Here is a 115,343-nt window from a genome sequence, read left to right as displayed (position 1 = left end):
CGCGGAAGTTGCTGTTGGTCTAGCCATTATTGTAATGATTTACCGTAATACAAGAAATACAGATATCGGCTTCCTTAACAAGCTGAAATGGTAAAAGCTGACACAACGGGTAGATATTCAAGAGATTAAAGATTAAAAAATAAACATGTCTGCATCATTACTCATTCTGATTCCGCTGTTACCATTACTTGGTTTCCTGATCAACGGACTCGGATTCCCCAATATTCCAAAAGGAGCCGCCGGAATTATCGGAACACTGGCCGTGGTGGCGAGTTTCGTTTTATCCGTCATGACTTTCAATGCATTTCTGGCATCCGGAAGTCAGCCGCTGATAGTCCCGCTTTTTGACTGGATCACAGTGGGCGCCCTGAACATTCCATTTTCTTTCCAGGTCGACCAGCTTTCTCTTTTAATGCTGATGATCATTACCGGAGTGGGTTCGCTGATCCACATTTATTCCATTGGTTATATGCATCACGATTCCGGTTTTGGTAAGTTCTTTGCCTACCTGAACCTGTTTTTGTTTTTCATGTTGCTGCTGGTTTTGGGTTCCAATTATGTGATCATGTTCATTGGCTGGGAAGGTGTGGGATTATGCTCCTACCTGCTGATTGGCTTTTGGAATAAAAATACAAACTACAACAATGCTGCCCGCAAGGCATTCATTATGAACCGTGTAGGTGATCTTGGCTTTCTGCTGGGTATCTTCACGATCATTGCTACGTTCGGTTCGGTAGAATATTCGGAAGTATTCAGTAAAGCTACCAGTTTCCCGATCGGTGACCCTGCGATCATTGCCATTACATTGTTTCTGTTTATCGGGGCAATGGGTAAGTCAGCCCAGATACCGCTGTACACCTGGTTACCTGATGCGATGGCTGGCCCTACACCCGTTTCAGCATTGATCCACGCAGCTACCATGGTTACTGCCGGTATTTACATGGTGATCCGTTCCAATGTCTTGTACTCCCTCGCTCCTTCTACTTTGGAGATTGTGGGTATCATTGGAGCTGCTACTGCATTGTTTGCCGCGTCCATTGGTCTTTTACAAAACGATATCAAGAAAGTACTGGCCTACTCTACTGTGAGTCAGCTGGGTTATATGTTTATGGGCTTAGGCGCGATGGCTTATTCAGCATCGATGTTCCATGTCATTACCCATGCATTCTTCAAAGCATTGTTATTCCTCGGGGCAGGTAGCGTCATTCACGCCATGTCCGACGAGCAGGATATCCGTTCCATGGGGGGATTGAGGAAAAAACTACCAGTTACCTTCCTGACTTTTCTGATTGCTACCATCGCCATTTCAGGTATCCCGCCATTTGCAGGGTTTTTCTCCAAAGATGAAATTCTAGCCCATGTATTTGAACACAATAAGGTTCTTTGGGTAATTGGTGTGCTGGGTTCTTTGATGACCTCTTTTTATATGTTCCGGTTGCTGTTCCTTACTTTCTTCGGCACATTCCGCGGTACACACGAGCAGGAGCATCATTTGCACGAGTCACCTGCTTCCATGACCATTCCATTGATCATTCTGGCTGTTCTTTCAGCGGTGGGTGGATTTATTGGAGTACCAGAAGCATTGCACGGCACACATTACCTGGCCGAGTTCATGAGCCCGCTTTATGACGCGGCCCGTCAGGTTAACCCCACAGCATTTGAAGCGACCACGCTTTCTCACTCGGAAGAATATCTTTTAATGGGTGTTTCGGTAGCAGTTGCATTGGTTTCCGCCATTGTTGCTTACGTGATGTATGTTCAAAAAGCATCCGTACCTGCGGCTGATACAAGTGAAAAATCATCTCTTCAAAAATTGGTTTATAACAAATATTATGTGGATGAGCTCTACGATTCGGTATTTGTAAAACCGATGAAGACGCTATCCAATATTCTGTACAGTTTCGGAGAATTTTTTATCGATCTGCTTGTCAATGCTGCCGTCAGGATCATTGGTACACTGGCTAAGCTCTTGAAAAAAACGCAAACAGGTTCAACGGGAGACTACGTTTTTGCCATGGTTTTAGGCATTGTAGTCCTGTTATTCTGGAAACTTTTACTTTGATCAGTACTTATCAAAAAATCCGTTCACCATTTGTTGCTGACCGTTGACTTGAAAATATGCTTACTCTTCTTTTAATACTTTTACCGATAGCAGCAGGTGTTATCACCCTTTTGTCCGGTGACCGCCTGGCAAAACAGGTAGCGTTATTGGGCGGCCTGGTTTCGCTCGGCGTCGCTGTCACCGCCTGGATGCAGTTTGACCCTGCGGCAGGTAGTCAGTTTGGTTTCAAATATGCGTGGGTTGCTTCTGGCGGTATATCATTTGCTGCCGGTATCGACGGGATCAGCATGGTGCTGGTGCTCCTCACCACTTTCCTGACGCCGCTGATCATTCTGTCCGCATTCAAGCACGAGTACAAAAATTCAGCTACGTTCTATTCGCTGATCCTGTTTATGGAATCGGCCCTGATCGGGGTTTTTACAGCGACTGACGCATTCCTTTTTTATCTTTTCTTCGAAGCAGCGCTGATTCCGGTTTACTTTCTGGCGGCAGTCTGGGGTGGAGAAAATCGCTTGAAAGTCACATTGAAATTCTTCATTTATACGATCTTCGGTAGCTTGTTCATGATGGTGGCGTTGGTTTATTTGTATTACCAAACACCGGGTACGCATTCTTCCGAAATTACCGCATTCTATCAGCTGCAGTTGAGCCCGATGGTTCAGGGCTTTATTTTCTGGGCATTCTTCATTGCCTTTGCCATTAAAATGCCTTTGTTCCCTTTTCATACCTGGCAGCCGGATACTTACACGGAATCTCCCACTCCTGCAACGATGCTGTTATCCGGTATCATGCTCAAAATGGGGGTATATGGTCTGATCCGCTTCCTGCTGCCCATCGTTCCCGAAGGAATGGAAACATGGGGAATGATGGCGATGATCCTGTCCGTGATCGGAATCATTTATGGCTCCATCATCGCGATCCAGCAAAGCGATATGAAGCGTCTGATCGCTTACTCGTCATTTGCACACGTCGGACTGATGGCCGCCGGAGTTTTCTCATCTTCACTCAATGGTTTGCAAGGTGCTTTGATCCAGATGCTCGCTCACGGTATCAATGTGATCGGCCTCTTCTTCATTATTGATATTATTTATTCGAGAACAAAAACCCGTTACCTCGACCAACTGGGCGGTATCAGCCAGTCTACACCACATTTGAGCGTCTACTTTATGGTATTGCTGCTCGGAAGTGTTGCATTGCCCCTAACCAATGGTTTTGTAGGTGAATTTCTGCTGCTTTCAAGCGTATTCCAATATGACGGCTGGCTGGGCGCCATCGCCGGGTTAACGATCATCCTGGGCTCCGTTTATATGCTGCGCTTGTTTCAGAAATCAATGTTCGGGCCGAAATCCAAGTGGGTTGAAGGCTTTCAGGACCTTACTGCAAGCGAACGCGCTGTACTATTGCCGCTGATCATCATGGTTTTCTGGATTGGTATTTACCCAAGCACATTTTTGAAACTAACCGAACCTGCTGTAAGCCAACTTTTGCAACTGGTAAATAACTAAGTAAGAATATGTATCCCATTATATTGTTGTCATTTCTTGGAGTCGTTACCCTTTTTCTGGGCTTCTCGAAATCTAAAAACATCCTGCTTCCTGCGACCCTTCTGTTTCTGATCATTGCATTAGCGAGCAATTTTATAGAATGGAACAAAGGCCCGTTGCTGTATTTTTATGACATGTTGCGGGTCGACAACGTTACGCTGGCTTTTAACGGGATCATATTACTTTCTGCTTTTATGATCGTGGCCATTTCAGGTGGATTCCAGGACAATGCAGATTCTGAACCCGCTGAATATTATGGTCTAATGCTCTTTTCACTCGTAGGAGCGATTATGATGGTCGGTTTCGAACATTTGATCATGCTTTTTATCGGGGTCGAAATCCTTTCCGTTGCCATGTACATTCTGACGGGTAGCAACAAACGAAATCTGCGCTCCAATGAGGCTGCATTGAAATATTTCCTGATGGGTGCATTCGCGACCGGCTTTATGCTTTTCGGCATGACGCTGCTCTATGGTGCTACCGGTTCATTCAAACTTGCCCAGATTCAGGGATTCGCTTCCAATATTCCAGCCGGAACTCAGTCTTACATTCTATATGCTGGCTTGCTGTTATTGCTGATCGGAATGCTCTTCAAAGTTTCAGCAGCTCCATTCCATTTCTGGACGCCCGATGTATATGAAGGTGCGCCTACTATTTTTACAACATTCATGTCAACGGTTGTAAAAACGGCCGGATTTGCAGCGTTATTCAGGTTATTAAGCAGTTCTTTCTCCAACATTTATGGCTTCTGGTGGATTGTGATCGCGGCCATAGCGGTACTCACGCTCCTGGTAGGAAATATCGGCGCCACAAGCCAGAACAGCTTCAAGAGAATGCTCGCGTATTCAGGTATCTCGCATGCCGGTTACCTGCTCATCGCATTAACAGCCCTCACCAAGCCTTCTCAGAACGCCATCATATTTTACTCGCTTGCCTACTCGCTTTCGACTATCTCAGCATTTGGTGTTTTAATGTTGGTTTCAAAAGAAAAAACCATCGAAGGACAGCCCAACGAACGCTACGAAGCTTTCAACGGGCTTGCCAAGCAAAACCCTTTACTCGCTTTCGTACTCGCGGTGTCCATGCTATCACTGGCCGGAATACCATTGACAGCCGGATTCTGGGGTAAGTTTTTCATTTTTACCAGTGCCGCTGAAAGAGGAATTATCTGGATCACAGTCATTGCAGTGTTAATGTCCACAGTCGGTATTTATTATTATTTCCGGGTGATCATTTCATCTTATCTGAAAGAGGGAGACCTTATCAAAATCAGGGTAGCGCCTTTCTATCAGGTCATTCTCGTACTTGCAACATTCCTTACCATTCTGTTTGGACTCGCTCCGGGCATCTTTGAAGGATTTATGTAAAAAATATTCTTTATCAATTTGTAAAAAGAGCTGTACGATTTCAGCTCTTTTTTTGTGACTTCTTTATAAAAGCTGCGTATAAAATATAATCCTCCTATCCCAGGAATTACATTTCATATGCCGTCAGATCAAAACAAAACCGTATCAGTTCAAAGTATCAGCCCGTTCAACCTCGAAGAACTCCTCGGGCGGGAACCGATCATCATTGATCAATCCAATATCTCTAACCAGATCTCGTACAGTACCATCCTCATTACCGGCGCGGCAGGGTCTATCGGTAGTGAGCTGACCAGGCAAATCGCTTCGTACGGCCCCGCAAAACTATTTCTGATAGATCATTCAGAGACAAATCTTCATGAGCTGGATATCCATCTCAATGCCTGCTTCCCAAACCTGGAAATACATTCATTTGTAGCCAACGTCACCGATCCCGTCCGGATGAATGAAATCATATCCTCCGCCCGACCAGAGATCATTTTCCATGCAGCGGCATACAAGCACGTGCCTATCATGGAAAAGCATCCCTATGAAGCCATCAAAACCAATGTACTGGGAACTCAGATACTGGCAGATTTGGCCCTGGAACACCATGTTGCCACTTTCATCCTCATTTCAACCGACAAAGCTGTCAATCCATCCAGCGTGATGGGCGCTACCAAACGTATGGCGGAAATCTACCTGCAATACCTCGGGTTTCGTCATTCGGCAGCGACGCGGTTCGTTATCACCCGGTTTGGCAATGTATTGGGTTCCAATGGTTCTTTTATCCCCGTTTTTAAAAACCAGATTGCCTCGGGTGGCCCGGTAACCGTCACGCACCCTGATGTTACCCGTTACATTATGACGGTATCGGAGGCCTGTCAGCTCGTTCTGGAGGCGGGAGCAGTCGGTAGTAATGGGCAGATACTGTTTTTCGATATGGGTAAACCGGTTCGGATCAAAGACATTGCCTATCGAATGATCGTATTGTCAGGTTTACAGCCCGAAACTGATATCCAAATCAAGTATACTGGCATGCGACCCGGCGAGAAACTAAATGAAGAACTGCTGAGTGATGATAGCTGTGATGCTGCACTTCATCCCAAAATCAGGATCGCACGGTTGGCACCGCTTTCCTTTATCAATGTAGAAACGATGAAAGCTTTGCTGACGGAGGTACTTCTTTCCGGTCAGACCGATCAGATGGTAGCATTGCTCAAACTGATGATCCCTGAGTATATCAGCAACAATTCCGAGTTTCAGAAACTTGACAAAAGTGACCTGATCGATGTGAAGTAATGTCAATTAGATGGTAAAAAACCATTGGTCCGCATCCATTGACGGCATCGCCCGTACCATTCCTCAAATGAAGGGACTTTCAAGTAGCCATGTTCGCCCTTGGCATAAATATGCAGGTCCGAAGGCACGCCTTTTGCATTGAGCGCCTCGTAAAACTTGATACTGTTCGACACCGGTACCACCGTATCGTCCCCGGCATGGGTCAAAAAAGCAGGAGGCGTTGTTTTGGTAACCTGCAATTCGTTGGAGAAATATTTCGCTTTCTCTATTCCAGGTGAAGCACCCAATAAGTTGGAAGCAGAACCTTTGTGCCCGATTTTATCCAGTAAACTGATCACAGGATAAACCAATATCATAAAGTCGGGGCGAAGGCTTGTCTTATTCGTGTTGGCGATGAAAGTACTGTCATAATGTGTCCCCGCGGTTGCAGCAAGGTGACCTCCGGCCGAAAAACCCATTATCCCTATTTTTTGGGGATCGATTTTCCATTCAGCAGCCCGTTCCCTCACAGTTTTAATCGCCTGCTGCGCATCCTGTAAAGGCCCTAGCGACTTATCCTGCATTGTTTCTTCACTCGGCAGTCTGTATTTCAGTACAAAAGCAGCTATCCCCGACTTGTTGAGCTCCTTCGCCACCTGGTAGCCCTCCCGGTCTATCACGAGCACGCCATAACCGCCACCCGGGCACACAATTACCGCGGTACCATTTGCGACAGCAGCGTCAGGGAGAAAAATGCTCAGCGTAGGCTTGGAAACGTTTCGTATAACGTTGTCCTTATTCGTTTCCTGGTCTTTCGAAGGCAATGCATTTGGGATCTTATGGGGGTACAGGGGAATCGTAGTTTGCGCCGCAGTAAATATCCAAATACTTGGTAAAGCGACGAGCAAAAGTGTCAGGAACCTGTTGATAGACATCATTTTTATTAGCTGAGACTTAATTTATAATACTTTTAATATTTTTCTAATCTTCTTAGATGGAAATTCTAGCTAAATTTCGGTTAGCAGGATTGCAATTCCCGAAGAACGAAATTGCACCATTCTATGTTAATGCACTAATTCTTTTAATAATAATATAATATTTACAAGAAAATCAATTCTGGTTTGTTACTTTACATCATAAATCAATCAAAAAAATAACTAGTTTTGTAATGTATCCAAATCATGCATTAGTTTCTTTGATACGTTATAAACTGCCTGATTGAACTCTTTTTGAGTTTTACAGCTTGAATAAACAATATAATCCACAAAAAAGAGAATGAAATATTCAGTACATGCAGAAGGCAGGTTTCAGTTTATCGACGAGGGAAAAGGCGAAACATTACTGCTTTTGCATGGCCTTTTCGGTGCATTGAGTAACTGGGACGGCATTATCGATCATTTTTCAAGCCGTTACCGGGTTATTATTCCTCTACTACCCATTTACGAACTACCTCCCCGTGAGGCAGGCCTTGAAGCACTTCTCGCATTTTTAGAAGATTTCGTTTCATTCAAAAATCTGACTAATGTTACTGTGATCGGTAACTCCCTGGGAGGTCATATCGGGTTACTTTATACATTGAAAAATCAGAGCAATGTTCACAAGCTGGTTTTGACTGGCAGCTCGGGTTTATTTGAGAATTCAATGGGTGGTTCCTTTCCAAAAAGAGGAAGCTATGATTATATCAAGGAACGTGTTGCGTATACATTCTACGATCCGGAAGTAGCCACCAAAGACCTTATCGATGAGGTGTTTGAGACCACTTCCAGTATTCCGAAATGTATGAGCATCGTTGGCATTGCCAAATCAGCCCAGCGCCACAATCTCGCCAAAGACCTTCATGAGATCCACGTTCCTACCCTGCTCGTTTGGGGCCTGAACGATACCATTACACCGCCGCACGTAGGTTACGAGTTCAACCGCCTGATCGCTGGCTCAGAATTGTATTTTATTGATAAGTGCGGCCACGCCCCCATGATGGAACATCCGCATGAATTCAATATTATATTGGAAAGCTTTGTACAAAAGCACATTTCAGTTCCGATTGCCTGATGAGTGCTATCTGCTGAAAAATTTCTTTGCTGCGAAAGTTGATAGATATATAGTTTTTTTATAGATTCGGAAAATGACGCCCTGAAAATATGCTCGCTGCTTCTCTCATTAATCCCATGATTCCCGTTCTTAAACCGAGTGATTCGGTGAGCACGGCATTGGACTGGATGGATGAATTCGGCGTTAAGCAATTAATCGTGGCGGATAACGGGTTATATCAGGGCATTGTTTCCGAAGACATTCTTTTCGATGTGACGGACAGTGCCGAGTTGCTCGCCCGGATTATTATTCAGCATAAGGACATTTTTGCGTCGGAAGATCAGCACCCTTATGAGCTTCTCCGGATTGTGAACCAGTTTGGCTTGCAAATTATTCCGGTGCTGCACGACGACAGGAGCTTCGCCGGAAGCATACTGGTTAATGAACTGGTGGAGCATTTTGTCAACGATCTCGGTGTTCAGGAAAAAGGTGCAGTAATTGTACTTAAAATAGCTGAACGCAGTTATTCCCTTTCAGAAATAAGCCGTCTGATCGAATCAAACGGGACCAAAATTTTAAGCAGCTATTATTCATCCGGTGAAAGCTACGATCCGACGAATGAAGCAAAGCTTACTTTAAAACTCAACCGCACTCATATTACCCCGATCATTGCAACGCTCGAACGCTTCGGTTATGAAGTGGAAGAGGCGCATGCTAACGATCCGATCGAAAGTGTAGACCAGGAGCGCCTGGACATGCTTTTGAGATACCTCGCCACCTAGTTTCTTCTTGTCTGTATTATTTCTTCTCTTTTGAATCGGCATATTTGTCGCGTATATTTCGGGAGAAACAAGATGATTTACTTTTTCTTTCATGAAAATAGCAATTCACGGACGTAACTTTAATGAGTCCGCCCGCCCGTTCATTGAAAACATGTTCAACGAACTGTCCCGTCGCAAAGTTGAAGTCCAGCTTTCCAGGCCCTTCCGGATATTCCTCGACCAAACCGGGATTGCTCACTTTTCTACCCTTGTTTACGAAAAACCCGAAGAGCTTTTTGACGCGCGCCTTGTCGTCAGCATGGGCGGCGACGGCACCTTGCTCGAAACCATCACACACGTTGGAAAACGACAAATTCCAGCCATCGGTATTAATGTAGGCAGACTGGGATTTCTGGCCACAGTTTCTCCCGAAAGAATCGCTGACATGATTACCGCACTGGAAACCAGCCAGTTTCGCATTGACGAAAGAACATTGGTTGCCATTGATTCCAATATTGATCTGTTTGACGGACTGAATTTTGGATTGAATGATTTCACCATCACCAAAACGGATACGTCGTCCATGATCACCGTACATACCTACCTGAACGGCGAGTTTTTGAACTCCTATTGGGCTGACGGACTCATCGTATCGACGCCTACCGGCTCTACGGGCTATTCCCTGAGCTGCGGTGGGCCTGTACTGGTGCCGCATTCACAAAACTTCATCATCACGCCCATCAGCCCACATAACCTGAATGTGAGGCCGCTGGTTGTAGAGGATACCGCAGTGATCAAGCTGGAGGTAAAAAGCCGCAGTAATAATTTCCTGGTTTCGCTCGACGCCCGGTCCCGGGTAGTGGACGAAAATACGCAACTGACCGTCAGGAAAGCAGATTTCACTGCAAAGCTGATCAAAATGCTCGACGATAGTTTTTTAAATACCCTCAGAAGCAAGTTGTCATGGGGACTTGATATGCGCAATTGATCAATACCCATTTTCATACTATGCAACTGATATTTCACACTTTTGACCTCCATCTCAAACATACCTTTACCATTGCCCACGACTCCCGTGACGTTCAGCCCACGCTCATTGTAGAGCTACGGGACGGGCAGTTGGGCGGCCTGGGCGAAGCAACTTCCAATCCCTATTACGGTATCACGATTGAGAATATGATTCATTCTCTTGAAGGCGTGAGAAGCATTGTGGAAGGTCAAAATTACGGGTCGGCAGAAGAGCTCTGGACTTTGGTCAACCCTGCTCTTCAAGACAATTCCTTTGCACAATGTGCGCTGGACGAAGCTGCTCAGGACTATTTCGCCAAAAAGAAAGGTCAGAAATTATATCAAAGCTGGGGGTTATCAGCCGATCACCTGCCTATGACTAATTTTACGATTGGCATTGATACGGTGGAAAAAATGGTTTCCAAAATGAAGGAGCTCCCCTGGCCAATTTATAAAATCAAATTAGGAACCAACGAAGACCTTCGTATAGTACAGGAATTAAGGAAACATACGGACGCTCTTTTCCGTGTGGATGCCAATTGTGCATGGACGGCTGAACAAACCATTGAATTATCTCCTAAACTAAAAGAGCTGGGTGTTGAATTCATAGAGCAGCCGCTGGCTGCCGACGACATTGAAGGGATGAAAAAGGTCTTTGCCGCGAGTCAACTTCCCGTTATCGCCGATGAAAGCTGCATACTTGAAAATGATGTGAGTAAATGTCACGGCCTGTTCCATGGTGTCAATATCAAGCTCACCAAATGTGGCGGCCCTACTGCCGCTTTACGGATGATCTCCGAAGCTAAAAGCCTTGGAATGAAAACAATGGTGGGTTGCATGACCGAAACCAGCGTCGGGATCTCAGCGATTGCGCATTTGCTTCCATTACTGGATTATGTCGATATGGACGGCTCGCTCCTGATCAGTAACGACCCTGCGAGCGGTGTGACATTTGATTTTGGAAAGGTTATTTTCACCGATTCCAACGGAACCGGTGCGGTGCTAAAATAAAGTCTGCTTACTCGAATATAGTGGCCATTTTTCAAACAAATAATCTTCCCGGAAGGACTGTACTAACCAGCGATGGGACAGAATATCTGTGGTTTAGCGGTACAGATTACTTGGGAATGGGTCACAACGAGGATTTTCGTAGGTATTTGTTCGAAGGCATTAATCTGTATGGTACTCACTTCGGAAGTTCGAGAAATAACAGCCTAAGGCTTGACGTATTTCACGAAGCGGAAGACCTATTTGCAGAATTCGTCGGCGCTGATTCTTCGCTGCTGATTTCGTCAGGTATGCTGGCAGGGCAGCTTGTCATGAAGGAAATTGAGAATGTACTCAAAGAAACTGCGGCACATTCAAATGTGATCTATCATTATGCCCCACGTGTACATCCCGCGATCTGGGGAAAGGACTACGCCTCGAATGAAACTCTCTGGAACAGCTGGGCTGCGAGTATTATAGCATTGATCAATAACAGTTCCAAAGACACCGTGCATATTATTTGTACCGATGCCACGGGCTCCCCGATGGTAGAGGCGTTTGACTTCTCGATTTTCAATCGTCTTAATGATCCTGATCATGTTTGGCTGATCATTGACGAATCACATTCTGTCGGTGTGTCGGGAGCAAATGGCCGTGGGGTTGGGTATGTGCTCAATGCTCCATTAAAAAGCAAAGCTATTTTCCTGTCCTCGCTCAACAAAGCATTAGGAATTCCTGGTGGCGTCATTTGGGGAAGTGAGGATATCACAGCGTTATTGCGAAAGTCGCCCTGGTTTGCGGGTGCATCACCTCCTGCACCTGCCTACGCATATACATTGAAAAGGCTTTTGGAAACAAATGTTTTCGCATCCTCGCTTTCCAAACTTACTGCCAACATTGACTATCTGAATAAACAGATGTTGGCTTCTGATCTATTTGTTTCCCTGCCAGGATACCCCGTCATGTGCAGCAAAAACACCGATCTTTTTGATCACTTATTGAAAAATGGCATCATGGCGTCGTGCTTTTCCTATCCGTTACCCACAGACGCTCCAATTACGCGTCTTGCAATAAGCTCCATTCACCAAAAAGAAGACCTCGACCGATTGGCCGAGGTCTGTACTTTATTCAAAAGATCTTAATCTCTTACAAATCTGTTCCTCCAAGCGTCGCTAGTCTTTTCTCCTCTCTCAATTTCTCACTTTCAACCTTGCCTGCTACCATGATACTCAATTCATAAAGCAGGAACAACGGAATGGCGACGATCACCTGACTGTAAATATCCGGTGACGGCGTAATAACCGCTGCTACGATCAGGATTACGATCATGGCATGTTTCCGATATTCACGCATAAATGAAGGGGTAAGCACGCCGACTTTTGCAAGAACATAAACCACTATTGGAAGCTGAAACGCGATACCACAAGCCAATGTCAATGTTGCAACCAGCGAAATGTAGGACGACAAACTGAATTCATTGATGATAGACGGATCGAGCGTGAAGTTGGCCAGGAAGTTTATTGCCAGTGGCGTAACAATGTAGTATCCAAAAAATACGCCTGAAAAAAACAGGAACGTAACATAAAAAACCGCGCCCTGTGCTGATTTGCGTTCAGAAGGCTTCAAACCTGGCTTGATAAACCGCCATACTTCCCAAAAAGCGTATGGAAAAGCAAAGACAAGACCGGCAATTACCGCCGAAGTCATACTCATCGTAAACTGATCTCCAACACCGATGGCCTGTAATTTAAAGTTCAGCGCCTTGATGCACAATTCCTCATAGCCAACTTTATCAGCAAGTATACACAACATTCTGTAAGTCCAGAAGTCGGGTTGGGAAGGGGCAATGATGACGTAATGGTAAATTTCTTTAATGTAGATAAAAGCAAGAATGGCGAATACCAGAATCGAACCGCCTGCACGGATTACATGCCATCTTAACTCTTCCAGATGCCCCAGAAACGACATCTCTTTGCCTTCGCTATCTTCTTCTTCGTTCTCAAATTCCTGATCCAAGGGCATATTATTATATATTACTAAAACTCTATCTACGTGAAAAAGTAAAAACAGGATTGCTGCCTTTAATTAAATGCTGAAATTACTCAAAAAACCCGTCGAAGTACTCCGGCGGGTTTTTTAAAGTGTTTCTATTCAGATTAATCCATTACAAACGGATAATCATTTTCGACATACACATCTGTGTAAGCTTCTTTTGGATCCGGGAATTCCGATTCCTCCGCAAACTGAACAGATTCTGCTACGATTTCTTTTACCTTTTTATCAATGTTTTCCAGCTCTTCTTCTGTCGCCAGCTTGTTGGTCAAGATGACAGAACGGATCTGCTCGATAGGATCGCGGTGCTTGTATTCTTCCACTTCTTCCTTCGAACGGTATTTCTGAGGATCCGACATCGAATGTCCGCGGTAACGATACGTACGGAATTCAAGGAATGTTGGTCCATCGCCTTTGCGGGCGCGGTCCGCTGCTCTTTCTACCGCTTCGTGGATAGCTTCTACGCTCATACCATCCACCGGTTCGGAAGGGATATCGTAAGCCTCTCCCAATGTATACAGTTCTGTCACATTGGATGAGCGAGCTACCGAAGTACCCATTGCATAACCATTGTTTTCAACAACGAAAATTACCGGCAACTTCCAGCTCATCGCCATGTTCAGTGCTTCGTGAAAAGCTCCCTGACGAATAGCTCCGTCACCAAAGTAACAGATACAAAGATTTCCGGTTTTGTTGTACTTCTCGGCGAAAGCGATACCAGCTCCCAGGGGAATCTGAGCTCCTACGATACCATGACCTCCAACGAAACCATTCTCTTTATCGAAAATGTGCATGGAACCGCCTTTACCTTTCGTAGTACCTGTTTTTTTACCGTACAACTCGGCCATGATCGCGTTAGCAGATGTACCAAGCGCCAAAGGAATGCCGTGGTCGCGGTAAGCGGTAATGTATTTGTCGCCTTTTGTCAAAGCAGTAACCGCTCCTGAAGAACAAGCTTCCTGCCCGATGTATAAGTGACAAAAACCACGGATCTTCTGCTGGCCATAAAGCTGGCCCGCTTTTTCTTCAAAGCGACGTTGCAAAAGCATATTCTCGAACCAGAACAAGTAACGCTCCTTCGAATGCTGTAATTTTTTGGGGGCTGAAGATTTCTTTTTTTCCGTAACGGTGGCCATGTATTTGGTTCTCGTTTATAAAGACAGAACTTTGTCTTAAAGTTAGTGGTTTGAACAGAGTCTGTTTTTTGCCGTACTCACGCAAATGATTTGCGAAAATAAGCATAAACTAAATAACAAAGAAGTTCATGTGGCTAGAAAAGCTCCACCTTACATACTTTAAAAGCTATGAAGAGAAAGCCTTTACCTTTGGCGAACATGTAAATTGCCTTGTTGGGGAGAACGGGAGCGGCAAAACCAACCTCCTCGATGCGATATATTTTCTGACACTAACCAAAAGCGCCTTTCACAATCAGGATGCCCTGGGTATCCGGCACGCCTATGATTTCTTTGTTCTGGATGGTATTTTTAAAGATTCCGGACGCAATACGCAAATCACGTGCAGCTTTCAGAGAGGCCAACGAAAGGTGTTTATGGCCGACAAAAAGAACTATGACCGTCTCAGCGATCACATTGGTCTTTTTCCTCTGGTTTTAATTGCCCCCGATGATACAGATCTGATCCGGGACGGCAGTGAAGAGCGTCGTAGATTCTTCGATGGCGTTCTTGCCCAGGCCACTCCTGGCTATCTCAATGATTTTCTGCAATATAACAAGATACTTACCCAGCGAAACGGGCTGCTCAAACTCTTTGCCGAGCGCAATTACCTGGATGAAGATCTGCTGGAAACTTATAATGAGCCACTGATCATTCTTTCCCAAAGAATTTACGCACACCGCCGGACATTCATGGAACGATTTGTACCGCTTTTTCGAAAGTACTATGAATTTCTAAGCAGCGGGCACGAGCAGGTTGACGTCATTTACGAAAGTGAAGTCGCTAGTGACGATTTCCCTTCTGATTTCAGGCGGAACCGTAGCCGCGATCTGCATGCCCAACGAACCGGCAAGGGAGTTCATAAAGATGAATATATCTTCGAAATTGATACGGTTACCCTGAAAAAGTTTGGCTCACAGGGGCAGCAGAAATCTTTTTTGATCGCGTTGAAGCTGGCGCAGTTCGAATTATTAAAAGAAGAAAAACAAAAGACGCCCATTCTTTTGCTGGATGATATCTTTGATAAGCTGGACGACCGCCGCATTCAGAAGCTCATTGAACTGATCGATACCGGTTTTCTCGGCCAGGTATTCATCACCGACGCCCGCCCCGAACGTTCACAAAGAATCCTGGAACACGTAAGAGCAGATGTAAGGTTTTTTGAGATTGAGAAGATATTGAATCTATAAAAAAGAAAGCCACATTTTGAGGATGTGGCTTTCTTTTAGTTTCTAAACATATTTCGGATTGAGCTCTTTGGCTTCGGCGACAAATTCTTTCACCTTTTGCTCGTCTTCCTTTTTACAAATGAGCAGTACCCCGTCGTATTCTGCGACGATAAACCCATCCAGTCCATTCACTACGACCAGTTTATCTTTTGGCGTTTTAATGATTGAGTTCGTCGTGTTATGAAGTATCAGGTTTCCATCTGTCACATTCAGATTAGCATCCTTCTCCGATACTTCATAAAGCGATTTCCAGGTACCGAGGTCTGACCAGCCGAAATTACTTAACACCACATGCACGTTTTCGGCTTTCTCCATGATACCATTATCAATGGAAATGCTGCCGCAATGCTGGTAAGCGCGTTGAATAAAACCATCCTCCGATTCCAGGTAATAATGTGGATCGCCTCCTCCAAAAATTTCAGCAATATTAGGCTGGAACTCATTAAGAGCCTTTTTGAAAGAATTAACATTCCATACGAAGATCCCCGCATTCCACACAAAATCACCGCTATCCAAAAACTGCAATGCAAGTTCAAGATGTGGCTTCTCGGTAAATGACTTTACTTTTTTAACCGTAAGCTTATCCGGAATATATTGAATGTACCCGTAACCCGTGTCAGGGCGGGTAGGCTGAATGCCCAGTGTTACCAGTATGTCTTCGTTGCGCGTTGCGCCCAGGGCTACCCTGATCGTATCTTTAAAAACCTCTTCTTTCAGGATAATATGATCAGCCGGTGCCACCACTACATTGGCATTCGGATTCTGCGCTGCAATTTTATAGCAAGCGTAGGCAATGCACGGTGCCGTATTTCGGCGGTGCGGTTCCAATAGGATCTGATCGTAGCTCAATGCCGGAATTTGTTCCTTAACAAGTTCCTTATATTCCTGGCTGGTAACAATGTAAATATTTTCAATAGGGCAAACTCCGTCGAATCTTTCAACTGTTTGTTGCAAAAGTGTTTTGCCGGTTCCCAGCACATCATGAAACTGCTTCGGGAAGTCAGTCCGGCTGAATGGCCAAAACCTTGTTCCCACTCCTCCTGCCATTATAATAACGTAAGTATCCTGCATTGTGAAAGGTAAATTTTTTATTCACATTATGAAAACTGTTCAAAACTAGTGATAAAGAGTCAGTAATAACCCAAAAAAACTCCCAAAAACATGTACAAATTAGCATGAGGAAATTAATAGAGAGACGATTCGAAGAAAAAACAGTACAGTATGATGATGGCAGTCCCAATAATTCTTCTAACTTGCTGTTAGCACCTCAACCCACTAAAAACCATGATACGTATTTTTACATTGCTTCGCATAACCCTGCTTTTACAGGCGTTGCTGATCAGCATAAATTCCATCGCACAGACCAATCTGGAAGGCAAAGTGCTTGAATCTTCTACAGGAGAGCCTCTCGTTGGAGTAAGTTTACAGGTTAAAGGTAAGGTTATCGGAACCATTACTGACGCCCGGGGGCAATTCAGCCTATCGACTACTTCCGCGCCACCATTCAGCATTGTTATTTCTTCCGTCGGGTTTCAAACTCAGGAGATAGAGGTCACAGGAGGGGTTTCCAAACTTGAAATCAAGCTCGTCGAGCAGGCCGTTCTGGGAAAAGAAATGGTGGTCTCCGCATCCCGTGTCGAGGAAAGCGTCATGAAATCCCCGGTAGCCATTGAAAAGATGGATATTCGCGGAATTCGGGACTCACCAGCTACCAACTTTTACGATGCGCTGGCCAACCTCAAAGGCATTGATATGACTACCCAGGGCGTGTTGTTCAAATCCATTAATATGCGTGGTTTTGGGAGCACCGGTAACCCGCGTACCGTACAAATGATCGACGGAATGGACAACCAGGCGCCAGGACTGAATTTTCCGATCGATAACATTGTCGGCCTGTCGGAACTGGACGTGGAAAGTGTAGAGGTTTTGCCAGGTGCTGCCTCTGCATTATATGGTCCTAATGCAATAAATGGCCTTATTTTGATGAACAGTAAAAGTCCGTTCCTTTATCAGGGATTGAGCGCCAGCGTCAAAAGCGGCGTCATGCATGAGTCGCACCGCGCCAAGGCCACTACTCCATTTGTCGACGCTACGATCAGATATGCGAAGGCATTCAATAACAAATTTGCATTCAAGGTCAACTTCTCTTACATCCAGGCCAAAGACTGGGAAGCGACCAATTATACCAATCTTAATGTAGGTGGTAACGCCGATCCTACCCGTGGAAAAGGGACTGACCCTGACTATGATGGTATGAACAGCTACGGTGACGAAGTTCAGACCAATATTAATGCGGTTGCCAAAACGCTCGCAGCAAACGGGCTCATTCCACAGGATGCGGTGGGGCTCGTACCCAGCACATTTGTAAGCCGCACAGGCTATCTTGAAAAAGACCTTGTGGACTATAATACCAAGAGCTTTAAAACCAATGCCGCCATCCATTATCGCATCAATGAAAAGATCGAGGTGGTGGCGCAGGTCAATTATGGTTACGGAACCACCGCCTACACCGGCACCGGCCGGTACTCGCTCAGGGATTTTAACCTCACCCAAGCCAAGCTTGAACTGCGCGGGGATAATTTCACTTTACGTGGATACACTACCCAGGAAAAATCCGGAAAATCCTACCTTGCAGGCCTCGCAGCGGTTTCTATGCTCAATGACTACAAAGCGCACGGTACCTGGTTTGGCGAATACACGGGTGCTTTCGCGACCGGAAGGGCTGGTGGAATGACAGAAGAAGAAGCGCACCTCGCTGCCAGGCAGTTTGCGGATCAGGGAATGCCCAAACCCGGAACGCCTGCTTTTGCACAATTGCTCGACAAATACCGGAATGCGCCTATTGTAGAAGGGGGCGGTGGTTTTGCAGACAAAACGCAGCTCTATCATATCGAGGGATTTTATAATTTCAAAAATGAAGTGAAATTTATCGAGCTGCTTGTCGGGGCCAATTATCGAAGATACCGGCTCAGGTCCGGCGGCACTTTATTTGCTGACAACAAAGAGGGAAGAACTGGCACGATTCCCATCAATGAATACGGTGCATTTGTACAGGCAGGCAAGAATTTACTGTCCAATCATTTGAAGTTAACCGGATCGATCCGGTATGACAAGAATGAAAACTTCGACGGACAGTTCACCCCGCGTATCTCGGCAGTAACTTCATTCGGAGAACAAAATATTCGCCTTTCCTACCAGACAGGTTTTCGGATCCCTACTACTCAAAACCAGTACATTGATTTGAAAACTCCCTCCGGAACATTAGTAGGCGGCTTGCCAGAGTTTGATAAGCGGTATGGTCTTTCGAATGGGATTTTAAGACAAAATTTATCGGAAACTGCCATTAAACAACTGATTGCCAGCGACCCAAGTATCATATCCAGCGCCACTACCTATGCCACGGCCGCAGTAACCCAGCAGGCAACCATCGCCATTAGCCAGGCTGTCACAGCCCAGGTTACCAGTCTGGTCAACCAGGGAGTGGCAGCCGGCACAATTCCCAATAACCCTACCGCCATTCAGGCAGCGATCACGGCCGGAGTCAATCAGGCATTGCCGGGTGTACTGTCGGCCCAGCTGCCGGGTATCCTCGCCGCGCAGGTACCCGGGCTTGTTCCTGACCTGGCGAAAGCTTATGCATTGGCCAAATTACCGAAATACAACGCTGTCAAATTGAAACCCGAGCGCATTGCATCCTATGAAATTGGCTATAAAGCAGTGATAGCCAAAAAATTGTTTATCGATGCCTATTACTATATCAGCAAATACAAAGACTTCATCGGAGGCGCGGTCATCGTTGTTCCCACAGCTGCGGCGGCACCAGGGTTACCCATTGAATCGGGGATTGGTGTAGGAAATTACAATGGATACGCACTCGCAGTCAATACTAATGAAACCATTACTACCCGCGGCTTTGCGATTGGACTCAACTATGCTTTGCCCAAAGGATTTAATGCAGGCGGTAATGTGGCCAACAATGAGATTAGTGATTTTAAACCATCGGCAGAAGTGGAGTACTCGCAGTTTAATACGCCCAAATACCGCTATAATGTGAATTTTGGCAAGCGTATTACGAGCAGCAACCCGTTTGGTTTTAATGTGGTGTACCGTTACCAGCAAGCATTTGTATGGGAGTCGAGCTTCACGATACCCACCACGACGGACGTACCTATTTTCTCAAACACGCAGGTACCGGCCGTCAGTAATCTGGATGCCCAGGTAAGTATGAAAGTGAGGTCTATTAAATCGATTATCAAAATCGGGGGTACCAATCTTTTTGGAAAATCTTACATACAGGCATTTGGCAGCCCCAATGTAGGCTCCACCTATTATGTATGCATTACATTTGATGAATTGCTGAACTGATCAACTACTTTTCGCCGTAAGCCAGATCCCCGGCGTCGCCCAGGCCGGGGACAATGTAATATTGTTCGTTCAGTTTTTGATCGATGGCACCGAGCCACAAACGGCAGTGCGGAATTCGTTTTTGCAGGTAATCCACTCCTTCCGGACTGGCGATAACCGACGCAATGTGTGTCTGCGAAGGTATCCCGAAGCGCAGCAAAGCGTGATACACCTTTTCCATGGATCGGCCGGTGGCAAGCATTGGATCTATGAGAATCAGGATTTTGCCAGTCAGGTCCGGGCTGGTAATGTAGTCCATCTCGACAGTAAACTCTTCCTCTGCATTGATATGATGTCCACGGTATGCGCCAATGAATGCATTGTCAGCCCTGTCAAAAATACTGAGAAAACCCTGATGAAAAGGAAGGCCAGCACGCAGGATCGTGGCCAGTACTACCGGCTGCAATAATGACCTCGATGAAGCTTGTCCAAGCGGCGTCTGTACTTTCTCGGTTTTAAAAGTAAGTGTTTTTGAAAGCTCGTAAGCCAGCAATTCACCTACACGCTCCATATTTCTGCGAAACCTCATCCGGTCTTTCTGACCATTTACATCACGAAGTTCGGCCAGATAATGATCGGCAATGGAGGGCTTTTGGGAAAGTAAAAACATAGATTGGACAGTTTTTTAAACTACTCCATGCAAGATAATACAAATTCATTGACGTAATTTGGAACAGTTATTCGAAAAATTATCCGAAAGAGACCTGTTGGTGTGAATTGTAGATTTTTTTTGCCTATGTATCAAGGAATTATCCGGCTTTTTAAAATATTGATTTTAACACTGATAACCCTGTCGTACGTACATGCACAAAGTTCATTTATACCTTTTAATGACGATTATTACCATCTGATAGATCGCCTCGAAATCAAACGCGGCAAGTTTACAGAAGGCTTTCACTCCAATGTCAAGCCGTTTGAAAGAAAAGCGGTAGTAGCGCTCACCGACTCCCTGCTCAAAGAAGGCACCGTAAACCTCACCGACCGCGACTGGGAAATCATTGACTACCTGCGGGAAGACAGCTGGGAATGGACCAAAGGAATGGTGTCGACCGACTCCGCAAATTATAACAAACTTGCCCGCCTGGGCTGGTTCAAAAATCCTCCACCCGGCCGTAAACCTAAGTTTTTCCAGCATCCAGCCGATCTTTACAGCATTCACAACGAAGATTTCGATCTGCATTTCAATTTTACTACCACCAATTTTATCGGGAAAGACAACAGCTACGATACTTCATCGCATCAATCATTGTGGGGTACAAGCCGGGGCGTTGAAATTCGGGGAATGATCAATGATAAACTTGGATTTTATACATTCGTGTCAGATACCCAGGGCCGTTTTCCCAAGTATGTTAATGATTTCAAATCCTCAAAATATGGCTTTCCTGGCGAAGGACTTGCCAAAACAACCCGCAACAACGGGATTGACTTTCTGACAGCCCGGGGTTACATTACTTTCAGGCCATTGAAAAGTATAAATGTCAAATTCGGGCACGATTACAACGTCTTCGGCAGCGGTTACCGGTCTCTTATTTTATCCGATAACAGCAGTCCATATCTATTTTTAAGACTTGATACACAGCTTGGTAAGTTTCATTATACCAATTTGTATACGAGCATGATCAATTCATATACGAATGCTAATGATGGACTGTTGAGAGGCAAAAAATTTGCAGCAATTCACCATTTGAGCGTCAACCTGACAGACAAGATCAACATTGGGGTCTTTGAGGCGGAGGTCTTTAACCGCGATTCCGTAGGCGGCGGTTATGATCTGAATTATCTGAATCCGATCATTTTTTACCGTTATGTCGAATCTTATCTTGGAAGTGAGGACAATGCGATCCTGGGTTTCGATTTCCGCTGGCTGGTTGGCAAAAAAGCATCTATTTACAGCCAATTTGTTCTGGATGAGTTTCTTACCAAATACCTTTTTAATGGTAGCAAATCATGGACTAATAAATACAGCTTCCAGTTAGGCGGAAAATACATTGATGCTTTCGGGGTCCCAAACCTCGATTTACAGGCTGAATATAATCTGGTACGACCTTATACTTATTCTCACAAAGATGGCGGGCGAAACTATATGCATTACGCGCAGTCCTTGGCGCATCCCCTAGGCGCCAATTTTCGGGAGTATCTGGGAATTATACGGTACAAGGCAACTCCAAGATTATCAATTTACGGGACCATCATGATGGCGGAACAAGGAAAAGATCCGACAACCGGGCCATCTATGAATTTCGGGGGCGACCTTACTAAAAATTACGAAGAGCGAAATGTGAACCGAGATGGTGACCTGAACCAGAAAATTGGTCAGGGCATTAAAGCATCCACTACATTTACCGACTTGCGGCTATCGTATACTCTTGCGCATAACCTGTTCCTCGACGGTCGCTATCAGGTCAGGAAAATCAAATCTCAGGATGTAAAGGTTGCTACCAACTCCAACATTTTTACATTTGCTATACGGTACAACATGGCATACCGCCAGCAGACGTACTGATTTAATTTAAGTCAAAAATGGAAACTAACCCGCATGAGCTACGCAACCTTGTCAGGCTTGCTTTACTGGAAGATATTGGCGACGGAGACCATTCTTCTCTCTCCTCTGTACCTGCAAATGCGACTAAACGCGCAAAGCTGTTGGTCAAGCAAAACGGAATCCTGGCGGGCGTGGAAGTAGCCACGATCATCTTCGAAGAGACTGCAACTTACTATAATGATCCCCCCCTGAAAATAAATGTGTTACTTTTTGATGGATCTCCCGTCAAAATAGGAGACGTGGTATTAACGGTGGAAGGAAATGCGCGGTTAATCCTGAAATCCGAGCGATTGGTACTCAATATTATGCAGCGAATGAGCGGTATCGCCACCTACGCAAGGCAAATGAGTGCATTGATCGCGGATTTGCCTGTGAAGCTGCTGGATACCCGTAAGACGACGCCAAACTTCCGTTTATTCGAAAAAATGGCGGTGAAAATCGGTGGCGCGGTGAATCACCGAATGGGGCTTTACGACATGATTATGCTGAAAGATAATCATGTGGATTATGCAGGAGGCATTGAAGCAGCGATTACCGGCGCGCGAAAATATTTGAAAGAAACAGGCAGAGACCTGAAAATTGAAATAGAAACACGGAATCTGGCAGAGGTAGATGAAGTATTGCGGGTCGGAGCGGTGGATATCATTATGCTGGACAATTTTTCGCTGGACGACATGCGCGAGGCGGTGAAGAGAATCGGTGATCGTTTTGAAACCGAGGCTTCCGGCAACATTACTGAAAAAACATTACGTGCTGTGGCAGAAACCGGCGTGGATGGCATATCCAGCGGGGCGCTCACCCACCAGGCACGAAGTCTGGATTTAAGTTTAAAAGCCTTCTAACCTTTTATCAAAATAAAAAAGCGTATGCTAAAACTCTCAGGAACTGCATACGCTTTTAACATTTACAGTTTGTTACTGAAACGGTATTTTTTACTGATCAGCATTTATTTAAGCGTTGCCCCTCTCCTCTCCGCTCAGGAACCTCCACGCAAGGAAATTGATATCGCCCAATTCATTCAGACCCTTTTCCCGGTTCCGGCCGAGGACAATGATGATTCCGACCTGTATGAATCTCTTTTGCAGCTATATGCGAGCCCACTCGATCTGAACACGGTAACTTCCGACGAGCTTTCAGCTACATTGATCCTTTCCGAAACGCAGCTACGTTCCTTTTTTGATTATCGTGAAAAATTAGGCCCGCTACTGTCATTGTACGAGTTACAAGCCATTCCCGGTTTCGATCTGTCCACGATTCAGAAACTGCTGCCTTTTGTTATTATCAAACCCAAACCGGTTTCATTTCGCGAATCACTCAAAAATCCCAGCCAGCATTTTCTCATGCTCCGGTCGGGAAAGTTAGTTGAAAAGCAAAAAGGATTTACCGTTCCCGACTCCGGCTCCAATGCTACTACCCGTTACCAGGGCCGGGCCGGAAATGGCTACCTGAGATACCGCAATGCCCGGACCGGATCGTACAGTTTCGGATTTACATTGGAGAAAGATGCAGGAGAAAAGTTCTGGAACTGGGAAGCCGGAAAGCAAATATTTGGAATAGACTTTTCATCATTACATGCACAAATTATGAACCGTGGAAAGCTCAAAAACCTGATCATAGGTGACTACCAGGTTCAGGCAGGCCAGGGAATGGTTCTCGGCGCAGGATTTTCATTGGGTAAGGGGTCGGAAGTGATCAGGACTGTTTACAGAAGTACATTAGGTATCAGGCCCTACACCTCCGTGGTGGAAGCCAATTTCCTGAGAGGAATTGCCGCTACGTACGCCATCGCTTCCCGTATTGACCTCACTACATTTTATTCCGCAACCCGGCGAGACGCAAGTCAGGAGCAAATCTTCGATGAGATTATCACTACTTCTCTCCCCATTTCAGGCTACCACCGGACTCCGAGTGAGCGCGAAAAACACAATATCCTGGCTGAACGGAATGCCGGAATGCACATTCTGTACAAACCCTCCTCACAAAAAGGACAGCTCGGCTTTACATTGCTGCATACTTCCTATCGTTCAACGATCCGTAAGAGAGATCTTCCATATAATCGCTTTGAGTTTTCGGGGAGACAAAACATCATTGCCGGTGTCCATGGCGACTACCGATGGCAGAATTTTCACTTTTTCGGGGAAGGTGCCGTTTCCAAAAGCGGTGGCAGTGGTTTGCTGGCAGGGGTTATCGCCGGGCTGGGAAAGAAATGGGACTTGTCGCTGCTGGCCAGACATTACTCCCGTAGCTTTCATACATTTTATGGCAACTCCGTGAGTGAATCCACACGGCCTATCAATGAGGCAGGTGCATATGCCGGACTCAGGTACATGCCAAACCGCCGCTGGCAATTCAGCGCATACTATGACCGATTCCGGTTTCCCTGGCTCAAATACCAAGTCGACGCACCTTCGAAAGGCTTTGACTACTACCTACATACACTTTACAAACACAATAAACGGTTCAATGCCTATATGCTATACCACGAAAAATATAAACAACACAACCAGCCTGGCGACCTGCCTTCACTTCCGCTGGCGACCACGATCCGCCGCACAGCGATGATCAATGTCGAGTACGAAGTTCCGCTACGCTTTGCTGTGCGCACGCGGTTTCAATATGGCAACTTTGCTTACAAGCACATTTCCAAATCGAACGGATTAACTGTTTTCCAGGACATTACCTGGCATTTTACAAAAATGGAGTTCAGTGGTAGACTGGCTTTTTTCAAAACAGATGACTACGACAGCCGACAATATGCCTACGAAAAAGATATGCTTTATGCCTTCTCGATTCCCGCCTACTACGACACCGGCACCCGACATTATTTAATGTTGAGATATAATATATCCAAAGACCTGAAACTGTGGTTACGATGGTCGCAAACCAGGTATGCCAATCTGGACAAGATCAGTTCGGGTTTGAACGAAATTGAAGGAAATAAACGAAGCGAAATCAAAGCACAGATGATGTATCAGTTCTGAGTGCCTATTTTTGCGGCGTGAAGGAGAATTTTATTTGAAATAATACCCATTTACAATTGCTATAATGTCAGACAACAAACTAGACGCACTAAAAAGATATTTCGGTTACGACTCCTTTCGCCCACAGCAGTCTCAGATCATCGATACTGTGATGGAAAACCGGGATTGCCTTGTACTAATGCCTACCGGCGGAGGAAAATCCGTCTGTTTTCAGATCCCGGCTATCCTCCGCCAGGGACTGACGGTAGTCATTTCTCCGTTGATCGCATTAATGAAAGACCAGGTGGAAGCGCTGCGCGGTAATGGTGTCAACGCGGCGTTTCTGAATTCCACATTGTCTTCTGCGGAGCAGGATCAGGTCATGTGGCAGGCGAAAGTTGGTGAACTAAAATTGCTCTACATTGCCCCCGAGAGGCTTTTTTCAGGAAATACATTTGAATTTCTGCGCGAATGGAATGTCTGTCTTTTCGCGATAGACGAGTCGCATTGTATTTCATCCTGGGGGCACGATTTTCGCCCGGAGTACCGGCAGCTGACCAACCTGAAACTACGCTTTCCCGATGTGCCGATCATCGCGCTCACTGCTACTGCCGACCGGGTTACGCGCAGAGATATTTTGAAACAGCTTAATATAGAGCACGCCGAAACATTCATTGCAAGTTTTGATCGCCCTAACCTCAATCTGAGTGTGTTACCAGGCCGGAAACGGTTGCAGCAGATCCAGAGCTTTATCAATAAACACGATGGGCAAGCCGGTATTATCTACTGCCTGAGCCGTAAAGGCACAGAAACCGTAGCAGCCAGTCTCCGGAATGCGGGTTTCAAAGCAGAATTTTACCATGCAGGACTTGCCGCTGACAAACGTTCGAAGGTCCAGGAGCAGTTTCTGAGAGACGACATTCAGGTGATCGTGGCTACCATTGCTTTTGGAATGGGTATTGATAAATCCAATGTGCGCTGGGTGATCCACTACAACCTGCCTTCCAATGTTGAGAGCTTTTACCAGGAAATAGGAAGGGCAGGCCGCGACGGTTCACCGTCAGATACCGTTTTGTTTTACAGCTACATGGACATCATTACCCGCCAGGATATGATCAATAATTCCGATCAGTCGGCCGAGCAAAAGGAGTTGCTGCACGCAAAGCTGAACCGTATGAAACAGTATGCGGAGGCAGATATTTGCCGCAGGCGGATTTTACTGAGTTATTTTAATGAAGCGGTCGAAAAAGATTGCGGAAACTGCGATGTGTGCCGGAACCCGAGGACCCGTTTTGATGCTACCATCATTGCCCAAAAAGCATTGTCAGGTATAGCCCGCACCGATCAAAAAATAGCGATGGGGATGCTCATTGACATTTTGCGGGGCAGCCGCAACCGAAATGTACTGCAACATGGCTACGAACGTCTGCCTACATTTGGTGTCGGTATCGAGCTGCGGGGTGAAGAGTGGGCGGAATACATTAGCCAGCTTTTGAATTCCGGTGTCATGGATATCGCTTATGACGAAGGACATTCTTTTAAACTCAATCCGGTCAGCAGGCAAATTTTGAAAGGTGAGCGAAAAGTAGAACTCGTGAAGTTCATCCCGATCAGCGAGCGTAAAGCGAAAGAAGAGGAGCTGGTACCCAAGGAAAAGCCAAAGCAAGAGATTATTCGCGATGCCCTATTTGAGAGACTGAGAATACTAAGGAAGCAAATGGCAGATGCGCTTGGCGTCCCACCATATGTCGTTTTCAGTGATGCAACATTGTCCGAAATGGCACAGAAAAAACCTGTTTCCGAGGCGCAAATGAAAGCGGTTTCGGGGATTGGAGCCGAGAAATTCAGACGATACGGGGAAACATTTATCAATGAAATCCTGTCGTTCGCGAAGGAAAATACAAAACCAGGAACGAGGGTCATCAAGGGAATGACATACATCGAAACGCTGGATCTGTACAAAGAAGGCTATTTACTGAATGACATTGCCCAAAAAAGAGATCTCAGTACCGTTACCATCATCTCGCATTTGGTCAAATTAAAAGAGGACGGACACGATATCGATCTAAAAGGATTGATTGACAAAAAAGCCTACCAGACCATCATTCAGGCAGCGCAGGAGATCCAGACAAGTAAAAACGATCCATTGAAACCACTGTTTGAGCTTCTCAACGAGCAGTTCGACTATGGACAGATCAGGCTGGCGCTGGCAATTTGGGAAGAAGAGCGGTGACCCAGGCCACCGCATGTGATTGTTTAATCGCACAACCATTCGTATTTTTACATTAACAACATTGATGCTCAAATGTCCCATCCCTATTCCAGCTCGGAGATTGATAAATTAGGTAATGCTGTGGTTTACCTGGCGGGAAAAATAAATCCGTTATCTAAAACTAAGCTGTTAAAACTAATTTATTTGATCGAGGAGTATTCGGTGAGAACTTATGGATTGCCTTTTTTTAACCTAAATTTCTCGGTTTGGAAACTTGGGCCAGTATCCAGAGATGTATTTGTTGATCTTTCTTCTGACGAACCTGTTTTACTGGAGAAATACATTTCTAGAAGTTTTGGTTCTGACGGCGGAATTTACATTAAGCCCAAGGTTGTATTCTCAGATGACGAGTTTTCAGATAACGACATGGATTTGTTAGAGCATGTCTCTGAAACATTCAAAAATTTCACCGCTGCCGAACTTGTTGAATTAACCCATCGCAAGCATTCTCTATGGTACATCACGGCCTTGGAAAATGGAGTGTTGGAACACCTGGAATCAGGGCATATGAATTCCACAGAAATCGCTATTGATTTTTCGAGATTATTGGACGGTTTACCATTGAAAAAAGAAATCTTTGAAGATCAACGTGAATATCTCAAAAGTAGCCAAGCGCTTAAAATTTGATTCTGGTGGGTAACGAAGGAGATATCTTATATTTTGATCCATTTTATTTCAAAAAAGGTAACGCATCCAAACCCAAATACTTTATAGTACTGAAATCCTTAGGAGAGAAATCACTCTTGGCGAGCCTGCCATCCAGCTTAAATTTCTGCCCTACCGACATTGTTGACAAAGACGGCTGCATTGAAGTGCCGGAAGCATGTTTCAATTGTTTTGTTTTTAAAGGAAAAAGCCCTGTCACAACCAGCGGTTGGTGTTTTCCTATGGATACCTATCTCTATGGGCAACAAATAGACGAATATGAAATAGCAATTTTAAAAGACATTTATCCTGTGGAAGGTTTGGATTATCGCATAATTGGTACACTAAAAAGTCTTTTATTTCATGACATGAAAAAGTGCTTTATCAATTCAGCCAATGTAAAACGCAAGTTTAGAAAACTGTTATCCTCATAAATATTTCAAGAGTATTTTCAAAAATCAACCCAATCATATGCCAAGACAAAATATACTTTCCGGGTCGCCCTGGGAGGACAAAATGGGGTACTGCCGTGCCGTACGCATTGGAAACATCGTGGAAGTTGCCGGAACAGTAGCCATTGTAGACGGAGAAAAAGTAAAAGCTGACGACGCTTTTGCCCAAACCAACAACATTATCGAAAGAATTTCAAAGGTATTGGAAGATGCCGGCGCGAGCCTCGGTGACGTGGTCCGCACTCGCATCTTCACTACGGATATCAATTGTTTTGATGAAATCGCCCGCGCACATGGCGCATATTTCGGTGATATTAAGCCTACTACGGGCATTTACGAAATCAGCAAACTGGTTTCTCCTGACTATCTGGTTGAAATAGAGTTTACTGCTATTGTACAGTAATCTAGTGAAATAGTTAAAAAAGGCTCACACTTCTCTGTATGAGCCTTTTTTGCTAAATTATTTTTTTCGGTGTTTCCAACCTTCTGGCCTGAAATTTGCTCTTTGTGTTGTAGTTGTCTGATTGGGACCCTAACACATGGCCATTTTAATTATGAAAAATTATCGTACTTTACTCATAGCCTCCTTTTTACTAATTCTTTGCGTATTACAAAAAGAAGCACGGTACAAAACGATCAGAAGCGGGGGTGTGGAAAAAATGCACAATTTCCCGTCAGAAAATTTGAGTAACAGCACGTTCGCTGATAAAAATATCAAAGTGAGCGGACGCGAAGCCAACGCGCTTCAAAATACACAGTTGTTCGAATTCGCCTCGGCCGACAGTACATCAAAAACTACATCTGCCAGGTTGCTGAATCAAAACCTGCTCAATATCTCTTCGGGGGGCAAGATCCTTGGGTTCAACTGAAAGAACGCTTTGACTAACTGAACAATCCCATAATATCGTCCTGGCTGAGCTTTTTGATAAAGCCCGATTCTCCTCCAACCAGATCTTCCGCCAAATCCTGCTTTCGCTGCTGAAGCAACAGAATTTTTTCCTCAATCGTATCCTTACAAATCATTTTATAAGCAAATACCTTGCGCGTTTGACCAATGCGGTGCGTGCGGTCAATAGCCTGACGTTCCACAGCCGGATTCCACCATGGATCAACCAGGTATACATAGTCAGCCTCGGTTAGGTTAAGCCCTACGCCCCCAGCTTTCAGGCTCATCAGGAACACTCTGCAAGTCTGATCGCTCTGGAAACGGTTCACTCTCCCAGCCCGGTCCACGGTTTGCCCGTCAAGGTATTCGTACGGAATATTTACCTTTTCAAGATGCTTGCGAATCAAATCGAGCATTCCTAAAAATTGGCTGAAAATCAAAATTTTATGATTAGAAGCATTCTCTTCTATTTCCCTGGTGAGCTCTTCCAACTTGGCCGATTCGTTACCAAAATCTTCGTCTCCTGACAAAATCGATGGGGAATCACAAATCTGCCGCAGCTTCAGCAATGCTTCCAGAATTAGGAAACTGCTTTTGTTCAATCCTTCGGTAGCAAGCTTTTCAGCGATTTCCTGACGGTATCTCTCACGGAATGTGTCATATACTTTCCGCTGCTTGTTACCCATTTCACAGAACAATATGGTTTCCGTTTTGTCAGGCAGGTCGGTCGCTACTTCCTCTTTGGTCCTTTTGAGCATGAAAGGATACACGAGTTTCCGCAATTCAGCCGCTTTTTCTTTATCCTGATATCTGTCAATTGGTGTAGCGTACTCTGTCCGGAAGAAGTCGGCGTGACCCAGCATCCCCGGGTTCAGAAATTCAAACTGAGAGTAAAGGTCGAATGTGTTGTTTTCGACCGGGGTACCCGTCATTGTCAGCCGGTTTTTCGCCCGCAGTAAGCGCGATGCCTTGGAAGTAAGCGAGTCAGGGTTTTTAATGGCCTGCGCTTCGTCCAGTACGATATAATGGAAATCAAACTGCCTCAACAATTCCACGTCGCTACGCATCGTGCCGTAAGTCGTCAGAATGATGTCGTATTCCCTGAAAAAACTGATGTCTTTACGTCGCGTCATACCACGGTGAACGTACAGTTTCAGGTCCGGCGTAAACTTGGTCGCCTCAGCCTGCCAGTTGAAAATCAATGTCGTAGGAACTACGACGAGGTTCGTATGTTCGGGATTGATATTCTTTTGCTGTTGCAGGAATGTCAGCATCTGCAGGGTTTTTCCTAAGCCCATATCATCAGCCAAACAGCCTCCCCAACCGAATTCATCAAGGAAATTGATCCATTTATATCCTTCTTCCTGGTATTGTCTCAATGTCGCGTTCACATTTCCGGGCAGAGGCACATTCGGAATCTCTTTGAAATTGAGCAGTTTTTGCTTTTTCTCCCACAACTCACGGAACACTTCCTCATTATCGAGCTCGGACACCAGCTCATCGATCAGCGAAAAGTGAATTTTGGACAAATGGATATTTTCGCCATCCACTCTTCCAAATTGCAAAAGCGGTTCGAGTTTACTGATCCATTCGTCAGGAAGCACGCCCAGAGAGCCGTCCTGAAGCTGAATGTAGTTCTGCTTTTTCAACAATGCTTTTTTGGCATCAGCAAGCGAAACTTTCTGATCGCCAAACATGATCTCCACCTGCATGTCGAACCAGTCGATGCCGGAGGATGCATTCACCTTCACAGTACCTCTGTTCGGGTTGAAACGCATTTTTTTCAGATCCTTGAAGCCCAATAAGTCATATTGCTTCTTTCCAACTGCTTCCACGAAATTGAAAAGCCAGCCCTCCTTCATCACATTGTCAAAAGGAACATAGAAAAACGGCTGACCTGCCTGATGCGCAAAACCTGGATGCAACGATTTTAACCATTCCCAAACCGAGTTTTCGGCCTGCTGGTCTCTTTCGAGCATGGTGATCTGGTTATTTTCAAAGCTCGTTCTCGTACGCCGCTGATCATGCAGGAACTCTGTTTCCCCCAACTCGCCTTCTCCTTCGTACACAAATGACGGCACGATCAGCAAATTGGCATCGTCTTCTTTGAGGTAAATTTTTGGCTTGCGGAATGGCAATGCCCGGCTCTGAACTTCGTGACGCGTTTGAAAAATCACATCAAACTGTTCGGTAACCGGAATTATCCATTCACTCATAAAGCCTTCCGAGAAATCCTTCTTAACCCTTATTTTATATCCATTCTGCCCGAGGTATGCGACCATTTCAGCTTCGCTGATGCCCGCCCAGCGGAAAAGCGTCTTTTCATTGTGTATGCCAAGCCAAAAACTGTCGAGCGAAACCACCTTTTGCAATTCCAGAGGAGTACCGGGCTGCAATTCAACATATGGATTGAGCGTGATAAACTCTTTGTCTTCTGTTAAAACAAAAAACAATTTGACCGGCTCCCGGTGTAGTTCCAGCTGGGTAAGCTGGTTGTTGCTGGTAATGTAGTCACCGTCCGAAAGAAATAACCGGTCGGCGTCCAGGTCATTGAAGATCCTGTTGATCTGTTTTCCGACGTAATTTCTTGCTTCGTAGCGCTGTTCAGGGCTCACGTCGTCAAAGTGCAGGTAGGCATTGTAAGCCCAACCCTGCTTTCTGATAAACTTTTGTAACCCTTCCTCCCAATGCTTCGCCACGCGCACAAGCCGGGCATCCGCCTCAGTAAGCACGGGGATTTCATCGGCAGAATAATAGTGGCTCGAACCTCCTGCGATGTTGCGGATATTGGTAACCTTTTCAGATTTAGAACTGTATTTGACCGAAAAAACACCGAAACCAATGTCCAGCAAGTGATTTTTTCCTTTTGGCCAAAAAACAAAAATGGATATTCTGTCCTCTTCCTCCTGGCCATTTTCGGCCGAAGAAATGTTAAATGTGACATTTTGTGCCGGCAATATCCGCTGCCGGAGCGTTTGCCAATCCTGGTACTCCCCTACTTTTTGCAAAGAGGGGTCCATTTTAATCAGCAAAAGGCCACCATCCTCATCGAGGCGGAAGTCAAATTTATCCTTGAATGTGTCTTCCAGAGAGTATCCGTATTCTGCAAGGAGGTTATTTTTCTCAACCGTCAGGTCGCGCATTACCTCAAATGCCTTCTCTCCTAGTTCTTCGCGGAGTTTAAGCAACGCCGCCAGCTTGTGTTCACAGAGTGGCACCCAAAGCTTTTTACCGCAATTACAGGTTGTGTGAACCTGTTTAGTGTTCTTGATCCGCTGGAATGTTACCGAATAATCCTGGTTGTTTTCATGAACCACACATTCGGCTTCACCTTCCTTGGCGGAAATAATATCAACCTGCCCGAGCGATTCCCTGTTTTTCCAGGTTTCGTCCAGTACCAGATTTCTAAGTTGAATTTCTTTGATTTCGGGAAGATCAATGACCGTATCCTCCATTTCGTGAACAACCTGCTTGATAGTAGGCATCTTGTCCAGAATGTACAAAATAGCCGCAACGCGATGTTTGCAGAGGCCATTTTTGTCGGGGCATGAGCACTCCGTCGTGATCTGGGGAGTCAGGAAATCCCTGATGTAAATCTGGTAGTACTGAATGGAGTAGTCGCTCTTGACTTTGAACTCAGCATTACCCGGACCATTATAATCAAGTTTGGAAACTTTTAAGCCACCACTGCTATAAATGGAACGCCCTCTTGACAATACATCCTTCTCCGTACGCCGTAGCAAGAAGTTGGATAATTTCTCCTTCTTTTCGTTTTCCATTTACCCTGCTGCCTGTTAAAAACGCAAAGGTACGGTACCTTTCTGTTTTATAGAAATGAAGGAGGAAATATCTGTTCGGCCAAAAAGGCACATTATCGCACGTAAGGCTGGTCAATAACGCCTATGTGACCTGTGAGTAACGATTTTTCGTAAAAACCGATAATTTGTTTTCCTGCATTAGGATACAATAGTTTTGTTGCCAGCGAAGCAATTGGCAGCCAGACAATTTCCAGGGCTGTGGTATGTACCGGATTTAGCTCCGGAATACCTGAAATTTCAGTCTGAAATACCATGTGAAGTGTTTCCTTTTTGACTTCCGGCCATATTACTTCTCCACAAAAAACCATTGTATTTACCTCTGCCGCAACGCCCAACTCTTCGTAAAGCTCCCGGGCAAGTGCTTCGGAAAGACATTCGCCGGGATCAGGGTTTCCTCCGGGCAAAGCAAAAACCTCAGTGTCGCCGTAGCAGTAGCGGAGGGTTAAGATGGAACCGTCCAGGAGTATCAAGGCAGAAGGGCGTACATTCATGAGGCAGCGGATTAAAGATGACGTGTGTCGATTTGCTGAATTTAATCCGTCAACACCATTTTTTCAATAAGTAACATGAAAATATGGATCACTTTGATGTGAATTTCCTGAATCCGGTCCGCATATCCGAAGTGCGGGACACGGATTTCAATGTCGGCAACACCTGCGAGCTTGCCACCGTCTTTCCCCGACATAATAATGACTTTCATGCCTTTGGCCTTCGCCGCTTCCGCCGCGCGGATAATATTGGTAGAGTTTCCGCTGGTACTAAGTCCCAGCAATACGTCGCCCGGCTGGCCCAATCCTTCAATGTATCTTGAAAACACAAATTCATACCCAAAATCATTACTAACACAGCTCAAATGGCTCACGTCAGAGATGGCGATTGCAGGTAATGCGCGGCGGTTATCACGGTATCTGCCGGTAAGTTCTTCCGCGAAATGCATGGCGTCGCAATGGGAACCTCCATTGCCACAGGAAATGATTTTTCCATTGTGAATGATCGCCTCAGCCATCATTCCGGCTGCTTTTTCTATTTTTTCAATTTGAACAGGATCGCTCAGGAAGTTGTCGAGTACTGCCTGTGCTTCTTTTAATTCCTGACTGATAATGCTTTGGTAATTCATATCTTAATATTGTTCGAACATTCAATTTTGCGTTTCCTACTAGTTTCTGATGGCTTTCAACACATGTGTTTTCCGGCCTGGCCCTTTGTGCCGCTCTACGGTGAACCCAGCGGAGCGAAGTGCACGTTTGACAATTCCTTTGGAAGAATATGTTACTAGTACGCCATGTTGCCTCGTTTGGGCCGCTATTTTTGAGAATATTTCCTCTTTCCAGAGCTCCGGCTGCGAGCGTGGGTCGAAAGCATCGTAAAAAATAACATCGAAAATCTCTGTGGAACTGAATTCTTCCAACGTCACACATTCTTTTCGAAGGGAAAAATAGTCGGAAATTGGATTCATGCCAGACCATGAACTTTCATGAAGTTTCATAAAACCCGACTGGCCGGTCAATGCTTCATAATTCAACAAAGAGGCTTCCCCCGAAGTAACGGGAAAAGCCTCTATGGAAGTGTAATAAATTTGCTTGCGGAGCTCGTCAGCCAGTTTCCAGGCTAGAAAAGCATTCAAACCCGTCCCAAAGCCCATTTCAAAAACATGTACCGGAGCTGTGGCATTTTCTAAAATCGGCCGCAAGCCCAGATTGATGTAAATATGCACTGCTTCGCTCAAAGCACCCTGCAGGGAATGGTACTGCTGGTGATACTGCGGACTGTAAAGTGAGTGCGAGCCGTCTTCTGTTACAATAAAGCGATCCAAATAAGCCGGATGTTTAGTTCGGCTTAAAAGTAATTAAATCATTCTTCGCAGGGTAATCTGTGTAAAGAAAATATCTCCTTTACGTTTCACCAGCAAGTCGATGTTTTTGCCGTCTCCCCGCTGCATGAGCTTGTAAATGTCGCTCACATTCAGTTCGGAAGCAGCATGATCGTCTATAAAAAGTAACTGGTCTCCTTCCATCAACCCTGCATGGGAAGCCGGAGAATCGTCCTGAATGTGGTTCACAATATAGTTATGCAGGTCGGCACCTTCCGCACGGATCTCCATGCCGCTCATATCGTGCTCAAATTTCTCACGGAGACGGCTTTTGATCGGTTTCAGCACCATATAACTTTCCTGATAATTCATCGTCACCTTAAATCTCCGCAACAGCTCACAGCCTATGTTACCCTGCCGCGAGGTCCCGGCCCGTAGTTTGGAGCCAAATGCAATGCTGTCGGGAAAGGATGCCACGATATTGTCCATTTCAAACCTACCCAACCGCAACCTGTCGATCCGGCCGAGATTTCCATTGATTACGCCATTCAAACCGCGGCCCAACTGAGCCCTGATCACTTTTTGCGGCAACCGGAATGACTCTTTCGGTGTGTTGTTTAAAAGCAACGCATGGCCGGCACCGGTGTCGATCAATACCCGGATCGGATGCTCACGACCGTCTGCAAACAGCGTTACCGCGTCTGTAAACGGTTTGGTGTCTTCAATGATGAGGGGGTGCTTATCGCCTTTGCTGGTTTTATATTTATATCGGCTGGGCTGCATCAGCACCAGTTCTTTTCTGGAAAAATCGATGGTTACTACGAAGTTGTTAAAAATCTCATAGCCAAAAATGCCGTGGACCGGCACGCCGACATACTCTGAGAGCCGCAAGAAATCCTGTTCGAGCACCACGATATTCTGGTGGTTGGCACGCAGCCTACCCATCGAAAAGCGATTGTCGATGGCCACATGTGCAGATATGGATTTCCCTTCTCCTGCTCCGGTAAGATTAACCTTGCGGGTTAACCGAAGCTTGTCCGGTTTAAGAATGTAAGGATCGGTAATAATGATCGAACTGACGCCGGTATCCAGTATAAACCGGAGCGAGTCGGTATCGTTGATCTTTGCATACAAAAGGATCAGATTTGAATGCAATTCAAATGGAATGCGTGCAGTTTTATGATTTTTATCTAAAAAATAGCCATACTTTTCTTCTGAAACCGGGGGTACATCTTCTGTTTTTGCAAATGATATGCTGCTGGTAAAAAGTATGATTGCTAAAATTAACCACTTAGACGTTTTCATCGTGGCCTCCTTTCGTTAAATTCCTTTGTTAGAAGTCTCTCTTTATAAATTACAAAACACTCTGATTATAAATGGCTTAACTCTGTCTTTATTATCTTTTGTGTACACTAAGTATCAAATTCGGCCCAAACGGTTAATTGAGTAAAATTAATGCTTTTTACCTTAATTAAACACAAAAAATTCTTAATATGTCCAAACTTTCTGGCTTTTTTTATATCATTTATATATAATAATGTTAATGATGAAATTATGGTAATTTTGTTGCGTTAAATGACGTTTTTTCACAATAAAAATTTTCTCATGCGTAAAAAAATTGTTGCCGGTAACTGGAAGATGAACAAGGTTCTGGATGAGGCAGTTGCGCTTACCTCAGAGCTGGTGAATATGGCTAAAGATGAAGTTTCGAACGATGCCAAAATCATCCTTTGCCCTCCCGCGATCTACCTTACCACTATTAAAAAATATATAGAGGACGCTCCTAATTTTTCGTTGGCTGCTCAAAATTGCTCTGATAAGGTTTCCGGTGCCTTCACTGGTGAGATCTCCGCACAAATGCTGCAGTCTATTGGTGTAGAATATGTGTTGATCGGACATAGCGAACGCCGTCAGTATTTCAATGAAACCAATGCGCTTCTTGCCGAAAAAGTAAATACTGCGCTTGCAAATGGTGTATCACCGATTTTTTGCTGTGGAGAGTCTCTGGAACAAAGACAAAATGAGGACTACATTGGATTTGTGAAGAACCAGATCACCGAGAGTCTTTTCCATTTGACAGAAGAGCAATTGCTTTCTGTTGTGATAGCTTACGAACCCATCTGGGCTATCGGAACTGGTCTTACGGCCTCTGCTGAGCAGGCTCAGGATATGCACGCTGCATTGCGTCAGCACATTGCCTCGAAATATGGTGCCGCAATTGCCGACGAAATTTCAATCCTTTACGGAGGTAGTGTTACAGCTGCCAGCGCACCTGAATTATTCTCTGCACCTGATATCGACGGAGGCCTTGTAGGAGGTGCTTCATTAAAATCGAGAGAGTTTACGAATATTATTAAAGCTAGGTAAATTATTGACAATAAGCGCCTTACCTTTACCACACTGAGCGGAGTCGAAGTGCACATGCACACTGCAAAAACACTTCGACTGCGCTCAGTGAGACAAAGGGGTTCGCTCAGGATGACAAAGGTCAAGCTTGCGTAATCACGAATTCGACCCTGCGGTTTTTCTGGTGCGCCTCCGCAGAATTACCCTTCCCTATTGGCCGTGTGCCTCCATATCCCTTTGCTTCAATCCTGCTGGTGTCTATTCCTTTTTCGACGAGATATGTTTGCACGGATTCTGCTCTTTTTCTCGACAATTCCAGGTTTTTGTCAAAATCTCCCACATTGTCTGTATGTCCTTCAACCCGGATTTGTATATCCGGATTTTCGCGCATCATATCTACCAGCCTGTCCAATTCGGCGTAGGATTCGGCCAGAAGTGTGTATTGTGACGTCGCAAAATAAATATTGGGCAGTACGATCGTTTCTCCAACCGTCAATGGTGTCAAATAAAAATCCTGATCGAATGCGCTTTGACCTGCCGAATCCGCGGGTACCAAAGGAAATGTGGTCCCGTAAAATCCTTTGGCGACAATGCGGAAATCATACTTCTCGGCTGGGTCAATGCCGATGCGGTACTTACCGGACGAGGATTTGATCTGTAGCGAATCCCCTTTTTCTACATAAGAGATTTGTCCCGATATTGGCTTCTTCGTTTTAGAGTTATAAATCGTCCCCTTCATAACTGCAATACCGGCGACTTTTGCATCAGTACTATCCGCCAAGGGCTGTTCCGGTTGTTTCGGAGCGGGTTTTTCAACTGGCTTTTTAACTGGTACTTGCGCTTTTGCCGTTGATTTTGCTGTATCATTAGCTTGTTTTTTCAAAGGATTCTTGATACGAACGCCATAGAAGTTCCAGGAATGGTACCCTTTTGAACTACGTCCTTCATAAAAGTCAAACTCTTCAATGCCTGGCGTAAGCCTCTCGAAGTAGGCTACGAAATCTACTTTTTCTCCTTCATTAATCTGCTTCCTTGTTTCCGTGGGGATATTTTCCGTTCTGATCAGTTTGAATTTTTTATCAATTTCACCCGGCTTGTATAACCTTGTCTCCGGATCAAGCCAAATCTCGCCCGCGCTTTGCTGCTGTTGTAGTTTCTGATCGGGTCTCTGAAGAAATGGAAACCCTTTTGGCACGGTCTGGTTTGAGGCTTTTTCCTCAAATTGCAGGTAAATGATGGTGTATTTGTCCGTCAGCTCTACTTTTTTGATTTTAACATCAGGCTGAGACTGCTCCAATACTTTGGGATTATCAGTAATTTGTCCGAAGCTGGCATCCAATGCCAATACAAAGGCACATAATAATGCCGTTAGCAACTTAAAATTCATGACTTTCAAATGTTAATTTTAGATAAACAATTGCAAGAACGCGCGAACAATCCTGATAGTTTGTTAAAAATTGTTAAACTATGTATCTCACTGATTTACAGGAATAAATTTAGCCCAAAAACCCGGATCGTAGCGCTCCCAGGCGTGGCAGGCAAAGGGTAGTTGATGTCCCGTCAGTTCGTAGGTAGCGGCCGGGCTTTTTTCGAAGGAGAAACGGAGTGCTTCGTGCCAGGTAGGAAGTTTCAAAAATAATTTCATGGGATAAAGGCGCGTTGCTTCCTGAGAAAAAAGCATGTCCTCATTCCCCTTCCAGGACGTGTAGAAAAAATTGTAGATTTTCAGATAACGGATGAGTGCGGGAATGCGGCGAAGTGACAGGCCGCCATTCAAAACAATGCGTCTGCTGGACAATGCTTTGGCATAAATATCCTTCGAGTCGGCACTTAATATGTCAAATTCCGGCTGATGCAGGGATGGCGCGCCCATGTAGTCATAACCTTTGCGGCACCATTCGCGTAGCTCATCGCGAAACACAAATGCGTCGAGCTGATAAATGAGAATGTATTCGTAAGCGAGGAATACCTTATAAAAATCAATGGAGATCAGTAACTGGTTGTAGGCATCGATACCTGCGAACTGATGATCATCGAATGAGATCAATTCAATGGTGGGATATGCCGCTTTTATTTCTGACAGATCCAGGCTGCGCGGTTTTACAATTTTTACCGGGTAACCCGATAGCACGGTCATGCACTGTTTCAGCGAGAGCTGTTCGCCTGCTGTCAAACTGGACTGGTATACGGGAATTACAACGGCTACCGCAGGCTCCCTTGCTGTAACTTTCACACTTAAGCTGATTAATTATTCTAATAAATCTCCGATCGCCGGTAACCACCAGTCTTTGCTGCTGAATTTGTAGTAACCTCTCACCAGTTGGCTTACAATGGGCGTTAACCTTTTGTAACGGTTTTCGGGAAGTGATGCTCTCCGGTAAAAGTGCTTTTGAGACAAATACAGCTTGATCAGTTTTTCGCGCGGTACAAAAGGTATCGCTCTCAGCAGCAGATAAAGTTCATGTAATTTGTTGGCTTTTTCTTCCAGAGGGATCAATTTCTGCTGGCGGTCACGTAGAAACCGGTCTTTCAGATGCACTTTTTCAATTTTGCTTCCAAAGCCAACTTGCTGGCTGGAATGTATCCGATACGAAATCAGCGGATCAACTATAAAATCAATTTTGTTCTGAAGACTTAAAACAACTGCTATCCAGGCGTCGTGGATCAGGTCTGGAACGTGGGTAGGGAAAGGCATGAGCCTTTCCAGGCACGATTTCCTAATCGCCAATGTAGCACCTGTTACAACGAAACCATTAAAAAGGATCTCATGTGGTTTGCCGTTTTTCCAGATGCTTTGTCCTCTTTCGTCAAATTCAATTTCCTCCCAGATCGTGCGCCCGGTAGGGTTTGAATCATCGTCGATCATGACTGCATTACTGAAAACAGCGTCAATTCCCGGGTTGGCATTGAGATAGGCAACCTGCCTCTGTACCTTATCTCTCCTCCATTCATCGTCCTGGTCGCAAAGAATAATGATGTCTCCCTTGCATAAAGACAGGCATTTTTCAAAATTTTTGGTTGAACCCAGGTTCTTTTCGTTCACATGGATATGAACAGGAAATTTGCTTGTAAGTGCAAAAGACTTTATGATTTCAATGGAATTATCCTTCGACCTGTCATCACACACCACCAACTCATCAACTGAAACTGTCTGATCAGCAATGCTCTTCAACTGTGCGAGCAAATACTTTGCTCCGTTGTAAGTGCACATAGCTACTGAAACCATAAATGTGTATATAGAGTTAAATTAAAAATGTCGCAAATTAACGGTAATGCCTCCTATACCCAAACCGTAATATCACTTTCGTTCAGATTCTTCCGTAAAATTTTTGCCAGCGTCCGGAATACTGATCACATGCGCAGTAACGGCCCAGTTTAGGATCTCCGAAAATTCCTCGGCCTCCTGGTAGTAGATCAATGGGGTTGTATGGTCTTTCTCCCAATTGTTTAATGTCGTCACAATTTGCTCATTGGACTTCACCAGCGCTTTATAGTTGTTAAAAAACACTATTCCCCAAAGCAGCACTCCCAGAAAACCCATGTATTTCAAATGTTCTTTTTTCAGGATTTTAATTTCCATAAAGATCAACACAAGCAATACTGGAATCGTGGCTGAAAAAAACATGTAGCGCGGCGCGATACCTCCCGCAGCCTTTGACTCAAACCTTGAAATGGATATAATTATTCCCGTCAGTATGGGCATTGAAAGCATGCAATACAGCAAAGGATTCCGGAAAGCGTAGCCTTTCAAAAATAACCATATCCAGCACAGTAAAACAAACAGGCCGATACACATGCATAAAATGATGTTAATATGCTGACCTGACGACGGATTGACATAAAAAAAACTTCCGAGGAACGTTAGCAATAAACGTGCCATCCATTGGGCATTAAAAGCGACCCCTGACGCTGTATGAACGGATGGGGGCAACGGTAAAAAAGTGATCAGCAAAAGCCCCAAAGCGATTGATCCCCATACGATTAACAAAGACCATTTCTTTTGCGCAAATAGCAGGAAGGCACCAAGAAAAAGCGTGATAAACCCGTTTCCAAAAGATAAAACTGCAATAATTACTGCGAGTAATGCTATTAAAAATGTTGCTTCATTGAGCCGGCTAGCCTTATTGAGCAAAAACAGGCTGAGAAAGGAGAAGAAAAACACCGTATAATGTTGAATTCCTCCCCAATAATAAAAGGTAACCTGCCAGAAAGCCAGACTACTAAGAAAAACCGCTGCCCATAGTAGCGTTTCAGCAGAAAGCAGCCCTTTCTCTTTCATGGTGGCCATGATCAATGCGAAGAAACCGACAAGGAAGACGTTTTGAAAAACGACAAGATTCGTAAAATTGATCTCATGGAATAAATAATAGTAGAGTGCAGCTGTTGATTTGGAAAACAATATGCGATGTTCATTGTGCCTGCTTAGCAAGATGTCGCGCCTGATGCCAAATCCAAAATTTTCGTAATAAAAACGCCTGATGAAGTTTAGTGTCGTGTCGTAATCGTCAAACGAAGGGGCATTGAGCGCATTATGCAGAAGTGTAAATCCGAAAATTAAAAAAATGGCAATGCTTAAACTGATTGAGAGATATTTACCCATATCTGATATTTTTGTCAAAAAACTTTATGCATTTACGACTCATAAAGTTACATCCCTAATCCGGGATTCTAAATTAAAGTTACTAAATGCATATTAATGGCCTTACCAGATCAGCTCAAAAAGGCGATTATCCAGATGCCTGCCAAAGAAAAGGATAAACTGTTACTCAGGCTTATTACCAAAGATAAAACGCTGACAGACAGACTTCATTTCGAATTAATTGAAGATAGTGCAACCATTCCGGAGCGACGGGATGAGATCATGAGCAGGATTGTTCGTACCTCGAAGTTTAACCAGAACACACCGGGCTGGATACTGATGGATCTCCGAAACCTCAGCGGTGACATTGCCTATCATGTTAAGGTGACCAAAGATAAAATCGGTGGCCTGGAACTGAACCTGTTCCTGATGAACACATTTATGGAGCAGTATCCCGAGATTCTCCGAACGTACTCTTCCCGGGCCGATACCTGTGCATTGTATATTGCCAAAAAGGCGCTGACGATCATTAACGGTATCAACAAGCTGGATGAAGATTACCGCGTGGATTATATCAAAGACGCCAATCGCATGCTGAAAATGGTATACAGCCTGGCCTCCCGGATGTATGCACGCCAGCTGGAACTTCCTCAGGAACTGGAAGAGTAAAATTCGTAAGATCCCTGTTTAATAGCTGATATGAAAAATACTGCATTGCTGATCATTGACGCTCAGTTTGATTTCTGTGATCCCTCGGGTGCGCTCTTTGTACCAGGCGCCGAGCAGGATGTGGAGCGAATCGCCAGGCTTATTGCGCTCGAAGGAGACAAAATAAGTAGCATTTTCGTGACCCTGGACACACATCGCGTCCTTGACATTGCTCATCCATTATTTTGGGAAGATAGAAACGGCAATACCGTTGCGCCATTTACGCTGATCACCACTGCTGCTGTGAAGGATGGCAAATGGACGCCGAGATATCATCCGGAGTATGTGCTACACTACCTTGAAACGCTGGAAGCGGAAGGTGAATTTAAGCATTTCATCTGGCCTGAACATTGTCTGATAGGTTCCAAGGGCGCGGCATTGGATGACACAATCCTTCACGCGCTCCTTGCCTGGACGCATCGCACTGGCAGGGATTACGAGGCTGTTGTGAAAGGAATGAACCCGCTTACGGAACATTTTGGTGTTTTCAAGGCACAGGTACCCGTTGCCAATGCGCCGGAAACAGAGCTGAATCAATCGTTTTTGGCAGAACTGGAAGCATTTGACCGCGTACTGATTGCCGGGGAGGCCCGCTCGCATTGTGTTGCTACCAGTATCAATCAAATCCTGAAATATGCGCCTGCATTGGTCCCCAAAGTATCAGTCCTAGCCGACTGTATTTCTGACGTTACCAACTGGGGACATCTTGCTGATCCGATTTTTGAAAATGCAAAGGAAAAAGGAATGACTTTTTTAAAAGCTTCCTCGATCATTCTTTGACAAATGGCTGATCATATTCCCTTTTGAAAAGCCAAACTAAATGACTGAACTTTTGGTTAGTATTGAGATCGGTACATACCCAAACTTGTACCGGATATCCATTTGATTTTCTTCTATGATGCAATTATCTGTGCCCCGGATTGAGGCTGCCCAATTCGACGATCTGGATCCGAGACAATATATTCTGATCAAAGGTGCCCGAGTTAATAATCTTAAAAATATTGATGTAGCGATCCCACGTAACAAACTGGTGGTCATTACAGGGTTATCGGGCTCGGGAAAATCTTCCCTGGCATTTGATACATTGTTCGCAGAAGGCCAGCGAATGTATGTGGAAAGCCTCAGCAGCTATGCACGCCAGTTTCTGGGCCGAATGGAAAAACCAGAGGTGGAGTATATCAAAGGCATTTCTCCCGCCATTGCCATTGAACAGAAAGTCAATACCCGCAACCCCCGGTCAACGGTTGGTACCTCCACGGAGATTTACGATTATCTCAAACTGCTTTTTGCGCGGATAGGACATACATATTCTCCTGTTTCTGGTGACCTGGTCCGGAAGGATTCGGTTACTGATGTCGTAAATTTTATGCTGGCCCATGAAGAAGGGGCACGCGTGATGATATTGGCGCCATTACTGATCCGGGAAGGACGTTCGCAGACGGAAGAACTGACGATCCTGCTTTCCAAAGGATATACCCGAATTGTGTTGAATGATGAGGTGGTATCCATTGAAGATGTTCTGGAAAAACCTGATCACTATACCCAGGCTGGCAACCAGATATTTATTCTGATAGACCGTGCAGGAATCAAGCATGACGACGAGGATACGCAATACCGGCTTTCGGATTCAGTTCAAACTGCGTTTTTTGAAGGCGAAGGCGTTTGTATCGTTCAAGTTGTGAATGGAGAAAAAAGGGTTTTCTCTGATAAATTTGAATTGGACGGAATGACCTTCGAAGAGCCTACTGTCAATCTTTTCAGCTTTAACAATCCCTATGGAGCGTGTAAAAGGTGTGAAGGCTTTGGCAAGGTGCTTGGAATTGATCCTGACCTGGTGATACCCGATAAGAGCCTTTCTGTTTATGAAGGTGCCATCGCTCCCTGGCGGACCGAGAAAATGAATGAGTGGCTTGTGCCCCTGGTACGCAACGGTATCAAGTTCGACTACCCTATCCACAGACCTTACAAGGACCTTACACCGGAACAAAAAGAACTTCTCTGGACCGGTAATCAATATTTTCAGGGTATTAATGATTTTGTGTCGGAACTGGAATCTCAGACACACAAGATCCAGTACCGCGTGATGCTTTCGCGGTTTCGCGGTCGCACCACCTGCCCGGATTGTCGTGGATCAAGACTACGGAAAGATGCTTCATTCGTCAAAGTAGGCGGCGTTTCCATTACTGATCTGGTTTTAATGCCAATCAAAGATGTTTCTGTTTTTTTCAAAAATGTGGAAATCGGAGAACATGATCGGCAGATAGCGAAACGGGTATTGACTGAAATTGAAACACGGCTGGATTATATGAACCGGGTCGGCCTTGGATACCTGACACTGAATCGGTTAACCAGTACATTATCAGGTGGAGAGTTTCAGCGCATCAAGCTCGCTACCTCGCTGGGAAGTGCGCTTGTGGGCTCTATGTACATTCTGGATGAACCCAGTATAGGGCTTCACCCGAGAGATACGCAAAGGCTGGTAGGTGTTCTCGAATCGCTGCGTGACCTGGGTAACACCGTCATTGTGGTGGAACACGAAGAAGAAGTCATGCACGCCGCTGACCAGATCATCGACATTGGCCCCGAAGCGGGTACAGGTGGCGGGCATGTGGTTTTTCAGGGTAATTGGGAGGACATTGAAAGCTTACGCGACACCGATCTTCAGGAAAGCGCGGTGAAATCACATACGCTGGATTTTCTTCTGGAAAATGATTCTATTCCTGTTCCTTCTGTCCGGAGAAAATCATTGCATCACCTGGAAATCAAAGGCGCAAGAGAGAATAATTTGAAAGAACTCGATGTAAAAATCCCTTTAAATACGCTCACGGTGGTAACTGGTGTCAGCGGATCGGGGAAATCCACATTGATCCGAAAGATATTATACCCTGCATTAATGCGTTTGAAAGGCGAATTCAGCGAGGAAGTAGGACGTTTTGACGAGCTGGCGGGGAGTATAGACCGCATTGAGACTGTTGAAATGATCGACCAGAACCCGATCGGAAAATCATCCCGCTCCAATCCTGTTACCTACATCAAGGCTTACGATTATATCAGACAAATGATGGCCGATCTGCCATTGTCAAAAGCCAGAGGATATAAACCTTCCCATTTTTCCTTCAATGTGGATGGTGGAAGATGTGAAGTATGCCAGGGTGAAGGCCAGGTGAAGATTGAGATGCAGTTCATGGCGGACATTTACCTGACTTGCGAAGGCTGCAACGGAAAACGCTTTAAACAGGAAATTCAGGAGGTACGCTACCAGGAGAAAGATGTCGCGGAAATCCTCGATATGACTGTGGACGAAGCCATTGCGTTTTTCAGGCCTTCGGAACCAAAGCTGGCCGATAAACTGATGCCGTTGCAGGAGGTAGGGCTTGGTTATGTGGGACTTGGACAATCTTCCAACACATTGTCGGGAGGAGAGGCTCAGCGCGTTAAACTGGCGTCATTCCTCGGTAAAGGCTCTTCCAATAAAGGCAAGATGCTCTTTATTTTTGATGAACCGACTACCGGCCTTCATTTTCATGACATCAAAAAATTGTTGAAAGCGATTAATGCATTGGTAGAGCAAGGCGACAGCGTGATCATCATTGAGCATAACATGGAAATCATCAAAAGTGCTGACTGGATCATCGACCTTGGACCCGAGGGAGGTGATGGCGGAGGATATCTCACATTTACAGGTACACCCGAAGAAATGACCAAATTAGAGAATAATTATACTGCCAATTTCCTGAAAGAGAAGATATAATTGAAATTCGAAAAAAGTCACTTACCTTTGTGACATAGTTCACTATTAATGGACGTGTTATGGCTGGCTTACTTTTGTTTCAGGAAGATTTTGTTCCCTATGGCATGAAACCTGCGTCGGATTTCAATGTGATCAAAACGTCCCGGGAAGGGGTTTTGAGATCAGTGGCCGACGATGTTTCAAATCTGGTAGGGCTTACAGATAATGAAATCGCGTATGTGCTGGGCATGACCCCCCGAAATCTGCATCGCATTCAGGCTGAGAAAAGATTAGGTACTGAGGCTTCGGAGCGGTTGCTTTTACTACGGAATGTCATTATTCACGCCCTGGACACTTTTGAAGGAAAAGAAAACACAGTTCGTAATTGGCTGAGAACGCCAATCAATGAACTGAACGACCAATCTCCCCTGCAACTAATGGATACAATTACCGGCTTTGGGCTGGTGGATGATGTCCTGGGACGTTTGGATTATGGTCTTCCTGCCTGATCGGTACTTCATATGCCGCAGGTCTATAGAATAATCAAAGAAAAATTCAGGAATGAGGCGCTTTCAACAGAAGGCAGCCGCTTATTCGGTGCCCGGTGGAATCCAAAAGGAATCGGTGTTTTATACACAACTTCTACCCCTGAACTTGGGCTGGTGGAGACGCTCGCGCACGCTCCCGGCGTGAGATACGAGGATTTACCTGTTTACTGGTTATCGTCCATCCACATTCCAGACGACATTCGGTATTACTCCAAAGATCAAATGCCGGACTTTTGGCAGGATAAAAATTACGAAAGGACACAGTATTGGCTTAAAGATTGGCTTATGAAGCCCGATGTACTGGCGATCGGTATCCCTTCTGTCATTGTTCCGTTTTCCCAGAATATCATTATACATCCCCGCCATCCGCTTTTTACCGAAGTATCCCTCCTAGCACAGGAAAGAATACCTATTGATAAGCGTCTCTGGCGTCAATAAATCGGTATGATCTGCGTAAATTGTAATAGCCTGAACCGGCCAACGGACCGTAATATTTAGAGTAAAGAAAATAGGCAAAAGTCTTATTGAAACTAAACCAATATCCGCATCCAATGAAACTCTATAAAACCGAAAACGGCATAATTCTCGAAAATGAGGACGTATTTTACCGTTTGCACGAGACTGACTGGGATTTTGTCGTTAACAGGGATAATCTGTATGAATGGCTGGAATTACAAACCGAAAGTCTGATAGCCCTTACTTTTACGGACGATGTACCGATGCCAGAAGTTCTGGCACCCATTGGTTCTCAGGAGGTTTGGGCATCTGGCGTTACTTATTTCAGAAGCCGTACCGCGAGGATGGAAGAGTCTGAAAAAGCAGGCGGCGGCAGTTTTTACGACCGTGTATACGAGGCAGAACGGCCAGAGCTATTCTTCAAGTCAACAGCGTGGCGGGTTGTAGGAAACCACGGTACTGTGCGCATTCGCCGCGATTCTACCTGGGATGTGCCGGAGCCGGAACTTACACTTTTTGCTTCCTCATCAGGAACGCTGGTTGGCTACACGATTGGCAATGATATGAGCTCCCGCAGCATTGAAGGTGAAAATCCATTATATCTCCCTCAGGCTAAGTCATATACCGGTAGTGCTGCCTTGGGACCCTGCCTGTATATTCCTCAATTTCCTTTGGGCGATGATACGGTGATCGACCTGGCAATTGTTCGTGGCGGGGAAGAGGTTTTCAGCGGAGAAGTGGCTTTGTCTCAAATGAAACGCAAGCCCGACGAATTGCTCCATTTCCTGTTTCGCGAAATGGCATTCCCGCAAGGTTGCTATCTCATGACAGGAACCGGGATCATTCCGCCTTCTGATTTTACTTTGCAAAAGGATGATACTGTACACATTAGCATTGAGCCCATCGGCACATTGACTAATGTAGTAGGATAAAAAAGTAAAAAAGCTGCAAGGAATGCCCTTGCAGCTTTTTCAATATTGATAGAAGTATTGCTTACGAATTAAAATTTGGGTGAGCCGATGAACGCGTAGACAACACAGCGAACTACGCTAACAAGCTTGGTCACTACCGAATCATCGCTGTCTGTATCTTCTTCGCTTTCAAAGAACGATGCAGGTCCTTCTTCCAGAATCCTCTCATTCAATGTAATTCTTTCAGGCATTTTCTCTGTAAAACGCGTGTTGAAGAAAATCGTCGCCGCTTGTTTAGCTTCTCCCGAATATTTTACCTGCTTCGAGACCTTTGCTTTTTTGGCAATGATCTTTTCACTTGGACATTCTTTCCCTACCTGAAGTTTCTTATGGGCTACGAACATGTTATGCGAATAACCTGTTGCTCCTGCCTGAAGGCTGAAAAGTGCTAATAGTATAAGTAATTTTAGTGTTTTCATGGCTGTATTTTTTCAGTCGTTCAGAAAAAGATCCGGTTAGAATTCGTTGTAACTAATTGACTCTACAAATATATATGTTTTAATAGGTATCTTGCAATACATAGTACCTTGTTTTTAACATTTTTTTTGAAAAAACTTTTTGGAACCATTTTCCCGGCTTTATTCTGGGATACTATTGCTTAACAGATGTAAAGTTAATACAAAAGGTTGCAGCTACTTTAATAAAAAAAGACGAACCGTCAGAATTTACTCCTGAACAGTAGCTGTTTAGCGATAAAATGCAAAACGCGCCGGAGGAAAATTCCTCCGGCGCGTTTAATCTTGGTTTCAATACAATGATTATTTTTCTCTAAAGAAGATCGTAATCGGAACACCCGAAAAATCGAAATTCTCACGCATTCTATTTTCAAGATAACGCAGGTAAGGATCCTTTACATGTTTGGGATTGCTGCTGAAAAACACAAAAGTAGGCGAAGGTGTCGGCAGCTGGATCATGTACTTGATATTGATATACTTACCACGATCCGCAGGAGGAGGATATTTTTCAATCTCTTTCTGCATCACATCATTCAACTTGGATGTTGAGATTTTCTTCGTCTTGTTCTGATAAACTTCCATTGCTTTCTCCATTACCTGGTGGATACGCTGCTTTTCAACCACAGAGGCGAAAATGATAGGCATATAATTCATCGGGGCGAGTCTTTCGAGCAGGCTCTTTTTGAATGCATCTGCGGTTTTGGAGTCCTTTTCTACCAAATCCCACTTATTGACCATGATCACAATACCTTTCTTGGCTTTGTCGGCCAATCCGATAATGGTAAGGTCCTGTCCTTCCAATCCCAATGTAGCATCCAGCAGTATGATACAAACGTCGGACTCCTCCATCGCTTTCACCGACCGCAACGTCGAGTAGTACTCAATGTCTTCATTAACACGTGATTTCCGACGCAAACCGGCTGTATCAGTCAAAATAAATTCCATCCCAAACGCATTGTAGTGAGTATGAATGGCGTCGCGGGTTGTACCTGCAATGTCGGTAACAATGCTTCTGTCAGTACCCGTAAGCACGTTCAGGAACGATGATTTTCCAACATTGGGACGTCCCATAATCGCAATACGAGGAATACCCGCTTCGGGATCTTCAACTCCCGCTGTTTCAAAATGCTGTATAACACGGTCCAGTAAATCTCCGGTACCAAAACCCGTTTGGGCTGATATAGCAAAGATTTCGTCTCCCAGTCCCAATTCATAAAATTCTGCTGCCGACAGATATCTCTCGTTGGTTTCTGCCTTATTAGCAACCAGATATACCGGTTTGTTAAACTTACGGAGCACGTTTGCAAAATCCTTGTCCAAATCCGTCAGACCCGTCATTGTATCGACCATAAAAAGCACTACTGTACTTTCTTCAATGGCCAGCTCTACCTGTTCGCGGATCGCTCCTTCAAAAATATCTTCTGACCCTACTACGTATCCCCCTGTGTCAATTACTGTAAAATATTGGTCTGTCCATTCTCCGTAACCATAATGCCTGTCACGCGTAACACCGCTTTGGTTATCCATAATCGCCTTGCGGCTTTCGGTAAGACGGTTGAATAAGGTGGATTTGCCCACATTAGGGCGACCAACTATCGATATTATATTTGCCATTATCTTGTTTAACTATTAAATATGATCCAAACGGCCCGATTGGCTGAACCGTTTTCCCTTCTTTTGTTTTGATTTATTCGTCATATCCAAACTGGCGCAGTTTGTTTTCTTTGCTTCTCCAGTCCGGTTCTACTTTTACATGTTGTTCAAGAAATACCTTTTTACCAAAAAACTCTTCCAGATCATGCCTGGCCTGGATACCTATCTTTTTCAGCATTTCTCCCTTTTCTCCGATAATAATCCCCTTCTGGCTCTTGCGTTCCACCAGAATTTCGGCACGGATCACGATCATATCATCTCTTTCTTTGAATTCCGCAATAACCACTTCGGAGCTGTATGGAATCTCCTGGCGGTAATTCAGAAAAATTTTCTCGCGTAATATTTCAGAAGCAAAGAAACGCTCAGGCTTGTCGGTTAGTTCATCTTCACCAAAATAGGGCGGGTGAAACGGCAATCTCGTAATAACCGCGTCGAATAACGTAGCAATATTAGCCTGGTGCAATGCAGATATTGGAATAATCGCAGCTGGCTGGATCTCGTTCTCCCATTCTGCTATTTTCAGTTTTACCTGCTCATCATTCGATAAATCGATTTTATTTAAAACCAGAACAATGGGGGCATCTGCCCGTTTAAGTAATGGCAGTACCTCATGTTCTGCGGCCCTCTCGCCCACTTCAGCTACGAATAAAACTACATCAGCATCTTCCAATGACCCTTTTACAAAAGTCATCATCGAATCATGCAACTTGTATGACGGCTTGATCACTCCTGGTGTATCGGAGTACACCAACTGAAAAGGAATATCCTCATGTTTTCCATTGAGTATTCCCATAATACGGTGCCTGGTGGTCTGTGCTTTGGAGGTAATGATAGACATTCGCTCGCCTACCAGCACATTCATGAGCGTGGACTTGCCTACATTTGGCTTTCCTATAATGCTGACGAATCCAGCACGATGATTGCGTAAGGGGATATTTGCTTCTGGTTTTTCTTCCATAAAATTGCTTTCTTCACTATTCATTTTTTCAGGGACGACAATGTGCCCGGGGTCGGGACAATCAGTCGGTCATCCAGCATTCTATTTGAATATTGCTGAATAAAGGCCTTGACCTGCAACTCCATAGGCTCCTGAACCTTCGGAATCTGGCCCATCAGATTATTTTTCAAAAGCTTGTCTTCCTGATAATTATACAAACCTACGGTTTTCCGGCCATCAAATTGCAATATGTAGGGTCCGTTAAACCATTGATAACCTCCATCGTAGTTCACGGCAAAGTTCAAAGGCACCTTGCCAAATATATTTTTGCCATAAGCAAAATAGGGTTTATCATAATGTAAATAGCCCAATACCGAGGGCAGAATGTCAATCTGCTGGACCAATGTAGTGCGGTCAATGCCATTCATTGTGCTGTCGCCGGGTGCATAAAAAAGTATTGGTACAGAGAAATTCCCAGCCGCAGTCTGATACTCAGGATAATGCGCAAAGGTAGCTGAATGATCGGCTGTAATAATGAAAAGGGTATTATTAAACCACGGCATCGTTTTCACTTTATCAAAAAACTTCCGCAGCGACTGGTCCGTGTAACCCATTGTTTCATAAATAGGCAAAGCGCCTTTTGGGAATTCCCCCTTGTATCGCTCAGGAATCTGAAACGGGTCGTGGGAAGAAACGGTAAACAATGTACTGATGAATGGTTGCTTGAATGTATTCATTTTGCTTCCCCAGAATTGCAAAAACTCCTCATCCCAAATTCCCCAGATGCCATCGTAGTCCGCATCATTATTATACTCCGTCTTTCCGTAGTAATTTTTTACGCCAATCAGGTTTGTAAATGCCTGAAAACCCATTGATCCATTGGGAGCTCCATGAAAAAAGGAAGTATTATATCCTTTTTCCTGCAACAATTCCGGCAGACTTGGCAGCTTGTTATCTGTGTACCGAGTAAGGATAAACGGCTCGATCATTCCCGGTATGCTGGTAAGCACCGACGGGATCGCTTCGATCGATTTGGCACCATTTGCAAAAGAATACCAGTTCACTTTGCTGTGCTGCATTAGTGAATCAATGAACGGCGTGTAGCCTTTGTATTGTCCATTTTCAAGGTGATGGTTGTAACCGCCCACCATTTCTTTTCCAAAACTCTCCCAGATCAGGATGACCACATTTTTGGGTTGAAACGCTTGCCCATTAGCTTCCGGATAATGAATCGGTGAATAAATGCTATTCAATTCATTATCATCCGAAAAAAAGTTAACTCTCTCGTAATCAGTTTGTTTTAATGTTTTATAAATACAAAAAGGAGTATTCAGGACGATAAACATTTCTTTCGGCTTGTTCACGTATTCGCCGGCATTACTCAAAGTGATTGGCCTGGTACTATGTAAAAATCCGCCTCTCACCCCTCCAATAAAAAGAAATACCGCCCCTGCCATTAATATGCTGTGGAGCAGGAAAATCTGCCAGGCAGGTTTCGACGGACGCTCTGTAACTTTCCACTTTTTAGTAATATAAACGATCGCAATGACCAACAAAACCCATATCAGGAAAACATACCAGTAATGAATCAAAAACCCGAGGAACAATTTGGAAAGGTTATTTTCGTGCGAAAATTCCTGTAAAACTGTCCAGGTGCTTCTTTTGATCGTAAAGCGGTAGTAAATAAAGTCAGCGCAATTAGCAAGCAATGCAATGCTGTTGGTCCCGATAAAAAGATAATCCAGCGCCTTCTGATAATTTTTCCTGAACTTGAATGTAAACGGTGCGAGGATTAAAACGACATAAAGAATATTGGTATAAAGTACAGCCACAATGTCAAATCGCACTCCTCCAAGCAACAATCTGATCGCCTGGCCTGCATCAATCCCGGGAAAGAACGAAATGTTAAACCAATAAAACAGCACTCTGCAGACTGTAAATAATATCATGATGCCGAGCAGCCTGAGCAGCAGCACCTGATGCACACGCCACCCGAAACCGGCAGCGTTAAATTGAAAACTCATATGTTGATGTCAGAATGTTAGAAGCGACTTTCTAATATTTTTTTACAAAAATAGTTGTTTTCTTCAAAACAAATGTTGTATGTTTGCACTCCAATTCAACGACACCGCGGGATGGAGCAGTTGGTAGCTCGTTGGGCTCATAACCCAAAGGTCGCTGGTTCGAGTCCAGCTCCCGCTACACAGAAAAAGCCTAATTAGTTATTTATTAACTGGTTAGGCTTTCTTCTTTTCACACGTTGGACGGCTTATTGGACGGAATGTTAAAAACTATCGTTTTGGACGGGTATAGTCTCTTTGCGAAAGTGTCAATGGGGCTGAGGTTAGTAAGACCAAAATGTGATAACTCTTAAATTCGTTGCTTTCTAGTACCCTGCCGCTCCAAAAAATTTAAATCGTAAATTCTTTACCGACAATACCGGCTATGGAGTGCCATCTACTATAAATTTCTCTTTGCATTTCCTTAACCTGACCGTCTGTTTTAGGTAAGCTCTCCGAATACTCTCCCCATATAGTTATATTCCTTCCTAGCCATTCCGCTTGCATGCCCTCTTTTGGCTCTCCTGACGGCTTCGAATGAGGATTTAGGCTCTCTTCTATGAACGTTACCAATTGCGCAACCTCGTGACGAATATTCACATATCCCGACTCAGATTGCCAGCGCCTACGAATTGACCGTTTTGCATGTAAACTTTCCTCTATCTCCTCATCGGTAAGACCTTCCCTTTTCAGCTGCTCCAAATACACTTGGGCAAGCTGCTCTTTTTCCCATTCAATAAATTCGTTTAACTGCCCCGGCAGAGGGTCACCGGATTGTACGGCATGTGGATTCATCATTTGCTTAAAATATTATTAGTGTTATTATCTGTAATAGCTATAAGAAATAACCAATGCCGGTGTTAACTACTCAAAATTACTATTTGACTACAAGTTACATCGTCTTACGAAAGGAGCGTTTTTTTGAGATTGACAAAAATGATGTTCGGATACTATTTGTGTTAGTCAAAACCCACACGAGTTCAAAGGCTTGTTTTTAAAAAGTTCATTGAAGAATACAAAAAAATTCGCTTTATCCGTTTTGTTCCGGATAAGCAGTTGCACAGAGTAAGACGTTAGGCGCTTTGGTTTATACTGTATAATCGGTGAAAATTATGCTATATTGATAGAATATATTATCAACATAAAAAGCGTCGAATATGAAATACTTGTTCCTACTTGTTTTTACAAGTGTGTCGCTAACTTCTTTTGGACAGTCAGAGAAAATATTGGCTCATGCTGTAACTGAAATTAAATTTAATCTCGATATCGACGTCGCAAAGTCTGAAATTTCGGATCGCTATATCACAGCAACCAGAGAGGTACTGGATTCTCTAAGTTCTCACTCACACTTTAAAAGCCAATTTGACTCTTTGTCGATAGTAGGATCCATAACAGCAAATAGGGCTGAAAATGACATGTCCATTGTTCAGCCTGGTTATCGGCTCCACCTCAAACTAGTTGATAAATCTGATAATATTATTAATACTAAGGATGTATTTATCAAAAATTTTGCTGCTTTATATGACAAGAATAGTATCAAAGACACAGCTGCTTGGGTTGTTCCGGATTTAGTAAAATTGAGGTAATTGACCACTTGCTGGTGCGAGAGATATCGAAAGCATTGATTCTACACTCCCCCCTCAATAAGCTGGTATGGACGAATAGAGACAAAGAATAATTTACATGTTCAGCAAGTAAGCACTTCCCGTAAGGACGACGGATTATAATTCTGAGGGAAAATGGTTGAAGGCATATTGGACTTTACGAAAAGACTGCAAACCCTGTCCTTTCAAACCCATCAGCTGCCCGATCACTAGTTCGAGAAGGATCGTAAGGAAAGCGTACAACCAATGGATGTCTCATGTATGCGCGTTTTCTGAGATTATAATAAATTACAACTTTTGGCTAGATTTTCGTGTCTAAACAACATGATTGCCTAGTACGAGTTATTGTTATCGAGCTACTGTTATGTTATGAAATCTAAAAACCAGTTAATCAAAATATTCCTTACCTTTTTTTTCTCATATGCTATTATAGCATGCGGAGCTTGTGATGATCGAATTAAATATATTGATGCTTGGGGGCGTATTATTGCAAAAGACAGCTGCTCCCTGAATGGACGAACTGCGTGGATTGTTGACCTGGATATGTCCCGAACGCGCGTACCTCGGGCTGATATGGTTTTGCCAATTCACAAAGACACGATTAACGGAATTCGATATAATGGACTGGTGCGTGTATTTTGCAATATCCAGGAGGCTGATACAATCATATTTACGAAAGAGTTTAATCTCAGAATGAAGCCTTTAACAACGTCATGCCCGTCATCCTCGTACGATTTTTCTAGTTACAATGCTTATGATGATTATTATTACACAATGTAATGTGTCCACTATAAGACAATAAGGATTCGGTATGTTATCCGCTCTACCTTGTGGCCGCTTTTTCCATTGAAGTAACGATCATGTGAAGAAACTTTTTGTTCATTATCCTAATAGTATAATACGTGATGACTGCACCCAGCTTTGACATGATCATTTCGAAGAGCGGCAAAAGGTGTATCAAATCGTTATCTACGAATCAATTTACCATCTTCAAATGCGCATCTGAGTTAGTGAGACACGGCTCCTAGACAACTCACTCCGTGATTTTATGGCCTCCTACTTATTCCCTTCTAAGCCCTTCAAATAATTAAAAATAGTACTTTTACTCACCCCAATCATTTGTGCGATTGTCGCGAACGAAAAGCCCCGTTCCCGTAACTCCTTTGCCCTTTGAGGAAGTGCTACCGGGTTAGCCTTTGCCTTCCACTCATCTACCTGACTATACCTCTCCACCGTTCGGGGCGACAAATCCAATAATTTCGCTATTTCCGAAAATGTCAGCCCCTTTACATGATAATTAAAAGCCCTTTCCCGGATTGTGTGTGTTTTCTTAGCCATATTCTGCGTAATTTTTGGTAGTCTGATTACTGGTTAAACTTAAATCTCACTTAATTATAATTGCCCCTGCGTACCATGCTTTTGCACGACTGCGTATTTCTTAGATGCTTTTTGTATCAGAAAATCGATACCCCTAGTACCAGAAAGATCGGTTGCACATGCTATTCTCTGGCTTTTTTCGGCCTAAATCATCCCATTTCCGGCTGATTTGGGTCTTTCCAACCTCAAAATTCCCGGCGAATGATGAGGTAAGCGTACTTTTTGTACCACTTTTGGAAAGGCCTTACCTATGTACTGAAAAACTGACACTAAACTTTAATTTTTTGCCCTATTTTCGGGCTAACTTTCAATCTGCAAGTCCGTTGCACGATTTTAAACGGCGTTTAAATGCTGTTTAATGGAGTAACCTCGTTAAAGTCAACCAATTTTTGTAAGTATTCCCGTGCCTCGCTGTAAACCAGAAGCTTAAATTTTTTTCCATCTGCGATCCGTGGGATACTTTCTACTGATACAACCATATCTAGCCACTCCCGGCACGGATTGATTTCCGACGAATGCAATATGTCAGAATAGAGCACCCCATTGAACATGTAATTAATTATTAGAAATCGATTTGCCTCTTTTGCTTTCATTACGACTCGTTTTTTATTCCTACGATTGTTACTTTCTGAATTCCGACATTTTTTTGCCGCTAGTCCTTTATACTTCTTCGAACAAAACCTGCTACCGCGCTTTTGCTCCGATATGTCTTTTCCACAGCACCGGCATGTTTTTGAGGTTTCAGTTTCCGACAAATTTTTATCTATCTCCCTTTGTTCCTTCTCTTGACTAGGGACTATTGCACTATCGCATTCAAGTTGTGCAATAGTCCATCCTTCGGTTGCTTCATTGGTTTTCTCGCAGTCCGATAATTGGTGCAATAGTCTCTCCCTTTCAGCTTCCTCGAACAACGCAGTCCAAGTATCCGTCAATAGAGTTTGTAGCATCCCGGCATAGTTGAAAGCCTTACACTTCTCTAAGAGGACTGGCAACCGGTGCCGCATCTTGTACCGCTTTCGCTTGTCAAATCGTCGCCACTTATCCCGGTCACGTAGTAAGCCGTAAAGTGCGTGGTCGGAATCTGACAAAAGGGAAACATCAGCGTCAATGTCCACAAAGATCATTTTGTCGAGTACCGTCGCCATCAAATTCAGCAAGGGAGACACTTTTTCCCGCACAGTTAGATCAGCCAATGTCTTTATATTACAACTCCTTAACCACCTCATCCGATTGGTCGCTACCTCAAACCGTAGCAGGTTGCTGACCTCTTGAAACTTTTGCACAGGAACATCCGTAGCGGCCTGCAATGCCTTATCATAGAGTTTTATATCGAAGTCGAATGAGGGGCACAGTCTGCCTAAGAGGGGCTTACGGGCATTGATCACTTCAAAGGTTTTATCCGAGTATGAGATCAGAGAGGTAAGTATTTTTTTCACCTCAAACGGCACATTTACATTAACCCCAATTTCCATATTCTCAATGAGCGTACTAGCCGGGCACACCGCAAAACGTGTTTCCAAGTCATGAACTACGTCAACCAAATCGTTAAAAGTGAACTGATTGCAGTTATGATTACCGTTGTTAAAATACTTGTGAAGCGATCCCCGAATAGTCATTCCGGTAGTTCCGTCAGGATAAGGCTTTATTTCAAATCGCAGGCCTTTGTACAAGGCCTTTCTTACTTCATTTATCGGTTTACCTGTTTTGGAATTAACCTTAACAGCAAACCGTCCGGCCAAATCTTCGCAGTTAAGCCACAAAGAAGGGTCTACGCCGAAAACCCGCAGGTTAACGCCATCAATTGCCATGATACTAGTGATTTATGATTTTAAATGTGTGTACTTATGCCCTAAATAACTTACCTCAATTCGTCGTACTACCTGATTACGAGCAGCTGACGATCTGATAATGAGGATATTATTAATACATATGACGTAGACGGAACGGCTCTACCTTAGCCAGTTCCAGCTTTCTCCGATTACTTGGCTTGACTATCTTTTGCCTTTTAACAATTCCAGAATTATCTAACTCCAAGCCGTATACGTCCGCAATTAGCTTACCGGCACGAATCAAGCAATCAATCAACTCTTCAAAGTGCGGAAACGGGCTTTTCCGGGGAATACTAAGGAGAGTCCATGCTTGCAACACTGAACTATCGGCTGCCTTTATCCAAGCACGATTGGCAGTCCCACAAAGTGAGTTAGGTACACCAAGCGGATAGGCTCCTAATGCCTTGCGAAATCCACGTTCAAACGTATAAAACCCTTTGATTTCTTCCTTTTTCAATATGCTTATTGCCAAATCGGCGTAGGCTATTGACTCCCAGAAACATGCTATCTTTTCTTCTATTATACAGGGTATCGCTCCAGCCCCTTTTAATCCCTCATTCATAGCTCAAATTGGTTTTTTACTGAACAAATACTATCCAAAGCACTCTCTAAAAGATCACTGATTTTCTCAACATCAGCCGCCCTTAATTCCCCTTGCCATAGAACAGCTAAGGAAGCCGATACCAGCGAATCCGCGCAATGAATCAAGGTCTTTGTATTATTTGGAAAGAGGTAAACGCCGAATGGATAAGCGTCCAAGGTATTCACCAACAACGCAAATGAATAGGGACATTTGTCCTTTCGATTTAAATCGGCCTCAAATTCGGGCAATAGATCGAGGGCGGCCATAACAAACGACTTTTTACGTTCAATCACGACAAGGATTAGGTTTATACTCATTTTAAAGCACCTCCTTTCTTAGTGGCTTGCGCTGCCTGCAAAACTTCTGACTCAATATACCTCACTTGGTTTCCTAATCGATGAGGCTTTAAAATGCCCTGCTTAGACCAAGCCCAAACGGTAGGAAGTGATATTTTTAGAAACTTTCCCACTTCCTCACGCGTCAAAAATACCGTTTGGTCGGGTGGGTTAACTCTTGCCCCTAATTCATCCAGTCGCTTATTTACGCTACTGAATAGCTCCAATAACGTTTGAGCTGTTAATCCTTCTACTTGCAAAATTTGTGTTTTTGTAATCACTGTTTACTGTGTTTTAATTATTTAATGGTTCAAAGGAACCACCAAAACGACAGTGAAATCAAGCATAGAATAGCATAGAATTTGGAAATTTTATTCTATTGCCCATCACAAATTACTGCAAGTCAGCTAGTTAAAAAAATGAGGTCTCATGCCGACCCACAGACAATAAACATATCATGAAAGGTCTGATCTTTCAGGTATAACGAATTTTGCCTTATTGGAATCAACAAGTTTGTTTGTATCACTACCAAAGTCATTTATTGCCTGATAAACGACCCCTTTGCCAAAGTCCCCATCAAAACAATTTAAGATAGCTCTTTCAAAACTCGCCATATTTGGCTTTCCATTTTTTCGTTGAGGTACTTTTATAAACCCTTTTTTTGCCAGTTCGCTGATAATAAAACCCAATTGAGAAGGTGTACCCAACCAATCCAACTTAAGTTTATCAGAGTCTAAATCAGCAAGTTCCGAAAATTGAGCTTTTTCGTCATGAAGGTAGTTGACTAAGTCCCACATCGATAAATCATGAGCAAGGTTATCGATAATCTCTAATCTCCCGTAGGGGTTTTCAGGATTATACGATATCGGGCCAAAAGCATTTTTTATGTAATAAGCCTGATAATGATATGCTGGGACTCTTGTTAGCCAATCCTCAATCATGTCCAACACGTTGTATGCGAGATCGCTAGAATTCATGTATGACCTTACCTTGTCTTTAAAATCGTCCTCTCGAATGGTCTCTATGATTGATATCTCGTTAACATCAGGAAGAAAAGGCTCAACCCCCACAAAGTTGCCCGCAAAACGCGCTGTATTACCTGAAAACTTAACAAGCTTATCAAAGTACCTTCCAACATTTACTAATGAATTCATTTTTTGGTAATAATTAAAATTGGTCAAAAGTGAAGGCCAATCACATAGCCTCTCGGAACACCCCTCTGTCAAATTGCTTTTTCATCAAAATTGCATGCTCTTCTTGTGTCACTTTAATGTATTTGTTGAAAGATTTTTCGGTTGCGTGCCCCGTTACCGCCATTATTGTTTTTGCTGGTATCCCTCTCAAATACATATTGGTAGCAAAAGACCGCCGTGCAGTGTGCGTCTTAACAAGTTGCCATTTTGGAACGGTCTTGGTAATACGCTTGCCTCCCTTTGTGATCGAAATGCTTTCCAATGTTTCCCATTTTGCAAGCTCGCAGACCTCCTTTATGTAATCATTCATTTTTTGGTTAGAGATCGCACAAGGTAAATTGCCGTCATACTTCTTAAACATTTGTTCGACAATGGGGAAGCAAGGAATAACAACCTTCCCTAACGTCTTATTTTGCTCTATTCGAATGAAACCATTTTTTATTTGGCTTGATTTCAAAGTGGTTAGGTCAGAAAATCTCAGGCCGGTATAACATCCAACCAAAAACAAGTCCCTCACTTGCTCCAACCTTTTGTTGTCGGACAAGTCAATTTCTGCTATTTGTTTTAGTTCCTTTTCAGAGAGGTAAATAGAATCTGACTCCTCATTAGTCACCTTAAATTTAAGGCTCTGATGTGCTTTATTGTCACTTTTGCCATAAGTCACCGCATCATTCAACCAGACTTTTAAGGTTTGAATGTATTTCCCAATGTTATTTACTGAAAATTCCTTTTGCTCTAAATATTGCTTGAAGTCGGTATAAAAGACAATATCAATGGTGTTAAAATCAACAACCCTGTCGTAGCCACTTGCAAATTCTTTCAGGACTGAAAAGACCGTGTTATACTTTTGAATCGTCCTATGGGTAATCTTGGTGCCCTTTGAGTTCGTGCGTTCAGGCGATTTATCAATAAAGTCCTGAATAAACCTATAAAGCTTAGGAACGGTATCTGTTTCGATCTCCTTCGGGTTTTTCCAATTGTCTATTGCGTGTTTAACAGCCTCCTTCGTGACTGCCACCCTCTCGGACTTCATCTCATTCAAGAGCCTGGAAACCTCTTGCTCCATATCAGATAGGTATCTGTTCACCTGATCTTTATTAGACGCTAACAACACGTTTTTAACCCGCTGCCGTCCCTGACTTACAAGTTTGCCTGCCTTGTCGTACTTAGCACCGTCCCAATGCTCTGGAAGAACCTTAAAACCGGTTGATACTTTTATTCTGTCGTTGTTGAATCTTATAATGCCATAGATCGGGGTTTCTGCCTTTGCCTTCGGATCGTGCAGGATGTAAGTGATTTGAGAGGTAGTTTTCCTTGCCATAGTTTAAGAATTTGAACACGGTCAAAAGTACTTATTCTATTTACTCCGCCCAACGGATTGGACGGAATATTGGACGGAATTATTTAATTTACTTTAATTCTCTCATATTTGATTTAATATATCGCAAGGCTAAAAAGTCTGATATCTGACTAAATAAGGGCTTTTTTAACAGTTTTAGGGCTCCATACCAAAAAGCAATATTTAAACATATTGAGTCCAGCTCCCGCTACATTGAAGAAGGTCACTATCGAAAGATGGTGGCCTTTTTGCGTTTTGGACCAATTGAGGATCAGTCCGAAAAGTTGGGGGGAAGGAAAATAATTGTTTGTTTTGCGATGAATCAATTTAAAGAGCATTGCAAGAGTCTTACCAAGCCCTAGTCCGTTTCCTGTTGCCCGAGGGCATCCTCGATTATTTCGAGCTTTCCAAAATAGTTGAAGGCCTCACTGGCCTGAATATCTATCTGGAAGAAAAGAATCTTCCTCCTGCCGAATACAAGGATCAAAAATTAGAGTCCAAAGGCTTTTTACCCGAGATATACATTCAGGATTTTCCGATTCGTAACCAACGTGTCACACTCTGTATCAAGCGCCGCCGGTGGGAAGTCAAGGACACCGGCGACATTGTTAGCAGGGATTGGAATGTAGTGCAACAGGGAACTCGGATGACCAAGGAGTTCGCTGATTTTTTAAAAACAATGTATTGATAATAATCCCGTCAGTTGTTCACAGCTAGGCAAATACTTTCATCTCGACGGCAAACAGCTTCAACAGCAATACAAGGACCACATCAGTGATTACAAAGACTGGGGTCAGCGCGAGCATGCTGCTGAATGGCTTTTGTATCCAGAAAACACCGGTCCATATTTAAGTATTGACGAAACTTCACTATCCAATGGCGAACTTTACACGATTGTAACTAATAAGGCTGCAAAAGGTAGAAAAGGCTCTTTGCTGGCAATGATAAAGGGTACGCAAGCAGCATCAGTGATTGAGGTTTTGCGAAAAATTCCCAAGCGTATTCGCAGCAAAGTGCGGGAAGTAACACTGGATATGGCTGCCAATATGGGAATGATAGTCAGTCGGTGTTTCTCCAAAGCAGCAAAGGTTATAGACCGGTTTCACGTTCAAAAACTTGCTTATGATGCTGTCCAGGAAATCAGGATCAAACATCGTTGGCAAGCTCTGGATCAAGAGAATCAGGCTATTGAAGCTGCAAAGCAGGCAGGTGTGCCATACGAACCTGAAATTCTTGCAAACGGTGATACAATCAAGCAGCTATTGGTCAGAAGCCGTTATTTGTTATTTAAGCACTGCGACAAATGGACTGCTTCGCAAATCCAGCGTTCCAGATTGCTCTTTGAGCGTTATCCGCTCATAAACCAAGCCTACAAGCTGGCGACAGGATTAGGGACAATTTTTAGGACTTGTAAATCAAAAGAACATGCCTTCAAAAAGCTTGCGCTCTGGTACAATCAAGTGGAAGATTGCGGCCTTGATTCTTTCAAAACCGTTGCCAAATCTATTCAAACCCACTATCTGGACATTCTGAACTTCTTCAATAACAGAAGCACGAATGCTTCGGCTGAGTCCTTCAATGCGAAGATCAAGGCTTTTAGGTCGTCATCCAGAGGAGTGAGAGATATTCCATTTTTCCTATTCAGGCTTACCAAACTCTATGCTTAATATTCCCCAAGAATTCAGCTTGATCCCCAATTGATGCTCTTGCGATCGAGCGCGATTACGATCATAACCCAAAGGTCGCTGGTGCGAGCGGCGGGCGATCCCGGACAGCTCCCGCTACATTGAAGAAGTCACTATCGAAAGACAGTGGCCTTTTTGCCTTTTAGACCAATTAAAGTATTGTTAGCAACAATTACTCCCCTCTTTCCCATTGCGCTCCGAATTACATTAATCGGCATTGTCTCATCTTGCGACCGTTTTACAATGAAATTACGCATATGACTACCACAAGCTCACATTTTTCGGGATTTGAACATGGTGCTGCTCAATACTTAAATTTCTACAAACGCAAAAAACCTTCACACTTGTCCTCTCCGAGGGCCGCATCGTTCATTGTAGAATGGAAGATGATATACATTTCCGCAACTGGCTTGTAAACAATCACCTTGAAGACATCCGGGAATCGTTTTATAAAAACTACTCAGCAATGGTCCTTCCAACCGCGTAGCATTCCATCTTTCATTCAAAAATTCCATACATTTTTAAAAAAAGAATCTGGATTAGCCGTCTAATTTTAAAATCAACCGTTTAGTCAACCGGGTACGGGATCAGGTGTGCTTTGAGGGACAAAACTGCTATCATTAGAAATAAATGTTTTAAGTTTGAATATCATCCTGACGTCAGAATAGAAACATTTACTCATGATCCATTTGTCCTGGTTTGAAAATCCTGGCAACAAACAGAAGTTGCTAGTATTGGCTTTTGTAGTTCTTTTGTTGCCGTTTATTGGCGTCTCATTTTTTACTTTCCCAACTACCGACGACTACTGTCACACCCTCGCTGTCAAAGATTTGGGGTATTGGGGCTACCAGCAACATTATTGGAAAACCTGGTCTGGTCGCTACATTGGCACATTGATATCCTCCACTCAGCCGCTGGCGTATGATTCCTACCTGGGCTATAAAATTGCCCCAATCGTGTTGCTTTTAGTATACGTTCATGCTTTTTTCTGCTTTGTAAAAGCACTTACATTAAACAAATTTCCTGCCTGGCAAACCGGGCTTTTTGCGTTTCTGCTGCTTTTTGTAATGCTTGCCGAAATGCCTGCCATTTCAGGTTATTTTTATTGGTATACCGGCTATTACTACACCGTTGCAGACATTGGCACGCTCTATCTTTTTGCTTATTTATTCCGGCACTATCCCGCGCTTACCAGTACAAATGTAACATTGCTATGCCTGGGACTCATTTTATTGATCGGAATGAATGAGTATACACTGGTTTGGCTGGTGATACTTTCTGGTTCTCTTTTCTTTTTTCGCAGTATGAGCAAGAGGAAGTTGCAATGGAAGGAATTGCTTTTTAGTATTATTTCGCTGGCATTCGGAGTATTGTCAGTGACGGCTCCGGGTAATGCTGCCAGGGCCGAATCGGGCTTGTACCCTACTCCATTGAAATACAATCTTATCTTTTCACTAAAAAATAGTCTGGTCTGGGGCATTCATAATTTTTCAAAAATGGCCCCAACATTGTGTGTGCTGACATTGGTACTGATCCCCCTGGCGGCTCAGCTTTACAATTCCAGACAAAAAGGAGAGTTCAAATTTTTATCAGTTCACCCGGCTCTTTCGCTACTTATTTTTGCCGGATGCCTCTATCTGAGCTACTTCCCCTCTTACTGGTCCATTGCCGAGCCCCCTAATCTTCGCGGGCAGTGTGTGATCAATTTCTGGACATTGATCGGCTGGACTTTCAATGTTTTTGTACTGACATTCAGGGCTATGGAGAAGGGCAAAGTGAAAATTGCAACAAGCCTCGGTGTACTGGGATGGGCTGTGGGATTATACTTTCTGACCATTTATACCAGTAATTTCAATTACCGCTCAGCCTGGTCTGATTTGCTTACGGGTCGTGCCTACCGCTACAATCAGGAAATGATAGCCAGAACAGCGCTGGTTCTCAATACAAAGGAACCGCAGGTATATGTGCCTAAGTTGAAAAATATGCCGTACACAATACTGTCTGTTACTGACCTTTGGGACCCTGCCTGGGCTTCTGTGGAGGTGAACAATGGGTGTGCGGAATGGTATTTCAAGAAAAAGTTTTTCTATAAATGACAGCTGTCTGAGATATATTTTTTAAAATTCCAGTTAAACATTGACATAATTTAAATTTTTGTCTACCTTTGCAAGCCAAAATTACGGGTAGAAGAGATTTATATCGCAATAATTTGATACTGAGATGAAACGTACCTTTCAACCATCGAATCGCAAGAGGAGAAATAAGCACGGTTTCCGTGAAAGAATGTCCACGGCAAACGGGCGTAAAGTAGTTGCCGGTCGTCGTAAAAAAGGCCGTTGGAAACTAACGGTTTCAGACGAAAAACGTCATAAGCAATAATCAGTGTTTGAAAGTTTGAGTAGGGGACGCCTAGTCTTTTCATAGTCTGACAAGTTCGATAATTCTCAAACTTGTCAGACACTTTTTTCTACAAGAACTTGAAACAAACATTTGGTAAAAAGGAACGTTTGTGTAGCCCCCGACTTATCGGAAGGCTTTTTCAGAGAGGTAGTGCGGAGATTCATACGTTCTACCTTTTTCCTTTTAGAGTGCTGTATATCTACGACATACAGTCACCTCCCCCACTTCCGCAGGTGCTATTTTCCATTTCCAAGAAGCAGTTCAAACGAGCCGTTGACCGGAATCTGGTACGTCGCCGTTGTCGGGAATCCTACCGGCTCAATAAAGCATCCCTGCTTGCATTACCCACGGAATCAAGACCTTCATACATTGCTTTTTTGTATCTTGCAAAAGAAATAACATCTTACGACGTTATTGAAACGGCTATGAAACAATCGCTCAAAAGACTTGAAAGATTGCCTGCGGCCCATCCGAAAAATCAATCTAATTCCTGAACATAGATGAAAAAGTATCTTCGCTCGATCTGGTTGACCATACCAGTTATTGCAGGTCTTGCATTTGTTTCTTTCCGGCAGGACGACCGCCTCTTCGAAATTGCCCGTAACCTCGATATATACGCCACACTGTTCAAGGAATTGAATGCTTATTATGTCGACGAAATCAATCCTAATCAACTGATTAAGACGAGTATCGATAACATGCTGCGGTCACTTGATCCTTACACCGTTTACTATGCGGAGGATGATATTGAGGATTATATGACTATGACTACCGGCAAATACAATGGTATCGGTGCGATGGTCAACTCAGCGGACGGGAAGCATACGGTGATGATGGTGTATGAAGATACGCCAGCTCAGAAAGCGGGATTACAGCTTGGCGATGAAATCACAAAGATTAATGGAATAGATCTTTCGACGAGAGAGGATTTTGATACCGGAAAATTATTAAAAGGCCAGACCCAAACCAGCGTTACCCTGACTGTAAAACGTTACGGAATCACGAAACCACTCGAAATTTCGCTTAACCGGGACATCGTAAAAGTGACCAATGTTCCTTACTACGGCATGATCAGTGAAGATGTGGGGTACATTGATTTGAAAGATTTTACCGCAACAGCATCCCGTGAAGTTCGCAATGCATTTCAGGAGCTAAAAGGAAAAGGCATGAAATACGTGGTACTCGATCTTCGAGATAATCCGGGTGGACTGCTGAACATGGCCATTGAAATATCAAATATATTTATTCCAAAAGGTCAGGAAATTGTTTCTACCAAAGGCAAAGTGAGCGAGTGGAATAAAACTTACACAGCCTACAATCCTGCATTGGATACTGAAATTCCCGTTGTAGTGCTTACCAACAATCGCAGTGCTTCTGCTGCTGAGATCGTTTCGGGAGTTATTCAGGACTATGACCGCGGCGTGCTGATTGGTCAGCGTACTTACGGAAAAGGTCTTGTGCAAACTACCCGCGATCTTTCATTCAACACCAAAATGAAGATCACAACGGCTAAATACTACATTCCCAGCGGCCGGTGTATTCAGGCGATTGATTACAGCCACCGTAATGATGACGGCAGCGTAGGTAAAATTGCTGATTCATTAATGACCGAATTCAAAACCAGTAATGGACGCTCAGTATTTGATGGAGGCGGTATTTTACCTGATATCCTGACTGAAAAAGAGACCTATTCACCATTAGCTACGTCTTTGGGCCGCAACCGTCTGTTCTTCGACTATGCGGTGAAATATCATTTTGAGCACCCTACCATTAAGCCCGCAAAGGAGTTTCATTTGACTGACGCTGAATATGCTGCATTCGTGAAATGGCTTGGTGATAAAGAGTACGACTACACCACGCAAGTTGAAAGGGACCTTAATAATCTGGAAGCTTCTGCTAAAAAAGAGAAATCGCTGGAAGTGATTGAAGATCAACTGAAAGCATTAAAATCGAAGCTTACGCATAGCAAGGACAACGATTTGCAGATTTTCAAACCGGAAATTAAACAAGTAGTGGAAGAGGAAATTATCAAACACTACTACCTTGAAAAAGGTATGCGAGAGGCATCCTTCAATGAAGATGCGGAGGTTAAAGCTGCTCTCGCACTCTTTAAAGACTCTGCCCGCTACAACGAAATCCTGAAAAAGAAATAATACATTCCGCCCGTCACTAACCTGGCGGGCTTCGCTTTTATGCTCTTATTAAGTATTGATACTTCGATCCGCGGATGCTCTGTGGCGCTTCACGGAGATACCGGATTACTCGCATCCTACGATCTTTATACCGACAAATCATCGTCCGCGATGCTGACAACACTTATAAAAAATGTTGTCCAGAACGCCAGTTACAGCTTATCCGACCTGGACGCGATCTCGATTGCGAAAGGCCCGGGCTCGTATACAGGTCTGCGGGTAGGCGTATCCACGGCCAAAGGTCTTTGCTATGCATTGGAAAAACCATTGATCGCCATTAATACGCTGGAAGCAATGTCATTACAGCTCTCTCCCTTCTTTCGGGGGCATTTGCTCTGCCCAATGATTGACGCGCGGAGAATGGAAGTGTACACGGCTGTATTTAATGATCAGAATCAATTTGTGGAGCCAACACGAGCGGTTATTATGGATGCTGATTCTTTCCGGGATTTATTGAAAGAACATAAAGTCGTTTTTTTCGGAGACGGAGCAGCTAAATGTAAGCCATTACTTTACGATCATCCCAATGCTGTATTTCCAGAACAGGAAGTCCGGCCGTCGGCCAAAACAATAGGAAGCCTGGCGGTTAATGCATTTGAAAATGCTCAATTTGAAGATGTGGCTACATTTGAACCCTATTATTTAAAGGATTTCATGTCTCCTGCTCTCAAAAAGATGAAAGTAAATATTTAAGAAACATGATTTTCAGGCTGCGGACAAACAATCTCTTCCATTTTGGTGTTAACAATTTGAAAAACAAAAGTTAAAGATGGAAACAGAGGAAATTGTAAACCGGGTTGCAGGCAGTGGCATTATCTCATTGGATCTGGAAGAATTATATCACCCCGGCGAGCGCATACTTTACGATATCAAAGACAATCTCTGGCAAGGTATGATCCTCCGGGAAAAGGATTTCCGGGAATTTCTTAAAGGGCATGATTGGGCCCAATATCAGGGAAAAAACATTGCCATTATCTGCTCCGAAGACGCCATAGTTCCTACCTGGGCCTATATGTTGATTGCGGTTCAGCTTGAACCATTTGCTAATACGATTGTTTTCGGAGATTTGAATGCATTGGAAGACAAGCTCTTCGCAAACGCAATTCACCAAATTGATCCAGAGGAATACCGCGGAAAAAGAGTGGTGGTAAAGGGCTGCAGCAAAGTCGATGTGCCTGTATCTGCGTATGTAGAGATCAGCAGGATATTAAAGCCTGTGGTGCAAAGCCTGATGTTCGGCGAACCTTGCAGTACTGTTCCTCTTTATAAAAAACCTAAATCTTCCGTCGCTTCCTCAGCCGACTGATCCGAATCTTCTTTCAACAATTTGAATGTCATGCGGTGATACGGGCATGGTCCGTGCAGGCCTATGGCTTTGCGGTGGTGGATCGTGGGATAACCTACATTATGCTCCCAACCGTAATGCGGAAAATGTACTGACAGGTTGGACATCAATTCATCACGGTAATTCTTGGCCAGTACAGACGCCGCCGCAATGGAAAGATAATGTGCGTCGCCTTTGATGATGCAGGTATGCGGGATCATCGGGTATGGTGTAAACCGGTTTCCATCTACTAGTAAGTGTTCCGGCTTCGTCCTCAGCTTGTCAACCGCACGGTGCATGGCCAGGAAGCTGGCTTTCAGTATATTAATCTTGTCAATTTCAATGTTATCCACCTCGGCAACTGCCCAGGAAATTGACTCGCGGATTATTTCCTTTTCCAGGTCAAGTCGCTGAACTTTGGTGAGTTGCTTGGAATCATTGAGAAAAGAATGCTTGTAATCTCTTGGTAAAATAACGGCGGCGGCTACAACCGGTCCGGCCAGGCACCCTCTTCCAACCTCATCCAGGCCAGCTTCAACTACATCGATATTGTAATACGCTTTCAGCATTAATCTTCCAGAATGTTCGCCATAAAAGTACTTTTTGTCCCGATCGCCAGCAGCAGGAACAACACTGCCCAGTAAAGATATATTCTGTAAAAGTCGCTCACATCCCGTGACAAAACGTCTCGCGACTTAACTTTTTCCAGCTGGTCTATTTGTTTAAACACCGTTTCAAGAGCGGTATTATCCGTAGCACGAAAATACTTTCCATTGCCCATACCTGCAATATTTTGCAGCTCCCCTTCATCCACCAATGCACCAGCAACGCTAGTGCTATCTGTCCTTGCACCTTTCTTGGCACGGCCCACGGAGATAGTATATACTTTTACGCCAAATGCATTGGCGAGTTGAGCCGAAGTTGTCGGTCCCAGGTTACCCGAGGTGTTGTCCCCGTCGCTGATCAGAATCGCGACTTTGCTCTCTCCCCGAGTTTCTCGCATGCGGTTCACAGCCACGGCCAGTGCACTACCTATTGCAGTTCCGGCAGTGGGGATCATTGCAGGGTTTATTTCATCTAAAAATCCGTAAAGCAGCTCGTAATCCGTAGTAAGCGGGCAAAGGGATACGGCTTCTCCTGCAAAAATGATTAGCCCTATTCTGTCCTGCAAACGTCCTTTAATGAATCGTCTTGCTACCTTTTTCGCAGCTTCCAGCCGATTGGGACTCAGATCTTTCTCCATCATGGAATCCGAAATATCCAACAAAAGCATAATGTCAATCCCCTCCGAATACTGGTCCCTGCGCTCGGAAATCACCTGAGGCCGGGCCAGGGAAACCAGAATGAGGCAAATAGCTGATCCTACAAAAACGGGCTGCACGAAGCGCAAAAGGGTAAGCCAGCTCCGGAAGCCGCTCACCGATGTATATGTAATGGTGAGCCGCTGCTTATGATTTCGGTGAAAAGCATTACGCAGCCAAAACAAAATCGGAATAAACGGAATCAGGTATAAAAAATAAGGGTACACCCATTCGTATGAGCGCAAAGCCTCATAGCCAAACCATTTGAGTGAAAACCATGGATCTGTCATAGCAAATTATCAGGTCAGCTGGGTATCGAGGATGAATCTCCTTTTGGCACGGTAAAGCCGCGTAGCGCCGGTTTTCAGTACTTCCAGATATACATCCATATTTTGGGATTTTCCCTGTCCGTAAACTATGCCATCCATATTTTTCAATGCATCGGCCAGATCGTCATCGGGCATATTGTCCATAATTTCTCGTGTGGTATAGGTTGCAAATGGTTTTTTTTCCAATCGTTCCAAATAATTTTTCCAGACGATGATTGCCTTTTCTGCGTCCTTAATGTTATTTTTTTCCCGGGCATTACGCATCAGCCTGTTGAACGACCGTAAATATTCAAGGTGTCGGCGCTGCAACTTTACAAGCTGCCATTGCTTATAGATATCCTGTCCAAATACCCAATAGATACTTCCTACTACACCAATAATCAATGCTATCGACCCGATCAGCATCGAGAAATTGAATTCCCTGCTCAACGGCAACAGCTCCGTCTCAGCTTGCAAAGTCGTCTTTTGCCCTGAATTCAAAATATTGCTTTTGATCAAAAAGACAGAATCCGGTGCGGTAAATACAGCTGTACAATCCTTTTTTTGAAAAACATAAACCGGCATACGAAGCGACTGTATTTGAGAAACATCAAAGGATACAAGCTGGTAAACTGCACTATCCAGCGTTCCCCTGCCGTCGGTTACCGAAGAGAAACTCTTTTGGGATATTATTTCAAATGGTGAAAAATTGTAAGAAGAATCGGGAAAGAAAACCTCCACTTCGGGCTTATGGCGTGCAATGAGTGAAAAATAGACCGGTTTTCCCACTTCTACGCTATCGGAAAGGAAGATGCCCACAGGCTTGATCCGCTGGCCAGACGCGGTAAAAATGCCCAACGTAAAAAAGCAGATCAGGCATCCCGAAAAACAACGAAAAGCTATTTTATCCATTTCACGACTGGGCAGTACTTTTGGTATAACGCCTTACCTTAAACAAATGGATAAGTGCAGGAACATAGTCTTCCTGCGTATTGATCGAAATGTAATCAGCCCGGTTTTGATGGCAGAGCCTCTGCAATTCTGTGCTTCTTACGCCAAAGCGGTTTGCCATTTCTTCCCGGTATTTCTTTGAAGATGTATTTACCCAAACCGTACTTTGCTTTTCGGCATCATACAAAGGAATGATGCCCAGTCCCGGCAAATTCACCTCCCGCGAGTCGTACAAATGAATAACAATGAGGTCATGCTTTCTTGCCAGGGCTTTCAGGTTATGCTGGTAATCGCTATCGATAAAATCCGAGATCAGAAAAATAAGGCTGCGCCGTTTCAGTACATTCAATGTGATCAGGATCGCTTCGGCAATGTTGGTTTTGGTAGACTCGGGGATTAATTTATATAACTCCGAAATAACGCCGTACCCGTGTTTCATCCCGTCCGAAGGTCTGATATAACGCTCATTCCGATCAGAAAAACACAGCAAGCCTACCCTCGTAGCCTCCTGAATGGCTGATAATGTCAGAACCCCGCAAATTTCTTTGGCAATGTCAATTTTGAGCTTGTTGACTTCCCCTACCTGCTGGGAAGCGCTCACATCGAGCATGAAAAACGCTGTTTGCTCCTTGTCTTCCTTGAAAATCTTAACGAACGTGCCGTGTCCTTTGGCAGAAGTATTCCAGTCTATCGCCCTGACATCGTCCCCATACTGGTAAAGCCGGAGATCGTCAAATTCAAGGCCCGAGCCTTTGAAGACCGAATGAAAATTGCCGTGACGTTCGCTGGTCACCGCTTTCCGCATCCGGATTTCATACTTTCTAAGCTTTCCCAAAAACTGTTCAAACATAAGTTTTCCGAAAAAATTACCACCTTTGTTACCAGGTGTACCTTAACAAAGATAGGCATTTTGAGAGTTATGCTGCGTCCGACTATGAATTTCACGAATGGTGTAATCCTTTTTGTATTCTCGTGTTTGCTTTTTTCAAGCTGCATAGACGAGGAGAAAGCGCCGAAAAATACACTGTCAGAAGAGCAAATGGCTGCTATACTAACAGATATCCATTTGGCAGAATCCAGGGTGAACAGGCTTCAATTGCGGTCCCTGGATTCATCGTTAATGATTTTTAACAAACTGAAAAGCGATATCTGGAAAAAACACAAAGTAGACACATTGGCTTACCGGGAGAGCTATTCCTACTACATGACACACCCCCAGACGATGACCCGCATTTATGAAAAAGTGAACAAGAAAATTGAGATTCGGGAGAAAAATAATAATATTAAGCTCTGAAAAGCATATATCCTTCTATATCACACATTTAACTTTCTAACCATCATTTCATTGTGAACAATTGTATTGTAGTTATCCCCACCTACAACGAGATTGAAAATGTTGAAGCCATCATACGAAAAGTATTTAGCTTAAAGCATAAGTTTGACCTTCTGATTATCGACGACGGATCTCCCGACGGCACTGCTGCAGTTGTAAAGGATTTAATGAAAGAATATGAAGGCTGCCTGCATATGGTTGAAAGAAAAGGAAAGCTAGGGCTGGGTACTGCCTATATTCATGGCTTCAAATGGGCCCTCGAAAGAGGTTATGAATATATTTTTGAAATGGATGCAGACTTCTCCCATCCGCCCGAGGATTTGATCCGTCTTTACCACGCCTGCGCTACGGAAGGGCATGATGCTGCGATCGGCTCACGGTACATTACGGGTGTTAATGTCGTTAACTGGCCGATCAACAGGGTTTTGATGTCTTATTTTGCCGGCTATTATGTGAGAATGATCACCGGCATGAAAATCATGGACCCAACCGCCGGTTTTATTTGCTACACAGCAAAAGTGCTGAAAACCATCAACCTGGACAATATCCGGTTCATCGGTTACGCATTCCAGATCGAAATGAAGTTTAACTCATGGAAATTTGGTTTTGACATTGTGGAAGTGCCGATCATTTTCACAGACCGTACCAAGGGTGCTTCGAAAATGTCACGAGGAATATTTAAAGAAGCCATTCTCGGCGTTATTAGCCTGAAAATCAACAGCTACTTCAAACGCTACATTCCTAAACACCCAGTTCAGAAATAGCCAGCCAGCTCATTAGTCCGGTAGAAATTTCGAGCGCACTTTCGTCAATGTCGAAGGTTGGGGTATGTACGCCGGAAATGATCCCTTTCTCTTCGTTGCGGGTTCCGAGACGATAAAAGCAGGAATCTACAACCTGTGAGTAGAACGCAAAATCTTCTCCCGCCATCCAGAGATCCAGGTCGATCACATTCTCCGCGCCCATATAACCGGTTGCGGCAGTGCGAACCCGCCGGGTCAATTCTGGATGATTTTTGAGGAATGGATATCCTTTTACTATCTCAAAAACACAGCTTCCGCCCATGGCTTCCGCAATATTTTCGGCCATTTTTTTCATTCTTTTCAAGCCGTCTTCCCGCCATTCTTCGTCCATACAACGCCAGGTTCCCTGAATTGTCACCTCATTGGGAATGACATTGGTAACACCGTCAGCAATGAAGCGGCCAAAAGATAATACCGCAGGATTGGCAGGGTTACGGTTACGGCTGATGATCTGCTGCAAAGCTACAATGATGTGTGAAGCCATCAGTACCGGGTCAACCAGCTGGTGCGGTGCCGCGGCATGGCCACCTTTTCCCTTAACCGTAAGATATAATTCATCCGTACTGGCCATGTACATTCCCTCACGAAAACCGATCTTGCCAACAGGAATATTAGGAGCAACGTGCTGTCCTACCATACTGGCTGGCTTAGGATTTTCCAGAACACCTTCCTTGATCATTAATGAAGCTCCGCCCGGTGCTTTCTCCTCAGCAGGCTGAAAAACCAGTTTAATGGTCCCTTCAAACTCTTCTTTCAGGTTGTTCAAAATACGAGCGGTACCGAGCAATGACGACGTATGCACGTCGTGTCCGCAGGCATGCATGACGCCCGGAACGGTTGATTTGTAAGGTACGTCATTGGCTTCCAAAATAGGTAGCGCGTCCATGTCAGCCCGCAGGCCCACCACTCTTTTTTCAGGATTCCGTCCTTCAATAATCGCTACTACACCCGTTCCGGCAACACCTTCTTCCGGTTGTAACCCAATGGCCGTCAGTTCAGCAGCTACATATTTTGCCGTTTTAAATTCTTCAAATGACAATTCGGGATTACTATGAAGGTGACGGCGATGGGCAATGATATCTGCTGACTGTTCCTTGGCAAGCGTTTTTATTTTTTCCTGAAGCTGAGACATATTGAAACTGAATCTTTACTGACTGATGTTTGGCTTTACAAATCTTTCAAAGGTAAGCATAAAGACAATAACGTTATCCTTTTGCTAAGAAGCCATTAAACATTGAATGTTGTTCCAAAGAAAAAAAGTAATTTTGACCAGTATGAATCAATCAGCAAAGCACAAATGAATCAAAAGGAGTTTTTAGAATCGTTGGTTTGTCCGCTTACAGGAACCGCATTAACAATAGCCGAAGACGGCAAAAGTCTCACCAGTGAAGATGGTACAGTATACGAAGTGGGTGATACGGGGATTGTTAATATGCTTTATCCCAAAGAATTACTCCCCGAAGATGCTCGTGAGCAATATCTTTACGACCAGGCTTTTCTTCGCTATGATAAAGGCGTTTCATGGGTTTTTGAAACTTTAAACCATTCGGACGAAGCTGCAACAAGAAAATTCTTTATTGATCTGATGGAGCTGAAGCCTGGTATGAAAGCACTGGAAGTTGGTGCCGGAACAGGCAAGGATTCTGCTCTGATATTGGATAAAGTAAGACCAGGTGGTACTGCGGTACTTTCCGATCTTTCACCTAATATGCTTAAACTGGCCCAGGAAAAGCTTTCTACTGAAGACATTAACGTACATTACTTCCTGGGCAACGGTTCTTACCTTCCTTTCCCCGACGATACATTTGACGCCGTTTTTCATTTTGGGGGAATCAATACCTTTTCAGAACGCAAAAGAGCCTTTGACGAACTAACGCGCGTGGTGAAACCGGGCGGAAAAGTGGTGGTAGGAGACGAAAGTGTTGCCCCATGGCTGAGAAACACGCCTACTTATGCAACATTATTGAAGGCTAACCCGCTTTTCCGTGCAGAAGTACCTTTGGAAGATGTTCCTGCCAACATTGAAAATTTCAAGCTGCATTATGTATTTGGAAATGCCTTTTACGTAATGGAATACAGAGTTACTGCCAAAGCACCGGAGGTCGACATTGACCTGCCTATTCCGGGAAAAGATTTCGTTGATACCTGGCGCTTACGGGCGGAAAAAGCTGTCGACTAAGTTTTAAGCTTTTGTTCAATCATTAAATAGCAGTAATCCATGTGGGTTAAAAAAGGAGTTATTTATAAACCTGACGGAAGTTTGGCGCATAGCCTCACCCACGCACAGGTTCCATTTGCATATAAACACAAAGATTTTCTTCGCATTTATTTTTCGTCGCGAGATGCCAATACCCAGTCACGTCCTACATTTATTGACGTAGACTACGACGATCCGAAGAAGATCCTTTACATACACGACAAACCTGTCCTGGAACTGGGCGGCCCGGGTGAATATGACGAAACCGGCGCCATGCCTGCCTGGTTTGTAGATCGTCCCAATGGTGATATCTGGCTTTATTATACCGGCTGGAACCGTACCTGGAACTCTTACAGGCTTTCAATGGGGTTATCTGTGAGCCATGATGGCGGATTAACGTTTGAAAAAATGTTCCGCGGCCCTATTATGGACCGGAGCATTGAGAACCCATTGTGGGCCGCGCAGCCCTCGGTACTGATCGACGACGACGGTACCTGGCGGATGTGGTACATTTCCGGCCACAAATGCGAGTACATTCATGGCTACCCCGAGCCTTACTATCGTGCTCAGTCTGCCACTTCCAAAGACGGTATCCATTGGGAGATCAGCGACATTCCTACCCTTGATTTTGATGATTTTCTGCACGCCGTAGGCCGGCCGAGCGTTTTGAAGGAAGATGGTATTTACAAAATGTACTATTCTTACCGCCATTCCCGCGACTATCGTACGGACCGTAACCAAAGCTATCGCCTGGGTTATGCCGAGTCATTGGATGGTACGACCTGGGAACGCAAAGACCATTTGGTAGGAATCGCGAAATCTGAAAATCCGGAAGACTTCGATTATCAGATGATCGATTATGCCAATGTTTACACACATAATGGTAAAAAGTATCTGCTTTACAACGGAAATGGTTTCGGTGCCGCAGGATTTGCTTACGCGGTCTGGGAAGATTAACGTCCTGAAAAAGTCTGATCTAAATCATTCTGTTGACTTTAAAAGAGTGATAAATTTGAAAAAATAAACGTCACAAAAGTGATCAAACAATGAGTACACTTCAGGAACAATTTAACAGAGACGGATATGTCCTTTTGAGAAATCGCCTCGATAAGGATGTGATCAGCAATATATATAAGGACGCCCGAAAAATTTTCGCGTCCCAGATCAAACGTGTTACCGGCAAGTCGGTTGACATTGATGACCGTGATGCATTCGAAAACGCGATGTTCGAATTTTTCGAGAAAGACTTCAATGCATTTGTCAATACAGGAAAAACCGTTCAGCATACATTTTCACTGCACAGGCTGGGTGTTGATCCTGTAATCGAGAACCTTTTGAAAGAGGTTGGTCTTACCAATCCTATCATTGGTGCACGTGCTGCTATGCAGTTCAATAGCCGGTTTTTATCCAAAGACGGCAGTAAGCACTGGAAGCTGGACGCACATCAGGACTGGCGAACCGGTCAGGGCTCTTTGGACAGTACCGTGATATGGTTTCCAATGGTGGATGCTGGTGCCGACATTGGTGCTTTGCAGGTTATTCCGGGCAGCCACAAGATTGGTTTGCAGGAATCGTCTACTTCTGGTTACCAGGGTGGTATCACCTCCTCTTTAAAAGAAGAAGATTTTGTTCAGACTGAATTTCAAGTGGGTGACATTCTGGTTTTCTCAGCATTCCTGATCCACCAGTCCGGCAACAACATTACCCGTAACATTCGCTGGTCGGTGCAGCTTCGTTATAATAATCTTGACGAGCCAACATTCATCGATCGCGGCTACCCGATGGCTTACATTTACAAACCCGAAACTGAACTGGTAACGCCCGACTTCCCTACTGTGGAGCAATTGAAGGAGGTTTTTAGTTAAGATCTGTTTCAAATAGGTCTTATGAAATTTACACAATATTTCCTGTTTACTCGTGAACGTCCCGATCGCCACGACATCAAACTGGAATGGATAGAGCAGGTTTATAATTTTCCTGAAAAACAAGAAATCCAGGCAGATGGGAGAATACGAAGGTGGGCCAAAATCGAGGAGAACCAAAAATATTTGCGTATTGTCTGCTGGACGATGGGGTTACCCTGCACAACGCTTTTTTCGACCGTTCATTTAAATCCGAAAACTAATCATGGATATAAGGTACTTTCAGGATACGGACAATCTTCTATTGGTATTTAATCAAAATACTGTTGCGTCTACCGAGGACTTAAATGAAAATCTGTTAGTTGATCTAGATGCCAACGGAAATCCAGTTTCCATGACAATAGAACATGCGAAAACATTTACAAATGTTCAGGGATTGTCATTTCAACAAATAAGTGCAGACTCGGTAAAAGAATTTATAACTACTTAAAACCGCCCCTGTATCCGGCTGATGAAACTTTCCGTCTGCGTACCAGCATTCAATCACGAAAAATACATTGCACAAATGCTCGATGGCGCATTGATGCAGCAGACTGATTTTCCTTTCGAAATTGTGATCGGTGATGATGCGTCAACCGACAGCACTCCCGATATCATTCGCCAATACATTGCCCGGAATCCAGGAAGGATCCGGGCATTTTTGCATGCTGAAAATCAGGGCCCCAAAGAACCGCGGGAGTTTGCAGGCAGAAACAATGTACTCCAATTACTGAAAGCATGTGAAGGCGAGTATGTCGCCATGTGTGAAGGAGACGACTATTGGACCGATCCATTGAAGCTTCAAAAGCAGGTTGATTTTTTGGACAAAAATCCTGATTTCGCAATTTGCCATCATAATATGCTGGTTACTTACGAAGATGGCTCTCCCGAGCACTTTTTTAACCCACAAGATCAGAAGCTAATTTCCACCATTGAAGACGTTCTGGAAGATAAATGGTTTATGGCTACTGCCAGTTGGGTTTACCGGAACCATTTTTTGACCAATGACTTTGCCGACTGGCACGCGAAAGCGGCCGCAGGCGACTGGGCGGTAATGATACAACTGGCAGCACAGGGAAAGATTGGGTACCTTCCTGAGACCATGGGCGTGTATAGAAAACACAGTGCCGGGCTCAGCAATGTACATTCTCAGACTAACCGGAATTTTTTATTGAACCGGAAGGAAATGTTTGAAAATGTGGATCAATGGTTGGACTATCGCTATCAGGGAACGATCGAAAAGACACTTATTAAATACGAGGGGCAACTTTCGGACCTGGAAAAAATTGGCAGTTCAAATTAATAATCTTTAATTTGTACTGTTTTCAACAACTCACATCTATGAAGCTAAGCGTCGTAATACCAGCCTATAACGAGGAGGAATCTATTACTCACACATTAACATCACTGCACAGTACATTAAATAAATACAATATTCCTCACGAGATCTGCGTAACAAACGACAATTCCAAAGACGGTACGCTCAGGGTTTTGGACGAGCTTTCTCTCGAAATTCCAACATTGGTTTACTACACCAATCCGGGCCCCAATGGTTTTGGCTACGCGGTAAGATATGGTCTCGAACGTTTCAAAGGAGATTGTGTGGCGGTTTTTATGGCCGATATGTCTGATGATCCCGAGGATCTTGCCAAATATTACTTCAAGATGCTGGAAGGCGATTATGACTGCGTTTTCGGCTCCCGCTGGGAAAAAGGAGGAAAAGTGGTTGATTATCCCGCAGTGAAAAAGCTGATCAACCGTGTCGCTAATTTCATCGTACGCATTTTGATGGGTATCAAATACAATGATACTACCAATGCCTTCAAGCTTTACAAAAGAGAGACTATCGAAGGTATTAAACCATTTTTGGCCCCTCACTTTAACCTGACCATTGAGCTTCCGCTCAAAGCAATGGTAAGAGGCTACAATTATGCGGTAGTTCCCAATAGTTGGACAAACCGGAAATATGGCGAATCCAAGCTCAAAATCAAGGAGATGGGAAGCAGGTACTTCTTCATATTAATGTACTGCCTCATTGAAAAGTACTTCTCGCAAGGTGACTTTATGAAGAAAACAGTTGCTCCAAAAAAGGAAGTCAGCAGGTAATCAGCCTATTTGATCCAGTCCTGGATAAAATGCACTTTGTGGGCGATATAGGAAATCCCTAAGCCCCACAGGATTGCGCTGATTGACATCCAAAGGAAAATCGAAGCGCGGGGTACCTTAAACGCAACCGCCAGAATGGGTCCGAATATGGGTGTAAACAATGGTGGCGTGAGAAAAGCGATACCGATAATCCCGAAACGTTTCCAGATATTGACAGCGATACGCGTGGTTCTTGTGAATTTCTTAGCGGGAGATTTGCGGTGTTTTTTAAGCAATGCCTGAATTCCTCCGCCTACATACGTCAAAAGCAGCACGGTAAACATCATACCTACTGCTGAACAAATAGCAGTTTCTACCCAGGTCAATTTAAGGATAACGCCGGCAATCGGTCCTCCGAAAAATTTAAGCGTACTGGCAAGAGCAACAGATAAGTACTTTAACAACGTGGTTTTCATTTATACTTTTACCTGAATCATTTCAGAGGCAAATCGTCTGGCAGCCTCATTGGTGTGAACGTAATCGGAATATGAAGGATTCCCAACATATTCTATTTTAGCAAGGGTTTCAACAATTACGTCCGAAATATCCAGAAATCCTATCTTATCATGGAGGAATGCGTCAACGGCAATTTCGTTGGCCGCATTGACGACACAGGCAGCATTTCCTCCTTTTTCCAACACATTATACGCTATCGCCAAATTCCTGAAAGTATCCAGGTCGGGCTTTTCAAAAGTGAGGCACGGGTAATCGATAAAATTGAAACGGGGAAAGGCGGACTTCAACCGGGCAGGGTAATGCAATGCATACTGGATCGGGAGCTTCATATCAGGCAGCCCCATTTGCGCCTTCATACTCCCGTCTTCAAACTGTACCAGCGAATGGATAATGCTCTGAGGATGTACGATCACATCTATTTGAGAAGCTTCCAGGTCGAAAAGCCACTTGGCTTCGATCACTTCCAGCCCCTTATTCATCAGCGTTGCGGAGTCGATCGTTATTTTCGCCCCCATTGTCCAGTTCGGATGTTTCAGAGCCTGCGCCTTGGTCACGCTGGCCAGAAACGCGCGGACTTTTCCTCTGAATGGACCACCAGAAGCTGTCAGAACAATCTTTTCCAGCGGATTATTTTCTTCCCCTACCAGACATTGAAATATAGCTGAATGCTCGGAGTCGACAGGATAAATGCTAACGTTGTGCTGCTTCGCAAGTCCGGTGATCAGTTCTCCGGCCACAACAAGTGTTTCTTTATTGGCGAGAGCGATATTTTTCCCAGCCCTGATGGCATGAATGGTAGGCAACAGCCCGGCATAACCCACCATGGCCGTCAGTACTATGTCAATGAAGTCCGATTCTACAACGGAAACCAATGCTTCGGCTCCTTGATAAACCTTTATATGTAAAGAAGAAAGGGCCGTTTTTACTTTTTCAAAATGCTTCTCATTGCCTATGACCACTTCCCTGGGACGGAATTTGGCAGCTTGCTCGATCAGCAAATCCGCATTGTCCTGAGCCGTAAGTACCTCTACCGAAAAAATTTCAGGATTCGCATCTATGACTTCCAATGCCTGGGTACCGATAGAACCGGTGGAACCCAAAATGGCTATTCTTTTTTTCATTTTACAATCGCATTAAAAGTCCCGGAATTACGCCCGGTTAATTCTGACAAGCTCATCGGCAATTTTTCGGTCATTGGATAATCTCGGAACTTTATTCTGACCGCCTAGTTTTCCATTCGCGCGCATAAAATCGATGAAAGCGTTCTTACGCAGCGGTACCAGTTCGAGGCGACGTAAAATATTTCCTTTGATCAGATCCTGATAATATATGTTCAACTCCGTGAGGCGTCTGTCAATGTCTTCCACAAATTTTTCCCGGTCATTAGGCATTGTCGCAAATTCAACGAGCCATTCATGATAAGGAAGTCCGCCTTGCTCCGAATTTACCATCGGCGCCACTGTGAATTCCACCACTTCTACTTCCCGATGGCGCTCCATGGCATAGCGCAATGCTTTTTCGATTTCTTCACCGATAACATGTTCGCCAAATGCAGAAATAAAATGCTTGATCCGGCCGGTAACCAATATTTTATATGGCTGCGTGGAAACAAATTTCACAGTATCTCCCAGCGAGTATCCCCACAGACCTGCATTGTTATTGACGATCACAGCATAGTTACGGCCTGTTTCTACTTCACTAATGGATAACCGTTTCGGGTTTTCATCAAAGAAATGCTCAACCGGTATGAATTCGTAAAAAATGCCGGTATCCAGCAACAACAGCAGCCCCTCATCAGTCTGAGAATCCTGATAGGCAAAAAAGCCTTCCGACGCAGGGTACAGTTCGATTGAATCGATCTTTTTCCCGATGGATTCGAAAAGTTTGGCACGATATGGCTCAAAATTCACTCCACCGTAAATGAAGAGAGAAAACTCCGGGAACACATCTTTGATCTTTTTGCCGGTACGCTCGATGATTCGGTCAAAATACATTTGAACCCAGGGAGGGATCCCGGATATCAGCGACATCCGCTGATCTATCGTTTCGTCAATGATCTTATCCAGCTTGGTTTCCCAATCCTCAATGCAATTGGTTTCATAGCTGGGCATCTGATTGGACCGCAGATAGGCTGGCACGTGGTGATTGGAAATACCTGACAAGCGTCCTGTCAGTACCCCGCCGGTTTCTGTCAGTATCGGGCTTCCTGACAAGAAAATGAGCTTGTTGTCCAGGAAAGCCGCTTTTTTCGTCTCAGCGATATACGTCAAAATGGCATTACGCGCCGAGTTGATGTGATTGGAGATAGAATCTTTGGAAATGGGAATGTATTTGGTACCGGAAGTAGTACCCGATGTTTTGGCAAAATACAGCGGTTTGCCTGGCCAGAGCACGTCGCTCTCACCAGTTTTGAGCTTTGCAATGTAATCCTTCAGATCTTCATAGTCGTGAACCGGAATGGCTTCCTTGAAATCTGAATAAGAATGAATATCTTTAAAGAAGTGATCCCTGCCAAACTGCGTATCGGCTGCCGTCTTAACCAGCTCTTTCCGCCATTTTTCCTGAACTTCTGTGCTGCGGCTTATCCAATCCTGCTGTTGTTTTACAATGTATTGAGCCAGTGGCTCACTCAAAATTGCTCTGATTCCCATAGTAAAAACAAAGGTACACAGGTTTTGTAAATTCCATTCTACACCATTGTTTTAGTGCCCGTTTTGGGTCAGAAAACGCGATATGTCGAATTTTTTTAAATGCCTTTGTTTGTGGTTATTTATCTGTAATTTTGCCATCCTGAAATCAAAGTGAGCGAAAATTTTAATAAAATATATGGGATTGTTTGATTTTTTGACTAGCGATATAGCGATAGATCTGGGTACTGCAAATACTCTGATCATCCATAAAGATACAGTAGTTGTTGATGAGCCTTCGATCATTGCCATGGATAAAACCACCGGCAAAGTTTTAGCAATCGGACACACAGCTATGCAAATGCACGAAAAGACAAATGAGAATATCAAAACAATCCGTCCGCTAAAAGACGGGGTTATTGCAGACTTTACTGCCGCGGAAATGATGATCCGCGGGATGATCAAAATGATCGATACAGGAAGCCGGTTCTTTACTCCTTCACATCGAATGGTGGTTTGTATCCCTTCCGGAATTACCGAGGTTGAGAAACGTGCTGTTAAGGATTCTTGTGAGCATGCAGGTGCAAAAGAGGTTTACATGGTACATGAGCCCATCGCGGCTGCCATCGGTATCGGTATTGACATTACCCAGCCTAATGGTGTGATGATTGTCGACATTGGCGGTGGTACTACTGAAATTGCGGTTATTGCATTGTCAGGTATTGTCTGCGAACAGTCGGTACGTATTGCGGGTGATGTTTTCACCAGGGACATTGTCGATTATATGCGTCGTGAGCACAATCTGCTGATCGGGGAACGTTCTGCGGAGCTGATCAAAATGGCCATTGGTTCTGCTTCTCCTGAGCTGGAAATTCCATTGGACGATTACCAGATACGCGGTCGTGACCTTATGACAGGTATTCCAAAGGAGATCCGGGTTACTTACAGTGAAATTGCATACTCTCTCGATAAGTCCATTTCGAAAATTGAAGAGGGTGTCATGAAGGCGCTTGAAATCTCGCCTCCTGAGCTTTCAGCTGATATTTTCAAAAACGGAATTTACCTTACAGGCGGCGGCGCGCTGATCCATGGACTGGACAGACGTATTGCTCAAAAAACCAAATTGCCTGTTCACATTGCCGACGATCCATTAAAAGCGGTCGTAAAAGGTACAGGTGAAGTCCTTAAAAATCTTGAATTATACAAGCCGGTACTGATTTCGTAGTATTGGATCGTTCACAGTTCATCAATCGAAAAATGATTTCTATTTTTGCGACGATTGATGAACTGCGCGTGAACATTTTAGCCCATGCTCCAACTCGTTGATTTCGTTGTCCGGAATCGTTTCTTTTTGGTATTTGTTTTGCTGGAAGTGCTCAGTGTATGGCTTATCGTGCGCAGCAATACATACTGGGGCGCTACGTATTTCAATACTTCCAATTATTACGTTGCCAAAACACTGGCTTTTTCCAACTCTGCGAGAGAATATACCAAGCTGGACGAAATCAACTCGGATCTGGCGAATGAGAATGCACGCCTGCATGCTCTGGTTACTGCATTGAACCAGAAGAAACCTGTTGATGCTCCTGCTGGCTACATTCCCGACTCCGTTTTTGCCTCACGATTTACTTATACCGTGGCCAAAGTGGTTGATAATGAAACCAACAAGACGAACAATGTCCTGACGATTGACAAGGGTACCGCGCATGGAATCAAGCCCGGAATGGGTGTTATATCTGCCACGGGTGTTGTAGGGAAGGTCCGTTTTTGCTCGGAAAATTATTCCGTGATCACCTCCATTCTGCATTCACAGTTTATGGTATCGTCGAAATTGGTGAGGAGCAAGGAAATCGGTTATGCCAAATGGCAGGGTAAGGACCCCAATTTGGTAGATATGATCGATGTTTCGAAATATACCAAGATTTTCAAAGGCGACTCGGCTGTTACGTCCGATCAGAATTCTGTGTTTCCACCGGGCATTATGGTAGGAAGAGTAGAAACCGTGACAGTTAACCCAAATCAGACCTTTTACAACATTGTTTTGCGCCTCGCTACCGATTTCAGGAATCTGTCATATGTGTATGTGGTACAAAATCAACAACTTGGGGAGCAGGAAAATCTTAAATTACGTACAGTAGAAACCCGATGAGCTTACGAGAAGCAATACAATATTCCCTGATGATCCTGCTCTACCTGTTTTTGCAGATCTTCTTCATGCGGAATATCGTAATGTTCAATTACGCGTTCTGCTTCATTTACATTGCCGGCGTACTGCTGCTTCCTGCCGATATTGACAGAATGTACCTTTTGTTGATCGCATTCGGTATTGGCTTCACTGTGGACGTTTTCTCCAATACATTTGGTATGCATGCCTCCGCCTCCGTGATGATCGCTTACGTCCGGCCATTCCTGATCCATTACCAAATGAAATCGAGAGGCGCAGAACGTGCAGAGGTCGGGCTTCGGGCACAGGGACTTGGTGCTTTTCTTGCTTACATTTTGCCGCTTATACTTTTGCATCATGCCATGCTTTTTTTCATGGAGATGAATAATTTTGGAATGATCCTTTATACATTGATCAGAATCGGCGCAAGTGCGCTCTTCACTGCCCTCTTAATTATCCTTTTGGAACTTTTTTCCAAGCGTTAACATGACATTTTGACGCAAACCTTTTTTTGGCTCGGAATTTGATGTTGTTACATTGATTAACATCAACGTTTCGATTTTTATCTTGAAATAATGGTGGTTAAGGAGCTTCAAAAAGCCATTCATCAAATTTTAATTTGTACCATTTGGAGCTGTTGTTAATCTTTGTAAATTCAGCATTCCTATGTTAGTTGCCATGTCAGAAACGCTCACTACTAATGAATACACGGATGACCTTCGTTATGAAGTTTTTAACCGTGAGTTCATGCCTCACATCGACTCCATGTATAACTTCGCTTTTCGCCTTACGATGGATGAAGACGATGCAAATGACCTGGTACAAGACACATATCTAAAAGCCTTCCGTTTTATTTCTTCTTTTGAACAGGGCACCAATGCGAAAGCATGGCTCTTTCGGATTCTTAAGAACAGTTTTATCAACGATTACCGTAAGAAAAGTAAAGAACCGTCCAAGGTTGATTATCAGGAAGTGGAAACTACCTATAATTCCGAGGAGGCTTCTGACACTACTTACACCGTCGACCTTCGTGCCGACGCGGTGCAGGAACTGATCGGTGACGAGGTAGCCAATGCATTGAATGCGTTGCCTGTTGACTTCCGTACTGTCATCATCCTGTGTGATATCGAAGGATTTACTTACGAAGAAATGGCCAAGATTCTGGACATTCCGATCGGTACAGTAAGGTCCCGATTACACCGTGCGCGTAACTTATTGAAAGAAAAGTTGAAGAGTTATGCTAGTTCAATGGGATATGATTCGTAGGTTGTGAAACTTTTTTTACAACCTATGCGGTTATAGGGTACAACTGTACATATATTCCATTATTCTTATTTTCATTGTTCATAATGAATGCATCTCTTTCGACGCCTTCTGTAACAGAAGAAGCGCAAAAACCAATCATGAAGCAGACCTGCGAGCACCATGCGGAGTGTATGAAAATCATTCAGGCTATACTGGATGACGAGGCAACGGAAGCGGAAAAAGATCACTTCCGCGAAAACATGGACAAATGCATCCCTTGTATCGAGTCTTATCGTTTAGAAAAATGCATTAAGGATTCTCTCAATTTGAAAATTGAAAAAAAGCCCTGCCCTCAGAGTATTCTGAATACAATCATTTCAAAAATAAACAGTTAATCTGTTAGTGTGAAAGGTAAGCTTATCATATTTTCTGCTCCTTCCGGTTCTGGAAAGACTACCATAGTAAGACATTTATTAAAAAAATTTCCTGGTCTACTTGCTTTCTCAGTGTCGGCATCGACGAGGGAACGGCGTGAACACGAGATTGACGGAAAGGATTATTACTTTTTGCAAAAAAAAGATTTCCGGGAACGCATTGCCAATAATGAGTTCGCAGAATGGGAAGAAGTGTATGCCGGCAATTATTACGGCACCTTCAAAAAAGAAATCGAACGGCTCTGGTCTGAAGGAAAACACGTTTTGTTCGACGTAGACGTAAAAGGAGGCTTGAAATTAAAGGAAATTTACCGCGAAAGCGCCCTGGCCGTTTTTGTAAAAGTATCTTCCGAGGCTGAAATTATCCGCAGATTGAGTGAAAGAGGAACTGAGACAGAAAAATCTCTGGAAACCCGGTTAGGGAAAGTACATTACGAACTTAGTTTTGAGGATAAATTTGACATCACACTGGTCAACGACGATCTTGAGGAAACACTTCTCAAGGCGGAAAAAATGGTGATGGAATTCATCGCTTCCTGAACCAATGAAAATCGGCCTATTTTTCGGATCCTTTAATCCCATACATGTCGGCCATTTAATCATTGCCAACACCATGGCTACCACCACCGACCTCGAACAGGTTTGGTTTGTAGTCAGTCCCCAAAATCCATTTAAGAAAAACAATAGCCTATTGCACGAATTTGACCGCTATGACCTCGTTCAGCGCGCCATTTCGGATAATACACTCCTGAAAGTGACCGACATTGAGTTCCACATGCCCAAGCCGAGCTACACGATTGATACGCTGATCAGGATGCAGGAGAAATTTCCGCAACACGAGTTCAAACTCATCATGGGCGAAGATAATCTGGCTCAGTTTCCCAATTGGAAAAACTATGAGAAAATCCTTGAATATACCGGGCTGTATGTTTATCCCCGCCCCAACTCCAAAGTCCATTCATTTGGAAATCACCCGGCTGTAAAGTTTGTAGAGGCTCCTTTGCTTGACATTTCAGCTACCTTTCTGCGGGCCTGTATCAAAAATGGCAAATCCATCCGGTACATGGTGCCTGAGCCCGTGGAGCAACTAATTAAGATCAAAAAGTTTTACGTATAAACCTGTTCTCACTTCAATTTTTTAAATTCGTCCAGCATAGCTGGCCTGAGGGGATACTTTGATTTGAGTAGCTCCACTGCTTCAAAAATTTTGCCCCGACTTTCCGGAATTGCTTTCAATACTTTCTTCATTTCTGAAACCAGCTGTGCGTAATGCGACCTGGCACTTGCCTTCTCCCCCGAGCGTATCAAAGCCGGAACGATCAACTCAGTCATTTCTGGCCCAAAACCAGCTGCCAGATAGTGCATATAATGCAAAAGTGAATGCAGTGCCGGATAAGCTTTTACTAAGCCAAATAGTTCTGCCCATTGTTCCTCTTCCTGATAAATCGGGCCAAGAATAAGCAGCAAATTGTGCTCCTTCGACCACCAGTTTTGACCCTGATGTTTCTTCGCATCTTTGTTTATCCCCTCAGTTATTCGTGCAATTAGTTTTGCATATTCATTTTCCCATTCCTGAGAACCAAATGTTTTTTTCCATCTTCGATAATAGTCCGCATTAAAACTACCGTCGAAAGCAAAGTACAACGTATATTGCCTTACCGTACCCAGATCACCTTCTAGTTCAGCGATTTTTAGAAGTACTCGCTTCCATTGGGACACCGTTCCCGGGTGACGTGCCTTTTCCGCAATTAAAATCCCTTCATTAACCCATTTTTTTGCTAAGGCAAAGTCCTGGTTAAGAATCGCCTTATCAACTACAATTTCTCTAATTCGGGGTATACTTATATTTTGAAGAGCAATTTCTTGCGCCTGCTTCAGATCACCTGTTTCCTGAAAAAAATGAATCTTTTCCCTGATGAAAAACTCCTGCTGATATGAGTCGGACGATTTTTTCTGTTCCTTCCAAATTTGGGAGTCGGCAAAGCGTATGAACTCCTGCCCCTTGCCTAAAAAAACAGCCAGCCTACGGTATAACTCGAATAGGTCGTTCCCGAAATCACCGTAGTTAAAATAGTTTTCTTTCGCCAGTTCTGTGTTCAAGAAACCGAAGTAGTTCTCTTTTAGGTCACGCGAGCATATTTCTGAGCCCAGCGCTTCTCTCATTAAACCGATTGCATCTGTAAGGGTTGCTCCGATACTGCCACTGGAATCGTCGCAGGAGGGAATTACATCGCTTATGACTTGTACCACTACCGCTTTGGCAATGGTTAGCCCATCCCTGAAATTATTGGTACGAATACATTCGTGTGATTTTACTAAAATCGAATCTATTTCCCTGGCTAATGCATTGGTCGATCGATAGTCAAAAAAGCCTCGGTGAGCGTAATTCCGGATTGTCTTTTTGACCAAGTCCATATATCCCTTCTCAACGTCAACCCGATTGTCTTTATGTGCAAAGTGAAGTTCAAAATGCGAGCGGAAATCTTTGTTTACCTTTGAATATTCCTCAATGAAGCTTTGTAATTCTGTTTTGCTAGTCCTGTTAATGAGTTCTGCAAATGTCAGTTTTTTGGGTTTGCTCGCGGATTTCCCTCTGGCTGCGCTCTTTTGTCCCTTCAATGTCAACAACACTGCGACAACATGCTTACAAACATCCCCGTCAAATGGGCAGTCGCAAAACATGGTCTCTATCTCTCCGCTGTCCTCCATCACTACCTCAATTGAATAAACGTCGGTTCCTTCAACTTCGGCAGTCCACAATCCATCGCTGTTTTCTTCCACATGCAGAACCTGGCCGTTTTCGCAGATCTGCTTTCCCCTTTGCAGGATCGTAGAAGGGATCTTTTGTTCGAAATTTTGCAAATTCATATGCGATAATAAAATGCTGGCAGTAAAGCTACAAATTGGACAAAGGACGGTCCTGATAAGTGATTTCAGACAGTAACCCAACCGCATTGAATTTCAGGATTACCTTCTCCGCTTTCGACTTCAATTTCATGTCTTCGCATTGCGGGCCTTTTTCGAGGTAGTAGACATAAAATTTTACATTCCTTTCTCCCAACTGATGAATGTCAGGTCTGCCCAGTAATTCCCCGATATCATCCGCAAATTTGCCTTTTAGCTGTCCTTGAATAGCCTTAAAATCCTTTTGAAGCGTCGAACGCACATTATTGCAGCCTCCGCGGTCACCACGCCATTTATTGAGGTCCAAAGCACCGAATTTATCCGGTGGTGAAGAACAAGCCATCAGTCCTGAAATCAGTAACATTGTCAAACCTCTTAGCATCATTTTGGTCATCGCGGCGGGTACTATAGATTTTGTGTAAATGTGGAGGCGAATTTACTTATATATTTTCAGGCGAAGAAAATGTTTCAATTCAAATGCCTGCTGCGTTTTAATGTGCGTTTATTTGTTAAATTTTTTCTGATACATTGCCGTTCAAAATACACTCAAAGCACATTACAAGTCCATTCGCATGAAGTTCACATTGCTGCTCGTAATTCTGTTCGGTTCCTTCACGATCGCATTAGCACAAATCAATACTCTGGCACCGATCGACGGTACGGACTGCTCTGATCAATTTTTCAAAGCATTATTGGAAGAGGACGCTAACAGTCTTGGAGGTCTTATATCAAATGATTTTACAGCTATCGGGTTCAATGGCCGTATCATCGACGGAGAGTGGCTCCGGCAAGGCATTGCACAAGGTTACATGATTATAGAGTCAGGACAGCTCTCAGGCACGCGCACACGCACCTACGGCGATGTGGCCGTCACGTCCGGGCACTGGAATGTGCGGGCAAAGATTGAAAACAACAATTTTCAGGGGGAGGTCGCTTATATGACCGTTTGTGTGCGATCGGGAGGTAAGTGGAAAGTTACTGCGGCGCAGCTGACTCCTATTCAATGACCATTGACGGTTGACCATTGACGGTTGACCATTGACCAATAAAAAAGAGAACCCATTCAGGTTCTCCTTTTTATTATGCATTCAAATATTTTCTAAACATTCATTAATGATTCACGACGGCGCATTTTGCCGGCTGGAATTCCGAACATCATTTTGAAACGACGGCAGAAATAGGCTGTGTCCTTGTAACCTACATCCGAACCGATCGCACGAATGCTCTTCTTAGAAGTACGAAGCAGGTCTACTGCTTTTTCCATACGCTGGTACTCGATGTAATCCTGAGGATTGATACCGGTCAACATTTTGAAATACTGGCCTACATAATCTTCTGATACGTTCGCAACATTCGCCAGAACCTTGTTAGAAAGGTCACCGCCCAGGTTATCCTTGATGTAAGCAAAGATATCGATCAGTCGGGGATCTTTGAAATACGTACTGTTTGTTACAAGCTGCTCAACAAACAATTTGTTTTTCAGAATGTAGCGAATGATCTCGATCACCACTTCTTCCGTTTTGATCTTGATGATACGCCCCTTACCAGGAGTATCAAGCATATCTTCCGTCAGGATCTGGTTGATCGTGATCGCGATCTGGTCATCTCTTTTGATCAGGAACGGAGGAACGTCCAGAGAGGTAAAGAAGTTAACCGTATCAAAGACTTTTGCTTCAAATGATATTAACCCAAATGAGTTCGGCAACTTTCCGATGAGAGCAGGATCGTGGCCAGCCTCGATATAGTTATCACGGTTGGTCATGAACTCTTCATTGGATACAGTCTTAGCTGTCTGCGTGTTACCGTATGTTACCGTCGCATGCTTGCCTCCCGGAATGAACAGCATATCTCCTTCCTCAACCTTATGCGATTCCTCAGATCCGAAAGAAACTTCTCCGTCGTACAAAATCGTTAGCGAGTTTTGTACGTCATAAAAGTTTTTAATAGTAATGGGTTGCAAAATCCGGATATGACGTGCCTTCACGAATTTCACCCCCAGCGACTCAATAATCTTATTATAGTCTTCCATAACTGATATATTTAAGGGCCCTTTTGACCATTGTTCCAATTTTTGTACAAATCTAATAAATTGTACAAAACTAATACAAGTATATATTGACAAAAAAATGAAAAAAAGTGATATTTTGATATCATTTTAATCCAAGATTTAGAATAAAATAGACTTGATAGGGAAAATCGAATCATTTCAGGAGCTCACGGGCTATTACAAGTTTTTGTATTTCTGAGGTACCTTCGTAAATCTGGGTAATTTTCGCGTCCCTCATCAGGCGTTCAACATGATATTCTTTCACATATCCATAGCCTCCGTGAACCTGAACCGCTTCCGTTGTAACCCACATGGCAACATCGGATGCATATAATTTAGCCATCGCCGCGGCCTGGATATAGTCCTTTCCTTCATCTTTCATACGTGCCGCCTTATAGACAAGCAGCCGTGCTGCCTCGATTTTAACAGCCATTTCCGATAGCTTAAACTGTATCGCCTGGTGTTCACTGATCGGCCGGCCAAAAGTTTTTCTTTCCTTGGAATATTTCAAGGATAATTCAAATGCGCCTGCTGCAATCCCCAGCGCCTGGGCGGCTATTCCAATGCGGCCACCATTCAATGTGCTCATCGCGAATTTGAAACCGAAGCCATCCTCCGCGATGCGATTTTCCTTCGGTACCTTCACATCTGTAAACATGAGTGTATGGGTGTCCGAGGCTCTGATACCCATTTTATCCTCTTTTTTTTCCAACTACAAACCCTTCCAGCCCCTTTTCGACTATCAATGCATTGATACCCCTGTGCTGTTTTTCAGGGTTGGTTTGCGCGATGACCAGACAAACTGAAGACGAATTACCATTAGTGATCCAGTTTTTGGTACCGTTCAATAAATAATGATCGCCCATGTCTGCCGCCGTGGTGTGCTGCGACGTGGCGTCGGAACCAGCCTCAGGCTCTGATAAGCAGAACGCACCGATGATCTCTCCTGCTGCAAGTCTCGTCAGATATTTTTGTTTTTGTTCCTCGCTTCCATATTTTTCAAGTCCCCAGCAAACCAGGGAATTATTAACCGACATCATGACACTGGCCGACGCGTCTACTTTGGAGATTTCCTCCATCGCAATCACATAAGAAAGCGTATCCATCCCGCTTCCCCCATACTCCGGCGACACCATCATGCCTAAAAAACCCTGTTCGCCCATCTTCCTGATCAATGCAGGATCAAACTTTTGAGCATTGTCCCGTTCAATTACCTCCGACAAAAGTTCATTCTGGGCAAAGTCCCGGGCAGCCGCCTGAACCGCCAGATGTTCTTCGCTCAGGTTAAAATCCATTCCAATTAGTTGAGAAGCAATTGACATAATTAGCAATGATTACAGTGGATGAAGTTTATCAAAAATATAATTTTGACAAAAGGTATGCAAGCATACAGTTTTATAACCAATTAAAACTTTGGGTTTTGCTGCTCATTTTCAAGAAAAGTTGTCTTAAGTTTGCGCCTTTATCACTGCATATCACACATGCCGATCCTTACGATTTTTTATATAAAGCTCCTCATCAACCTTGGATTAACGTTTGGAATCATCTGGACCATCAGCAGATCCGACGTGTTTGCCCGATGGCAGGCAGAGAATGAAAAGCTGATCTTTGGCCTAGGGTTCGTGTTACTCCGGCTTATTCCGTGGATAGGTATTTTCCTTATTGTTAACGAAGATCCGCGTGGTGATATTCCTTTCTTTTTTTACAAAGCGGAAGCTGCCAAAAAAGGCGGCTTCGTTTACAGGGATTTTTGGTCTTACCACGCACCATTATACGCTTACATTATCAGCCTGCCTGTCTGGATCTGGCACAATTCCCGCGCCATCGTTTTGTTTATGGTCCTGATGGAAAGCGGCATTCTCTGGCTGACTTACCAAACTTATAAGAAAAGGACTAGCAATGCACTACAATTGGCAATGATCTACTACATGTTGCCGGCTGCGTTCATGTACATCCTGGTAGACGGCCAGGAAGAAGTATGGTTCTGGGGCGCTGCTTTACTCATATGGCGCTTTACGATCAAAAAACCCGTGGATTATGAAGTGGGGATCGGGTTGCTTTATGCGCTGGCTCTGCTGACTATTAAGGTAACATTCATTTTTTTGCTACCTGCAACGCTTGTTGTGGTCAAAAAACCGGTAAAAATGCTTTTGGTTATGGCTGCTGTCGGGGTACCCGCAGTTGGCTTTCTATACTGGCAGATCGGCGACCTTTTCCTGATGCCCATTCAGCATACCGAGCAATTAATGACGCCTAACCTCTTTTCCATTACCAGGCCATTTGTTGAAACCATTATTCATATCAATGAAAAAAAATCAACACTGATCAATTGGTTCGGGCTGCTCTTTACCGTCTTCATTCCAGCTTATATGGCTTTCAAAGCACGGCACCGGCACATTAATGAAGTGCTTCCCGGTATTTTCATTGCCTGCTTTGTTTGTATGATGATATTCCAGGCCAGCGCAATGGGCGCCTACGTGATCGCCTACCTGATGGCCGTACTGTTTGAAGTGATTGATATCCGGAAATCCATTCACGTTGTGGTACTACTGGCCGTAAACTGGCTGACGGTTGTTCAGCCGTTTGTGTGGGTTTATATCAAACAACCTGCCTATACTTCCCTGGGAATGTTCGGAAACCCTTCATTTTTGTTTGAATATGCCCTGCAAATCTTGAATGTGCTTTGCTTTTTCTGGATACTGAAAGAAACTTACCGCAAGGTTGTGTATTCTGAAAACCTGGCAACGGCATGAGCATAGTCTTCGCCAAGCTGGCTATCAGTCTGCTGTCCTCATTGCTAGTAATTGCAATTCTCCTGAAACGGGACGCACTAACATCATGGCTCGAAAAGAAACCCGTTAACGGTACATTGCTTACCGGCTGGGTGTTGCTGCGTCTTTTACCATTCATAGCCATTTACCTCATAGCCGGCCAGGAACCCACTTCCGACGTCAATGGATTTTGGGATGAAGGCAGCAAGGCATCACTGGGACAGATTGTCTACCGTGATTTCTGGTCGCCGTATTCACCTTTGTACGCATATTTCCTCGGCTTTTGGCTGAAATTCTGGTATAGCCCTAAAATGATCGTGTTAACCATGGCGCTCATGGATGGAGTGGCAATATGGGCTTCTTATCACTTTTTCAGGCCATTTCAGTCGAAGGGTATTTTTCTTTTCAATGCGGTCTTATATCTGCTATTACCCGGCTCATTGGTACTCTGCATCATCGGAGCGCAGGAGGACGTCTGGATGTGGCTGTTTGTCATACTCGCTTACCTGGTCCGAGAGAGAACGCTGTGGGTTGCGTGGTATGCGATCATTCTGGCGATCGGGCTGCTGATGACGAAAGCGATTTTTGTGCTGATACTAGTTCCGTTGTTCATTTTGGAGAAGCAAAAAATTCGTTTGCTGATTCCAATGGTCATTATCGGAATTATATCGCTGGCCGTACTGTATCCATTGGTCGGCTGGGAATTTACACAGCCGCTTGACGAAGCCAAAACATTACGCGCGCCGAACATTCAGTCCATCCTGAATCCTCTGTTTTTTAACCACATTGGAGTTGGAGAAAAATTCTGGAACTGGATAGGACTCGCTATTTCAGTCGGGCTGGCGTGTTTAGCAGCATTGAGACTGCGTAATGCTGATTTCAGGGTTATGCTGTCCCGCGTCTGGATTGTGCTCTACGCCACCATGATGATCGTTCAGCAAAGCGCATATAGCAACTACATTTTCCTCTTCCTGATTCCACTCGTTTTTTACGTGATCGATTGGAAAAACAAGACGCAGATTGCATTGCTACTGATTTTTAATGCACTCTGTGTTATTCATCCGTCGTACTGGTGGCGGTTGGGCATGCCCTGTTACATGACGCCTTCTGATCCAACCGCATCTACTGAACTGCTCATTGACTACGTGATGCAGATTTGCATTGTCGGGCTTACAGGCTATTTCATCTGGCTTGCATTCCCCAGGAAAAGCGAAGTTTAACTTTATTTAACGCCCCAACTTTCTCCCAGCTTTTTACTTTTGAGAATATCCAAAATTCTCAAAATGCACCCTGTTGATCAGCATACTTTACTTGAATTACAGATCATTGCGGAGAACAATCGTTCGGTAAGCATCCTCAATTTTTTTGATCAGACCAAAACACCCGGCGGCAGAGATTATCTGAAGGCAATGCTCAGCAAGCCCAAAAGCAGTCTTTCCGAGCTACTATCTCTTCAAAAGCTGCTGAAAACTATCCAGGAGAAGCCCGAAATTTGGCAGATTACCATTCCGAGGGCCTATATCATGGCCGTGGAAAGCTACTATGAATTGAGCGTTGCACATTCCATGTCAAACGATGTGTTCCGGCATTGGTTCGATACCTTCATTTACTTCCTAAAAAGTCCAGAGGAATATTACCGGATCCAAAGCGGGTTATTCGCCACATTCCGTCTCATAAAGGCCATTAAGCATACATTGGCAGCATTGCGAGAGGAGGACATTCCCGGCGAAATTGCGAACGAAGTAGCCTTTATGCGAAAGTTTCTATCATCGGGGACCATCAAATCCTTCCTGAACCAAAAGGAAGACAGGCTCTCGAACCGTGCTGTTTTTCGCATGGATTATTATTTCAGGATCTCTCACAAAAAAGAACTGCGTCAGTTGCTGGATATTTTTTACCGATTCGACGCCTATCTTGCCATCATCAAAACCGCCTCTCAGCATTCGCTATCATTTCCCCGGTTTGAAAAAAATATAAATGAATTCAATGCCGCCACCATTTGGCATCCGCTCATTCCAAATGCTGTTCCGAACAGCTTCGTACTATCAAATGAGCGCCCCGTTTGTATCCTCACCGGGGCTAATACCAGCGGTAAAACGACGTTTTTGAAAGCCTGCGGGATCGCAATTTATCTTGCACATCTGGGCTGCCCCGTACCAGCCAAAGAAATGAGCCTGCCATTCTTTGACCGACTTTATACCTCCATTCACCTTTCGGATGATCTTGCGGCCGGGTATAGTCACTTCTATAATGAAATGATGCGCATCAAAAGTGTCGCGGAAGCGTTGCATGCAGGAGACAAATGCTTCATCATCATCGACGAACTTTTCAGAGGTACCAATCATGACGATGCATTACATTGTTCCAAAACCGTAGTAGATGGATTCTCTCGTTCCAACGGCTCATTATTTTTGGTCTCCACGCACCTGATGGAAATGGTCAACCACTATCAGACATCGCCTCAAATCGCATTCCATTGTTTCAGAACGAGGATTACTGGAAGTCAGTTTGAAAATTCATTCCAGATCGAACCTGGCGTTTCTTCTGAAAAGGTCGGCCGACTTATTATGGATAAAACTGGTATTACCTCGCTTTTGGAAAACACAAAAGGCCCCCAAATGATTGAGAGCCTTCTTACTATGAACCAAATTTGATCTATTCAATTACATCAAAACCGCAGTACGGTACCAAAACCGCAGGCACCTTCACAGTACCATCAGCCTGCTGATTGTTTTCAAGCAATGCGGCTACGATCCTCGGCAAAGCCAATGCGGAACCATTCAATGTATGAAGCAGCTGCGTTTTCTTGTCCGCAGTCTTATATCTTAGTTTCAACCGGTTTGCCTGGTAGGTTTCAAAATTAGAGACAGAACTGCATTCCAGCCAACGCTCTTGCCCCGCAGACCATACCTCGAAATCATAAGTCAATGCAGAGGTGAAACCCATATCTCCCCCACAAAGCCGTAAAATTCGGTAAGGCAATGCTAGTTTCCCCAATAGGCTTTTCACGTGCTCAACCATTTCATCCAGCGCCTTGTAGGAATCTTCCTGCTTATTAATCTGAACAATTTCAACTTTGTCAAACTGGTGTAACCTGTTCAAACCTCTCACATGCGCACCCCAGCTACCCGCTTCACGGCGAAAGCAAGGTGTATAGGCGACATTTTTAACCGGCAAATCACTTTCTGCTACAATCACATCGCGGTACAAATTCGTAACAGGCACTTCCGCTGTCGGGATCAGGTACAGATCGTCAGCAGCATCGTGGTACATCTGACCTTCTTTGTCCGGCAATTGCCCGGTAGCAAACCCTGAGTCCGCATTCACTACAATGGGAGGCTGTATTTCAGTATATCCCGCTTTTCCTGCCTCGTCCAGGAAGAATGCGATCATTGCACGCTGCAAGCGCGCGGCCTTGCCTTTATAGACCGGAAATCCAGCGCCGGAAATTTTATTTCCCAGTTCAAAATCAATGATAGGAGCCTGGTTCTTTCCCAACTTCCTGATCAGTTCCCAGTGAGGCAGTGCTCCTTCCGGTAAAACCGGCTTTGCACCTGCTTCCAGTATATTGACATTATCCTCAGCTGTTCTCCCTTCCGGAACACTCGCATGCGGCAAATTGGGAAGCTTTACCAGCTCTTCCAGTAACAATGCTTCCACAGACTTATGTTCTTCGTCCAATGCTTTGGAGCGTTCTTTCAAGACTACTGTGTCTGCTTTCGCGGCCTCGGCCTCCTCTTTCTGGCCAGCCTTCATCAGCGCACCGATCTCCTTCGCTTTATTATTGGACAATGCCAGGGTTTCGTCCAGGTTCTGCTGCAACTCGCGTCGTTTTTGATCCAGTTCCAGAATCCTGTCAACTGCCGCTTCCGGGTCTTTGAAATGTTTCTTTATTAATCCTGCAATCGTCAGCTCCCTGTTATCGCGGATAAAATTGGTTTGTAACATGTTGGCGGTAGCTTATGGTGCTGTAAAAATGTCTTTCATGGCATCCTCATAGTAAAACAGCCGCTCGTTCAACACATTCAGCGCTTCTGCTTTGTATTTGGAGTGAATCAATAACGAAAGATTGTGTTCCGAGGCACCATACGAAATCATTCGTATGGGAATGTGTTTCATAGCATCCAGCACTTTTAAAGCAATGCCTTCTTTATCCGCACTGAAATTACCTACGATACAAATGATGTTCTGGTCACGGTCATGCTCTTCTAAATCAGCGAATTCTCTTAATTCCGCGCTGATCTTATCCAGGTTCTCAGAGTTATCAATCGTTACCGACACTGATACTTCCGAAGTGGTGATCATATCAACCGGTGTTTTATATTTCTCGAAGATTTCAAAAACCCTACGAAGAAAGCCGTAAGCATTCAGCATACGGGTCGAATGAATGTAAATCGCCGTAATGTTGTCTTTGGCAGCGATGGCTTTGATGTCCCTGTCAGATGTTTGGTTGGCGATCAATGTGCCCGGAGCTTCTGGCTGCATCGTGTTTTTTAAACGAACCGGAACGCCTCTCAACTTGGCTGGGGTAATGGTGCTCGGGTGCAAAATTTTCGCACCGAAATACGCTAACTCCGCCGCCTCTTCGAACGTCAGCTCGCGAATTGGGAATGTACGCTTCACGATCCGGGGATCATTATTATGCATTCCGTCAATGTCCGTCCAGATCTGGATCTCGTCCGCACGGATCGCTCCACCGATCAACGATGCAGTGTAGTCTGAGCCTCCTCTTTTCAGATTGTCTACCTCTTCGCGTGGATTGCGGCAAATGAAACCCTGTGTAATGATCGTCTGCTTGTCGGTATATTGATTTAAAATCGTTACCAGTTTCTCTTCAATGGTAGCAAGCTCCGGTTCTCCATCCGCATCGATGCGCATAAAGTCCAGCGCAGGAAGCAAAACAGAGTTTTCTCCTTTTTCTTCCAGATATGCCTGGAACATTTTGGTACTTAGTATCTCACCTTCCGCAACCAGTTCTTTTTCCTGTTTGATGGTAAAAGGTTTGATGCCTACCAAAGATTTGATAAAGCCAAACTCATTGTCCACGATCGTTTGACCATTGGCACGGCCTGCCGGCGTAGCGTATAGTTCTTTGATGAACAAGCCGTAATGTGTTTTCAGATCTTCGATCAAAGCCGCAGCTTTTGCATCATCAAACGCCTTGGCTGCTTCACCAATGGCGATCAATGCATTGGTAGAGCCTGAAAGTGCCGATAGTACGACAATTTTCCGGCTAGGATCACTATTAAGAAGTTCGCGGATCGAATGCATGCGTTCAGGCTTTCCAACCGAAGTGCCGCCAAATTTCCAGACTTGCATATTTTAATGTAGAATTTTGAATTTTGAATGATTGAATGTTTTATAAAGTCAAGAGTGGTCAGGCTTTGTCATGTTTGGTCAGGAGTGGTCATGCTTAGTCATGTGTTGTCATTTATTGTCATAATGGTTAAGAACTGTTTTGAATGACTACACATGACCATTAATGACTATTTCCTGACCACAAATGACTATTCCTGACAATAAATGACCATGTATGACTACAAATAATAACCCCTGGCAACTTCGGAATAAAGCCCGAGCATTTTAATCGCTGTCATCGCTGCTTCGTCTCCTTTATTTCCATGTACGCCACCCGATCGTTCCAAAGCCTGCTCCATGTTATTAGGTGTCAGTACTCCGAAAATGACCGGCTTGTCTGTTTTGAGGCTTACATTGGTGATACCCTGAGCTACGGCATGATTGATATAATCGTTATGCTTGGTTTCGCCCTGGATCACCACGCCCAATGCAATTACGGCGTCAATGTCCTTGCGTTGTGCAAACCATTGGGCACCTAATGTAAGTTCGAAGCTCCCCGGCACATTACCTCTCACGATATTGGCCGCGATGGCACCATATGTAATCAATGTCTGATATGCTCCTTCAAAAAGCTTTTCGGTTACTTCACTATTCCATTCAGCTACGACGATCGCAAATTTTTTGGCACTAATGTCCGGGAGGCCTTCTGTTGTAAAAACGCTTAAATTCTTATCCGCACTTGACATAATAATTGATTTTCAGAAATCTCTTAGGAATATGAATAGTTGAAAAAATAAAAAAGGATAAAACCTTTGTCGGCTTTATCCTTTTTCAGAAACAGAAATGGTTAACCATTATTTGCCGACCTGTCCCTCTAATAATCCCATGTACTTCTTAGCGTTAACCACTTCCGATGAAAGAGGAAACTCGTCAATAACACGTTTATATGTAGCAACAGCGTCAGGAGCCTGGTTTGCTTTTTCCTGAGCGATAGCCAGCTTCATTAAATATACCGGCGTGAAATATTCGTTTTTTTGATAGTCAGCAGCTTTCTGGTAATAAGACATGGCCTCGGCTGGTTGGTTTTTTTCAAGATATGCGTCTCCGATCAATGATTGCGCACGAGCATGAACCAACAGGTCAGAAGAACTGAAAGACTGAAGGTGACTGATCGCGTCATCATATTTACCTTGTTTCAGCAAAGCGACACCTGCGTAAAAATTGGCAAGATTGCTGGCATCGGTACCTTTATAACTGTCTGCAATGGACAACAAGCCTTCGTTTCCGCCGCTACCGTTCAATGCTTTTTGCAGAGAATCTGCTTCAAAATCATAAACTACACTTGCAAGCGCATCCTGAGCTGTTCCTTCCTGGCCGTCAATGTAAAAACGATACCCGGCAAACGCCACAACGGCAACCAATATCGCTCCTCCAATGCCTAAAACTATTTTACGATTTTTTATAAAAAAAACCTCTGCTTTATTGATTTGGCCAGCTAATGCTTCCGGAGTTTCAATAATTTCAAGCCCGGACTCGTCCGTGTTTTTCTTGCTCATATCAATTAATTCGATTTTGGAGTGCAAAGTTATGAAAACTTTATTAAGTCAAAACATGTCAGTGCACAATTCTTTAAGATATAAGCATTGTGACCCACATTGCCTGTAAACAAAAACTGCGTGACAGCCGGGCCATCACGCAGTAAACGTAATTTATAATTTATCAGATATATAACGGATATTGCTTCATCCAGTTATTAACTTCTTCTTTGACAGCGGCGATCTTGGCATCCTGATCGTGATTAACAAGCACAGTATCCAACAGATCCACGATACGCTCCATATCCGTTTCCACCAGCCCGCGTGTAGTCATAGCGGCAGTTCCTACTCGGATACCTGACGTGATCATCGGCGATTTGTCATCAAACGGAACCATATTTTTATTAATAGTGATATCCGCCTTGATCAATGTGTTTTCTGCAAGCTTGCCAGTCAGTCCTGATTCGATTCCGTTTTTAGTACGAAGGTCGATCAGCATTAAGTGATTGTCGGTTCCGCCGGAAATGATACGGTAACCTTTGTCAACAAATGCCTTTGCCATTGCCTGTGCATTTTTTCCAACCTGAGTCGCATAGTTGTAGTAACCTTCGCTCAATGCTTCACCAAATGCTATCGCCTTGGCTGCAATGATGTGCTCCAATGGTCCTCCCTGTGTTCCGGGGAAAACTCCTGAGTCTAACAATGACGACATGGTACGAAGCTGACCTTTTTGGGTTTTGATACCAAATGGATTTTCAAAATCATTACGCATCATGATCACACCGCCGCGTGGGCCACGCAAAGTTTTGTGTGTTGTAGTAGTTACAATGTGGCAATGATCGAACGGATCATTCAAGAGACCTTTGGCAATAAGACCGGCAGGGTGAGAAATGTCTGCCATTAACAATGCGCCTACCTGGTCAGCGATTGCGCGCAGACGCTCGTAATCCCAGTCGCGGCTATATGCGGAAGCTCCGCAGATCAATAATTTCGGACGTTCTCTTACGGCAGTTTCTTCCACTTTATCCCAATCGATCAAACCAGTTTCTGCCTCAACCCCGTAAAATACAGGCTGAAAATATTTTCCTGAAATGTTAACAGGTGATCCGTGCGTTAAATGTCCGCCGTGGGCAAGGTTGAAACCCATTATTTTATCCCCTGGGTTCAAGCAGGCAAGAAAAACGGCTGTATTGGCTTGTGCTCCTGAATGTGGCTGTACGTTAGCCCAGGTAGCACCGAAAAGCTCTTTTAAACGATCAATGGCAATCTGCTCGATCTCATCTACTACTTCACATCCGCCATAGTATCTTTTTCCTGGCAATCCTTCGGCATATTTGTTGGTCAGTACACTCCCCGACGCTTCCATTACCTGTTTGGAAGTAAAGTTTTCAGAGGCTATCAGCTCGATACCAGACTCCTGGCGGTGCTTTTCTCTGTTTATCAGATCAAAAATAGTAGTATCACGTACAACGCTTGTGAGTGTAGACATGGGATTTGTCAGAAAAAATGGTGTGATGTTTTCGTAGAATTAAGGTGCAAAAATACGAGCAATTCTCTTGGAATAAAATAAATACACTTACTTTATCTCTCCATGTATACCGCTCAGCGATTTCAACAACCATCAAATAGCCACATTTGAAGGAAAACGAGTAGTTTTAACTTAAAGTTATTTTTTAAATTTTTTTAATAATATTCGTTTTGAGTTGTACTTTTGCACAACCGAATTAGTCTTGCGTGATCGAACACTCAGGCACAAATCCAGTAATTCACTGCTCAGTCTATTCGCAAACTCTTAAAATAAATTCAAGCAAATTATGAGCCAACAAACGGTGAGTCCCCAAACAATTTTGATGCAAGCCTCCAACAACGGAAAAGGCACAGCCGGAACGATCGGCCAGCCTATTACCTACGAGAAAATACCTACGCAGATATTTGCCGATTCAAAGGAAGCTTCCAATGCGGTTGCCAAAGAGATCGCGGATTTAATCCGTCAAAAGCAAAAAGAGGGTAAGCCTTGTGTTTTGGGACTTGCAACAGGGTCGTCTCCCAAAACTGTTTATGCCATTCTTGTAAAGATGCATAAAGAGGAAGGCCTGAGTTTTAAGAACGTGATCACCTTTAACCTGGATGAGTATTACCAAATGGAACCCGAATCCATTTATAGCTACCACAGGTTCATGAAAGAACAGCTGTTCGATCACATAGATATTCCGAAAGAGAACTTTTTCCTTCCCGACGGAACAGTACCTCCGGCTATGTTGCGAGAGTATTGCACTTCCTATGAGAACAAGATCAATGCGGTAGGAGGATTGGATTTTCAATTGCTTGGCATCGGTGGAAACGGCCACATTGGTTTTAATGAGCCTGGGTCGCTGATCAACTCCCGCACAAGACTTATTACACTCGATCATTCGACACGGGTTGCTGCGGGAATGGAATTTGGCGGCTTGCATAATGTGCCTCGTAAAGCGATCACATTAGGTGTTGCACCGATTTTGAATGCCCGTCGTATCGTCCTGCTGGCTTGGGGTGAAAGAAAAGCTTCGGTTATCCGTGGCGCTGTGGAAGGACCGGTTACGGAGCTTAACCCCGCTTCTTACCTGCAAGCACATCCCGACGTTTCATTTGTTGTCGACGAAAGTGCGGCTACCGAACTAACCCGTATCAAAACCCCTTGGGCGGTTGATTCTGTGGTTTGGGATAATAAAATGATCAAAAAAGCGATCACATATCTTTCCGGTGCATTGAACAAACCTATTCTGAAATTGACAGATAAGGATTACAATGATAACGGGATGAGCGATTTGCTGGCCCAGTACGGTTCTGGTTATGAGATCAACATTAACGTTTTCAATCAATTACAACATACGATTACTGGCTGGCCAGGTGGCAAGCCTAATGCCGACGATACACATCGTCCGGAAAGAGCGCAGCCTGCGAAAAAACGCGTCCTGATTTTCAGTCCTCACCCGGATGACGATATCATCTCAATGGGCGGTACTTTCCAGAGACTCGTTGACCAGGGCCATGAAGTGCATGTGGCGTATCAGACTTCCGGTAACATTGCCGTAGCTGACGACGAAGCATTACGTTTTATTGACTTCGTGGTTGATTTCAATAATGGTTTTGGAATAAAAAGTCCTGATGCAAACAAACTGTTCCTGGATGCCAAGGAATTCCTGAAACATACCAAAGACAGTGAAATTGACACTCCCGAAATACGTAAGGTAAAAGGATTGCTTCGTAGAGGTGAGGCTAAGGCAACATGCCGGTTTGTAGGAATCCCTACGAGCCAGGCGCATTTCCTGGACATGCCTTTCTACGAAACAGGTACTGTTCAGAAAAAACCAATTGGCGAAGAAGATATCAAGATCATTGAAAACCTGATCGAAGAAATCAAACCGCATCAGATTTACGCGGCGGGAGACTTTGCCGATCCGCACGGAACGCACAAAGTTTGCTGGGACGCTATCGAAGCAGCATTACAGCGCTCGAAACATAAAAACTTCATGAAGGATTGCTGGGTATGGTTGTACCGTGGCGCCTGGGCGGAATGGGATATATATGAAATCGAGATGGCTGTGCCAATGAGCCCGGACCAGGTTTTGAAAAAACGCCAGGGAATTTTCAAACATCAGTCACAAAAGGACGGTGTGGTGTTCCAGGGAGAAGATTCCAGGGAATTCTGGCAGCGGGCCGAGGAGCGCAACCGTGCTACCGCTCATTTGTACGATGAGCTGGGACTTGCGGAATATGAGGCAATGGAAGCCTTTGTGAGATGGAAATTCTGAAAGTAATGAATAAGCAAAAGAGCCCGGAAAGTTTCCGGGCTCTTTTGCTTTATATAAACTTGATATAGATCGATTCGCAAATTACAACTCCATATCCATCCACATTCTTTGTGCCATTTTCTCCACCATAGTCATTACCCCTTGCAAGGCTCCGAATATGATACAAAGAGGCAATATTACCGGCAAAAATATAAGCCACTGTAATGCCATAGTAAAATTGAATCTTCTAAAAATGGGTGCTTTCATGTCAGGATCAGGTTGTTAAGTCGGGAGTTTAGTATCCCAAGATATACAAAATATTTAAGGTCAACAAAAACTTACTACAAAAACGTTCTAATAATCTATAAAATTTCAATAAATAATGTAATTATTTCGATTGAAAAAAGAATAAAAGGAGCCTTCCCTTGCTTACTACCCGTCAATTTTAACCCGGCTGTTAAAAAAATTTTGTTTATTTGTTATAGTAAAATAAATAGCAATCCGCACATGCCGTCTTTCGACATCATCCAATTATTACCAGATTCCATAGCCAATCAAATCGCCGCCGGAGAGGTCGTTCAAAGACCCGCTTCTGTGGTGAAAGAGCTATTGGAAAATGCAATTGATGCGAAAGCGACACAGATTCAGGTGATACTCCGGGAAGCCGGACGGACATTGATCCAGATCATTGATGACGGCACGGGGATGTCGCAAACCGATGCGAGAATGTCTTTTGAAAGACACGCTACATCCAAGATCCGGCAATCCGATGACTTGTTCAGGATACGCACAATGGGATTCAGAGGGGAGGCGCTTGCCTCTATTGCAGCCGTCGCCCAGGTCGAGCTGCGTACCCGGGAGGACACTGATGAGCTAGGCAGCCTGATTCGCATTGATGCGTCAGAAATCAAAACACAGGAAGCAGTAGCGTGCTTGAAGGGTACCAATATTTCTGTCAAAAACCTGTTTTTCAACGTTCCTGCACGTCGGAATTTCCTGAAATCCAACTCCGTGGAAATGCGTCACGTGCTGGATGAATTTCAGCGCGTTGCACTGGCACATCCCCAGGTAGCATTTTCGTTACACCATAACGACACTGAGGTTTTCAATCTGCAATCCGGAAAGCTTGTGCGCCGGATCATTGATATTTATGGCAAAAGTTATCGGGAGCAACTTGCTTTTTGCCAGGAAGACACCTCATACATCAGCGTGCGTGGCTACATTGGTAAACCCGAGTTCGCCAGGAAGACACGCGGAGAGCAGTTTTTCTTCGTAAACGACCGCTTTATCAAGCATAGCTATATGCACCATGCGGTGATCAGCGCATTTGACGGGACGATTCCCGAGGGAAGCCATCCATTCTATGTGCTGTTCATTGAAATTGATCCTTCTCACATTGATATCAATATCCACCCGACTAAAACGGAGATCAAATTTGATGACGAACGATCGGTATATGCTATCATTATGGCTGCGGTTAAGAAGGCAGTGGGTGTTTACAATCTGTCTCAGTCCATTGATTTTGATGATAATATTAATTTTCTAAATCCTTCTCCTTCCGATCAGAACCACAATCTGATACCAAGGACTGTGATGCCAGACTGGGCTGCCCAATCCAGAAAAGACGAAGCCGGTCATTCAAAATCCAACCTGACGAATTGGAACAAGTTGTTCGAAGGGTTACAGAATTCGGAGGACAGGAGCCGCGAGCTAGCTGCATTTGAGATGAATACGACTGCTATTTCGAGACCCGCTTATCAGGAACATGCGAAGACGGTAGCGAGCAAGGTGAACAGAATGGCTTCCGAAGTCATATCTGCGCCGGAGAGTGATGCGGTCCTTTTTCAGCTTCACAACCGTTACATTCTTTCTCAGGTCAAAGACGGGATCATGCTCATTGACCAAAAGGCTGCATATGAGCGAATTCTTTACGAACGATATCGGAAGATGCTTACTAACCGGAATGGCGCCTGTCAGCAGCTGCTTTTTCCGAAAACAATCCGATTGACTCATTCGGATATGCAGCTGGTGCATGAAACGAAAAAGGAGATTCGCAGTCTGGGTTTTGAATTCGATGAATTTGGTTCTAATGAATTGATCATTCGTGGTATACCTGCTGATTTACCTGAGGAGAGCGAGCAAGACCTGTTTGAGGAGCTGATAGAGCAATTGAAACAAAGCTACTCCGACCTGAAACTAAATAAGCCAGAAAGTCTTTCACGTTCACTGGCAAGGCGTTTTTCTGTACGTTATGCCGTCAAACTTTCCTTCGTTGAGATCCACACGCTCATTGACCAGTTGTTTGCGTCTACGGATCCAAACCGTACTCCCGGCGGTGAAGCGATAATCGTTTTGCTGACCATGGATAAACTCAGCAGCATATTTAAAAACTAGGGAAACAAAAATATGCAGCAAGCAGTTATTGAACTCTAATCCTTGATTTTAAAATTTTATATGTTAGCCATAACCCCAACTGTTAGAAACCTGCTTATTCTCAATATTCTGTTTTACCTGGTCGATTCCAGTATCATGAATTTAAGTGAGGATTTCGCCCTCAGATCATTGTTGTCACCACATTTCCATATTTTTCAGTTTGTCACGTACATGTTCCTGCACGGCAGTTTGGGCCATTTGTTCAGTAATATGTTCGGGCTATTCATGTTTGGTCCCTTGCTTGAAAGGATGTGGGGGCAAAAACGCTTTCTGTTTTTCTACTTTTTTACAGGGATAGGCGCCGGCCTTCTTTTCTCAGGAATTGACTATTTTGAGAACAGTCAGGTACACCAGGCTGTTGAGATATTTACACAAAACCCTACACCCGACGGGCTGGCAGAATTTATGAGTAAACATGCGAAAGGCATTTACGAATCCAGTCTTGATTTTTTAAATAAATTTGAAGGAAATCCAACTAATACCAGTTATATTCAGGATAGTGTAAATTTTGTTAATGCTTATTACGAACGTTTGATCAATACGCCGATGGTAGGGGCTTCCGGAGCAATTTTCGGCATCCTTATGGCGTTTGGATTATTATTTCCAAATACTGAGCTTTTCCTGCTATTTGTGCCCTTCCCAATAAAGGCTAAATATTTCGTCGCTTTTTACGGATTGTATGAATTGTATTCAGGAATCCAAAATGCTCAGTCAGATAATGTTGCGCATTTTGCGCACATTGGAGGAATGCTATTTGCATATATATTGTTGCGTTACTGGGGTACGCAAAAAACAAATTTCTATTGAAAGATGAGCAATATTGTTGACGACGTAAAAAGGGAATTCGCGAAATCAGAGAATGCACTGATAAAAATAATTTTGATCAATACGGCAGTATTCCTGGTATTACTGCTTTTAAAAATTATTCTGACACTCTCTCAGTCTTCGAATGTATACGTGGCGGTTATTAATTCTCTACAGCTTCCCGCTGCTACCTACGAGTTTCTATACAAGCCCTGGACACTTATAACCTACTTTTTCACACACGACGATATATTTCATATTCTGTTCAACATGCTGTTTCTCTATTGGTTTGGGAAGCTTGTAGACGAATATTTGGGTGCAAAAAGGGTGATCGCATTGTATATGCTCGGCGGTATTGCCGGCGGACTGATCTACATTGTCCTGTATAACATTCTTCCTTACTTCCAGGCCCACATCGTTGGATCCAGAATGCTGGGAGCTTCCGCAGCTGCATTTTCTGTGGCAGTAGGCGCTTCAACTTTACTGCCGAACTATACCTTCAATCTAATCTTTTTAGGGCCGGTAAGGATCAAATTCATCGCGCTATTTTACATTATTCTGTCTTTGGCTCAAACTGTGGGTCCTAATGCAGGTGGTAATCTCGCCCACCTGGGAGGCGCATTTGTTGGGTACGTTTTTATCAAACTATTGCAAAGTGGGACAGATCTTGGAAAGCCGCTCTATGCAGTAATGAACGGTTGGTCCAGACTTTTTCGAAAGCGTCCCTCCATGCAGGTAACGTACCGTGAAAGACAAGTATATCGCAGTAGCAGTGTGTACTCATCATCATCTTCGGGAACTATAGAAATGCCTGATCAGATGGAAATTGACTCTATACTGGATAAAATTTCCAAGTCTGGTTATGAAAGCCTTACCAAGGAAGAAAAGCAAAAGCTCTTCAAGGCAAGCCAGCAAAAATAAAAGTCAGATTTAATACCCATTTGATTAATTTTGTTCATATTTTGAATAAAACGGTTGCCGAAATCTGATTAATAGTCCACCATATGCTTATAACACCAGGAAAATTATTAGCTAAAATTGATTCTCCAGAGGACTTACGTAAACTCGACAGTTCGCAACTTCCCCAGGTATGTAATGAATTACGTCAGTTTATAATTGATAATGTTTCTGTTTACGGAGGTCATTTTGGAGCTAGTCTTGGTGTAGTAGAATTAAGCGTTGCGCTACATTACGTTTTTAATACCCCTGACGACCAGTTGGTATGGGATGTGGGACACCAGGCTTACGGCCATAAAATTCTTACCGGCAGGAGGGATAATTTTCACTCGAACCGTACTTATGGAGGCCTTTCAGGCTTTCCAAAAAGAAAAGAGAGCATATATGACGCTTTTGGAGTTGGACATTCGTCTACGTCCATTTCAGCTGCATTAGGTATGGCAGTGGCATCCGCTCTGGAGAAGAATTTCGAACGTCAGCACATTGCTATCATAGGCGATGGTGCTATGACGGCCGGAATGGCTTTCGAAGGGATGAACCATGCAGGAGCAACGGACTCAAACCTGTTGATTATCCTGAATGATAATTGCATGGCCATTGATCCGAATGTAGGGGCGCTCAAAGAATATCTTACCGACATTACCACCTCTCAAACCTATAATAAGTTCAGGGACGAAGTCTGGAACTTGTTGGGCAAAATGAGCAATTTCGGTAAAAGCGCCCAGGAGATTGTATCGAAAGTAGAAACGGTAATGAAAACCGCCATACTTCGTCAAAGTAACCTCTTTGAATCATTAGGATTAAGATACTTTGGCCCGATTGATGGCAATGATATCAGTCACCTGACAGAAGTTCTAAAAGATCTCAAAAGTATCCCCGGTCCAAAGCTGCTACATTGCCTTACAGTAAAAGGAAAAGGCTACGGCCCTGCTGAAAAGGATCAGACCAAATGGCATGCACCAGGTGTTTTTGATAAGATCACAGGAGAAATAAAGAAAAAAGTACACGACACTCCCCAGGCTCCTAAATATCAGGATGTTTTCGGCAATACAATTGTTGAGTTGGCCAATGTAAACCCTAAGATTGTTGGGGTTACGCCTGCGATGCCGTCAGGATCTTCATTAAACATAATGATGGAAGCTATTCCTGACCGCGCATTTGACGTAGGAATAGCGGAACAACATGCTGTTACATTCTCAGCGGGAATGGCTACCCGGGGCGAAGTCGTTTATTGTAATATATATTCGACTTTCATGCAACGTGCATATGACCAGGTAGTCCATGACGTTTGCATTCAGGAATTACCCGTGATTTTTTGCCTGGACCGTGCCGGCCTGGTAGGGGCTGACGGCCCAACGCATCATGGTGTGTACGACATCGCTTTTATGCGGTGCATTCCCAATATGGTTGTAGCTTCTCCGATGAACGAGCAGGAGTTGAGAAACATGATGTATACTGCGCAATTGGAGTCATTTCAGTCCGGAACAAAAGCTTTCACCATTCGTTATCCAAGAGGTAACGGTGTGATGCCGCAATGGAAAACAGCATTTGAAGAAATCACGATAGGGAAGGGCAGATTAGTTAAGAAAGGGTCTGACATCGCGATTCTGTCATTCGGGCCGTTGGGTAACTTTGCTCAACAGGCATGTGATCTATTGGAAAAACAAGGTATATCGCCAGGGTTATATGACATGCGCTTTGCAAAGCCCTTAGATGAGCCTCTGCTTCACGAAATCTTCTCAGTCTTTGACAAGGTCGTAACCGTAGAAGATGGTTGCTTACAAGGCGGTTTTGGTAGCGCGGTTGTGGAATTCATGATTGACAACAACTACTCTTCTCAAATAAAAAGACTGGGGATACCTGATAACATAGTTGAACACGGCGAACCCAACGAATTATACCAGGAATGCGGCTTAGACACAGCAGGCATTGTCAACTCGGTAACAGAGTTAATGTCTACGAAAGTCAATAAGCCTGTTCTTTATTGAGATTTCAAAGGGCTTCAATTAGATTTTTGATATTATCTGATATTATCATATCAAAGGCTTCAGGAACCAGTTCCTGAAGCCTTTTTATTACTGCGAAGGCAATTGTACCTATTCATTTCCAGATATCTTGCAACGCTAAAACCGCCATCCCTCTGAGGGAACACGGTTGCTTATAATATTATGACGGTTACCTAGACGATCCGACCTGCTTTACCAAGTGGGACCGCCCAGGTTTGGTCGCGGGCGCCTAATCCAAGAGAGTCTCCCAGTATCATCGGCGGTTCTGGGTCGGGCCACGCTGGCTGGGCGCCCCCGGCTTAGGCAGCCCCGCTTAACTTCTCTGTCCGGGCCGGGCTCGCGGGCGAGTGGAAAGAGGTAAACACAAAAAAAGACCATCCTTTTGAGATGGTCTTAGTATAATGGTATTGTGGCGGCTACCTACTTTACCAGGTTTGATCCAAGTATCATCGGCGGTTCTGGGCTTAACTTCTCTGTTCGGGATGGGAAGAGGTGAACACCAGGCCAATAGCCACCAACAAGGTCTTTGTTGGTTATTAGCAACAATATCTTTGAGTTAGAGTTTAAAGTCTATGAGTTTAAAGTTTATGAGTATTCTTTACTCATTGACTCATGAACTAATAAACTTATAGGCTCATTTCATGTCATATTGGAAGTAGAAGAGAAAAATAAGAAGTGTAATGTGCAAGCTGTTGGGTAATTAGTACTGCTCAGCTGAATGTATTTCTACACGTACACCTGCAGCCTATCAACGTCGTAGTCTACAACGACCCTTATGTGGAAGATTCATCTTCGGGCTAGTTTCGCACTTAGATGCTTTCAGCGCTTATCTATTCCCCACATAGCTACCCGGCCATGCCACTGGCGTGACAACCGGTTCACCAGCGGTGGGTCCACCTCGGTCCTCTCGTACTAAAGGCAGCCCCCGTCAATCTTCCTACGCCCACCACAGATAGGGACCGAACTGTCTCACGACGTTCTGAACCCAGCTCGCGTGCCACTTTAATCGGCGAACAGCCGAACCCTTGGGACCTTCTCCAGCCCCAGGATGTGACGAGCCGACATCGAGGTGCCAAACCTCCCCGTCGATGTGAGCTCTTGGGGGAGATCAGCCTGTTATCCCCGGCGTACCTTTTATCCTTTGAGCGATGGCCCTTCCATACAGAACCACCGGATCACTATACCCTGGTTTCCCACCTGCTCGACCCGTCGGTCTCACAGTCAAGCCTGCTTGTACTATTGCACTCCACACACGGTTACCAAGCGTGTTGAGCAGACCTTTGGAAGCCTCCGTTACACTTTTGGAGGCGACCACCCCAGTCAAACTACCCACCATGCACGGTCCTTCTTTTAAAGAAGTTAGATCCCAGGCCAGCGAAGGGTGGTATTTCAACGTTGGCTCCTGAACGCCTGGCGACGCCCACTCACAGCCTCCCACCTATCCTACACATCCCTGACCCGAAAACAATGCAAAGCTATAGTAAAGGTGCACGGGGTCTTTCCGTCCCGTGGCGGGTAAGCGGCATCTTCACCGCTACTACAATTTCACCGAGCTCACGGCCGAGACAGTGCCCAGATCGTTACACCATTCGTGCAGGTCGGAACTTACCCGACAAGGAATTTCGCTACCTTAGGACCGTTATAGTTACGGCCGCCGTTTACTGGGGCTTCGATTCAATGCTTCTCTTGCGATGACATCCCCTCTTAACCTTCCAGCACCGGGCAGGTGTCAGGCCCTATACGTCAACTTTCGTTTTGGCAGAGCCCTGTGTTTTTGCTAAACAGTCGCCTGGGCCATTTCTCTGCGGCCTCTCATCGCTGAGGAGGCTCCCCTTCTCCCGAAGTTACAGGGTTAATTTGCCGAGTTCCTTAGCCGTGATTCACTCGAGCACCTTAGAATATTCTTCTCGACTACCTGTGTCGGTTTACGGTACGGGTTGCGTACAGCTGATGTTTCAAAAGCTTTTCTTGGAAGCGTTTTCGTGTATTCGCATCGCCCGTAGGCTCCGCTCAACGCACTATTCCGTCAGTACGTATACACCACAATACTCCGTCACTTTTTCACACTGCATGCAAGGGCAGGAATATTAACCTGCTGTCCATCGGTAGTCGCCTGTCGGCTATACCTTAGGCCCCGCCTAACCCTCCGTTGATTAGCATAGCGGAGGAATCCTTAGTCTTTCGGTGTGCGGATTTCTCATCCGCATTATCGTTACTTATGCCTACATTTGCTTTTCTCACCAGTCCAGCCCAGCTTACGCCAAACCTTCACCCCTGTGAGAATGCTCCCCTACCGATCGTATAAATACTATCGCATAGCTTCGGTAATATGCTTGATGCCCGTTTATTATCGATGCCCGCCCCGCTCGACCAGTGAGCTGTTACGCACTCTTTAAATGTATAGCTGCTTCCAAGCTAACATCCTGGCTGTCTCTGCAGTCGGACCCCCTTAGTTCAACTTAGCATATATTTTGGGACCTTAGCTGATGCTCTGGGTTGTTCCCCTCTCGGACTGGGACCTTAGCACCCCAGCCCTCACTGCCGTGTATATCATGCCCCATTCGGAGTTTGTCAGAATTTGGTAGGATTTGACTCCCCCTAGTCCTATCAGTAGCTCTACCTGAACATGACTCGACCACGACGCTGTTCCTAAAAACATTTCGGGGAGTACGAGCTATTTCTCAGTTTGATTGGCCTTTCACCCCTACCCTCAGTTCATCCGAAAACTTTTCAACGTTTACCGGTTCGGTCCTCCACGATGTGTTACCAGCGCTTCAACCTGACCAAGGGTAGATCACCAAGTTTCGCGTCTACAGCCACTGACTAATCGCCCATTTCAGACTCGCTTTCGCTTCGGCTCCTGTGTTCCAACACATTAACCTTGCCAGTAACCGTAACTCGTAGGCTCATTATGCAAAAGGCACGACGTCACCCGTAGGCTCCGTCCGCTTGTAAGCGCATGGTTTCAAGTTCTATTTCACCCCGCTGCTCGCGGTACTTTTCACCTTTCCCTCACGGTACTCGTTCACTATCGGTCTCTCAGGAGTATTTAGCCTTGGCGGATGGTGCCGCCGGATTCAGAGGGGATTTCTCCGGTCCCCACTTACTCAGGATACCCACTCAGACACTTCTCTTACCTGTACGGGATTCTCACCCTCTACGATTGGCCTTCCCATGCCATTCCAGTTCGATCAATGCCCACTTGGTGGGTCCTACAACCCCACTCTGGCCGTAACCAGCGTGGTTTGGGCTGATCCGCGTTCGCTCGCCACTACTTGCGGAATCACTATTGTTTTCTTCTCCTGCGGGTACTTAGATGTTTCAGTTCCCCGCGTTTGCCCCCCGTAGGGTAATACCACTTCATGGTACTGGGTTGCCCCATTCGGATATCTA

Annotated in this window: 103 protein-coding genes, 1 tRNA gene, 2 rRNA genes and 1 pseudogene (2 of these 107 only partly in view); 62 read left to right on the top strand and 45 right to left on the bottom strand. The window is 44.3% G+C overall.

From position 1 onward, the window contains the following. From nuoK to ON006_RS25630, 5 genes are all read left to right on the top strand, one after another. On the top strand, positions 1-94 hold the 3' end of the coding sequence (gene nuoK / locus ON006_RS25650; RefSeq protein ID WP_244824093.1) for an NADH-quinone oxidoreductase subunit NuoK. 260 nt of this gene lie to the left of the window's left edge; only the last 94 of its 354 coding nucleotides appear in the window; its start codon lies beyond the left edge, outside the window; its stop codon occupies positions 92-94. Positions 95-145: 51 nt separating this feature from the next. Further along, positions 146-2,062, top strand: a complete 1,917-nt coding sequence (gene nuoL, locus ON006_RS25645; protein WP_244824092.1) for an NADH-quinone oxidoreductase subunit L — start codon at positions 146-148, stop codon at positions 2,060-2,062. A gap of 56 nt (positions 2,063-2,118) precedes the next feature. Then, positions 2,119-3,567, top strand: a complete 1,449-nt coding sequence (locus tag ON006_RS25640) for a complex I subunit 4 family protein (RefSeq protein WP_244824091.1) — start codon at positions 2,119-2,121, stop codon at positions 3,565-3,567. A gap of 8 nt (positions 3,568-3,575) precedes the next feature. Continuing rightward, a complete protein-coding gene (locus tag ON006_RS25635) occupies positions 3,576-4,973 on the top strand; it encodes an NADH-quinone oxidoreductase subunit N (protein ID WP_244824090.1) in 1,398 nt (465 codons plus the stop codon). Between the two features lie 117 nt (positions 4,974-5,090). Next, complete coding sequence (locus tag ON006_RS25630) at positions 5,091-6,251, top strand: UDP-N-acetylglucosamine 4,6-dehydratase family protein (protein WP_244824089.1); 1,161 nt, start codon at positions 5,091-5,093, stop codon at positions 6,249-6,251. 2 nt (positions 6,252-6,253) lie between these two features. Here the strand turns inward: ON006_RS25630 and ON006_RS25625 are convergent, their stop codons facing one another. Beyond that, the gene (locus ON006_RS25625; RefSeq protein WP_244824088.1) at positions 6,254-7,168 is read right to left on the bottom strand and encodes an alpha/beta hydrolase; all 915 of its coding nucleotides are present in this window, start codon (positions 7,166-7,168) and stop codon (positions 6,254-6,256) included. 337 nt (positions 7,169-7,505) lie between these two features. Here ON006_RS25625 and ON006_RS25620 point away from each other — a divergent pair, with 337 nt between their 5' ends. The 5 genes from ON006_RS25620 to ON006_RS25600 all read left to right on the top strand — a co-directional run bounded on the left by ON006_RS25620 (position 7,506) and on the right by ON006_RS25600 (position 12,156). Beyond that, the gene (locus ON006_RS25620; protein WP_244824087.1) at positions 7,506-8,279 is read left to right on the top strand and encodes an alpha/beta fold hydrolase; all 774 of its coding nucleotides are present in this window, start codon (positions 7,506-7,508) and stop codon (positions 8,277-8,279) included. 89 nt (positions 8,280-8,368) lie between these two features. Continuing rightward, positions 8,369-9,040, top strand: coding sequence for a CBS domain-containing protein (locus ON006_RS25615; protein ID WP_244824086.1), 672 nt, complete (start codon positions 8,369-8,371; stop codon positions 9,038-9,040). A gap of 91 nt (positions 9,041-9,131) precedes the next feature. Beyond that, positions 9,132-10,007 carry an NAD kinase gene (locus ON006_RS25610; RefSeq protein WP_244824085.1) on the top strand — a complete coding sequence of 292 codons (876 nt, stop codon included), beginning with the start codon at positions 9,132-9,134 and terminating at the stop codon, positions 10,005-10,007. A gap of 20 nt (positions 10,008-10,027) precedes the next feature. After that, positions 10,028-11,038 (top strand): dipeptide epimerase, encoded by a 1,011-nt coding sequence (locus tag ON006_RS25605; RefSeq protein ID WP_244824084.1) that lies wholly within the window; start codon positions 10,028-10,030, stop codon positions 11,036-11,038. A 20-nt stretch (positions 11,039-11,058) separates the two neighbouring features. Continuing rightward, positions 11,059-12,156, top strand: coding sequence for an aminotransferase class I/II-fold pyridoxal phosphate-dependent enzyme (locus ON006_RS25600; RefSeq protein WP_244824083.1), 1,098 nt, complete (start codon positions 11,059-11,061; stop codon positions 12,154-12,156). Between the two features lie 4 nt (positions 12,157-12,160). On the opposite strand, the gene tatC is transcribed toward ON006_RS25600, so the two are convergent. Both tatC and pdhA read right to left on the bottom strand, forming a co-directional pair. Continuing rightward, on the bottom strand, positions 12,161-13,036 hold the full coding sequence (tatC, locus tag ON006_RS25595; RefSeq protein WP_244824082.1) for a twin-arginine translocase subunit TatC: 876 nt from the start codon (positions 13,034-13,036) through the stop codon (positions 12,161-12,163). Positions 13,037-13,170: 134 nt separating this feature from the next. Then, positions 13,171-14,202, bottom strand: a complete 1,032-nt coding sequence (pdhA, locus tag ON006_RS25590) for a pyruvate dehydrogenase (acetyl-transferring) E1 component subunit alpha (protein WP_244824081.1) — start codon at positions 14,200-14,202, stop codon at positions 13,171-13,173. Positions 14,203-14,330: 128 nt separating this feature from the next. Here pdhA and recF point away from each other — a divergent pair, with 128 nt between their 5' ends. Beyond that, positions 14,331-15,428, top strand: a complete 1,098-nt coding sequence (recF, locus tag ON006_RS25585) for a DNA replication/repair protein RecF (protein WP_244824080.1) — start codon at positions 14,331-14,333, stop codon at positions 15,426-15,428. A 42-nt stretch (positions 15,429-15,470) separates the two neighbouring features. Here the strand turns inward: recF and ON006_RS25580 are convergent, their stop codons facing one another. Continuing rightward, complete coding sequence (locus tag ON006_RS25580) at positions 15,471-16,538, bottom strand: mannose-1-phosphate guanylyltransferase (protein ID WP_244824079.1); 1,068 nt, start codon at positions 16,536-16,538, stop codon at positions 15,471-15,473. Positions 16,539-16,751: 213 nt separating this feature from the next. On the opposite strand from ON006_RS25580, the gene ON006_RS25575 reads away from it, so the two are divergent. Further along, on the top strand, positions 16,752-19,832 hold the full coding sequence (locus ON006_RS25575; protein ID WP_244824078.1) for a carboxypeptidase-like regulatory domain-containing protein: 3,081 nt from the start codon (positions 16,752-16,754) through the stop codon (positions 19,830-19,832). 4 nt (positions 19,833-19,836) lie between these two features. Here the strand turns inward: ON006_RS25575 and upp are convergent, their stop codons facing one another. Further along, complete coding sequence (gene upp / locus ON006_RS25570; RefSeq protein ID WP_244824077.1) at positions 19,837-20,481, bottom strand: uracil phosphoribosyltransferase; 645 nt, start codon at positions 20,479-20,481, stop codon at positions 19,837-19,839. Between the two features lie 126 nt (positions 20,482-20,607). Here upp and ON006_RS25565 point away from each other — a divergent pair, with 126 nt between their 5' ends. The 8 genes from ON006_RS25565 to ON006_RS25530 all read left to right on the top strand — a co-directional run bounded on the left by ON006_RS25565 (position 20,608) and on the right by ON006_RS25530 (position 29,611). Beyond that, positions 20,608-22,374, top strand: coding sequence for a capsule assembly Wzi family protein (locus ON006_RS25565; protein WP_267609915.1), 1,767 nt, complete (start codon positions 20,608-20,610; stop codon positions 22,372-22,374). Positions 22,375-22,391: 17 nt separating this feature from the next. Then, on the top strand, positions 22,392-23,255 hold the full coding sequence (nadC, locus tag ON006_RS25560) for a carboxylating nicotinate-nucleotide diphosphorylase (RefSeq protein ID WP_244824075.1): 864 nt from the start codon (positions 22,392-22,394) through the stop codon (positions 23,253-23,255). 24 nt (positions 23,256-23,279) lie between these two features. Next, the gene (locus ON006_RS25555) at positions 23,280-25,394 is read left to right on the top strand and encodes a ComEA family DNA-binding protein (protein ID WP_244824074.1); all 2,115 of its coding nucleotides are present in this window, start codon (positions 23,280-23,282) and stop codon (positions 25,392-25,394) included. A gap of 64 nt (positions 25,395-25,458) precedes the next feature. Then, positions 25,459-27,606 carry a DNA helicase RecQ gene (gene recQ, locus ON006_RS25550; RefSeq protein ID WP_244824073.1) on the top strand — a complete coding sequence of 716 codons (2,148 nt, stop codon included), beginning with the start codon at positions 25,459-25,461 and terminating at the stop codon, positions 27,604-27,606. Positions 27,607-27,678: 72 nt separating this feature from the next. Further along, entirely contained in the window at positions 27,679-28,272 is a 594-nt protein-coding gene (locus ON006_RS25545) for a Panacea domain-containing protein (RefSeq protein WP_244824072.1), read from the top strand. Positions 28,273-28,277: 5 nt separating this feature from the next. Continuing rightward, positions 28,278-28,724, top strand: coding sequence for a hypothetical protein (locus tag ON006_RS25540; protein WP_244824071.1), 447 nt, complete (start codon positions 28,278-28,280; stop codon positions 28,722-28,724). A 37-nt stretch (positions 28,725-28,761) separates the two neighbouring features. Next, positions 28,762-29,145: a RidA family protein gene (locus tag ON006_RS25535; RefSeq protein ID WP_244824070.1), complete on the top strand. Its 384-nt coding sequence runs from the start codon at positions 28,762-28,764 to the stop codon at positions 29,143-29,145. Positions 29,146-29,296: 151 nt separating this feature from the next. Continuing rightward, on the top strand, positions 29,297-29,611 hold the full coding sequence (locus ON006_RS25530; RefSeq protein ID WP_244824069.1) for a hypothetical protein: 315 nt from the start codon (positions 29,297-29,299) through the stop codon (positions 29,609-29,611). A gap of 13 nt (positions 29,612-29,624) precedes the next feature. On the opposite strand, the gene ON006_RS25525 is transcribed toward ON006_RS25530, so the two are convergent. From ON006_RS25525 to ON006_RS25505, 5 genes are all read right to left on the bottom strand, one after another. Beyond that, positions 29,625-33,407, bottom strand: coding sequence for a DEAD/DEAH box helicase (locus tag ON006_RS25525; RefSeq protein WP_244824068.1), 3,783 nt, complete (start codon positions 33,405-33,407; stop codon positions 29,625-29,627). A gap of 92 nt (positions 33,408-33,499) precedes the next feature. Continuing rightward, the gene (locus ON006_RS25520) at positions 33,500-33,937 is read right to left on the bottom strand and encodes an NUDIX domain-containing protein (RefSeq protein WP_244824067.1); all 438 of its coding nucleotides are present in this window, start codon (positions 33,935-33,937) and stop codon (positions 33,500-33,502) included. A 41-nt stretch (positions 33,938-33,978) separates the two neighbouring features. Then, positions 33,979-34,563 (bottom strand): D-sedoheptulose 7-phosphate isomerase, encoded by a 585-nt coding sequence (gene lpcA, locus ON006_RS25515; protein ID WP_244824066.1) that lies wholly within the window; start codon positions 34,561-34,563, stop codon positions 33,979-33,981. Positions 34,564-34,602: 39 nt separating this feature from the next. Beyond that, complete coding sequence (gene mnmC2, locus ON006_RS25510; RefSeq protein WP_244824065.1) at positions 34,603-35,259, bottom strand: tRNA (5-methylaminomethyl-2-thiouridine)(34)-methyltransferase MnmC2; 657 nt, start codon at positions 35,257-35,259, stop codon at positions 34,603-34,605. Positions 35,260-35,292: 33 nt separating this feature from the next. After that, entirely contained in the window at positions 35,293-36,561 is a 1,269-nt protein-coding gene (locus ON006_RS25505) for an aspartyl protease family protein (RefSeq protein WP_244824064.1), read from the bottom strand. Between the two features lie 300 nt (positions 36,562-36,861). On the opposite strand from ON006_RS25505, the gene tpiA reads away from it, so the two are divergent. Then, the gene (gene tpiA / locus ON006_RS25500) at positions 36,862-37,623 is read left to right on the top strand and encodes a triose-phosphate isomerase (protein WP_244824063.1); all 762 of its coding nucleotides are present in this window, start codon (positions 36,862-36,864) and stop codon (positions 37,621-37,623) included. Between the two features lie 121 nt (positions 37,624-37,744). Here the strand turns inward: tpiA and ON006_RS25495 are convergent, their stop codons facing one another. The 4 genes from ON006_RS25495 to ON006_RS25480 all read right to left on the bottom strand — a co-directional run bounded on the left by ON006_RS25495 (position 37,745) and on the right by ON006_RS25480 (position 42,202). Further along, positions 37,745-38,989: an OmpA family protein gene (locus ON006_RS25495; RefSeq protein ID WP_244824062.1), complete on the bottom strand. Its 1,245-nt coding sequence runs from the start codon at positions 38,987-38,989 to the stop codon at positions 37,745-37,747. A gap of 87 nt (positions 38,990-39,076) precedes the next feature. Then, entirely contained in the window at positions 39,077-39,835 is a 759-nt protein-coding gene (locus ON006_RS25490; protein ID WP_244824061.1) for a DUF5672 family protein, read from the bottom strand. 15 nt (positions 39,836-39,850) lie between these two features. Beyond that, positions 39,851-40,828: a glycosyltransferase family 2 protein gene (locus tag ON006_RS25485; protein WP_244824060.1), complete on the bottom strand. Its 978-nt coding sequence runs from the start codon at positions 40,826-40,828 to the stop codon at positions 39,851-39,853. Between the two features lie 72 nt (positions 40,829-40,900). Then, positions 40,901-42,202 (bottom strand): hypothetical protein, encoded by a 1,302-nt coding sequence (locus ON006_RS25480; RefSeq protein ID WP_244824059.1) that lies wholly within the window; start codon positions 42,200-42,202, stop codon positions 40,901-40,903. Positions 42,203-42,298: 96 nt separating this feature from the next. On the opposite strand from ON006_RS25480, the gene ON006_RS25475 reads away from it, so the two are divergent. The 6 genes from ON006_RS25475 (at position 42,299) to ON006_RS25450 (ending at position 48,555) form a co-directional block, all read left to right on the top strand. Further along, positions 42,299-42,850: a hypothetical protein gene (locus ON006_RS25475; RefSeq protein ID WP_244824058.1), complete on the top strand. Its 552-nt coding sequence runs from the start codon at positions 42,299-42,301 to the stop codon at positions 42,848-42,850. A 30-nt stretch (positions 42,851-42,880) separates the two neighbouring features. After that, positions 42,881-43,669, top strand: coding sequence for a cysteine hydrolase family protein (locus tag ON006_RS25470; RefSeq protein ID WP_244824057.1), 789 nt, complete (start codon positions 42,881-42,883; stop codon positions 43,667-43,669). 115 nt (positions 43,670-43,784) lie between these two features. Next, positions 43,785-46,640 (top strand): excinuclease ABC subunit UvrA, encoded by a 2,856-nt coding sequence (uvrA, locus tag ON006_RS25465; RefSeq protein WP_244824056.1) that lies wholly within the window; start codon positions 43,785-43,787, stop codon positions 46,638-46,640. 59 nt (positions 46,641-46,699) lie between these two features. Next, on the top strand, positions 46,700-47,128 hold the full coding sequence (locus tag ON006_RS25460; RefSeq protein ID WP_244824055.1) for an Xre family toxin-antitoxin system antitoxin: 429 nt from the start codon (positions 46,700-46,702) through the stop codon (positions 47,126-47,128). A 12-nt stretch (positions 47,129-47,140) separates the two neighbouring features. Further along, a complete protein-coding gene (locus ON006_RS25455) occupies positions 47,141-47,605 on the top strand; it encodes an RES family NAD+ phosphorylase (protein ID WP_244824054.1) in 465 nt (154 codons plus the stop codon). 113 nt (positions 47,606-47,718) lie between these two features. Beyond that, on the top strand, positions 47,719-48,555 hold the full coding sequence (locus tag ON006_RS25450; protein WP_244824053.1) for a fumarylacetoacetate hydrolase family protein: 837 nt from the start codon (positions 47,719-47,721) through the stop codon (positions 48,553-48,555). A gap of 68 nt (positions 48,556-48,623) precedes the next feature. Here the strand turns inward: ON006_RS25450 and ON006_RS25445 are convergent, their stop codons facing one another. The 4 genes from ON006_RS25445 to ON006_RS25430 form a co-directional block, all read right to left on the bottom strand. Then, positions 48,624-49,013 (bottom strand): hypothetical protein, encoded by a 390-nt coding sequence (locus ON006_RS25445; RefSeq protein ID WP_244824052.1) that lies wholly within the window; start codon positions 49,011-49,013, stop codon positions 48,624-48,626. A 339-nt stretch (positions 49,014-49,352) separates the two neighbouring features. Then, positions 49,353-50,663, bottom strand: a complete 1,311-nt coding sequence (gene der, locus ON006_RS25440) for a ribosome biogenesis GTPase Der (RefSeq protein WP_244824051.1) — start codon at positions 50,661-50,663, stop codon at positions 49,353-49,355. Between the two features lie 73 nt (positions 50,664-50,736). Then, positions 50,737-51,660 (bottom strand): GTPase Era, encoded by a 924-nt coding sequence (gene era / locus ON006_RS25435; RefSeq protein WP_244824238.1) that lies wholly within the window; start codon positions 51,658-51,660, stop codon positions 50,737-50,739. Positions 51,661-51,680: 20 nt separating this feature from the next. Then, on the bottom strand, positions 51,681-53,663 hold the full coding sequence (locus ON006_RS25430; protein WP_244824050.1) for an LTA synthase family protein: 1,983 nt from the start codon (positions 53,661-53,663) through the stop codon (positions 51,681-51,683). 105 nt (positions 53,664-53,768) lie between these two features. Here ON006_RS25430 and ON006_RS25425 point away from each other — a divergent pair. After that, a tRNA-Met gene (locus tag ON006_RS25425) sits at positions 53,769-53,841 on the top strand. 209 nt (positions 53,842-54,050) lie between these two features. Here ON006_RS25425 and ON006_RS25420 read toward each other — a convergent pair. Next, positions 54,051-54,497, bottom strand: a complete 447-nt coding sequence (locus ON006_RS25420) for a hypothetical protein (protein WP_244824049.1) — start codon at positions 54,495-54,497, stop codon at positions 54,051-54,053. 359 nt (positions 54,498-54,856) lie between these two features. Here ON006_RS25420 and ON006_RS25415 point away from each other — a divergent pair, with 359 nt between their 5' ends. After that, positions 54,857-55,285, top strand: coding sequence for a hypothetical protein (locus ON006_RS25415; protein WP_244824048.1), 429 nt, complete (start codon positions 54,857-54,859; stop codon positions 55,283-55,285). Between the two features lie 1,074 nt (positions 55,286-56,359). On the opposite strand, the gene ON006_RS25410 is transcribed toward ON006_RS25415, so the two are convergent. The 7 genes from ON006_RS25410 to ON006_RS25380 all read right to left on the bottom strand — a co-directional run bounded on the left by ON006_RS25410 (position 56,360) and on the right by ON006_RS25380 (position 61,941). Then, positions 56,360-56,641, bottom strand: a complete 282-nt coding sequence (locus ON006_RS25410; RefSeq protein WP_244824047.1) for a helix-turn-helix domain-containing protein — start codon at positions 56,639-56,641, stop codon at positions 56,360-56,362. A gap of 383 nt (positions 56,642-57,024) precedes the next feature. Next, complete coding sequence (locus ON006_RS25405; RefSeq protein WP_244824046.1) at positions 57,025-58,488, bottom strand: hypothetical protein; 1,464 nt, start codon at positions 58,486-58,488, stop codon at positions 57,025-57,027. 112 nt (positions 58,489-58,600) lie between these two features. Beyond that, entirely contained in the window at positions 58,601-59,071 is a 471-nt protein-coding gene (locus ON006_RS25400; protein WP_244824045.1) for a hypothetical protein, read from the bottom strand. Further along, positions 59,068-59,409 carry a hypothetical protein gene (locus ON006_RS25395; RefSeq protein WP_244824044.1) on the bottom strand — a complete coding sequence of 114 codons (342 nt, stop codon included), beginning with the start codon at positions 59,407-59,409 and terminating at the stop codon, positions 59,068-59,070. The genes ON006_RS25400 and ON006_RS25395 overlap by 4 nt, the downstream gene beginning before the upstream one ends. Continuing rightward, complete coding sequence (locus ON006_RS25390; protein WP_244824043.1) at positions 59,406-59,708, bottom strand: helix-turn-helix domain-containing protein; 303 nt, start codon at positions 59,706-59,708, stop codon at positions 59,406-59,408. The genes ON006_RS25395 and ON006_RS25390 overlap by 4 nt, the downstream gene beginning before the upstream one ends. A gap of 174 nt (positions 59,709-59,882) precedes the next feature. After that, complete coding sequence (locus ON006_RS25385; RefSeq protein WP_244824042.1) at positions 59,883-60,581, bottom strand: hypothetical protein; 699 nt, start codon at positions 60,579-60,581, stop codon at positions 59,883-59,885. A 40-nt stretch (positions 60,582-60,621) separates the two neighbouring features. After that, a complete protein-coding gene (locus ON006_RS25380) occupies positions 60,622-61,941 on the bottom strand; it encodes a site-specific integrase (protein ID WP_244824041.1) in 1,320 nt (439 codons plus the stop codon). A gap of 355 nt (positions 61,942-62,296) precedes the next feature. Between ON006_RS25380 and ON006_RS25375 the strand changes: the two genes are divergently transcribed. The 8 genes from ON006_RS25375 to ON006_RS25340 all read left to right on the top strand — a co-directional run bounded on the left by ON006_RS25375 (position 62,297) and on the right by ON006_RS25340 (position 69,542). After that, complete coding sequence (locus tag ON006_RS25375; protein WP_267609907.1) at positions 62,297-62,647, top strand: ISAon1 family transposase N-terminal region protein; 351 nt, start codon at positions 62,297-62,299, stop codon at positions 62,645-62,647. Further along, entirely contained in the window at positions 62,643-63,626 is a 984-nt protein-coding gene (locus tag ON006_RS25370; RefSeq protein WP_445440921.1) for an ISAon1 family transposase, read from the top strand. The genes ON006_RS25375 and ON006_RS25370 overlap by 5 nt, the downstream gene beginning before the upstream one ends. Positions 63,627-64,324: 698 nt before the next feature. Continuing rightward, a complete protein-coding gene (locus ON006_RS25365; RefSeq protein WP_244824779.1) occupies positions 64,325-65,740 on the top strand; it encodes a hypothetical protein in 1,416 nt (471 codons plus the stop codon). A gap of 124 nt (positions 65,741-65,864) precedes the next feature. After that, positions 65,865-66,023: a 50S ribosomal protein L34 gene (rpmH, locus tag ON006_RS25360; protein ID WP_015813300.1), complete on the top strand. Its 159-nt coding sequence runs from the start codon at positions 65,865-65,867 to the stop codon at positions 66,021-66,023. A gap of 71 nt (positions 66,024-66,094) precedes the next feature. After that, complete coding sequence (locus ON006_RS25355; protein WP_244824781.1) at positions 66,095-66,538, top strand: ribonuclease P protein component; 444 nt, start codon at positions 66,095-66,097, stop codon at positions 66,536-66,538. 6 nt (positions 66,539-66,544) lie between these two features. Beyond that, positions 66,545-68,197: a S41 family peptidase gene (locus ON006_RS25350; protein ID WP_244824783.1), complete on the top strand. Its 1,653-nt coding sequence runs from the start codon at positions 66,545-66,547 to the stop codon at positions 68,195-68,197. Between the two features lie 39 nt (positions 68,198-68,236). Next, on the top strand, positions 68,237-68,929 hold the full coding sequence (tsaB, locus tag ON006_RS25345) for a tRNA (adenosine(37)-N6)-threonylcarbamoyltransferase complex dimerization subunit type 1 TsaB (RefSeq protein ID WP_244824784.1): 693 nt from the start codon (positions 68,237-68,239) through the stop codon (positions 68,927-68,929). A gap of 76 nt (positions 68,930-69,005) precedes the next feature. Next, positions 69,006-69,542: a DUF2480 family protein gene (locus ON006_RS25340; RefSeq protein ID WP_244824786.1), complete on the top strand. Its 537-nt coding sequence runs from the start codon at positions 69,006-69,008 to the stop codon at positions 69,540-69,542. Here the strand turns inward: ON006_RS25340 and rnhB are convergent. Genes rnhB through ON006_RS25320 form a run of 4 tightly spaced genes read right to left on the bottom strand, consistent with a single transcriptional unit; the run spans position 69,500 to position 72,970 of the window. Then, positions 69,500-70,129 carry a ribonuclease HII gene (gene rnhB, locus ON006_RS25335; RefSeq protein WP_244824788.1) on the bottom strand — a complete coding sequence of 210 codons (630 nt, stop codon included), beginning with the start codon at positions 70,127-70,129 and terminating at the stop codon, positions 69,500-69,502. The genes ON006_RS25340 and rnhB overlap by 43 nt on opposite strands. Then, positions 70,129-71,151 (bottom strand): VWA domain-containing protein, encoded by a 1,023-nt coding sequence (locus ON006_RS25330; protein ID WP_244824790.1) that lies wholly within the window; start codon positions 71,149-71,151, stop codon positions 70,129-70,131. The genes rnhB and ON006_RS25330 overlap by 1 nt, the downstream gene beginning before the upstream one ends. Positions 71,152-71,160: 9 nt before the next feature. Continuing rightward, positions 71,161-72,081, bottom strand: a complete 921-nt coding sequence (locus tag ON006_RS25325; RefSeq protein WP_244824792.1) for a hypothetical protein — start codon at positions 72,079-72,081, stop codon at positions 71,161-71,163. A 1-nt stretch (position 72,082) separates the two neighbouring features. After that, positions 72,083-72,970, bottom strand: a complete 888-nt coding sequence (locus ON006_RS25320; RefSeq protein ID WP_244824794.1) for a DUF58 domain-containing protein — start codon at positions 72,968-72,970, stop codon at positions 72,083-72,085. Positions 72,971-73,054: 84 nt separating this feature from the next. Between ON006_RS25320 and ON006_RS25315 the strand changes: the two genes are divergently transcribed. Together ON006_RS25315 and ON006_RS25310 are read left to right on the top strand one after the other, a co-directional pair. Then, positions 73,055-73,414, top strand: a complete 360-nt coding sequence (locus ON006_RS25315) for a DUF4296 domain-containing protein (RefSeq protein ID WP_244824796.1) — start codon at positions 73,055-73,057, stop codon at positions 73,412-73,414. A gap of 53 nt (positions 73,415-73,467) precedes the next feature. Then, the gene (locus ON006_RS25310; protein WP_244824798.1) at positions 73,468-74,217 is read left to right on the top strand and encodes a polyprenol monophosphomannose synthase; all 750 of its coding nucleotides are present in this window, start codon (positions 73,468-73,470) and stop codon (positions 74,215-74,217) included. Here the strand turns inward: ON006_RS25310 and ON006_RS25305 are convergent. Then, positions 74,195-75,388 (bottom strand): M20 metallopeptidase family protein, encoded by a 1,194-nt coding sequence (locus ON006_RS25305; RefSeq protein WP_244824799.1) that lies wholly within the window; start codon positions 75,386-75,388, stop codon positions 74,195-74,197. The two genes, ON006_RS25310 and ON006_RS25305, sit on opposite strands and share 23 nt — an antisense overlap. Before the next feature lie 165 nt (positions 75,389-75,553). On the opposite strand from ON006_RS25305, the gene ON006_RS25300 reads away from it, so the two are divergent. The 7 genes from ON006_RS25300 to ON006_RS25275 all read left to right on the top strand — a co-directional run bounded on the left by ON006_RS25300 (position 75,554) and on the right by ON006_RS25275 (position 80,460). Next, the gene (locus tag ON006_RS25300) at positions 75,554-76,435 is read left to right on the top strand and encodes a class I SAM-dependent methyltransferase (RefSeq protein WP_244824801.1); all 882 of its coding nucleotides are present in this window, start codon (positions 75,554-75,556) and stop codon (positions 76,433-76,435) included. Positions 76,436-76,474: 39 nt separating this feature from the next. Then, positions 76,475-77,410 carry a glycoside hydrolase family protein gene (locus tag ON006_RS25295; protein WP_244824803.1) on the top strand — a complete coding sequence of 312 codons (936 nt, stop codon included), beginning with the start codon at positions 76,475-76,477 and terminating at the stop codon, positions 77,408-77,410. An 89-nt stretch (positions 77,411-77,499) separates the two neighbouring features. Then, complete coding sequence (locus ON006_RS25290; RefSeq protein ID WP_244824805.1) at positions 77,500-78,318, top strand: phytanoyl-CoA dioxygenase family protein; 819 nt, start codon at positions 77,500-77,502, stop codon at positions 78,316-78,318. Between the two features lie 21 nt (positions 78,319-78,339). Beyond that, positions 78,340-78,630, top strand: a complete 291-nt coding sequence (locus ON006_RS25285) for a hypothetical protein (RefSeq protein ID WP_244824807.1) — start codon at positions 78,340-78,342, stop codon at positions 78,628-78,630. Then, entirely contained in the window at positions 78,581-78,805 is a 225-nt protein-coding gene (locus ON006_RS32365) for a DUF2283 domain-containing protein (RefSeq protein WP_374760252.1), read from the top strand. Before ON006_RS25285 ends, ON006_RS32365 begins: the two co-directional genes overlap by 50 nt. A gap of 21 nt (positions 78,806-78,826) precedes the next feature. Continuing rightward, on the top strand, positions 78,827-79,657 hold the full coding sequence (locus ON006_RS25280; RefSeq protein ID WP_244824809.1) for a glycosyltransferase family 2 protein: 831 nt from the start codon (positions 78,827-78,829) through the stop codon (positions 79,655-79,657). 38 nt (positions 79,658-79,695) lie between these two features. Then, positions 79,696-80,460 carry a glycosyltransferase family 2 protein gene (locus ON006_RS25275; protein ID WP_244824811.1) on the top strand — a complete coding sequence of 255 codons (765 nt, stop codon included), beginning with the start codon at positions 79,696-79,698 and terminating at the stop codon, positions 80,458-80,460. Between the two features lie 5 nt (positions 80,461-80,465). On the opposite strand, the gene ON006_RS25270 is transcribed toward ON006_RS25275, so the two are convergent. The 3 genes from ON006_RS25270 to ON006_RS25260 are packed head-to-tail and all read right to left on the bottom strand — an operon-like array spanning position 80,466 to position 83,606. After that, positions 80,466-80,915, bottom strand: a complete 450-nt coding sequence (locus ON006_RS25270) for a hypothetical protein (RefSeq protein WP_244824813.1) — start codon at positions 80,913-80,915, stop codon at positions 80,466-80,468. Continuing rightward, positions 80,916-82,076 carry a 1-deoxy-D-xylulose-5-phosphate reductoisomerase gene (locus ON006_RS25265; protein ID WP_244824815.1) on the bottom strand — a complete coding sequence of 387 codons (1,161 nt, stop codon included), beginning with the start codon at positions 82,074-82,076 and terminating at the stop codon, positions 80,916-80,918. A 27-nt stretch (positions 82,077-82,103) separates the two neighbouring features. After that, a complete protein-coding gene (locus ON006_RS25260; RefSeq protein ID WP_244824817.1) occupies positions 82,104-83,606 on the bottom strand; it encodes a GH3 auxin-responsive promoter family protein in 1,503 nt (500 codons plus the stop codon). A gap of 175 nt (positions 83,607-83,781) precedes the next feature. On the opposite strand from ON006_RS25260, the gene ON006_RS25255 reads away from it, so the two are divergent. From ON006_RS25255 to nadD, 7 genes are all read left to right on the top strand, one after another. After that, positions 83,782-84,807: a rod shape-determining protein gene (locus ON006_RS25255; RefSeq protein ID WP_019946014.1), complete on the top strand. Its 1,026-nt coding sequence runs from the start codon at positions 83,782-83,784 to the stop codon at positions 84,805-84,807. An 84-nt stretch (positions 84,808-84,891) separates the two neighbouring features. Then, positions 84,892-85,731 (top strand): rod shape-determining protein MreC, encoded by an 840-nt coding sequence (gene mreC, locus ON006_RS25250; protein ID WP_244824819.1) that lies wholly within the window; start codon positions 84,892-84,894, stop codon positions 85,729-85,731. After that, on the top strand, positions 85,728-86,231 hold the full coding sequence (locus tag ON006_RS25245; RefSeq protein ID WP_244824821.1) for a SoxR reducing system RseC family protein: 504 nt from the start codon (positions 85,728-85,730) through the stop codon (positions 86,229-86,231). Before mreC ends, ON006_RS25245 begins: the two co-directional genes overlap by 4 nt. 181 nt (positions 86,232-86,412) lie before the next feature. Next, positions 86,413-87,012 carry a sigma-70 family RNA polymerase sigma factor gene (locus tag ON006_RS25240; RefSeq protein WP_035360656.1) on the top strand — a complete coding sequence of 200 codons (600 nt, stop codon included), beginning with the start codon at positions 86,413-86,415 and terminating at the stop codon, positions 87,010-87,012. An 83-nt stretch (positions 87,013-87,095) separates the two neighbouring features. Further along, positions 87,096-87,386 (top strand): phosphohydrolase, encoded by a 291-nt coding sequence (locus ON006_RS25235; protein ID WP_244824823.1) that lies wholly within the window; start codon positions 87,096-87,098, stop codon positions 87,384-87,386. Positions 87,387-87,395: 9 nt separating this feature from the next. Continuing rightward, on the top strand, positions 87,396-87,965 hold the full coding sequence (gene gmk / locus ON006_RS25230) for a guanylate kinase (RefSeq protein ID WP_244824825.1): 570 nt from the start codon (positions 87,396-87,398) through the stop codon (positions 87,963-87,965). A 4-nt stretch (positions 87,966-87,969) separates the two neighbouring features. Beyond that, a complete protein-coding gene (nadD, locus tag ON006_RS25225) occupies positions 87,970-88,542 on the top strand; it encodes a nicotinate (nicotinamide) nucleotide adenylyltransferase (RefSeq protein WP_244824826.1) in 573 nt (190 codons plus the stop codon). Between the two features lie 8 nt (positions 88,543-88,550). Here nadD and ON006_RS25220 read toward each other — a convergent pair whose 3' ends face one another. Beyond that, a complete protein-coding gene (locus ON006_RS25220) occupies positions 88,551-90,293 on the bottom strand; it encodes an SWIM zinc finger family protein (protein WP_244824827.1) in 1,743 nt (580 codons plus the stop codon). Between the two features lie 28 nt (positions 90,294-90,321). Beyond that, the gene (locus ON006_RS25215; protein ID WP_244824828.1) at positions 90,322-90,693 is read right to left on the bottom strand and encodes a hypothetical protein; all 372 of its coding nucleotides are present in this window, start codon (positions 90,691-90,693) and stop codon (positions 90,322-90,324) included. A 208-nt stretch (positions 90,694-90,901) separates the two neighbouring features. Between ON006_RS25215 and ON006_RS25210 the strand changes: the two genes are divergently transcribed. Further along, a complete protein-coding gene (locus ON006_RS25210) occupies positions 90,902-91,336 on the top strand; it encodes a nuclear transport factor 2 family protein (protein WP_244824829.1) in 435 nt (144 codons plus the stop codon). 92 nt (positions 91,337-91,428) lie between these two features. Here the strand turns inward: ON006_RS25210 and ON006_RS25205 are convergent, their stop codons facing one another. Continuing rightward, positions 91,429-92,358: a helix-turn-helix domain-containing protein gene (locus ON006_RS25205; protein ID WP_244824830.1), complete on the bottom strand. Its 930-nt coding sequence runs from the start codon at positions 92,356-92,358 to the stop codon at positions 91,429-91,431. Positions 92,359-92,530: 172 nt separating this feature from the next. Then, positions 92,531-93,671 (bottom strand): annotated as a pseudogene (locus tag ON006_RS25200) (acyl-CoA dehydrogenase). 186 nt (positions 93,672-93,857) lie between these two features. Between ON006_RS25200 and ON006_RS25195 the strand changes: the two are divergent. From ON006_RS25195 to ON006_RS25185, 3 genes are all read left to right on the top strand, one after another. Next, positions 93,858-95,129, top strand: a complete 1,272-nt coding sequence (locus ON006_RS25195) for a hypothetical protein (protein WP_244824832.1) — start codon at positions 93,858-93,860, stop codon at positions 95,127-95,129. Beyond that, entirely contained in the window at positions 95,126-96,367 is a 1,242-nt protein-coding gene (locus ON006_RS25190) for a hypothetical protein (RefSeq protein ID WP_244824834.1), read from the top strand. The genes ON006_RS25195 and ON006_RS25190 overlap by 4 nt, the downstream gene beginning before the upstream one ends. 63 nt (positions 96,368-96,430) lie before the next feature. After that, positions 96,431-97,801: a MutS-related protein gene (locus ON006_RS25185; protein ID WP_244824835.1), complete on the top strand. Its 1,371-nt coding sequence runs from the start codon at positions 96,431-96,433 to the stop codon at positions 97,799-97,801. Position 97,802: 1 nt separating this feature from the next. Here the strand turns inward: ON006_RS25185 and serS are convergent, their stop codons facing one another. The 5 genes from serS to glyA form a co-directional block, all read right to left on the bottom strand. Continuing rightward, positions 97,803-99,095 (bottom strand): serine--tRNA ligase, encoded by a 1,293-nt coding sequence (gene serS / locus ON006_RS25180; protein ID WP_244824837.1) that lies wholly within the window; start codon positions 99,093-99,095, stop codon positions 97,803-97,805. Between the two features lie 12 nt (positions 99,096-99,107). Further along, on the bottom strand, positions 99,108-100,466 hold the full coding sequence (locus ON006_RS25175) for an aspartate kinase (RefSeq protein WP_244824839.1): 1,359 nt from the start codon (positions 100,464-100,466) through the stop codon (positions 99,108-99,110). Between the two features lie 218 nt (positions 100,467-100,684). After that, entirely contained in the window at positions 100,685-101,191 is a 507-nt protein-coding gene (gene ribH, locus ON006_RS25170) for a 6,7-dimethyl-8-ribityllumazine synthase (protein WP_244824840.1), read from the bottom strand. 108 nt (positions 101,192-101,299) lie between these two features. Continuing rightward, a complete protein-coding gene (locus tag ON006_RS25165) occupies positions 101,300-102,001 on the bottom strand; it encodes a tetratricopeptide repeat protein (protein ID WP_244824846.1) in 702 nt (233 codons plus the stop codon). Between the two features lie 163 nt (positions 102,002-102,164). Further along, positions 102,165-103,469 carry a serine hydroxymethyltransferase gene (glyA, locus tag ON006_RS25160; RefSeq protein WP_244824848.1) on the bottom strand — a complete coding sequence of 435 codons (1,305 nt, stop codon included), beginning with the start codon at positions 103,467-103,469 and terminating at the stop codon, positions 102,165-102,167. Positions 103,470-103,830: 361 nt separating this feature from the next. Here glyA and nagB point away from each other — a divergent pair, with 361 nt between their 5' ends. From nagB to dxs, 5 genes are all read left to right on the top strand, one after another. Further along, a complete protein-coding gene (gene nagB / locus ON006_RS25155) occupies positions 103,831-105,771 on the top strand; it encodes a glucosamine-6-phosphate deaminase (protein ID WP_244824865.1) in 1,941 nt (646 codons plus the stop codon). A gap of 486 nt (positions 105,772-106,257) precedes the next feature. Next, positions 106,258-108,144: a DNA mismatch repair endonuclease MutL gene (gene mutL / locus ON006_RS25150; protein WP_244824850.1), complete on the top strand. Its 1,887-nt coding sequence runs from the start codon at positions 106,258-106,260 to the stop codon at positions 108,142-108,144. A gap of 60 nt (positions 108,145-108,204) precedes the next feature. After that, positions 108,205-108,990 (top strand): rhomboid family intramembrane serine protease, encoded by a 786-nt coding sequence (locus ON006_RS25145; protein ID WP_244824853.1) that lies wholly within the window; start codon positions 108,205-108,207, stop codon positions 108,988-108,990. 3 nt (positions 108,991-108,993) lie between these two features. Beyond that, positions 108,994-109,908: a rhomboid family intramembrane serine protease gene (locus ON006_RS25140; RefSeq protein ID WP_244824855.1), complete on the top strand. Its 915-nt coding sequence runs from the start codon at positions 108,994-108,996 to the stop codon at positions 109,906-109,908. Positions 109,909-109,991: 83 nt separating this feature from the next. Next, complete coding sequence (gene dxs / locus ON006_RS25135; RefSeq protein ID WP_244824858.1) at positions 109,992-111,932, top strand: 1-deoxy-D-xylulose-5-phosphate synthase; 1,941 nt, start codon at positions 109,992-109,994, stop codon at positions 111,930-111,932. Between the two features lie 425 nt (positions 111,933-112,357). Here dxs and rrf read toward each other — a convergent pair. Together rrf and ON006_RS25125 are read right to left on the bottom strand one after the other, a co-directional pair. Next, a 5S ribosomal RNA gene (rrf, locus tag ON006_RS25130) occupies positions 112,358-112,469 on the bottom strand. Between the two features lie 161 nt (positions 112,470-112,630). Beyond that, a 23S ribosomal RNA gene (locus ON006_RS25125) occupies positions 112,631-115,343 on the bottom strand; it runs 107 nt beyond the window's last position.

Origin of the sequence: Dyadobacter pollutisoli, from assembly GCF_026625565.1 — a bacterium.
GTDB classification, from domain to species: Bacteria; Bacteroidota; Bacteroidia; order Cytophagales; family Spirosomataceae; genus Dyadobacter; species Dyadobacter pollutisoli.
Note: the sequence above shows the minus strand (reverse complement) of the source record. Positions and strands in the feature narration are given on the sequence as shown.

Coding starts and splice junctions, on each gene's coding strand:
- ON006_RS25210 (WP_244824829.1), top strand. CDS start 90,902: ATGAAGTTCACATTGCTGCTCGTAATTCTGTTCGGTTCCTTCACGATC.
- ON006_RS25535 (WP_244824070.1), top strand. CDS start 28,762: ATGCCAAGACAAAATATACTTTCCGGGTCGCCCTGGGAGGACAAAATG.
- ON006_RS25545 (WP_244824072.1), top strand. CDS start 27,679: ATGTCCCATCCCTATTCCAGCTCGGAGATTGATAAATTAGGTAATGCT.
- ON006_RS25635 (WP_244824090.1), top strand. CDS start 3,576: ATGTATCCCATTATATTGTTGTCATTTCTTGGAGTCGTTACCCTTTTT.
- ON006_RS25140 (WP_244824855.1), top strand. CDS start 108,994: ATGAGCAATATTGTTGACGACGTAAAAAGGGAATTCGCGAAATCAGAG.
- ON006_RS25245 (WP_244824821.1), top strand. CDS start 85,728: ATGAGCTTACGAGAAGCAATACAATATTCCCTGATGATCCTGCTCTAC.
- ON006_RS25315 (WP_244824796.1), top strand. CDS start 73,055: ATGAATTTCACGAATGGTGTAATCCTTTTTGTATTCTCGTGTTTGCTT.
- ribH (WP_244824840.1), bottom strand. CDS start 101,191: ATGTCAAGTGCGGATAAGAATTTAAGCGTTTTTACAACAGAAGGCCTC.
- ON006_RS25480 (WP_244824059.1), bottom strand. CDS start 42,202: ATGGGTAAATATCTCTCAATCAGTTTAAGCATTGCCATTTTTTTAATT.
- ON006_RS25350 (WP_244824783.1), top strand. CDS start 66,545: ATGAAAAAGTATCTTCGCTCGATCTGGTTGACCATACCAGTTATTGCA.
- der (WP_244824051.1), bottom strand. CDS start 50,663: ATGGCAAATATAATATCGATAGTTGGTCGCCCTAATGTGGGCAAATCC.
- ON006_RS25220 (WP_244824827.1), bottom strand. CDS start 90,293: ATGAATTTGCAAAATTTCGAACAAAAGATCCCTTCTACGATCCTGCAA.
- ON006_RS25280 (WP_244824809.1), top strand. CDS start 78,827: ATGAAACTTTCCGTCTGCGTACCAGCATTCAATCACGAAAAATACATT.
- ON006_RS25325 (WP_244824792.1), bottom strand. CDS start 72,081: ATGGATAAAATAGCTTTTCGTTGTTTTTCGGGATGCCTGATCTGCTTT.
- rpmH (WP_015813300.1), top strand. CDS start 65,865: ATGAAACGTACCTTTCAACCATCGAATCGCAAGAGGAGAAATAAGCAC.
- ON006_RS25185 (WP_244824835.1), top strand. CDS start 96,431: ATGCACCCTGTTGATCAGCATACTTTACTTGAATTACAGATCATTGCG.
- rnhB (WP_244824788.1), bottom strand. CDS start 70,129: ATGCTGAAAGCGTATTACAATATCGATGTAGTTGAAGCTGGCCTGGAT.
- ON006_RS25195 (WP_244824832.1), top strand. CDS start 93,858: ATGCCGATCCTTACGATTTTTTATATAAAGCTCCTCATCAACCTTGGA.
- mreC (WP_244824819.1), top strand. CDS start 84,892: ATGCTCCAACTCGTTGATTTCGTTGTCCGGAATCGTTTCTTTTTGGTA.
- serS (WP_244824837.1), bottom strand. CDS start 99,095: ATGTTACAAACCAATTTTATCCGCGATAACAGGGAGCTGACGATTGCA.
- glyA (WP_244824848.1), bottom strand. CDS start 103,469: ATGTCTACACTCACAAGCGTTGTACGTGATACTACTATTTTTGATCTG.
- ON006_RS25265 (WP_244824815.1), bottom strand. CDS start 82,076: ATGAAAAAAAGAATAGCCATTTTGGGTTCCACCGGTTCTATCGGTACC.
- ON006_RS25295 (WP_244824803.1), top strand. CDS start 76,475: ATGTGGGTTAAAAAAGGAGTTATTTATAAACCTGACGGAAGTTTGGCG.
- ON006_RS25410 (WP_244824047.1), bottom strand. CDS start 56,641: ATGGCTAAGAAAACACACACAATCCGGGAAAGGGCTTTTAATTATCAT.
- ON006_RS25285 (WP_244824807.1), top strand. CDS start 78,340: ATGAAATTTACACAATATTTCCTGTTTACTCGTGAACGTCCCGATCGC.
- lpcA (WP_244824066.1), bottom strand. CDS start 34,563: ATGAATTACCAAAGCATTATCAGTCAGGAATTAAAAGAAGCACAGGCA.
- ON006_RS32365 (WP_374760252.1), top strand. CDS start 78,581: ATGGATATAAGGTACTTTCAGGATACGGACAATCTTCTATTGGTATTT.
- ON006_RS25485 (WP_244824060.1), bottom strand. CDS start 40,828: ATGGTTTCAGTAGCTATGTGCACTTACAACGGAGCAAAGTATTTGCTC.
- ON006_RS25475 (WP_244824058.1), top strand. CDS start 42,299: ATGGCCTTACCAGATCAGCTCAAAAAGGCGATTATCCAGATGCCTGCC.
- era (WP_244824238.1), bottom strand. CDS start 51,660: ATGGAAGAAAAACCAGAAGCAAATATCCCCTTACGCAATCATCGTGCT.
- ON006_RS25450 (WP_244824053.1), top strand. CDS start 47,719: ATGAAACTCTATAAAACCGAAAACGGCATAATTCTCGAAAATGAGGAC.
- ON006_RS25615 (WP_244824086.1), top strand. CDS start 8,369: ATGCTCGCTGCTTCTCTCATTAATCCCATGATTCCCGTTCTTAAACCG.
- ON006_RS25330 (WP_244824790.1), bottom strand. CDS start 71,151: ATGACAGATCCATGGTTTTCACTCAAATGGTTTGGCTATGAGGCTTTG.
- ON006_RS25385 (WP_244824042.1), bottom strand. CDS start 60,581: ATGAATTCATTAGTAAATGTTGGAAGGTACTTTGATAAGCTTGTTAAG.
- nuoL (WP_244824092.1), top strand. CDS start 146: ATGTCTGCATCATTACTCATTCTGATTCCGCTGTTACCATTACTTGGT.
- ON006_RS25235 (WP_244824823.1), top strand. CDS start 87,096: ATGAATGCATCTCTTTCGACGCCTTCTGTAACAGAAGAAGCGCAAAAA.
- ON006_RS25625 (WP_244824088.1), bottom strand. CDS start 7,168: ATGATGTCTATCAACAGGTTCCTGACACTTTTGCTCGTCGCTTTACCA.
- ON006_RS25415 (WP_244824048.1), top strand. CDS start 54,857: ATGAAATACTTGTTCCTACTTGTTTTTACAAGTGTGTCGCTAACTTCT.
- ON006_RS25470 (WP_244824057.1), top strand. CDS start 42,881: ATGAAAAATACTGCATTGCTGATCATTGACGCTCAGTTTGATTTCTGT.
- nadD (WP_244824826.1), top strand. CDS start 87,970: ATGAAAATCGGCCTATTTTTCGGATCCTTTAATCCCATACATGTCGGC.
- recF (WP_244824080.1), top strand. CDS start 14,331: ATGTGGCTAGAAAAGCTCCACCTTACATACTTTAAAAGCTATGAAGAG.
- ON006_RS25290 (WP_244824805.1), top strand. CDS start 77,500: ATGAGTACACTTCAGGAACAATTTAACAGAGACGGATATGTCCTTTTG.
- ON006_RS25445 (WP_244824052.1), bottom strand. CDS start 49,013: ATGAAAACACTAAAATTACTTATACTATTAGCACTTTTCAGCCTTCAG.
- ON006_RS25455 (WP_244824054.1), top strand. CDS start 47,141: ATGCCGCAGGTCTATAGAATAATCAAAGAAAAATTCAGGAATGAGGCG.
- recQ (WP_244824073.1), top strand. CDS start 25,459: ATGTCAGACAACAAACTAGACGCACTAAAAAGATATTTCGGTTACGAC.
- ON006_RS25395 (WP_244824044.1), bottom strand. CDS start 59,409: ATGAGTATAAACCTAATCCTTGTCGTGATTGAACGTAAAAAGTCGTTT.
- tsaB (WP_244824784.1), top strand. CDS start 68,237: ATGCTCTTATTAAGTATTGATACTTCGATCCGCGGATGCTCTGTGGCG.
- ON006_RS25575 (WP_244824078.1), top strand. CDS start 16,752: ATGATACGTATTTTTACATTGCTTCGCATAACCCTGCTTTTACAGGCG.
- ON006_RS25620 (WP_244824087.1), top strand. CDS start 7,506: ATGAAATATTCAGTACATGCAGAAGGCAGGTTTCAGTTTATCGACGAG.
- ON006_RS25580 (WP_244824079.1), bottom strand. CDS start 16,538: ATGCAGGATACTTACGTTATTATAATGGCAGGAGGAGTGGGAACAAGG.
- ON006_RS25405 (WP_244824046.1), bottom strand. CDS start 58,488: ATGGCAATTGATGGCGTTAACCTGCGGGTTTTCGGCGTAGACCCTTCT.
- pdhA (WP_244824081.1), bottom strand. CDS start 14,202: ATGGCCACCGTTACGGAAAAAAAGAAATCTTCAGCCCCCAAAAAATTA.
- ON006_RS25460 (WP_244824055.1), top strand. CDS start 46,700: ATGGCTGGCTTACTTTTGTTTCAGGAAGATTTTGTTCCCTATGGCATG.
- ON006_RS25640 (WP_244824091.1), top strand. CDS start 2,119: ATGCTTACTCTTCTTTTAATACTTTTACCGATAGCAGCAGGTGTTATC.
- ON006_RS25175 (WP_244824839.1), bottom strand. CDS start 100,466: ATGCAAGTCTGGAAATTTGGCGGCACTTCGGTTGGAAAGCCTGAACGC.
- ON006_RS25240 (WP_035360656.1), top strand. CDS start 86,413: ATGTTAGTTGCCATGTCAGAAACGCTCACTACTAATGAATACACGGAT.
- ON006_RS25430 (WP_244824050.1), bottom strand. CDS start 53,663: ATGAGTTTTCAATTTAACGCTGCCGGTTTCGGGTGGCGTGTGCATCAG.
- ON006_RS25525 (WP_244824068.1), bottom strand. CDS start 33,407: ATGGAAAACGAAAAGAAGGAGAAATTATCCAACTTCTTGCTACGGCGT.
- ON006_RS25145 (WP_244824853.1), top strand. CDS start 108,205: ATGTTAGCCATAACCCCAACTGTTAGAAACCTGCTTATTCTCAATATT.
- uvrA (WP_244824056.1), top strand. CDS start 43,785: ATGATGCAATTATCTGTGCCCCGGATTGAGGCTGCCCAATTCGACGAT.
- ON006_RS25255 (WP_019946014.1), top strand. CDS start 83,782: ATGGGATTGTTTGATTTTTTGACTAGCGATATAGCGATAGATCTGGGT.
- upp (WP_244824077.1), bottom strand. CDS start 20,481: ATGTTTTTACTTTCCCAAAAGCCCTCCATTGCCGATCATTATCTGGCC.
- ON006_RS25320 (WP_244824794.1), bottom strand. CDS start 72,970: ATGTTTGAACAGTTTTTGGGAAAGCTTAGAAAGTATGAAATCCGGATG.
- ON006_RS25305 (WP_244824799.1), bottom strand. CDS start 75,388: ATGTCTCAGCTTCAGGAAAAAATAAAAACGCTTGCCAAGGAACAGTCA.
- ON006_RS25605 (WP_244824084.1), top strand. CDS start 10,028: ATGCAACTGATATTTCACACTTTTGACCTCCATCTCAAACATACCTTT.
- ON006_RS25165 (WP_244824846.1), bottom strand. CDS start 102,001: ATGAGCAAGAAAAACACGGACGAGTCCGGGCTTGAAATTATTGAAACT.
- ON006_RS25365 (WP_244824779.1), top strand. CDS start 64,325: ATGATCCATTTGTCCTGGTTTGAAAATCCTGGCAACAAACAGAAGTTG.
- dxs (WP_244824858.1), top strand. CDS start 109,992: ATGCTTATAACACCAGGAAAATTATTAGCTAAAATTGATTCTCCAGAG.
- ON006_RS25505 (WP_244824064.1), bottom strand. CDS start 36,561: ATGAAAACGTCTAAGTGGTTAATTTTAGCAATCATACTTTTTACCAGC.
- mutL (WP_244824850.1), top strand. CDS start 106,258: ATGCCGTCTTTCGACATCATCCAATTATTACCAGATTCCATAGCCAAT.
- ON006_RS25340 (WP_244824786.1), top strand. CDS start 69,006: ATGGAAACAGAGGAAATTGTAAACCGGGTTGCAGGCAGTGGCATTATC.
- nadC (WP_244824075.1), top strand. CDS start 22,392: ATGGAAACTAACCCGCATGAGCTACGCAACCTTGTCAGGCTTGCTTTA.
- ON006_RS25630 (WP_244824089.1), top strand. CDS start 5,091: ATGCCGTCAGATCAAAACAAAACCGTATCAGTTCAAAGTATCAGCCCG.
- ON006_RS25205 (WP_244824830.1), bottom strand. CDS start 92,358: ATGGAAGACTATAATAAGATTATTGAGTCGCTGGGGGTGAAATTCGTG.
- ON006_RS25530 (WP_244824069.1), top strand. CDS start 29,297: ATGAAAAATTATCGTACTTTACTCATAGCCTCCTTTTTACTAATTCTT.
- ON006_RS25555 (WP_244824074.1), top strand. CDS start 23,280: ATGCTAAAACTCTCAGGAACTGCATACGCTTTTAACATTTACAGTTTG.
- ON006_RS25190 (WP_244824834.1), top strand. CDS start 95,126: ATGAGCATAGTCTTCGCCAAGCTGGCTATCAGTCTGCTGTCCTCATTG.
- ON006_RS25610 (WP_244824085.1), top strand. CDS start 9,132: ATGAAAATAGCAATTCACGGACGTAACTTTAATGAGTCCGCCCGCCCG.
- ON006_RS25380 (WP_244824041.1), bottom strand. CDS start 61,941: ATGGCAAGGAAAACTACCTCTCAAATCACTTACATCCTGCACGATCCG.
- ON006_RS25495 (WP_244824062.1), bottom strand. CDS start 38,989: ATGAATTTTAAGTTGCTAACGGCATTATTATGTGCCTTTGTATTGGCA.
- ON006_RS25420 (WP_244824049.1), bottom strand. CDS start 54,497: ATGATGAATCCACATGCCGTACAATCCGGTGACCCTCTGCCGGGGCAG.
- ON006_RS25260 (WP_244824817.1), bottom strand. CDS start 83,606: ATGGGAATCAGAGCAATTTTGAGTGAGCCACTGGCTCAATACATTGTA.
- tpiA (WP_244824063.1), top strand. CDS start 36,862: ATGCGTAAAAAAATTGTTGCCGGTAACTGGAAGATGAACAAGGTTCTG.
- nagB (WP_244824865.1), top strand. CDS start 103,831: ATGCAAGCCTCCAACAACGGAAAAGGCACAGCCGGAACGATCGGCCAG.
- ON006_RS25400 (WP_244824045.1), bottom strand. CDS start 59,071: ATGAATGAGGGATTAAAAGGGGCTGGAGCGATACCCTGTATAATAGAA.
- ON006_RS25215 (WP_244824828.1), bottom strand. CDS start 90,693: ATGTTACTGATTTCAGGACTGATGGCTTGTTCTTCACCACCGGATAAA.
- ON006_RS25520 (WP_244824067.1), bottom strand. CDS start 33,937: ATGAATGTACGCCCTTCTGCCTTGATACTCCTGGACGGTTCCATCTTA.
- ON006_RS25300 (WP_244824801.1), top strand. CDS start 75,554: ATGAATCAAAAGGAGTTTTTAGAATCGTTGGTTTGTCCGCTTACAGGA.
- ON006_RS25275 (WP_244824811.1), top strand. CDS start 79,696: ATGAAGCTAAGCGTCGTAATACCAGCCTATAACGAGGAGGAATCTATT.
- ON006_RS25565 (WP_267609915.1), top strand. CDS start 20,608: ATGTATCAAGGAATTATCCGGCTTTTTAAAATATTGATTTTAACACTG.
- tatC (WP_244824082.1), bottom strand. CDS start 13,036: ATGCCCTTGGATCAGGAATTTGAGAACGAAGAAGAAGATAGCGAAGGC.
- ON006_RS25270 (WP_244824813.1), bottom strand. CDS start 80,915: ATGAAAACCACGTTGTTAAAGTACTTATCTGTTGCTCTTGCCAGTACG.